The sequence below is a fragment of the Sphingomonas rhamnosi genome, from assembly GCF_036663615.1.
Taxonomy (GTDB): domain Bacteria; phylum Pseudomonadota; class Alphaproteobacteria; order Sphingomonadales; family Sphingomonadaceae; genus Sphingomonas.
This window is the reverse complement of the sequence record NZ_JAXOJJ010000006.1, coordinates 57,672-173,014: the sequence shown is the minus strand read 5'-3', so window position 1 is coordinate 173,014 and position 115,343 is coordinate 57,672. Positions and strand designations below refer to the sequence as shown.

The window sequence follows — 115,343 nt, the reverse complement described above, 5'->3', positions numbered from 1 at the left end:
CCAGCTCGCCGAGCTCCTCGACACCACCCAGCTGACCGAGATCGAGGTCGAGGACGGTGCACGCCGTATCCGCGTCGCTCGCAAGGCCGCGCAGGCCGCACCGGTGCAGCATTATGCGCCGTCGGCCCCCGCGCCCGTCGCGCCGGCGCTGTCGATCCCGCAGGCCGAAGTCGGCGCGTCGGCCCCGGCCTCGACCGCAAATGCGGTCAAGTCGCCGATGGTTGGCACCGTCTATCTCTCCGCCAATCCCGAAGCGAAGCCGTTCGTCGGCGTCGGCCAGAAGGTCGCGGCAGGCGACACGCTGCTGATCATCGAGGCGATGAAGGTGATGAATCAGATCGTCGCGCCGTCGGCCGGCACCGTCACCGCGGTGATGGTGGAGAACGGCCAGCCGGTCGAATTCGACCAGCCGCTCGTGGTGGTCGAGTAACCGTGCCGCAGATCAAGAAGCTGCTGATCGCCAACCGCGGCGAGATCGCACTGCGCATCCACCGCGCCTGCCACGAAATGGGCATCAAGACGGTCGCGGTCCATTCGACTGCCGATGCCGAGGCGATGCACGTCCGCCTCGCCGACGAAGCGATCTGTATCGGACCGCCATCGGCGACCGACAGCTATCTGAACATCCCGAACATCATCTCGGCCGCCGAGATCTCGGGCGCGGACGCGATTCATCCGGGCTACGGCTTCCTCAGCGAGAACGCGCAGTTCGCCGAGATCGTCGAGCTCCACAACATCCTGTTCGTCGGGCCCAAGCCCGAGCATATCCGCACGATGGGCGACAAGGTCGAGGCCAAGCGCACCGCTGGCGCGCTCGGCCTGCCGCTGGTCCCCGGCTCCGACGGCGCGATCAGCGACCTCGCCGAGGCCAAGCAGATCGCGAACAGCATCGGTTATCCGGTGATCATCAAGGCAGCATCCGGCGGCGGCGGTCGCGGCATGAAGGTGTGCGAGTCGGAAGATCAGCTCGAGACGCTGATGCAGCAGGCCGGGTCCGAGGCGAAGGCCGCGTTCGGCGACGCCACCGTCTATATGGAAAAATATCTGGGCAATCCCCGGCATATCGAATTCCAGATCTTCGGGGACGGCAACGGCAACGCGATCCATCTCGGCGAGCGCGACTGTTCGCTGCAGCGCCGCCACCAGAAGGTGCTGGAGGAAGCCCCCTCGCCGATCATCACGCCCGACGAGCGCGAGCGGATGGGCGGCGTCGTCGCCAAGGCGATGGCCGACATGGGCTATCGTGGAGCCGGGACGATCGAGTTCCTGTGGGAAGCCGGCGAATTCTATTTCATCGAAATGAACACCCGGCTGCAGGTCGAGCATCCGGTGACCGAGATGATCACCGGCCTCGATCTCGTTCGCGAACAGATTCGCGTCGCCGAGGGGCATCCGCTGACATTGCGCCAGCAGGACGTGCAGTTCCGCGGTCATGCGATCGAATGCCGGATCAATGCGGAGGATCCGCGGACGTTCGCGCCGTCGCCGGGGCTGGTGAAGCAGTATCACGCACCCGGCGGGATGCACGTGCGCGTCGATAGCGGTCTGTATGCCGGCTACCGCGTGCCGCCCTATTACGACTCGATGATCGCGAAATTGATCGTCTACGGCACGACCCGCAACGGCGCTTTGCGCCGGTTGCGGCGGGCTCTGGAGGAGTTCGTGATCGAGGGGGTGACGACGACGATCCCGCTTCACCGCGCGTTGCTCGACGATCCCGAGTTCCAGGACGGGGCCTACACGATCAAGTGGCTCGAGGAATGGCTGGCTAAGCAGGGGGCCTAACGTCCCCGCCCTGCCCAATCCGTCATCCCAGCGAAGGCTGGGATCTTCCTGGGGCAGGTGCTGCGACCCGAACCGGGAGACCCCAGCCTTCGCTGGGGTGACGGTTTGAAGAGTGACGGTCTTCCACCGATGACGGAGCACGCGTGAACGCTACGATTTATCACAATCCGCGCTGCTCGAAATCGCGTGAGGCGCTTGCGTTGCTGCAGGACGTCGGCGCCGACGTTACCGTGATCGAATATCTCAAGACCCCGCCGTCCCGCGCCGAGCTCGAACGCCTTTATGCGCGCGCCGGCATGACCCCGCGCCAGGGGCTGCGCATGGCCGAGGACGGCGCCAAGGCGGTTAAGCACGCCGATGCCGCGGCGATCCTCGACGCGATGATGGTCGATCCATCGCTGATCGAACGGCCGCTTGTCGAAACCGACAAGGGCGTGCGGCTCGGACGTCCGACCGCGCGCATCGCAGACATTCTCTGACCAGTTGCCGCTTCGACGGGCACCCGCCCCGGCGCTGCTGCTATTTCAGGCAGCGAAACCCCGTGAAATCGGCGGTTGCCCGAGGCGGCGGTCGCTGGCACGTTTGGTGCAAGGCGCCCGCACGGGCGAGGGTTCGGACACATGTTCAAACGTCAATCGGGGGCAAAGCCGCGTGAAAAAGATCGAAGCCATCATCAAGCCGTTCAAGCTGGATGAGGTGAAGGAGGCGCTGCACGAGATCGGCGTCAGCGGCATCACCGTGACCGAAGCCAAGGGCTTCGGCCGGCAGAAGGGCCATACCGAGCTGTATCGCGGCGCCGAATATGTCGTCGACTTCCTGCCCAAGGTGAAGCTCGAGGTCGTCGTCGAGGACAGCCTGGCGCAGCGCGCGGTCGAGGCGATCGCCGCGGCGGCGCAGACCGGTCGGATCGGCGACGGCAAGATCTTCGTCATCCCCGTCGAAAGCGCGCTGCGCATCCGGACCGGCGAACGCGACGACGACGCGATCTGATCACAAAGTTTCCGTCACCCCAGCGAAGGCTGGGGTCTCCCTGTAACTGAAAGACCCCAGCCTGCGCTGGGGTGACGCTAAAAAGGCAAATACGATGGCGAATTCGGCAAGCGACATTCTGAAGATGGTCAAAGAGCAAGAGATCGAGTGGATCGACCTGCGTTTTACCGATCCCAAGGGCAAGTGGCAGCATCTGACGATGGTCGCGAGCCTGATCGGCGAGGACGAGCTGACTGACGGCCTGATGTTCGACGGTTCGTCGATCGAGGGCTGGAAGGCGATCAACGAGAGCGACATGACGCTGAAGCCGGATCTCGACGCGATCTACATCGATCCGTTCTCGGCGACGCCGATGATGATCCTGATCTGCGACATCGCCGATCCGGTGACCGGCGAGCTCTATGCGCGCGACCCGCGCTCGACCGCCAAGCGCGCCGAGGCGTATCTGCTGACCACCGGCGTCGGCGACACCGTCTATGTCGGCCCCGAAGCCGAATTCTTCATGTTCGACGACGTGCGCTTCGAGAACAGCTATTCGACGAGCTATTACAAGATCGACGACATCGAGCTGCCGGGCAATTCGGGCCGCGAATATGAGGGCGGCAACATGGGCCACCGTCCCCGCGCGAAGGGCGGATACTTCCCCGTCGCGCCGGTCGACAGCGCGGTCGACATCCGCGGCGAGATGGTCTCGACGATGATCGAGATGGGCCTGCCCTGCGACAAGCATCACCACGAGGTCGCCGCCGCACAGCACGAGCTGGGCCTGACCTTCGGCACGCTGACGCAGACCGCGGATCGCATGCAGATCTACAAGTACGTCGTCCATCAGGTCGCACATGCGTACGGCAAGACGGCAACGTTCATGCCCAAGCCGATCAAGGAAGACAACGGCTCGGGGATGCACACGCACTTCTCGATCTGGGACGGCAAGACCCCGCTGTTCGCCGGCAACGGCTATGCGGGCCTCAGCGACATGTGCCTGTTCTTCATCGGCGGCATCATCAAGCACGCCAAGGCGGTGAACGCGTTCACCAACCCGTCGACCAACAGCTACAAGCGCCTCGTCCCCGGCTACGAAGCGCCGGTTCTGCTCGCCTATTCGGCGCGCAACCGCTCGGCGTCGTGCCGTATCCCGTACGGCACCGGCCCCAAGGCGAAGCGCGTCGAAGTGCGTTTCCCCGATGCGCTCGCCAACCCGTATCTCGCCTATGCAGCCCTGATGATGGCGGGCATGGACGGCATCCTCAACAAGATCCATCCGGGCGAAGCGATGGACAAGAACCTGTACGACCTGCCGCCGGCAGAGCTCGCAGAGGTTCCGACCGTCGCTGGTTCGCTTCGCGAGGCGCTGGATTGCCTGGCCGCCGACCATGACTTCCTGCTCAAGGGGGACGTGTTCTCGGCCGACCAGATCGAGGCGTATATCGAGATCAAGCGTGCGGAGGTCGCCCGTTGGGAAATGACGCCGAGCCCGGTCGAGTATGATATGTACTATAGCGGCTGATCCGCCGCCGATTTGTAAGGAAAAAGGGCGTCCGGAGACTTCGGGCGCCCTTTTTGTTGCGTGATCGGAACGGCGCGTTAAGTCCCGTGGGTCTACTGCGACCCACCATGTTTCGCGCTCTTGCATCACAGACGCCGTCCGCCCACGACCGATGGGACGCGAGCGCCCAACTCGACCCCGCACCTCTTGCCACGGCCGCCCGCTACAAGCGGATGTACGATCGTGCCGCCGCGCTCGCGGGTTTCGGCGTCTGGGAATGCGACCTTGCGACCAACGCGCTGTGTTGGAGCGACGGCGTGTACGACCTGTTCGAGATCGAACGCGGCAGTATCGTCGATCGCCGGACGACCGTCGCCATGTACGATCCGGAGTCGCGCGAGGCGATGGAGCGGCTGCGCGCGCATGCGATCGCGACGCGGAGCGGCTTCACGCTCGACGCGCGGATTTGCACGCGGCGGGGACGCGACCGATGGATCCGCCTGACCGCCGGGATCGACTGCGAGCAGGGGGTACCCGTGCGGATCTTCGGCACGAAACAGGACATTACCGAAGAGACGCGACTATGGACGCAGATGCGGCGGATGGCCGAACAGGATCCGCTGACCGGACTCGCGAACCGCGGGATGTTTCAGTCCGCGTTCGACGGCGATGCGCGCCGCCCGCTCGGCGCGCTGCTGCTGATCGATCTCGATGGGTTCAAGCAGATCAATGACCGGCACGGCCATGCCGCGGGCGATGCCTGCCTGAGCCGGACCGCCGAGCGCCTGTGCCATGCTTGGCCAACCGCGCGTCTGGTCGCGCGACTGGGCGGGGACGAGTTCGCGGTGCTGATCGATGCGCCGAGCGACGCCCCCGCGATCGATCACGGCATTCGCACGACGATCGCCGCGATCGCCCGACCGATCCCATGGCGTGACATCGTCCTGCAGGTCGGCGGCTCGATCGGCGTAGCCATGCCGGACGATCCCACCCGGTTCGACGCGTCGACGGTGTTCGCGCAGGCCGATGCGGCGCTTTATGCCGCCAAGGCCGCCGGAAAGGGCACCGCGCGGGTTCATGGCGGCGGCATCGTGCAGCCACTTCCGGTCCTTGCAACCGCGACCGCAGTAGGTGCGGGGCTCTGGACCGACCGCCCCACCGCGCCGGATCGATAGAGACGGACGGACGTTTCGGGGGGTAAGGTGGCATCCGCCGGCAATCCGAAAGTCCTTATGAACGCCCTCCTCGACACCGATACCCTGCCCCGTTTCGACGCCGTCGCGCCCGACGACGTCGCCCCCGCGGTTGAGACGCTGATCGCGCGACAGACCGCGACGATCGAAGCGCTGGTCGCCGCACGCCCCACCAGCTTCGACGCCGCGTGGCTGCCGCTCGAGCGGGTCGACGTCGCGATCGACAATGCGTGGTCGACGGTGTCACACCTGCACGGTGTCGCCGACACCCCCGAACTGCGCGCCGCGCATGCCGCCGGCCAGCAGAGTCTCGTCGAGCAAAGCCTGAAGGTGGGGCAGAATCGCGACCTGTTCGAGATGCTGGAAGCGCTTGCCGCGTCACCTCGTTTTGCCGATCTGCCGCGCGCCGATCGCACCGCAGTCGAGCGCGCACTCCGCGACTTCCGCCTGTCGGGCGTGGCGCTCGAACCCGCGCAGCGCGAACGCTATGCAGAAGTGCAGATGGCGCTGTCGAGCCTATCGAATGCATTCGGGAGTGCGCTGCTCGACGCGACGGAGGCGTGGACCGAACTGGTGACCGACGAAGCGCTGCTCGAAGGCCTGTCACCCGCGGACAAGGGCATGCTCGCCGCCGCGGCCAAGGCGACCGGACAGGAGGGCTGGCTGGTCACGCTGCAACAGCCGAGCGTCAACGCGATCCTCGGCTTCTGCGAAAACCGCGAGCTACGCTACCGCGTCTACCACGCCTATGGAACGCGCGCTTCGGATCAGGGGCCTCATGCCGGCCAGTTCGACAACGGCCCCCGCATCGCCGAGATCCTGGCCTTACGCCGCGAGTCCGCTGCGCTGCTCGGGTTTACCGACCCGGTCGCGCTGTCCTTGTCGACGAAGATGGCGACCGATCCGCACGAAGTTCTCGCATTCCTGCGCGATCTGGCGAAGCGCGCGCGGCCGGCCGCCGAGACCGATATCGCATCGTTGCGTGCCTTTGCGGCGGAATCGCTCGGGATCGCCGACCTGCAACCCTGGGATACCGGCTTCACCGCCAACCGCCTGCGGCTCGCGCGCCATGCGATCGACGAGCAGGCGGTGCGTGCTTATTTCCCCATCGACCGAGTCGTCGCCGGTTGGACCGCGCTGCTGGAGCGGCTGTTCGGCATTCGCTTGGTCGAGCGGCCGGACGTTACGACGTGGCACCCGGATGCGCGCTATCATGACCTCGTAGACGCGGACGGCACCGTGTTCGCCGGCCTGTACACCGACCTTCATGCGCGCACCGGCAAGCGGGGCGGCGCCTGGATGGCGCAGGCCCGCTCGCGCGTCACCGACGGCGAGACGACGACGTTGCCGGTCGCCTATCTCACCTGCAACTTTGCGCCGACCGGTGGCGCTGCGCCGCCGCTGCTGTCGCATACCGACGTGATGACCTTGCTCCACGAGACGGGGCATTGCTTGCATCATCTGTTCGGGCTGGTGGATCGGCCGAGCGTGGGCGGAATCACCGGGTTCGAATGGGACGCGGTCGAACTGCCCAGCCAGCTGATGGAGGACTTCGCCTGGGACCGCGACGTTCTGACCGCGATGTCGGGGCAGTACGATACCGGAGAAAAGCTGCCGGGCGACCTGTTCGACAAGCTGCTCGACGCGCGGCACTTCCTGGAGGGGCTGGCGACATTGCGCCAGGTCGAATTCGCAATGTTCGACCTGTTGCTGCATCTCGGTACGATGGGCGACGATCCGGTCGCGGTGCTCGACGCGGTGCGCGACGAAGTGTCGGTGATGCGGCCTCCGGAATGGCATCGCTTCCCGCAGAGCTTTTCGCACATCTTCGCGGGCGGCTATGCGGCGGGCTATTACAGCTATCTGTGGGCCGAGGTGCTGGCCGCGGACGCGTTCGGGCGGTTCGCCGAAGCCGGCTTGGTCGACCGCGCGACCGGCGATGCCCTGCGCCAACACATCCTGTCGCAGGGATCGGCTCGCCCCGCGCTCGAAAGCTTCCGCGCGTTCATGGGGCGCGATCCGGATCCGGCTGCGCTGCTCGTCCGGCGCGGCCTCGCCGGATAAGCAGCCGCGCGGAGCGTCAATAGTCCTTCGACACGCGGACATTGGCGCTCTGGCGGCCGAGCGTCGAGATACTCGACAGCAACGACAGCCAGCGCGTCACCTGGAACTCGACCTGGGTGGCGCTGTAACCCTGCCCGTCGGTGACGATCTCGGCATAAAGCCGCCGCGTGACGTATTTGCCCGCGGCGATCGAGGTGCCCTGCCCGGTCTGCGGATCGGCAGGCAGGATGCGCAGCCGGTCGAGCCCGGCCGCACGCCGCACCGCGTTGATCGGGTTCAGCCCGGTCCCGCCATTTTGCAGCGCGGACACCGCCGCCGCCAATTGCAGCGCCTCGGGCGCGGAGAGGTTGGTGATCGAGGTGCCGAATAGCAGCCGTGACAACAGCTCGTCCTCGGGCAATGCGGGCGTGCTGGTGAAGCCGATCTCGGGCTTGAGCGCATAGCCGGTCACGCGGATCGACGCGTTCAGCCCGGTCGAATCCGCGTTCGCCTCGATATCCAGCGCGGGGTTGGCCGGCACGCCGCCGTCGAAGCGGATGATGCCGCGGGCGAGTTCGAACTTACGGCTGGCGAATTCGTAATCACCGCGGATCAGCGTCGCACGGCCGGTGATTGCGGGGTTGGCGGGTTCGCCGGCGATCTGCAAATTGGCCGACCATTCGCTGCTCAGCCCCAGCCCGCTGACGATCACCTGGTTGGGCGCGCGCGCGTGGATCGCGAGCGTCCAGGGCTTGGTCTGCCGTGCGACTTCGTCGTCGCCATCGGGCAGGTTGATCTCGCGGATGTTGAGCTGTGGCACCGCGCTGGCGGCGGTCGCCTGGCCGAGCCGATAGCGGCTGCGGTCGAGTATCACCTCGCCCCCGATCGTGCCGCCGGACCCGTCGGAGGTGAAGGTCAGCGGGCCGCTGACGGTCGCGCCGATATCGTCGCGGTCGATCATCACCGCATGATCCGCCTGCAGCTTGAGATCGAGCCCCAGGCCATGTGCTGCGGCGAAATCGAACCGACCGGTGCCGGTGACGCGTCCGCCCTTGCCCGCGTCGGCGGTGAAGCGATCGATCGCCAACCGCGAGCCCGCGAACCGGCCGCTCGCCTGGACGTTGGTGAGGACCGTACCCGTGGTCGCGCTCTCGATTCGCGCGCCGCTCGCCTGGACGACGCCGCGGATCACCGGGCTGGCGGCGGTCCCGGTGACATCCGCGCCGATCGCGACCGGGCCCGACAGGTCGAACAGCTCGACCCCGGTCAGCCGCCACAGCGTGTCCGCCGGGCCGCTATAGCGCAGCTGTGCGAACAGCCGGGCGTTGGTGATCCGGCTGGCGAGGTCGCCCTGTCCCAGCGGCGCGAGCTGCGCCTGCGCGCGGCCGATCGTCTTGCCACCCGCGGCGATGACGGCGCGGACGCCGAGCTTGTCGGGCGACAGCACCGCAGCGAGCCCGACATCGACCGCGCGCGACGACAGCACCAGCCCGGCGCGGCTGAGCCCGCGGATCGTCAGGTTGGCCTTGCCGGTCGGAGCGGCCCCGTCGCCGGTCGCGACGCTGACATTGCCCGACGCGGTCCCAGCCAGCCCCAGCCCTGGATACCCGATATCGAGGATCGCGAGCGGCATGCGGGTGAGAGTCGCATCGATCGCGCTGGTCACGCCGGTGAAGCGGCCACCGACTTGCGCCTCGCCGCCCGCGAAGCTCAGCTTCGTCGGCGCGAGGCGCCAGCCATCGCCGTCGCGCGTCACGACCGCGGGGGCGAGCAGCTTCAGCGGACGACGATCGAGCGTGCCCTGTGCGGATATCCGGTAGCTGTCGGCGGTGACCTGCGTGATGCTGTCGATCGCGAACGCGCGGCCGCGCGTGCCGGCGATCGACGCGCGGATCTCGCCGACGCCGCCGCGCAGGCGCGCGGTACCCGAGAAGCGCGCGAGGCTGAGCGCGCCGCGGCGCAGTCCGCGCCCGGTCGCGGTCGCCTCGATCGACGGTCCGGCGGGGTCTAGCAGGGTGACGAGGTCGAGATGCCCCTGCCCCAGCGTCACGCCGTCCAGCTGCGCCGCTTTGGCGTCGAGATGCGCCTCGATCCGCTGCACTTGCACGACCGGGCGGAACAGCAATTCGCCCGACAGGCCCCCGCCGCCGACCGCGAGACGGCCGGTGAACCCGCCGTCGACGACCGCCAGATTGCCCGATGCGCGGGTGCCGCTGACGTCGAGCGCCGCGATCGCGATGGTCGCGGGTTGGCCGCGCGGCAACAGGATCGCGCCGTTGGCGCTGAACGGCCCGAGGCGCGATCCGCCCGCCGCGGTGAACGCGAACCCCTGCGCGGTCGGATCGAGATGCGCGCGCACCGCCTTCAGTCCGAGCGTCGCGTTGGGCGCGGCGAAGACGAGATCCAGCGTCGGCTTGTCGATCTTGCCGTCCAGGACCAGCGTCACCGGGCCATAGCTTTGCTGCCGCCCGCCGCCTTCGAAATGGAAAGTCCCGTCGCGGCGCCTGTAGCCGTTGCCCGTTAGCCGGATCTGCGGCGCGGTGAGGACCAGATTGGTGAAGTGGAGGATGCCGTCGGGGGTACGTTCGAGGTTGGCGGTAACGCGCGGCAAGCCACCCGCCAGGCTGCGGAAGAACGCGTTATCGAGCCGCACCATCTGCGCGCTACCCTGCCCGATGACGCGCGTGCCGCGCCCGTTGGGACCAGGGACGACGCGAAGCGTGGACTTGACGTCCACGATACCCAGCCCGGGGATCAGATAGCGGCCGAGCGCGCCGTTGACGCCGATTTCGAACCGGCCAGTCTTGAGGTCGAGCTGCAGGTTGATACGGCCGCTGAGCTTGTCGGAGCGCAGGACGAGGTCGTCGCCGGTCAGCATCTGCGGCGTCACCCGCAGCCGCCCATTCACCGACAGGTTGCGCAGGATGCCGCCCGCGACGTCGCCGACCCCGGTAACCCGCGCCGCGGTGAGGCGGACGGGCACGATGACGGGCGACGCCGACAGCCGGCCCTTGCCCGCCGCGTGGGCGTTCTCGAACCCGGTCTTGTCGAACGCCAGGCGGGTGGCGTCGATCCGATAGTCGAACGCCGCGGTGGCGAACGGCCCGTCGAGGATGGCGCGTAACTCGACCGCATTGCCGGTCATGTTGCCGAACAGCGCCGGCGGGCGCAGCAGCCGCGCCTTTATGCGGACATTGCGATAGGCGTTGGTGGCGAGATCGACCGTACCGGTCGTGTCGATCGCCAGCGCGGCGCTGCGCAGCGACAGCTGGCCGTCGAGCCGCCGGTTCACGAACCCCGCCGTTCCGTTGACGAGGATGCGGGGCGCGGTCAGCCGCTGCAGTTTGCCTGTCATCAGCGTCGATGGCGCGAGCACGCCCGACAGAGTGTAGCGTCCCGCGGCTTGCGCCAGCGCGAGATCGACAACACGGGTCGCGCCGATCCGGCCGCGCGCGGTGCCGCGCCACTGCGCCCAGTTGCCGTCGCCGGTGACGTCGAGGGCGACCGGCGCGCGGGTCTTGGCCATCCGCGACAGCACGCCGCCGGCCGCACCGCGCGCCGACACGTCGATGTCGAACACGTCGCGCGCCGGTTCGGCATCGATGCGCAGCGCGAGGCGATCGCTGCCCTCGACCAGCGCCGCCAGCTCGACCAGCGCGCGGCCGGAGCGAATATCGGCCTGCCCGGTCAGCCGCCCGACGCGGGCGCTGCCCAGCACCGGTCTGGCCAGCGTTAGCCGGCCGACTGCCAAGCGCCCGATGCGGATGTCGAAATCGGGCAGGATCGGCCCGCGCCGCTTGCTCGGGCGTGTGCGCGGCGTGTGCAGCAGGGTGGCGCGCGGGATGATGAGCCGCTGGATCTCGAGCCGGTTCGACAGCCATTTGAACGGCGACCAGTCGAGTTCGACCTGCGGCGCCTGAAACACCAACCCGTCCAAGTCATAGACGCGCAGATCGACCAGTCGCGTATCGCCGTAGAGCGACCCGTCAATCCGCCCGACCGCGAAGCGGAGGCCGTTGGCGGTGCGGATCGCGGCGATGCGATCGGCGACGTAGCGGTGGCCGATATCGGTATCAACGATCAGCAATGCCGCGCCGAGGATCGCGAACAGCCCGAGCAGCGCCCCGGCAATCCACCGCCGCCACCTCAAAACGCCTGCCCCAACGACACGTACACCGCGATCCGGCTGTCCCCCGCGCGCGGGTTGAGCGGGGTGCCGACATCCAGGCGGATCGGCCCGAAATTCGAATAATAGCGCACGCCAAGCCCGGCGCCATATTGCAACCCGGTGAATTTCGGCAGCGGCGAGGTGTAGATGTTGCCGGCGTCGAGGAACGGCACGATGCCGAAATTGCCGAACGCCTTGACGCGTGCTTCGATCGCGAACTCGGTCAGGCTGCGACCGCCGACGGGGTCGTTGTTGGGATCGCGCGGCCCGATCGCCTGGTAGCCATAGCCGCGCACCGAGGCTCCGCCGCCCGCATAGAAGCGCCGCGACGGCGCGACCTGATCGCGCGGCGCACCGGCGATCGTGCCGAGCCGGGTCCGCGCCGCCAGCACGACGCCGTCATGCACGGTGCGATAGACGCTGCCGTCGAACTGGACGCGCGTATAGCCGAACACCGACCCCTGCAGCGACACCTCGGGCGACACACGCGCGCCGAGCCGGAACCCGCGGGTCGGGTTGAGCAGATCGTCCGAGCCGTCGTAATTGAGGCTGGTCGGCAGCGCGCCGATGAAGAAGGTGCGGCGGCGCGGCAGCCCGGTCGACAACAGCACGTCGCGCTCGTCCGACGCCACCAGTTCTGCGCCCGCCGACCAGGTCCAGGTCTTCTGGAAGAAGATGTTGGTCTGTCGCTCCAAACTGCCCGACAGCGTGAAGGTCTTGGCGTCATACGCATCGCGGTTGGTATGCGCGGCCGAGAGCTGCGCGGTCAGCACACGGTCGCGGGCGTGGAAATTGCTGCGGCGGAAGATCACCGACCCGAGCTGTTCGCGCGTGCCGAGCACCGAACGCAGGGTCAGCGCGCCTTCGGGCGGGAACAGGTTGCGGTGCGTCCAGCTGATTTCGGCGCGCGCACCTTCGCCGGTGCCGTAGCCGAGCTCGCCCGCGATGGTATGCGGGGGCGCGGGGTCGAGCTTGACCGCGACATCGACCGTGCCGGGCGTGGCGCCGTCGACCGGCTTGATCGTGACCGCCGAAACCAGGCTGGTCTGGATCAGCGCACGGCGCAGATCCTCGATCTTCGCGGAGTCATAGGGCTGGCCGGGGGAGAAGCGCGCGATCTCGGCGATATGGTCCGCGCCGAACACGCGGTTGCCGGGCAGCGCGACGACCTGCCCGAACCGGCGCGCGCCGCCGGGCTGCACCGCCAGGTCGAGAGTGGCGGTGCGGGTGGCGTGATCGACGACGATCGCCGAATCGCCGACCGTCGCGAACGGGAAGCCCTCGCGGCCGATCTGCGTGGTCAGCTGCGCCTCGCCCGCGACGATCGCGTCCGAATTGACCGGATCGTCGGCCTTGACGCCGAACGCGGTCGTCAGCCCCGGCGCCTTGTCGCCCGCGGCCGCGATGCCGTCGATCGTCACGCCCTTGAAGCGATAGAGCGTGCCGGGGGCGGCTTCGACGACGACCAGCGGTTTGACGCCGGGTTCAACGCGCGTGGTGACCGCCGCGTCGTAATAGCCTTCGGCGCGCAGCAGGCTGGTGAGCAACGCCGCATCCTCGCGCGCGCGGCGATCCAGCTGCGCGGCGTTGGCGGGCTTGCCGTCATTGGCGTTGAGCGTCGACAATTGGTCGAAGCGGGGACGCAGCAGCGTGCTGGCCACGGCGTCGATCCCGTCGACGCGCCAGTCATAGCGGCGTGCGGCGTCGGCATCCGCGGTCGCCGCAGCGGTCGCGGGATCGTCGGGCGTGGCGGCGAGATCGGGCCAGGCGAAGCCGATATCGGGGAGCGTGGCGAGCGGGGCGTTAGGATCGAGCGAGGGAGCAGGTTCGCTTGGCACGGTCTGGCCCATCGCCGCGCCGCCCGTCACGACAGCCAGCAAGGCCGTGGCCGCGCAAAAGCCGGCACGCCGAACGCGAAACACCATGGCGTCGTCCTAGACGCGGTTTCGTGGGCGCGACAGGGGCTTGTCGCACGGCCCGCCGCCCCAGCCCCGTCATACTGGCGAAAGTGCGCGTGGCGGGTCGCGACGCTGGCATCTCGCCGCGCCCGGTGGCAATGGAGCGCGTATGTCCGATCCTCGTCCCAACGCCGCCGGCGGCGCCCTCATCGCGCTCGGGATGATCGGGGGCGCCGCGATCGGCTTCGCGGTCGGCCAGGCGACCCCGGGGTTCCTGATCGGGTCGGCGGTTGGGGTGGCCGTCGCGGTCCTGGTTTGGCTGCGCGATCGGCGCTAGCTGCGGCGGGACAGGCATCCCCAACTCTTACCCCGGCGAAGGCCGGGGCCCAGTTGGGGGACTATCGTGGTGGCCGGCGCGCTCCGTTATACCCGCCTTCCCAACTGGGCCCCGGCCTTCGCCGGGGAACAGTTCATGCCAATTACATCCTGCGCTACCGCGGCTCGCGCATCTGCCAGACGACGCGGCCGATGATCGCGATCTCTCCCGGCGGCACGGCCGCCGCATCCGGATTGTCGCTGGTGACCACCAGCCCCCTCGCCCCCATCGCCACCCGCTTCACCATCGTCGCGGCGTCGATCCGGATCACGAACACGCCGCCGCGCTTCCCTGGTTGGCGATCCGCGGTGTCGACGACGATGTGATCCCCATCGAGCAGCCCCGGCGCCATCGAATCGCCGCGCACGCGGATGACCGCGGCCTGCCCCGCCTTCAGCCCCAGGCGCTGCGCCAGCGCGGGATCGATAGAGTCGGTGCCGAGCGTGATCTCACCATCGACCAACGCGCCCGGCCCCGCCGACGCCGCGACGTCGAGCCGTGGCAGGCGGAACGGGCCCGGCGTCTCGGCCGCACCCAGCATCGTCTCCGCGACCCCGAAATAGTCAGACAGCAACCGCCGGTCGCGTTCCGCCAGCGCGCGCGGCGATCCCCGGCGAACGAACTGCTGCAGATAGGCGGCATTGCGCCCCAACATCGCCGACAAGGCGGCAAGACTGTCCCCCCGCGCCGCAGCGAGCGCCGCCAGCGCGGCTCTTGGATCGGGATCGAACATGATCATGAACCCTAGCGTAGGATTTTTCCTAGACAAGTTGGAAATGTGAGAACAAACCGCGAACGGACTTAGGGAATCGAAGGGAGCACGACGTGTCCGTTCTCATCAAGATCGACAGATATCTGCGCATGACGGGCATGCCGGTCAGCAAGTTCGGGCGGCTTGCGGTCAATGATCCGCGGTTGGTGCACGATCTCAAACGCGGGCGGCAGCCCGGTGCGACGATCATTGCGCGGATCGACGCGTTCATCGAAGGCGTCGGCGCATGATGCCGCAGGATCGGGGGCCCGATGCGGGCACGTTGCTGATCCGCGCGCTGCGGACGATGGGTGCTGAGTTCGCCGTGCGGATCGATTCGATCGCCGGCCGACCCTGGGCAAGCGCGACCTTTGCCGGCACGCGGCATGTCGTCCGGCTGTCCGCGCCCGACGTACCCGACGTTCGATCCTGGCTGACCAGCCTGCCCGAGGCGGAGTTTGCGTTGCGCGGGCATATCATCGCCGACCTCGCACTCGACTCGATCGAAACGCTGGACGGCGATCTCTGTGCGACGCTGACGGTGCTGAGCCTCGAGGAGTCCTGACGCCGGGGGTGGACTTTCGCGCGCCGACGCACGACTTGGGCCGCAGACCAAGGAGACGATGATGGCCGGCATGGGCAAGTTCGACTGGGCGGATCCCTTTCTGCTCGACGACCAATTGAGCGAAGACGAACGGATGATCCGCGACAGCGCGCGCGCCTATGCCGACGACAAGCTGGCCCCGCGCATCGTCGAGGCGTTCCAGACCGAACATACCGACCCCGCGATTTTCCGCGAGATGGGCGAATTGGGGCTGCTCGGACTGACCCTGCCCGAGGCGTATGGCGGGGCGAATGCGTCCTATGTCGCGTACGGCCTGGTCGCGCGCGAGGTGGAGCGGATCGATTCCGGCTACCGCTCGATGATGAGCGTCCAGTCGAGCCTCGTGATGTACCCGATCTTCGCGTACGGGTCGGACGCGCAGAAGCGCAAATACCTGCCCAAGCTGGCCAGCGGCGAATTCATCGGTTGCTTCGGCCTGACCGAGCCCGATGCCGGATCCGACCCCGGCGGCATGACGACGCGCGCGAAGAAGACCGATGGCGGCTATGTCATATCGGGCGCCAAGACCTGGATCAGCAATTCACCGATCGCCGACGTCTTCGTGATCTGGGCGAAATCGGACGCGCATGGCGGCGCGATCCGCGGCTACGTGCTCGAACGGGGAATGACAGGGCTGGAGACGCCCAAGATCGAGGGCAAGCTGAGCTTGCGCGCGTCGATCACCGGCATGATCATGATGGACGAGGTCGCGGTCGGCGAGGATGCGCTGTTGCCCGACGTGGAAGGGCTGAAAGGTCCGTTCGGGTGCCTCAACCGCGCGCGCTACGGGATCAGCTGGGGCGCGCTTGGCGCCGCCGAATTCTGCTTCCATGCGGCGCGCCAATATGGCCTCGACCGCAACCAGTTCGGCACCCCGCTCGCCGGGCGGCAGCTCTTCCAGAAGAAGCTCGCCGACATGGAGACCGAGATCGCGCTGGGGTTGCAGGCGAGCTTGCGCGTCGGGCGGCTGATGGACGAGGGCCGGTTCGCGCCCGAGATGGTCAGCCTGGTAAAGCGCAACAATGTCGGCAAGGCGCTGGATATCGCGCGGATGAGCCGCGACATGCACGGCGGCAACGGCATTTCGGGCGAGTATCAGGTGATGCGCCACCTGATGAACCTGGAGACGGTGAATACCTATGAGGGCGCGCACGATGTGCATGCGCTGATCCTCGGCCGCGCGATCACGGGGATCGCGGCGTTTTGAGGCGCCAATCTCGTCACCCCAGCGCAGGCTGGGGTCTCGTGCGGCACGGGTGCGCGCCATTACCGGGAGACCCCAGCCTGCGCTGGGGTGACGGAAATCTGGGTGGGCTGCTTGGCTAAACCCACCCCCCTCGCGGGCCTAAAGGTCATCGAACTCGCCCGCATCCTCGCCGGTCCCTGGGCCGGCCAGGTGCTCGCGGATCTCGGCGCCGAGGTCATCAAGGTCGAATCCCCCGCCGGCGACGACACGCGGCGCTGGGGCCCGCCGTTCATCGACAATCCCGACGGCAGCCGCGACGCCGCCTATTTCCACGCCGCCAATCGCGGCAAGCGGTCGGTCGTCGCGGACTTTGCCACCCCCGAAGGCCAGGCGACCGTTCGCGCACTGATCGCCGACGCCGATGTCGTGATCGAGAACTTCAAAGTTGGCGGCCTCGCGCGATACGGGCTCGATTATGCCAGCTTGTCCGCGATCAACCCGCGGCTGGTCTATTGCTCGATCACCGGATTCGGGCAGGACGGACCGTATGCGGCGCGCGCGGGGTACGACTTCATCGTCCAGGGCATGAGCGGGATCATGGACCTGACCGGCGAACCGGACGCGGCACCGCAGAAGATCGGCGTCGCCTTTGCCGACATCATGACCGGGCTGTATGCGGTAATCGCGATCCAGGCGGCGCTGAGCATGCGCGAACGCACCGGGCACGGGCAGCAGATCGACATGGCGCTGCTCGACACGATGACCGGCGTACTCGCCAACCAGGCGATGAACTGGTTCGCGAGCGGCGTGTCGCCGACCCGCGTCGGCAACGCGCATGCCAATATCGCGCCCTATGCGGTGTTTCCGTGCGCGGATGGCTGGTTCATTCTCGCGGTCGGCAACGACGCGCAGTTCGTGCGGTTCTGCGACGCGCTGGGGCTGGACAGGCTGCGCGACGATCCGCGACTCGCGACCAACGCCGGCCGCGTGGCGTTTCGCGACGTGCTCTCCGCGGGGATCGAGGCGGCGACGTCGCGGATCGCGAGGGACGCGCTGCTCGCGCAGTTGGAAGCGGTCGGCGTGCCGGCGGGCCCGATCAATTCGGTCGCGCAGGCGTTCGCCGACCCGCAGGTCGTCGCGCGCGGCATGGCGATCGACGCGGCGCGTGCCGACGGATCGACCGTTCCCGGTGTCCGCACACCGATCCGCTTCTCCGACGCCGATCTCGCGACTAGCGCCGCCGCGCCGATGCTGGGCGGCGGCAAGGTCGACTAGCGATCTTTGCGCCGTGGCGTTGCTTTCGCGCTTCGCGTGACCACCTACGGCCTCCACCTGCAGGAGACGTCCCATGAACCCGACCGGCAACACCATCCTGATCACCGGCGGCGGATCGGGGATCGGCGCCGCGCTCGCCCAGCGGCTGCACGACGCGGGTAACACCGTGATCGTCGCCGGGCGTCGGCAGCAGCCGCTCGACGACACGATCGCCGGCCGCGAGCGGATGCACGCGATGCTGCTCGACATCGACGATGCCGCCGCGGTCGAGGATTTCGCGGCGCGGATCGTCGCCGAGCACCCCGCGCTCAACGTGCTGGTCAACAATGCCGGCATCATGAAGATCGAGGACGCCGCGAGCCGCCGCGACCTGGCCGACGCGGAGGCGACGATCGTCACCAACCTGCTCGGCCCGATCCGCCTGACCAACGCGCTGGTCGATCACCTGAAGACGCAAGCCGGTGCCGCGATCGTCAATTTGACCTCGGGTCTCGCCTTCGTGCCGCTGACCGCAGCGCCGACCTATTCGGCGACCAAGGCGGCGATCCACAGCTACACGGTCAGTCTGCGCCGCCTGCTCGCCGGTCAGGTCGAACTGATCGAGATCGCGCCCCCGGGCGTGCAGACCACGCTGACCCCCGGGCAGGAAACGCGGCAAGGCTATATGCCGCTCGACGCATTCGCAGACGAAGTCATGACGCTGTGGGCGGAGCAGCCCGCATCGGGCGAGATCCTGGTCGAACGCGTCCGGCCGCTGCGCAATGCCGAAGCGGATCATCGCTTTCCGGAAACCGTGGTGCAGTTGAACGAGATGGCCGAGCGCGCACGACGCGGCGGGTAAGACCGCCGGCGCGGTTCAGCCGAGGCCGGTGGGACCGTAGCTCAGTTGGTCAGCCGCAACGCGCCGCGATCCGCGGTCGCCGCCGCCAGTTCGGCGCGCGCGGCCGCGATCCGGGCGCGGGCATCGATTACCCGGAGACCCGCGTCCGTAGCGGTTTCCTCGCGCTGGTTGACGAGGAAGAAGTCGCCCGAGCCGAGCTCGAACCGGCGGCGTTCGGCCGCGGCGAGCCGATCGGCAAGGCTGCGCTCCTCCTCGGCGATCGTCGCGAGCCGCTCGGTCGCGCCGACCGCGATGACGATCCCCTCGACCTCGATCGCGATCTGATCGCGCAGGAAGCGGCTACGCTGCCCGAGCGCGTCGATCTCCGCCCGCGCCTCGGCGACGCGTCCCTTGGCGGCGCGGTTCTGCAGCGGCACGCTGAAGCGGAACCCGATCGCTGCGTCGAGCGGGGTTCGGGTCGCCCCGCCGAGGCCCGCCGCGCCGATATCCTTGCCGACCTCGCCGCGCAGGTCGAGCCGCGGCGCCAAGTCGTTCTGCGCCAGCATCAACCGGGCGGTCGCCTGGTCGATGCGGGTCAGGATCGTGCGGTAATCGGGACGCGTATCGACCAACGCGGCGGTCTTTGCGGCGACCGCGACGCCAGCCAGCGCGGTGACGTCGTCGGGCAGGCCGGTGTCGGGCACCACCAGCGGCGCACCCGATCCGTCACGCAGGTACAGCGACAGCGCGTTCGCCGCGGTGGCGACGTCCTGCTCGGCGCGCACCACCAGCGCGCGGCGGCGAACGAGGTTCTGGTCGTTCTCGGTCAACAGGATTTCGGGTCGCGCGCCGAGCGTGACCAGCCGTCCGATCGCCCCGCGCCGCCGTTCTGCCAGGCCCAACAGGTCGCGATACGCCCGCAGCCGCAACCCCGCCGCGACCCAGGCCTGGTACGCGTCGATCGCGCGCCGCTGCACGCCGATCGCGACCATCTGCGCCTCGAACCGGGCGACGTCGATATCGGCGACGGCGACGCTGCGCCGCGTGCGACGTTCGTCGATGACGCGGTCGCGGAGCAGCGCGAACAACGCACCGACCTTCGCCTCGCCCAGCCGGTTGGTATAGGCCTGATCCTCGTACACCGGGAACGTCCCGCGCGACGCGCGGTAGTTGCCATAGACATAGCCGCCATTGCCGGTCAGCGGTCGCGTCGCGCGCCCCTCGACCACGCTGCCGTCATAGTATCCGGCGACGCGCGACCGGCCGTCGACGTCGAACACCGTGTCGAACGCCCCCTCGGCCGACAGCGACCGCCCCTCCGCCTGGCGGACGCGGGCGAGCGCTTCGACGATCTGCGGGGCGGAGCGAGCCGAGGATTCGAGCACCTCGTCGAGGGTCAACGGTCCCTGTGCGCACGCCGCGCCCGGGCTCAAGACGACGAGCAGCACGAGAAGGTAGCGGATCATTTCTTCGCGTCCTCGTCTTCGCCGCCCTTGGTCGCCATCGCCTTGGCCTCGGGCTTCGCCGGGACCGCGGCACGCCGCCCGAATTCGAGCGGGAAGTCGTTGAGCTGGCGCCACAGCTCGTACCCCACCAGCACGGTTTCGCCCTGTACCCAGCCGCGTACCTTGCTGCCCGGGCGGACATAGTCGCGCGCGGGCCAGGCGGGCTTGCCGGGTTGCGGCTCGACCAGGATGCGGAACAGGCCGTCGGGCGCGGCGGTGGGATCGATCGTGCGGACGCGCCCGTCGAACATGCCCTGCGCGACCGACGGCCAGCCGCTGAACTGGATCGCCGGCCAGCCTTCGAATTCCAGCCGGACCGGGCGACCGGGATGGACCAACGGCACGTCGCGGCCGTCGACGAACAGCTCGACCGCGCGCTCCACCCGTTCGGGGGCGATCACTGCGAGTACCGTGCCGGGCGCGACCATCGATCCGCTGGTTGAGGCGTTGAGTTGCTGGACGCGACCGTCGCGCGGCGCGCGGACCATCTGCGCGGACTGGCGATTGAGCTGGATGTCGATCCGGTTGAGCTTGGCGCGCGCCTCGGCCAGCTTGGCGCCGGCATCGGCGACCTTGATCTGCGTCTGTTCGTAATCACGCCGTGCGGCGAGGCCCTCGGCGAACAGCTGCGCGGTGCGCGACACGTCGATCCCCGCAACCGCCCGGCTCTGCTGGATCGCGGCGATCTCGGCCAGAACCTGCGCGCGTTCGGCGCCCAACCGCGACAGCAGATCGGGATCGAGATCGACGACGCGCGCGATCGGATCGCCGCGCTCGACGTGCTGGCCGTCCTGGACATACCAGCGTTCCACCCGGCCGGGGACGAATGCGGTGACCTGTTGCTGCCGATCGTCGGGGTCGAGCGCGATCACTTGCCCGGTCCCGTTGGCGGTCTGCACCCACGGCACCAGCGCCATGATCGCGCCGGCAACCGCGACGCCGATCACCAGCAGCCACGCGATCGTCTTCGCGACCCCGGGGGGACGCATCCCCGCCAGCGTGGGAAAGTGCGCGGCGCGATCAGGGCTGGACGTCATGGCGCGCCTCCGCTTGGGTGTCGGCGATCAGCGCGGTCCAGCTGGCGAAGCGGCGCTGCCGATGCGGTTCGAGCCGGAACCAGCCGTCGAGGCTGATATCCTCGGGTCGGCCGGTACACAGCAAGGTCGTCGTCCCCGCGGCCTTCAATTGACGCAAGGCCGCCACCAACCGCTCCGCCGGCAGCAGATCGTACAGCTGCGACAGCATCAGCACGCGCGGGCGGACGAGCAACGCGTTGGCGAGCTTGAGCGCCATCACCTCGCCGATCGACAGCGGGTAGCCCGACGCGGCGAGCTGCGTGTCGAGCCCGTTCGGCAGCCGCGCGATCCGATCGCGCAAGCCCACCGCCTCGAGCGCATCGAGCATCGCACCCGAGGCAACGGCGGTGGCGGCCAAGGTCAGATACTCGCGGATCGTGATCTCGACGATGGTCGGGCGATTGATCACCATGACCTGCGACCGCAGCTGGTACATGTCGAACGTCGCCATGTCCGCGCCGCCGATCATCACCAGCCCGCGGTCGGGCACGACATGCCGCTTCAACACCATTTCGAGCAGCCGCTCGGTGTCGCCATCGGCCAGAGTCACGAGCTGTTCGCCCGCCGCCAGCGCGAAGTCGAACCGGGCGCCCCCGACTTCGACCGCGTCGAGCCGCACCGCGCCGTCGGCGGGCGCCTGCCCCCCACCCTTGGTCGTCACCGCCGGTTCCTGCGGGATCGCGAACAGCAGCGACAGCTCCTCAGAACTCGCGATCAGATCGTACAGCGTATCGAGGTACCAGCCGAGCTGCGACAGGCCATAGAAGACGCCGCTGAGGATCAGCTCGGCGGCGACCAGTTGCCCGATCGACAGTTCGCCGCGCAGGATCAAATTGCCGCCGAGCGCGAGCAACGCCGCGCTGGCAAAGGCGTAGAGCAGGAGGAAGGCGACGGTCTGCGTGAAGCTGAACCGAAAATACCGCCGGTGCCGATCGACATAGGCCGCGGTGACGGTTTCCGACCGATCCATCGCGAAATCGAGATGGCGGCTCGATTTGTAGAAGCCGTTCGACCCGCCGACACTTTCCAGCCAGCGCGCTCCATCGTGCTTGGCGTGGCTCAGCGCGATCGCCGAGCGGATCGACCCGCGCGACCACAGCATCCAGATCGCCAGCATCATCAGCAGCAGCAACGTATTGAACGCGAGGAAGAACGGGTGATAGAAGCTCGTCACGACCAGCCCGACGGCGGATTGCAGCAGGATGGTGAAGCCGCCGATGACCAGGCTCGGCACCGCCTTTTGCACCACCACCAGATCGAAATAGCGGTTGAACAGGTCGGCGCGGTTCTGATCGGCGAAGAACGGGTTCTGTGCGTGGACCGCACGCAGCGTGATCTCCGCGACGACGCGCGCGTAGAAGCGCCGTTCGAACAGTGCCATGACCCAGAACCGCGCCGCGCTGAGCCCCGCAACGAACAACAGCAGCAGGAACAACAACCCGGCGAGCGTCCACAGCGGCGCGGGCAAGGCGGTGTTGGCGACGCTGTTGATCAGTAACTGCACCGAAATCGGCGTCGCCAGCGACAACAGGCTGATCGCCACGCCGTACACCAGCGCAAGCCGAAGATACGGAACGTCCGGCCCGACGATTTCCGCCAGCCACGCGGCCGCCTCGCGCCAGCCAATACGGGTGTCTGCCATTGCCATGGTCCGCCACAATTGAGTCCGACCACAGGATCGCCGCAACACGTCATTGGCGCAAGTAGCGGTTGACTATATATGTGATAGGATAAACTTATGGGCCGACCGCACGCAGCAGCTCGGCGATCAACTGATAGGCCGGCGCCCGCCCCGCCCCGCTGCGCCACAACAGTCCGATGTCGCGGTACAGGCGCCCGCCCTTGATCGGACGCACGACGACGTCGTCGCCGTCACGGACTTCCTGCCGGACATAGAGCTGCGGCAGCAAAGCGAGCCCCATCCCCATCCCGGCCATCTGGCGGATCGCGTCCAGGCTGGTCCCTTCGTAATCGTTCAGCACCGCCGCACCGACGTCCGCGGCGATCGTCGCGACCTGTTGCGCCAGCCGGTAATCGGCGACCAGGGTCAGCAGGCTCTGACCGCGCAGATCGGCCATCTCGATCATCGACTTGGTGGTGAGCGGATGATCCACCGCCATCGCCAGATACAGCGCCTCGCGGAACAGCCGTTCGCTGTGAAAGCCGCGTCCGGCGACGGGCAGTTGCGCGAGGATCAGGTCGTGGTCTCCCGCGGCGAGACCGGCGGTCAGCGCGGACGGCAGGCCTTCGCGCACATGGATCCGCAGGCTCGGATGTTCCCGGTGAAGCCGCGCGACGAGGCTCGGCAGCAGATAGGCGCCGAGCGTCGGCGACACGCCCAGCCGGATCGTCCCGACCAGCGCATCCGCCGACTCGACACGAACGTCCTCCAGATCGATCACATCGAACAGGATCCGCCGCGCGCGCTCGAGCAGTTCGCGCCCGAGCGGGGTAAGGATCGCCGGTCCGCCCCGTTCGAACAGCGGCGCGCCCAGGATCCCCTCCAGCGCGCGGATCTGTTGCGACAACGAGGGTTGCGACACCCCCATCTGTTCGGCGGCCCGCGTGAAGTTGCCGGTTTCCGCAAGCGCGACGAAATAGCTCAGCTGGCGGATTGTAATCTTGGGACGGCGCATGGCTCACCCTAGCGCGCCGGCGCGCATCTGCGGCACGGTCTTTTTGCGCACCGCGTGGACAAGATCGCGGTGGCGCATGGGTCAATGCAAACCTAAGGGTGGCGCCGAGACAAAGAGGGCATCGGTTCGCAACGGCGCAACCGCTTGCCCCGAAGACGGGATTGGGTTGGATGACGATTGACCGCCGCACGGCCCTGGTGATGGGCGCCGCGTTCGCCGCCTCCGCCTGCACCACGGGAGGCGCGCTGCGCACCGGGCGACCGTCGCGCTTCGTGACCGTCGACGGCCTGGGGTTCCGTCGCGACGGACAGCGCTATCGCTACGCGGGTGCCAACATCTGGTACGGCGCCTGGCTCGGCGCCGAGACCGGCTATGGCAATCGCGCGCGGTTGGGGCGCGAGCTCGATCGGCTACAGGCCCTCGGCGTCCGCAACCTGCGGATCCTGGGCTCGGCCGAACTGTCGCCACTCAAGAACTCGATCACCCCCGGCTTCCGCGACCAGAGCGCACGCTACAACCAGGACCTGCTCAAGGGGCTGGACTGGATGCTGGCCGAAATGGCCAGGCGCGACATGACCGGCGTAGTGTACCTGACCAATTTCTGGGAATGGTCGGGCGGCATGATGACCTATCTGTCGTGGGTCAACGGCGGCAAGTTCATCAACATGAACGACCCCGCCCACCCCTGGCCCGAATTCGCGGACTGGAACGCGGCGTTCTACACCAACGGTCAGGCGCAGGCGCTGTACCGGGATTACATCCGCGCGGTGGTGACGCGCACCAACAGCGTCACCGGTGTCGCCTATGCGGCCGACCCGACGATCATGGCGTGGCAGCTTGCCAACGAACCGCGCCCGGCGGGGGGCGAGGCAGTGGCGGTGCCCAACCTGCCTGCCTTCTATCGCTGGATCGACGACACCGCGCGCTACATCAAGACGCTGGATCCCAACCATCTGGTCTCGACCGGGTCGGAAGGCCTGAAGGGGTCGATCGAGCGCGAGGATGTCGTGCTCGCCGCGCACCGCTCGCCCGCGATCGACTATCTGACCGCGCATATCTGGCCGAACAACTGGAGCTGGATGGATCCCGCCGATCTCGCCGGCACCTATGACGCGGGCGCGGCCAAGGTCGCCGAGTATATCGATACGCATATCCGGCTTGCCCGGTCGCTCGGCAAACCTTTGGTGATCGAGGAGTTCGGCTACCCACGCGACGGGCGCGACGCCTATGACCCCGGCATCTCGACGCAGTACAAGGACCGCTTCTATCGGCAGATCTATGGCGCGGTCGAAGCCGATATGAAGATCGGCGGCCCGCTGGCGGGATCGAACTTCTGGGCGTGGAACGGTGAGGCGCGCACGCCGCATGCCGACCATCGATTCCAGCGCGGCGATCTGGCCTATATGGGTGATCCACCGCACGAACCGCAGGGCTGGTACGGCGTGTTCGACAGCGACACCCAGACGCAGGCGGCGATCCGCGCGCACGCGACGGCGTTGGCCGCGCGATGACCGGCCCCGTGGTGAACCGCCGCGAGACGCTCGCGATCGCCGCTGCGCTCGGGGTAGCGGCGGGCACGCCCGCGCTCGCCGCCGCGCCGGTGCACGCGCTCAGCAACCCAGCCGCATCGCCGACGGCGCGGCGTCTCTATGCCTATCTGTGGAGCCAGTACCGCCGCAAGACGCTGACCGGGCAGCAGGAGCAGAATTTCAGCCCCGCGGGCCCGCGCCTGGAACTGGACTATCTGCAGCGCGTCACGGGCAAGCAACCGGCATTGCTGGGGTTCGACTATATCGAGCCGAGCGACAATGACGCGGTCAACGATCGCGCCACCGCCTGGTCGCGCTTGGGCGGGATCGTGACGCTGTGCTGGCATTGGGGGGCCCCCGATATCGGCACCGGCTACGAGAATTCGAAGAAGGACTTCGATGTCGCGGCGGCGCTGACCCCCGGCACGCCGCAGCATGTCGCAATGGTGCGCGACATGACCGAGACCGCCCGGCTGCTGGCCGTGCTGCGCGATCGCGGCGTCCCCGTGCTGTGGCGGCCATTGCACGAGTTCAGCGGCGACTGGTTCTGGTGGGGGAAGCACGGGCCCGCCGCGTTCAAGGCGCTATGGTCGCTGATGTACGATCGCTTCACCCGCGTACACGGTCTCGACAACCTGATCTGGGTGCTGGGCTGGGCCGGGCAGAACGTCGATCCGGCGTGGTATCCGGGCCGCGCGCAGGTCGATGTCGCCGGCGCGGATATCTATGCGCTCGACCACGGCAACCTGGCGCCGATGTTTGCGCAGGTAAAGGCGATCGTCGGCGATACGGTGCCGATCTGCCTGCACGAAAATGGCCCCGTCCCCGACCCGGCGACGCTCGGCCCGGATGCCGACTGGTTGTGGTTCATGACCTGGCACACGCGCTGGCTGACCGGCGCGGACCAGAACACCCCTGTGCAGTTGCGCCGCGATTTCGCGTCGCGGCGCTATATCACCAAGGACGAGCTGCCGGCGTCGCTGAGGACCAAGGCATGAAATCGATGATCACCGCCGCGGTGCTGCTCGGTACGCTGACCGGGTCCGCGGCAAGCGCGGCTTCGATCACGGTGGCCCCCGTCTCGACAAGGACGCCCGGCAGCCCCCTGCCGCTGCACATCGGCGGCCGCGTCGATCGGACCGCGGATGGCTATCGTCGGCAATGGCCGGGGACCTATTTCGAAGCGGCGTTCCGCGGCAGCGCGGTGTCGTTCGCGGTCGGTGCAGGCGAGGTGATCCTGCACGTCTCGGTCGACGGCGCACCGGCGACGCGGCTCGTCCGCCCGGCGCCGGGCCTGTACCGGGTGAGCGGCATGACCGCTGGCCGCCATGTGGTGCGAGTCGATGTCGCAACCGAAAGCCAGGCCGGGCCCACCGTGTTCGGCGGCTTCTTCGCAGCGCCGGGCACGCGCGCGCTGCCCCCCGTCGCGCGGACGCGGCAGATCGAGTTGATCGGCGATTCGCATACCGTCGGATACGGCAACACCGCATCGACGCGCACGTGCAGCCAGGCCGAAATCTGGCAGACCACCGACACGACGCAGGGCGTCGCGGGGCTGCTCGCGCGGCGATACGACGCGGACTATCAGGTCAACGCGATCTCGGGCCGCGGCGTCGTGCGCAACTATGGCGGGATGCCGGGCGACACCGTGCCCGCCGCCTATCCCTATACGACGTTCGACAAGAGCCGGCGCTTCGCCGATCCCAGCTGGCACCCGCGGCTGATCGTCATCGCGCTCGGCACCAACGACTTCACCACCCCGCTGCACGCCGGCGAGCCCTGGCAGACCCGCGACGCGCTCCATGCGGCGTACGAAGCCGAATATGTCGCGTTCATTCGTCGGCTGCGCGCGCGCGATCCGGACGCGCATATCCTGTTATGGGCGACCGACATGGCAGACGGCGAGATCGCCGCGGAGGCGGCCAGGGTCGTCGCGCGGGTGGCCGCGGGTGGAGACCGTCGCATCGGCTTCGTCCCGGTTCGCGCACTGGCGTTGTCGGCCTGCGACGCGCATCCCTCGACCCGCGACGACGCGCGCATCGCGACCGCGCTCGCCGATTATGTCAAGGCGCATCCGGATATCTGGAAGGCGCGCCGATAGCCAGAGGTGGCGATGGATCGCCTCAGGCGACCGCGTTGCCCCGCCGTTGGTACTCGGACCTGCCGCAACGTCGCAAACGTGCTCCGCTATGTTCGGTTTAGCGCGCGCGACAGGAAGCCGCGGATCGCCGCGTTCCGCGTAGGCGATGGCGGTCCGAGCACACCGCGCGCCGCGGGGGGCAAATGCGCTGCGGCGTCTTGCGCCGCGTCGTCGAACACATACTGGTCGAACCAGTTGCGCATCGCGTCGCGCTCGCCCGCCGGAAGATCGCGGATCGCCATGATCGCGTGGACCAGCGCCGGGAACGGCGACGCCGCACCGGGCTGGCCCCACCAATAGTTCACCAGCACGTTGAACGGCGCGAGCGCCTTGACGTCGTGCCACCACAGCGACGGTATGAAGATCGCGTCGCCCGGATCGAGCACCGCCACCTGCATGTGCCGCCGCGCCTCGGCAAAGCGGGGAAACCGCGCGAGATCGGGGTTCTCGAGGTCGACCATGCTGACCGGTTGTCCCGCCAACGTCACGTCGAGCGGCCCGACATACAGGTTGGCGCTCTGCTCGGGCGGGAACAGGCAGAAGCGGCGGCGCCCGGCCACCACGACCGCGACGTTGCTCGACACGTCGTAATGCGTCGATACCCGGCTGGCATTGCCGATCCACACCCGCGGTACAGCGTCGGGCGTATCGAGCGGCAGGACGTTGGCGCGGGTCCAGCCGGGCAAATGATCCTCGGCCGCGGCCGCGCCGGCATAGATGGCGGGGGGATCTGGCGCCGTCCGCAGCGCCAGCAGTTGCTCGATCAGCGTGGCGATCGGCGCCTTGCTGCGCTCGAAATTGAACCCGTCGACGTCAGCATTGTAAAAAAAGCGGCCGCCGACCGACGGATGGGCAACCATCACCTCGGCCGAGCGGCCACCGTCGAACGACAGGATATGGTCGGCAATCGCACCGTCGGAGGTGCGCGCGGCGCGGACCGCCGGCCAGTCCGCGGCCAGTCCGCGCAGCACCACCGGGTGATAGCCGGTCGCGATGTCCGCGGCGAACCGTGCCGCGTCGACGGCGCCGGCTTCGGCAACGGGCAGGCCAGGAAGGTCAGTCATCCCAACCCTTTACCCGTCGTTACCCGCGCCGGCTACCACCGCTCAATAGGTCAGCCGCACCGACAAGGTGTAGGACCGATCGTTCTTGAAGAAGCTGCGGGGTGCTTCCAACCCGTCGCCGTTGAGCAGGAACGAGGTCCGCGTGGTCGTGTCGAGCAGATTGCCTGCGGTGACGCCGATCTTGAACCGATCGGTGACCGTGACGAACGCCGAGGCATCGAGCTGCCCGGTCGACAACGCGTAGACCGGCAGGAACGGGAAGCAGCAATCGCGGTTGGTGAGCAGGAACTTCGAGCGCCAGCTATAGGCGACACGGGCGTAGAAGCCCTTGAAGTCGTAGAAGCCCGCAACGTTGATCGTATGCTTGGACAGGCCCTGCAGCGGCAGATTGTCGTACAGGCCGGCGACGTCCTGTGGCGGACGGCTGCCGTCTGCGGCGCCGTTCGCGGGCACCGGGTTTGGAATCTTGCCCGCCTTCACATAGGTGTAGTTGGCCTGCAGCCCGAGACCCGCCAACACACCCGGCAGGAAGTCATAGGTCTGCTGATAGGCGAATTCGGCCCCCTTGATCCGCGACTTGCCCGCGACATTGGCCGGTCCGCTCACCTGCACGTCGAAGGTCTGGCCATTGTTGGTCAGCGTGCGGGTATAGCCATAATTGTCGACGATGATGTTCGACAGCGTCTTGTGGAACAAGGTTGCGGTCAGCGAGCCGACCTTCGAGAAATACCACTCGCCGGTCAGATCGAACTGAAGCGCTTCTACCGGACGCAGATACGGGTTGCGCGACTGCGCGGCGAACTGGAAGTTGCCGGCCGAGTTGCCGCCCGAGGCGCCGACGCCGACATAGTCGCGCAGGTCGCCGAAGTTGGGACGCGAGATCGCCTTCGATCCGGCAGCGCGGAACAGCAAGGTCGGCGTCACCTGCAGCTTCACGTTGGCGCTCGGCAGAAAGAAATCGAACTTCTGCTTGGCGACGTCCGGAGTCGATGAACCATTGGCATAGGCGAGGATCGCCGTCTGCTGCGCCGGCGTCACGGTGCAGATCGTGGCGATCGTGCCCTGACCGTTGGGCTTATCAACCTGGCTCTGGCAGTAGCCGGCCAGCGTCTTCGGGTAGGGATTGCCCGCCAGATCGTTGCCGATGTTGCTGGGATCGAAGATCGTGGTCTGCTGCGGATAGGTGATCGCACCTTCCGAGCTGTCCTTCGTCCGGACGTAGCGCAGGCCGACGTTGCCGGTCAGGCTCATGCCGTTCCCAAAATCGTCCACGGCGAAATCGGCGCGCGCATAGGCGGCCATGGTCTTCTCGCGGTTGCGATAGATTTCGCTCGGCAGATACGCGCCGTCGATCAGCGGCTGACCGTCGGCCTGCGTACGGTCCTCGGCCGGCCGGTACGATCCGCCGCCCTGCGCGGTCACGCGCCGCAGCAGGTCGGTAAAGGCATCGTGATCGCGCAGGATGTCGTCGGCGACGAACGTCGTGCTCGGCGGTGTGTTGGCCTGGCCACGGAAGAAATCCGTGAAACTGTACAACTGGCGTTCGTTGGCGCTCAGCGCCGTGTAGCTGACCGGACCGTTGGCGGCCCAGGTTTCCGAGACGTTGCCCCAGTTGTTGTAGTCGACCGCCTTCACGGTCTGCTGACGGTCGGCATAGCGGCCGCCGACGCGTACGCTGCGCAGGAACGCGTCATCGCTGACGTCGTACAGCGCATCGCCGCGGAACGCCCATTCGTGTCCCTTATTATCCTGCCGACCGTTGAACGCGTCGCGGAAATAGACCGAGTTGGGGTCGGCAAAATAGCTTGCCGTGTCGAAGCCCGGCGTGAGCGACGTGATCAGCGGAATCTTGCCGGTCAGGTCGATCGCGGTCTGGCTGAAGGTCGCGGTATCGAGGATGTCGTCGCGGACCTTGACCTTCGAACTCACATACTGGCCGTCGAGATTCAGGTGCAGGCGGTCGGTCGGTTCGAACTTGATGTTGAGCGACTGGTCCTGCGTGGTCGACTTCGAGAAGAAGTGGCGGTTGGACTGGGTCGTGAAGATGCCGTCCGGCGAGAACTGCGTCAGCGGGCCATAGCCGTTCGGGCCGTTGCCCTGCACGACGCCGCTCCTCTTGCCCAGCGTGCCGCTGGTGAACACGCCGTTGTCGTCATAGGTGAAGCCGTTCGCGCCGACCGGGAACACCGTGTTGACGTCGCCATAATAGACGTTGGGTTCGACGGTATGCTCGACCCAGTCATCGGTCGATTCTGCGCGGACGAACTGCGCGGTCACCAGCAGATTGCCCGACGTCGTCTCATATTGCGCGGCGCCCGAATAGCCGATGCGCTTGCGATCGAAATCCTGCGTGCGCGAACCCGCGCCGAGCGGGGCGTAGACGACGTTGCGGCCGGCCGGCAGCGGGAAGGTGTCGAACAACGTCGACTGGTACGGCGTGCCCGCGTTGAGCACTCGACCCTCGCCCGCATCCTGGACGCCGTTGCCGTTCTTGTCGTCGTTGTAGCGCGGCAGCATCGACGACACGAACACCGAGTCGGACCGGCTGTAGAGACGCTGATAGGTGCCGCTGCCGAGAATGCCGAAGCGACCGGCACTGCCGAGATCGAACTGCTTCGAGACCAGGCCGACATATTGCGGCGCGCCGCGCCCCTCCAAGTCGCCATAGTTCATGCCTGCCGACAGGAACACGAGATCCTTGGTCGAATCGAATGGCTTGCGCGTGTTGATGTTGACCGTGCCGGCGATCCCGCCTTCGACCAGGTCGGACGTCAGGTTCTTGAACACCTCGATCGAGCCGACGATCTCGGCCGGAATGTCGTTGAAGCCGATCTCGCGGCCGCCGCCGGCGGCGAACGCGTCGCGCCCGTTGAACTCGCCACGCACGTAGCTGAGACCGCGGATGACGACGCCCGAGCCCTGTGCGGAATAATGCTGCGAATCGTTCGGCGCGGCGAACCGGCTGATCGACACGCCGGGGACGCGCTGCAGCGCTTCGTTCACCGAACGGTCGGGCAATGCGCCGATATCCTCGGCGGTGATCGCATCGACGACGGTGTCGGCGTTGCGCTTGATGTTCTGCGCGTTGGCCAGGCTCTGCCGGATCCCGGTGACGACGATATCGTCGCCGGTTGCCTCGGGCGTGGTCGCAGCGGCGTCCTGGGTCGGCGCCGACGTGCTGTCGACGCCCGTGCTCGCGGTGACCGACGTGGACTGCGGATCAGTGGCGGACGGACCGGCCTGTGCGGCAGCGGACTGCGCGATGAAGGCCATGGCGACCGCGGTTGCGCTCACCCCAAGAAAGCGAGACGCACGAAAAATCGTTCGCGACGACGCAACAGCTGTCATAATCCGAGCCCTTCAACATCCAACAACCCGATTGCCGCCGTCATAAACGGGCGTTCTGATCGGGTTTCCCCATCGGCGGTACGTGTTTCGTTCCGCCATTTCGGTTGATACGCAGCACCGATTGCGCTCACAAGCGCAATAATACAATTTGATAGACAGATGCGATGACTTTGACGCTTGCTGTTGCCAAAGGGTTACACCGAAGCCACGTCAAAGCGGCAGGCGCGGATAGGGGAGCGATGACGGTGACGGCAAACGCGGGCACGCGCGTCGTTGTAGTAGGCGGCGGAACGGCAGGCTGGATGACCGCGGCGGCGCTGGTCCGGCTGATGCCCGATGCCTGTTCGGTTCGGCTGATCGAGTCCGCCGAGATCGGCATTGTCGGCGTCGGCGAGGCGACCTTGCCGCATATCCGCGCCTTCGTCGAACGTCTCGGCCTCGACGAAGCCGATTTCATGCGGGCGACGCACGCGACGTTCAAGCTCGGCATCGACTTCCGCGATTTTGGCGCGATCGGCGACAGCTATATCCATCCGTTCGGCACGTTCGGCCGCGCATTGGGCGACGTCGGCTTCCATCATTACTGGCGCCGCCTTGCCGCCACCGGGCGGGCCGGACCGATCGGCGACTATTCGGTCGCGGTCGCGGCAGCGCGCGGCAACCGCTTCGCCATTCCCGAACCCGGTGCCGATACGCTCGCTGCCAGCTTCGGCTATGCCTATCAGTTCGACGCGACGTTGTTCGGCCCCTATCTCCGCCGCTTCGCCGAAGCGCTCGGCGCGGTGCGGACCGAGGGGCGGATCGTCTCGGTGGACCGGGACGGCGAAAGCGGCCTGGTGCGTGCGTTGCGGCTTCAATCCGGCGAGATCGTCGAGGGCGACCTGTTCGTCGACTGCTCGGGCTTCCGCAGCCTGTTGCTGGGCGAAACGATGACCGAGCCGTGGGAGGATTGGTCGCACTGGCTACCCTGCGACCGCGCCGTCGCGATGCCCTGCACCTCGCCCGCGGGCGGCATCGAACCCTATACGCGGGCGACCGCGATGGGCGCCGGCTGGCGCTGGCGGATCCCGCTGCAACACCGCGTCGGCAACGGCTATGTCTATTCCAGCGCGCACCTCGACGATGCCGCCGCAGCCGACGCTCTGGTCGCGTCGATCGAGGGAAAGCCGCTGGCGGATCCGCGTTTCCTCAAATTCCGCGCCGGCCGCCGGCGCAAGTCCTGGGTCGGCAATGTCGTCGGCGTCGGCCTGGCCTCGGGCTTTCTCGAACCGCTGGAATCGACGAGCATCTATCTCGCGCAGATGGCCATCACGCAGTTGATCGAACTGTTTCCGCAGCGCGCCGCGGTTGACGGGATTTCGGCCAGCGATCGCGATGAATTCAACCGCATGGTCGACATGGAATATGATCGCATCCGCGACTTCCTGATCCTGCACTATCACGCGACCACGCGCGACGATTCCGAATTCTGGAACCACGTGCGCACCATGCGGGTGCCCGATAGCCTGGCCGAGAAGATCGATCTGTTCCGCCGTGCCGGACGCGTGGCACGCTATGGCGAAGGCTTGTTTCTGGAGCCGAGCTGGATCGCGGTGTATCTGGGGCAAGGCATCGTACCCGATAGCTGGGATCAGCGCGCCGATGCCGTTGCGCTCGACGGGCTGGAACGCGCCGTGGCCAAGCTCGGCGCGCAGGTGGCGAGCACGGCGGCGGCGATGCCCGATCACGCCGCCTTCATCGCGCAGCGCAACGCGGCCATCCGCGGGTGACCGAGCGTTTGCCGATCCGCAGCATCGCCGTGCTCGGCGCGGGCATCGTCGGCCTGTCCGCCGCGACGGCGTTCGCGCGCGCGCTGCCCGGCGTCGTCGTCACCGTGATCGAGACGCCGGCCGATCCCGCCGCGCTCGCCGATCGGATGCCCGGCACCTTGCCGACGATCACGACCTTCCACGACCGTATCGGGCTGGACGAGGGCGCTTTGCTCAAGGCCGGGGCGACGCACCGGATCGGCACGCGGCTGTCGGATTGGCGCGCGGACGACCGGCCTGTCATGCTGATCTACGGCGATCAGGGCGCGACCCTGCCGCCGGGCGGGTTCCACCAGCATTGGCTGAACGCGCGTCGCCACGGCAGGCGCGCGCCGTTCGACGCGTTTGCTCCCGCCGCAAGCCTGGCCGCCGCCGATCGGTTCGTCCATCCTTCGGCAGACCCGGGATCGCCGCTGTCGCGCTTCAGTTATGCGCTCCGGCTCGATCCCCCCCGCTACCGCGCGCTGCTGCGCGCGCTCGCCCGTCACCTCGGCATCGTTCCCGTCGCCGGACAGTTTGGCGGGATCGAACGCCATGCCGATGGTGGGGTCGGCGCGATGCTGCTCGCCGACGGCCGGCGCATCGTCGCGGATCTGTATCTCGATTGCGCCGGTCCCGCGGCGCCGCTCCGCACCGCGATCGACGCCGCGCGCGAGGATTGGGGCGCGTTCCTGCCGGTCGACCGGCTGTTGTTCGGCACCGAGCCTGCACGCCCGGTCACGCCGACCGACGACCTGATCGCGGTCCCGGCAGGCTGGCGGTTCGCCAAGGTCCTGCGCGACCGCACCTCGGTCGGCCTCGCCTTCGCCGCATCGCAAACGCCCGAATCGCGCGCGCGGCGTATTCTGCCCACGGGGGAGGAACTGGTCTCGATCCGCGCCGGCGCGTGCCCGACGCCATGGGTGCACAACGTGCTGGCGTTGGGGGACGCCGCGGTGGCGCTCGATCCGCTGGCCGACGCCAATCTGCATCTGGCGCATAGCGCGATCCTGCGCGCGATCGATCTGTTACCCGGGCGTGACTGCCTGCCGCTCGAGCTTGCCGCGTATAACGGCCATGCGCTGCGCCAGGCGTCGCGCGTCCGCGATTTCCAGGCCGCCTATCTCGCGGCCGGAGCGCGGGTGCGCGGCGAATTCTGGAAAGCCGCCGCGCGTCTGCCCCGGCCGGCAAGCCTGACGCACACGCTCGACCAATTCGCGCATCGCGGGCGCCTCCCCTTCTACGAGGACGAAAGCTTCAACGCCGACAGCTGGCAGGGTTTGCTGCTCGGCCTGGGCATAATGCCGCGCCTGCCCGATCCGATCGCGTCGGCGACGCCGCTCGACACCGTCGTCGCCACGCTCGACCGCCTTAGTGCGACGGTCGCCGCACTGCCCGATCGCCTGCCGCCCTACCCCGCTTATCTCGCCCAGCTGGACCGACAGCGATGACGCAAGACCGCAGCCCGATCCGCAAGCTCGTCATCGTCGGCGGTGGCACCGCGGGGTGGATGGCCGCCGCTGCCGCCGCGCGCTTCCTCGCTGACGGGCAGCGCCAGATCGTTCTCGTCGAATCCGATGCGATCGGGACGGTCGGCGTCGGCGAAGCGACCATCCCGCCGATCCTCGGCTTCAACGCGCTGCTCGGCATCGACGAGCGCGACTTTCTCCGCGAGACCGGCGCGACGTTCAAACTGGGTATCGAATTCGTCGGCTGGGATACCGGCAAGGATCGCTACCTCCATCCCTTCGGCGCGCATGGCCGCGACATTCAGGGACTGCATTTCCACCAGCTTTGGCTGAAGCTCCGCGACCGTCCCGGTATCGGCGACATTGCCGACTATTCGCCATCGGCGGTCGCCGCCCGGCTCGGCCGTTTCGGTCGGGTCGCGCCCGAAACCGGGCAACCGCCGCTCGCCTACGCCTATCACTTCGATGCCGGTCTCTACGCCGCATTCCTGCGGCGGCGCGCCGAGGCGGGTGGTGTTCAGCGTATCGAGGGGCGCATCACGTCCGTCGAGCGCGATCACGAGACCGGTTACGTCGGCGCGGTGCGGCTCGAAAACGGCACCCAGGTCGACGGCGATCTGTTCATCGACTGCTCGGGCTTTCGCAGCCTGCTGCTCGGCGAAACGTTGCAGGTGCCGTTCGAGGACTGGTCGCACTGGTTGCCATGCGACCGCGCGATCGCCGTCCCCACGCAGGCGAGCACGCCATTGCTGCCCTATACCCGCGCCACCGCGCGGCATGCTGGCTGGCAATGGCGCATCCCGTTGCAACACCGCACCGGCAACGGTCATGTCTATAGCAGCGCACACATGTCGGATGACGAGGCGACCGCGACCCTGCTGGCCAATCTCGACGCGCCGCCCACCGCGGAGCCGCGTCGGCTGCGGTTCACCGCGGGCCGGCGGGCGCGGATGTGGGACGGCAACGTCGTCGCGCTCGGGCTGGCCGGCGGGTTCCTCGAACCGCTCGAATCGACCAGCATCCACCTGATCCAGACCGGCATCTCGAAGCTGTTCGCGCTGTTCCCCGACCGCGGCATCGCAGCGATCGAGCGCGACGAATACAACCGTTTGATGGGCGATGCCTATGCGTCGGTGCGCGACTTCATCATCCTACATTATCATGCCACGCGCCGCGACGATTCCGCGTTCTGGCGTCAGGTGCGCACCATGCCGATCCCGGACAGTCTGCAGCGCAAACTGGCTCTGTTCCGGGAAAAGGGACGCATCTTTCGCTACGACGACGAGCTCTTCGGCGTCGCCAACTGGACGCAGGTGCTGCTCGGCCAGAACATCGTGCCCGTCGGCTACGATCCGGTGGTCGATGCGCTCGATGCCGACCGCGTTGCAGATGCACTGCGGCAGATGCGCGACGCCGTGGCGCGCACCGCACAGGCCCTGCCCGGCCATGCGGACTACATCGCACGGTACGGAAAATCGTCCACCGCATGAATTAGCCAAATCATTTGGCTTTTTCCGGCGGTCATGCTTTGTGTCGGGTTCAGGCGGCCCAGCCAGAGATCCGGGCGCTTCCAGGGGATGACTGTATGACGAACCATTCGATCCGCCGCGCCGGCCCGACCCTGCTGGCGCTTCTGCTCGCGTCCGTCGCCACGGCGCAGACGCCGGTTGCCCGGTCCGCGGCCGAGCTAGGCCCGTACAATGTCGACGTTGCCGCTGGTGGCGCGACGCTGGTGAAATCGGCCGGCGCGGCGGACGCGGTGGTCCCTGCAACGGCCGCCTGGACGATCCAGGCCTGGATCGAACCGCGCACGATCGAGCGCGGCCAGGTGTCGATCGCGGGCATCGGGACGGTCGGCGCGGGCCGCTTCCTCGCGCTCATCGACGGGCGCCCCGCCCTCATCACCGCTGCCGGGACGCTCTCGGCATCGAAGCCGCTCGTCGCCGGACAATGGCGCCACCTCGCCGCGGTGGCGCAGGGCGACGTCGCACGGCTGTATGTCGACGGCATCGAAGTCGCGCGTGGCGCGATCGCCCCCGCTCCGGTGGCCGCGATCGCCACCATCGCCCCGCACGCGCCGGGCACATCGCCGTTTGCCGGACGCATCGCCGGTTTTGGCCAGACGCCCTCGGCCGTTGCGCCGGCGACGCTCAAGGCGATCACGAGGCCCGACGCCACGATCCGCTACGAACCCACCAGCCCCAGCTGGCCGGTGCAGACCCGGCAGATGGCGGGACAGGTGACGCCGCAGTACAGCTGGACGCTGCCGCGCAGTCGGGCGCCGCTGCCGCGCGCAGTGGCCAAGCCGATCCCACGCGGCCCGGCGCTCGCCGAGCGCGCGCCCGGGCTATGGACGGTTGCCGGCTGGCGCCTCGCCGAAGCGCCCAAGGTGTCCGCCGACGGCGCGGTGCTGTCGCGGTCAGGCTACGACGCCGCGGCCTGGTATGTCGCGACCGTACCCGGTACCGTCCTGACGACGCTGGTCGATCGCGGCGTGTACGCCGATCCCGCCTTCGGCCTCAACAACCTCGCGATCCCCGAAACCCTGGCCCGGCAGGACTATTGGTATCGCACCGAAATCGACGTGCCCGCTGGGCTCGCGGGCCGGCGGCTCGCGCTGAACTTCAAAGGCGTGAACTACGCCGCCGAGGTCTGGGTCAACGGCGTTCGCCTGGGCACGATGAAGGGCGCCTTCATCCGCGGGCGGTTCGACGTCAGCAGCAAGCTGGTGGCCGGCCGCAACGCGATCGCGGTGAAGGTATCGCCACCACCGCATCCCGGTCTCGCGCACGAGGAATCGCTGACCGCCGGGGTCGGCGAAAATGGCGGCATGCAGATGCTGGACGGCCCGACCTTCGTGGCGAGTGAAGGATGGGACTGGATTCCGACCGTACGGGACCGCAATACCGGTCTATGGCAGGGCGTCGATCTGATCGCCACCGGCGCGGCGGCGCTGGGCGATGCCCAGGTCGTGACCACGCTGCCCAACCCCGACAACAGCGTCGCCAATGTCGAGATCACCACGCCGGTGAGCAACCTGTCCGACCGGCCCGTCTCGGCGACCGTGACCGCGCGGTTCGACGACGTCGTCGTCTCGAAGTCGGTCACGCTCGCGCCCGGCGCCAGCACGGACGTGACGATGGCGCCCGGCGAATTCCCCGCATTGGCGGTGCGCAATCCGAAATTGTGGTGGCCGAACGGCTATGGCGCGCCGGCGCTGCACGGTCTGACCCTGACCAGCACGATCGACGGCACGGTTTCCGACACCAGGACGCTGCGCTTCGGCATGCGCCAGGTGACGTACGAAATCTCGCTGATGGACAAGGACGATCAGTTGCGTCGGGTCGGGCTGGACCTGTCGAAGGCGCGTGCGCTTGGCACGCAGATCGTCGATGGCACGCACCAGGGCATCCGCCAGACCGACACCGGCTGGGCGGCCTCGCTCGTCGCGGGGGCGGAAACCTCGCCCGCGGTCACGCCGGTCGCGGGCGACGCCGCGCTTGCGCCCTACCTGTTGCTGAAGGTCAACAGCGTCCGCATCGCCGCGCGCGGCGGCAATATCGGCATGGACGATTTCATGAAGCGCACCGAGCGGGAGCGGTTGCTGCCGTTCTTCCGCCTGCATCAGGACGCCAATCTCAACATCATCCGCAACTGGGTCGGGCAGAACACCGAGGAGACGTTCTACGATCTGGCCGACGAACACGGCCTGATGATCCTCAACGATTTCTGGGAATCGACGCAGGATTACAATATCGAGGCGCAGGACGTGCCGTTGTTCGCGGCCAATGCCGAGGATGTCGTCCGCCGCTTTCGCAACCATCCCTCGATCGTCGCGTGGTTCGGCCGCAACGAAGGCGTGCCGCAGCCGATCCTGAACGAAAAGCTGCAGGCGATCATCAATCGCGAGGACGGCACCAGGCTCTACATGGGCTCGTCCAACCGCGTGAACCTGCAGAACAGCGGCCCGTACAACTGGCGCCCGGAAGCCAGCTATTTCACCGATCACGCCAAGGGTTTCTCGGTCGAGCTCGGCACGCCCAGCTTCCCGACTTTGGAAGCCTGGACGCGGGCGATGCCCAAGGCCGATCTCTGGCCGATCAGCGACGCCTGGGCCTATCACGACTGGCACCAGACCGGGAACGGCGCGGTCAAGACCTATATGGACGTGCTGGCGACGCGCTATGGCGCCGGCACCAGCCTCGGCGATTTCGAGCGCAAGGCGCAGATGATGGAATATGATTCCTATCGCGCGATCTTCGAAGGATTCAACGCCGGGCTGTGGACGACCAACAGCGCCCGGATGCTGTGGATGACGCAACCCGCCTGGCCGTCGTCGGCGTGGCAGATCTTCTCGTCCGACTATGACACGCACGCCGCCTTCTACGGCACCAAAAAGGCGTCCGAGCCGGTCCATGTTCAGATGAACCTGCCCGATCATCAGGTGATGCTCGTCAACAACGGCAAGGCGCTGGCCGGCGCTGTCGTGCATGCCAAGGTTACAACGCTCGACAATCGCGTGCTCGCCGAGCAGCGCGCCACGGTCAGCGCCGGCGCCGGGCTCACGACCACCGCCTTCACGCTCGATCTCGCGCCGTTGCTGGCACAGGGGATGGTGCTGGTGGCGCTCGACGTCACCGATGCCGCCGGAACGATGCTCTCGAACAACGTCTATTGGCAGGGCGCGAACGACCAGGCGTACCGCGACATGACGCGGATGCCGCAGGCGGTCGTCGCGGCGACCGCGGCGAGCCGGACCGAGGATGGCGAGATTGCGACGACGCTGAACCTGGCGAACGACGGCCCGACCGCCGCGTTGGCGACCAAGATCACCGTCATGAATGCCGACGGCACGCAGGTGCTGCCGGCGTACTTCACCGACAATTATGTGTCGCTTCTGCCCGGCCAGCGGCGCCGGATCGAGATCCGCTATCCCGCCACCGCCGCCAAGGGCCGCACGACGATCGCGTTGCGGGGCTGGAACGTGACCCCGACCGTCGTCACGGTGCGTTAGGATGAACCGCGTCGCCGCCGCCACGCTGCTCGCCGTCGCCCTGTTCGGCGGCGCCGCCAGCGCCACCGCGCAGCAGCACCGGCTCGCGTCGCCGGACGGGTCGGTCGTCGTGACCATCGGCCAGGACGCTGTGAGCAAGGGGCCCACCTATGCCGTCGCGCTGCACGGGCGCCCCGTGATCGGTACCTCGGCGCTCGGCCTCGCGTTCGAAGCGTACAAGAAACTCGGGCCCGACACGCAGGTCGTCGGCGCGACGCCGCGCAGCGCGGACACCCGCTATCGGCTGATCGCCGGCAAGGCGTCGCGCGCGCGGGATCACTATAACGAACTCGTCTTGTCGCTCGCCGAGACCGGCGGCGCGCACCGCAAGCTCGACATCATCTTCCGCGCCTATGACGACGGTGTCGCGTTTCGCTATCGCCTGCCGGTCCAGCCCGGCGTCACCGATCTGCGCCTCGCCGGTGAACTGACCGAATTCGCCTTCCCCGCCGATTACCGGTGCTGGGGGCTCAATCTCGGCCGCTTCGACACCAGCCACGAGGGTGAATATGATCCGGTGTCGAGTTCGCAGGTGCGGCCGCATCATCTGTACGAAACCCCGTTCACCTGCCGCACCGGCATCGGCGACACGAGCTTCTCGATCACCGAGGCTGACCTGCACGACTATGCCGGGGCCTATCTCACCGGGCGCGAGACGGGCGCGCTCGGCATGGCGCTGCGCCTGACGCCGCGGCTCGACGATCCCGCCATTGCCGTGAAGGCCGATCTGCGCACCACCCCGCTGACCACGCCGTGGCGCGTGGTGATGCTGGGCGAAACGCCGGGCGCGCTGATCGAATCCCCGATCCTCACCAACCTCAATCCCGCGCCCGACCGCGATTTTTCCTGGGTGAAACCGGGCAAGACGGCGTGGGACTGGTGGAATGGGCCGACGCTCAAGAGCCTGCCGGGCGGCGCGGCGATGAACGACGCCACGATCAAGCGCTACATCGATTTCGCCGCGGCCAACGCGCTGCCCTACATGCTGATCGACGAGGGCTGGTACATCAACAGCGGCGGCGGCCCGCTGGTCTATCCCGGCGCCGATATCATGACCGTCGTCCCCACGCTCGATCTGCCCGCGCTCGTCCGCTACGCCGCGCAGCGCAAGGTGGGGCTGTGGCTATGGGCCAACTGGCGCGTGCTGGACGCCAAGATGGATGCCGCGTTCGATCGCTATGCCGCGATGGGCATCAAGGGCGTCAAGGTCGATTTCATGGATCGCAGCGACCAGCAGATCGTCGAATTCTATCAGCGCATCTTCAAGGCCAGCGCCGATCACCACCTCATGCTCGATCTGCACGGGGCGTATCACCCGACCGGCGCGACTCGCACCTGGCCGCAGTTCCTGACGCAAGAAGGCGTGCTGGGCGCCGAATACAACAAATGGACCCGTCGCATCACCGCGCGCCATAACGTCACCCTGCCGTTCACGCGCGGGCTGGCCGGCCCGTATGATTACACGCCGGGCGGGTTCCGCAACGCCACGCCGGAGACGTTCCGTATCGAGCCGCAGACCCCGATGGTGCAGACCACGCGCGGTCAAGCGCTGGCCATGTACGTCGTGTTCGACAGTCCGTTCATGGGCGTGGCCGACAGTCCGGACAATTATGCCGGCGCGGCGGGGATGGCATTCCTGCGCGCTGTCCCCGCCAGTTGGGACGAGACACGGGTCGTCTCGGGCGCGATCGGCGAGCAGATCGTGATCGCGCGCCGATCCGGCCGGGACTGGTATCTCGGTGCGATGACCGACGAAGCGCCGCGGACGCTCGACGTCCCGCTCGCGTTCCTCGGCGCGGGCCGTTTCACCGCGACGATCTGGCAGGATGGCCCCACCGCTACCGATGTCGTCACCACGACGCGTATCGTTACCGCGCGCGACTCGCTCCAGCTGATATTGGCGGGATCGGGCGGCAGCGCCGTCCGCCTCGCCCGGCTCCCTTGACCCGTTAGGAACGCCCGATGACCCGCCTCCTCCTCTCCGCGCTGATGCTGTGCGTCGCCGTACCCGCGCTCGCCGCCGACCCCACGGCCGAACAGAAAGCGCAATGGGCCAAGGAAGCCGAGGAGCGGCTGCACACCGATTGGGCGTATCTGGGCCGCTACCGCGACGCCAATGCTGCCTTGCCCGCGCCCGTCGCCGGCCAGCCGCGCATCGTGTTGATCGGCGATTCGATCACGCAGGGCTGGTACGATCAGGTGCCCGCGTTCTTCTCCGCCGGGCGGATCGGCCGCGGGATCGGCGGACAGACCACGCCGCAGATGCTCGTGCGCTTCCCAGCCGACGTCATCGCGCTCAAACCCGCCGTCGTGCAGATCATGGCGGGTACCAACGACATCGCCTTCAACACCGGGCCGATGACTCCCGACGAGAGCAAGGCCAATATCCGCGCGATGACCGAATTGGCGCAGGCCAACGGCATCCGCGTCATCCTCGCGTCGATTCCGCCGGCCGACCGCTATCCCTGGCGGCCGGGCCTCGACACCGGGAGCAAGATCGTGGCGATGAACGCGTGGCTGAAATCCTATGCCGCCGCCACCGAATCGACCTACGCCGATTATTGGACGGCATTGGCCGCGCCAGGGACGCTCGGCATGCGCGACGGGCTGTCCTCGGATCACGTACATCCGACCCCCGCCGGCTATGCGGTGATGGCACCCGTGGCCGAGCGCGCGTTCAAGGCGGCGCTGGCCAAACCGGCCCCCATCCGCGCCATCATCGCACGATGATCCTGCTCGCCGCGCTGTCGCTCGCCACCGCCGTCGTTCCGACGAAGCAGGGCCCGGTGCGCGGCGAGGTGACCGCTGACGCCCGCGAGCTGTATCGCGGCATTCCCTATGCGGCAGCACCGACCGGGCCGCTGCGGTGGAAGCCGCCGCGCCCAGTGAGGCGCTGGAAAGCGGTGCGCGATGCCACGCGCTCGGCGCCCTCCTGTCCGCAGGTCGATCGGGGCTGGAACACCGCGGCGGCCAGCTATGCCAGCGAGGATTGCCTGTATCTCGAGGTCGCGACGCCCGACCGGACTCCCGCGACGCCGATGCCGGTCATGGTGTGGATCCATGGCGGTTCGAACTATGCCGGTGGCGGCGCCGGTACGATCCAATCGGGGCTGGTGCGCCACGGCGTGGTCCTCGTCAGCCTGCAATATCGTCTCGGCGCGCTCGGCTTCCTGTCGCACCCCGCGCTGACCCGCGAAGGCGGCGGCGCCTCGGGCAATTACGGGCTGATGGACCAGCAGGCGGCGCTCCGCTGGGTGCGCGACAATATCGCTGCGTTCGGTGGCGATCCCGGCAACGTTACCTTGTTCGGCGAGAGCGCGGGGGCGATGGATGTCGGGCTGCACCTGCTGAGCCCCGGTTCGCGCGGGCTGTTCGCCAAGGCGATCGAGGAAAGCGGCACGCCCGGGTTCGGCACACCGCCGCGCAGCCTGGCCGAGAACGAACGGCTCGGCACGCTGATCGCCGCGCAAGCCGGGATCGCGCAGACCGCGGCGGCGCTCCGCGCGCTGCCGGTCGCGCAGCTCATCGCCGCGACCGAGGCGGTCGCGGTGCCCGGCCTGGCGGACAAGAGTTTCATCTGGCTGCAGGCGATCGTCGACGGCCGCGTGCTGCCCGACACGCCGGAGGTCTTGCTGTCGGGCACCGACAACCCCGCGCCGCTGATCGTCGGCAGCAACGCACGCGAGCTGACCCTGCACGGCGGCGTGACGCGCGCGGGCGAGGCGACCGCCGCGGCGTTCCCGGCCAACCCCGCCGCGGCGCGCAAGGCTTATGGTCTCGACGGCATTCCGGCCGCCGATCCGCGCATGGGCGACCTCGACCTGATCCTGTCCAACGACATCAACTTCCGCTGCCCGGCGACCACGCTCGCCGCGGCGCGCGCGCGCGCGGGGCGGGCGGTCTGGCACTATCACTTCGATTACACCGGGCCCGACGGCAAGCCCGTCACGCACGGCAGCGAAATCCGCTATGTGATGGCCGGTACCGACGAATTCGAGCCCGGTGCGCCGCCGATGCAGGCCTATTGGCTCGCCTTCGCGCGCACCGGCGATCCCAACGCGCCCGGTCTGCCACGCTGGCCGGGCTACGACCTGCGCCGCAAGGCCTATCTCGGCTTCGTCAACGGCGGCCCCCAGCCGGGCCACGACCTGCGTGGCTCCGTCTGCGACCTGCGATCCGCGCCGTGACCCTTGGTCAGGCCGGCCACAGCCGTGCGGCGCCGCGCACGCCGCTGCTGTCGCCCCATTGCGCCGGCACGATGCGTCCGTCCCATCCGTCCGAAAAGGCGTAGCGTCGGACCACGGCGGGAAGCTGCTCGTAGAGTTCGGCGACATTCGACATGCCCCCGCCGAGCACGAAACATTCGGGATCCACGATATTGGCGATCATGGCGAGTGCGCGGCCGAGCCGATCGATATAGCGATCGAGCGTCGCCAGCGCCGCCGGGTCGCCGGCGCGCGCCTGCTCCACGATCGTCGGGCCGTCCAGCGCCACGCCCGCCACCGTCTGGTGATCGCGCGCGAAGCCGGTCCCGGACACCCAGCTTTCCAGGCAGCCCTGCTGCCCGCACCAGCAGGCCGGACCAGGGAATTCCGCCGCACTCGGCCAAGGCAGCGATACATGCCCCCACTCCCCCGCGATGCCGTTGGCACCGGCGACGATGCGTCCATCGACCACCAGCCCGCCGCCGCACCCGGTGCCGACGATCACCGCAAAGGCCGACCGCGCGCCCGCCGCAGCGCCGTCAACGGCCTCGGACAGCGCCAGGCAGTTGGCGTCGTTGGCCATACGTACCGCGCGGCCGATCGCGGATTCCAGATCCTCGCGGAACCGCCGCCCGTTCAGATATACCGAGTTTGCGTTGCGCATCAGTCCGTTGCGCGGCGATACCGACCCCGGCGTGCCGATCCCGATCGTCCCCTCGGCGCCGGCTTCGGCCTCGACCGCGGCGACCAGCGCGGTCACCGCGCGTATCGCCTGGTCATAGTCGCCGGGGTTCGGCACGCGCAGTCGGCTCAGGAATTGTCCGTCATCGCCGAGCGCCGCCGCTTCGATCTTCGTCCCGCCGAAATCCAAGCCGACCTGTATCACCGTCTTCTCCCGCCACACGCCGTCAGCGTGGTGCGAGGTTCATCCGGCCCGATGGTCGCGCGCTGCGATCCCATCGTCATTCCCCCGCCCACGGTACGACACAGGGGACTTAGGCAGGAAACGGCGATTAACAAAGACAATTTGCATTAATCAATCATCCGCTGCGACCGCCCTGCATCAGGATCGCATCGGAGGGCAGGATATGGTCCAGGAACGGCAGGATCGCCGCGCCGATCGCAGGCGCGTCGTTGGACATCGTCGCACGCAACACGCGCACGGGAGACGGCAGGACGATCGACGACAACATCGCGCCGAGCCGCTCGACCAGCGCATCGACCAGCGCCGCCGGCAACCGGCCGCCGATCAGCACGGCGCCCGGATCGACCAGACAGCTGACCGCGATCAACGGCGCGATCAGCGACTGCGCGGCATCCTCGATCCAGCGCGCGACGATCGCGGCCACCGCGGGATCGTCGCCGGTCAACGCATCGACCCCGGCGACGACGCACCCCGCCGCGTCGAGCCGGGCATAGAGTGCGGACAGCGATACGGTTTGCTGGACGGTACGCCCGAACGCCTGCGGGCTCATATCGGGCATGAAGCCGATCTCGCCGCTGCGCGCACCCGCGCCGCGGAAATAGTTGCCGTCGATCACGAGCCCCCCGCCAAGGCCCGCGCTGACGAGGATGTAAAAGAAGCTCCGCAACTTCATCCCCGCGCCGAACTGCGCCTCGCCGATCGCCGCTGCCGCGGCATCATTGTCGACATGCACCGGCCACGGCACGATGCCGCCGATCATCGCGGTGATGTCGACATCGTTCCAGACCTCATAGGCGGAGGGACGATGTGGCAGGCTGACCCGCCCGAAATCGTCGGGCATCGCCACGCCGACGCCGAGCAGGCGGCGTTCGTCGATCACGTTCGCGGCGCGGATCGCCGCAATCTCCTCGACGAGCCAGGCAGCCACCTCATCGGGCATCGGAAACGCGGCTTCGCGGGTTGCGCGCGTCAGCACGGTCCCCGCCAGATCGAGCGACACGATCGAGATGTGGTCGCGATCGATGTTGATCCCGATCGAGAAGCTGCCAGCGGGATTGATGACCAGTTGCGCCGCCGGCTGTCCGCGCGCGCCCTGGCGCCGCCCCGCCTCCGCGATCAGTCCGGCATCGAGCAGCCGGCGCGTGATGTTGGCGATGGTCGGGCCGGTCAGCCCGGTTATCGCGGCGAGTTCGGTGCGGCTCGCTTCGCCGCTGACGCGGATCGCCTGGAGCACGGTACGCTGGTTATAGTCCCCCGCGCGTTCGAGGTTCGTACCCGACAGGCTGATCCCCAGCCGTGCGCCGCGGTCGACCGCGCCCGTGGTACCGGCCGTGTTACCGGCCGTGGTACCGCCCATGGTCCCGATGTCGGCTGCCTCCGGTCCCATCCCCCTGCCCCGCATGTTAGCGCTAGTTCCCGTGATCGTCCGACTTCGACAGGCTTAGTGGAGACGAAACGCCATCCGGTCAAAAATGAAATGCGGCAGTCGGTTCAATTCGCGGGCGCGGTCGCCGCGGTGGCCGTTGCGGGGCCGAACAGCCCCCCGGCCGGCCCCGTCTCCGGCAAGATGTAGACGATCCCGCTGCCGGCCTTGAACGTCGGGCGGATGAAGTCTGCGTAGAACGCATCGGAGACGTTGATGCAGCCATAGGATACGCGCCGATCGCGCGGCGACGCGCTGGCGAGACGCGCGAGACGGTCGCGTGCAGTAGCGCCGGGCGTGATGTCGGTCGCGCGGTGGATCGCGACTGCGGCGTCGTAATCGACCCAGACGACGTCGCGTCCTTCCAGATTGACGCCGATATCGGCGACGAAGCGACCGGCAGGCGTAATACGATCGGCGGGTGGAATCTGCGACAGCTTGCGATCGCCTATTCCGGGTGGCGACACGTCACCGCGCGCACGTCCGACCAGCACCGGGGACTCCGCCGTCAGCGTGCCATGACGGTCGAACAGGAACAGTCGCGCGGCAACCTTGTCGACGATCACGAACGGCAAGGCCTGGTTGTCTGCCGTCCGGACGGTCCATTCGGCAAGCGCCTGGACCTTCGCCGGTTCGCGCTGATCCGCGGGCAAGCCACCTTGGACAGGTCGGACCGGCGCCTCTGCGTAAGCCGGCGGCGCGAACAAAAGCGTTGCCGCAGTTGCGCAGAACAAGGCGGTTGTTGCCAGCCGGAGTTTAAAAGCCATTGCTGGCCGTTAGGTTAACAAAATACTAATGAACAGTGTCGAACAGACCCTTAAAGCGGCGTGTTCGTGCATAGTACGTTAACCGCATTTGTTAGGATCAAGCCAGACATCAAAGTCCCGACGAGGGTCATCGCGTCCCGCATCGCGGCGGCTGTACGCGAACCGGCATCCGCGCGCAGCGTCGTTATCGGCCTCTGAGAGTCAGCGTGCCGACCGATTGAACAAGCTGTTGTCTAAAATGCTCGCCACCTTTTGCAGGAGGACAGTCGGATCGAACGGCTTGACGAGGTAGCCATCCGCGCCAAACCCAAGCCCCTCATCGATGTTCTGTTCACTGCCGGTTGCGGTGAGCATCAGCACGGGCATCAGATACGTGTGAGGCGTTGCGCGCAGGCGCTGGAGTATTTCGATACCCTGCATGCCCGGAAGAGCGCGATCAAGGATCACGAGATCGGGCTTCTTGAACGCTATGGTGTCGTAAGCGAGCGTCCCATGCCCGATCACGCCGACAAGATACCCGGCGTTGGTCAGGAGATCTTTGACAATATCCGCCATCAGCGCGTCGTCCTCGACGTAGATGATCCGGATTAGCCGCTGCGGGGGCGGTAACGCGTCAACCTGTTGCATAATGTCGCCGATACTGAATGCTTAATGCCCAGCCTTGCGCAAGGCCGCCTCGGGAAATTATCGGCGTTTGAGACCGTCAGCTCTTTTTTTCAGAAGTTCTTCTACGCGGAACACGAGTTCGTCCGGATCAAAAGGCTTTTTCATATAGTCGTTTGCGCCCTCATACATCGCCAGGGTCTCATCGGCGTCGCTTTGTCGGCCGGTCAACATAAGGACAGGCGTATCGCAAAACTCCAATGAGTTGCGCATTTCGCGTAAGACGATAATGCCGCTCCTCGTCGGCATGTTACAATCCAGGATCACCAGATCCGGATTCTTTGCGCGAAGCACTTTCATCACATCGGTGCCGTCGCCGAGCAGGCCAACGGCGTGGCCTGCGGCGTTGAGCGCCTCGATCGCGACGTCAGCAACAAGCTCGTCGTCGTCAGCCATGATTATCCGGCCCAATGCAGCCTCCCTCTCCCTCCGGCGCGCGGAGGTACGTGATCAACCGCCGAAAAGATTACGAGGATCCCCGATATCCGCACATTGCGGTCCCGATTGTAAAAAACGCCTGTGCAAATTCCGTTTTTGCCAAGCGTTTTCAAGCAGCTTGCCTGTCGCGGGAGCGTCATACCCAAGAAAGTCTTAAGGGCTGTTCATGGTTGACCCGATCACCGCTGCGTACGCCGTCCGTGTACCAGACGCTTCCGTGATACCGCTTGGTTGGCCAATATCGGGGCAAAACCGCCGCGCGTGACCTCGACTCAGCAGCGGAAGATCCAAATCGCACGATAGGGCGGAGATCCGCCGCGTTCTGGATTGACGATGGTGACCCCTACGGGAATCGAACCCGTGCTTCAGCCGTGAAAGGGCCGCGTCCTAACCGCTAGACGAAGGGGCCTGCGTGGTGGAGGGCGACTAGGGCCCGGGGGCGCGGGCGTCAAGCCTTCAGTCGGCCCAGGCCGCATCTTCGAGGTGCAATTCCGCCGCGGGGCGCGAGGACCAGTCGTCGATCTTCGCGCGACCCGCCAGCCACAGTTTCCGATGCGGCGGCGCGCCGAGCAGCGCCTGGCCCAGCGGCGTCTCGGCGGCGCGGAACGCCATCGCCTTGATGCTGCGGCCGTCGTCGCCCGCCACCACGGTGCGGACATGGCCGTTGCCGACGATGTCCGCCTTGATCACGCGCACCGGCCCCATCGCCACGCGCGGCGCGGGCCAGCCCATGCCGTAGGGCCCGCCCGCCTCCATCGATTCGACCAGGCTCGGGTTGACGCCGCCCGCCGCGAGCACCGCGTCGAGCAGCAGCGCGCGGTCGCTCCTCGACCGGTCGACCGCGGCGGCGAGGCGCTCCTCTAGGAACTCGGCGAAAGCGGGGATCGCTGCCTCGGCGATCGTCAGCCCCGCCGCCATCGCATGCCCGCCGCCCGCGATCAGCAGGCCGTGCTCCTTCGCCGCCATCACCGCCGCGCCGAGATCGACGCCGGAGATCGAGCGGCCCGATCCCTTGCCGATGCCGTTCTCGTCGATCGCGATGACGATCGCCGGGCGGCCGAGCTTTTCCTTCAGCCGCCCGGCGACGATGCCGATCACGCCGGCGTGCCAGCCATGGCCGGAGACGACGGCGACGCGGGCGGAGCTCGAGGTCAGTAGGTCGGCGGCCTCCTGCACGCCGGTCTCGATCGCGCGGCGTTCCTCGTTCAGGCGGTCGAGCTCGGTGGCGATCGCGCGCGCCTCGTCGGGGTCGCGGGTGGTGAGCAGGCGGACGCCGAGGTCGGCGCGACCGACGCGGCCGCCGGCGTTGATCCGGGGGCCGAGCGCGAAGCCCAGGTCGGTGCAGGTCGGGCTGCGGGTCAGGCGCGACGCCTCGATCAGCGCGTTCACGCCGATGTTGCGGCGCGCGGCCATCACCTTGAGCCCCTGTGCGACGAACGCGCGGTTGAGCCCGCGTAGCTGCGCGACATCGGCGACGGTGCCGAGCGCGACGATGTCGAGCAGGTCGATCAGCTTGGGCTCGGGGCGGGTTTCGAACCAGCCGCGGGCGCGGAGCGTGCGGACCAACGCGGCAGCGGCGAGGAAGCACATGCCGACCGCGGCGAGATGCCCGTGCGCGGCGCCCTCGCCTTCGTCGAGCCGGTTGGGGTTCACCAGCGCCAGCGCGTGCGGCAGCTCGGCCGAGCATTTGTGATGGTCGATGACGATCACGTCGATGTCCGCGTCGCGGGCGGTAGCGAGCGCCTCGAACGCCTGCGCGCCGCAATCGACGGTGACGATCAGGGTGGCGCCCTCTGCCGCGAGCCGGGTCAGCGCGGCGCCCGACGGGCCGTAGCCTTCGAGCATGCGATCGGGGATATAGGGCCGTGCCTCGATCCCGAGGTCGCGCAGGACGAGCACCATCAGCGCGGCGGAGGTGGCGCCGTCGACGTCGTAGTCGCCGAAGATCGCGACCTGCTCGCCGGCCTGCACCGCGTCGGCGAGGCGGTTTGCCGCGACGTCCATGTCGCGGAAGATCGAGGGGTCGGGCATGAAGCCGCGGATCGAGGGGGCGCGGTGCGCGTCGAGATCGTCGCGTGGGCAGCCGCGGGCGAGGAGGAGCTGGGTGACAAGGTCGTCCTGGCCGAAGCCGTCGCGCTGGTCCGCCGCGAGGGCTCGCCAGCGCCAGGGTTGGCCGAGGATCGAAGAGCTTACGCCGAGTACGTTCATGAGGTCGAGGTAGGGCCTGGGGCGGGTTTGTCGAGGTTTACGGGGTAAGCTTCCCCTCCAATCCGCCGGACTCGACCGATCCACACTCGTCATCCCAGCGAAGGCTGGGATCTCCCGTGGCAGGCGCGGGACAGGAGCCGCGGGAGACCCCAGCCTGCGCTGGGGTGACGGATGTGTGGAGGGGCGGGAGAACGGCTGTGTCGCGCTGAGGGGCGCTACTTGATCCACGGCCTTTCCCGAAACCACTTCGTCACGATATACTTCACGCCTTCGATCACCGGCATGCCCTCATGCAGCGTCAGGCGATTCGGGCTGCCATCAGGGTTCATGTTGTTCCACGCCAGCAGCAGCCCGCGCTTGGGGGCGATCTTGATGCCGGCCTGCGGGAACCAGGTCGCGCCACCCTCTGGCACGTCGTTGAGATAGACCATCGCGGTCCAGGTCCGCTGGCCGCCCTGTTCCTGCATCTTGGCCCAGTAGTTTTCGGACTCGTGGAAATAATCGTGGTGCGCGCGGAAGTGCTGGCCGGGGGCGTAGCGCTGGCCCTGCATCGTCTCGCCATGCGGCAGGTCGATCCCGAGCAACGTCGCGATCGCCTCGTCGGTCGGCTGCACGTCGGGCGACCACCGGTCCATGTCGCAGCTCTCGCTGGTGCGGAAATTGCTGTCGGGCGTGTCGGACAGCAGCGTCGAGGGCCGCCGCTTCGCATCGATCATCCCGATCAGCCGCGTGCAGGTCGCGGGATCGAGGAAATTCTCGTGGTAATAGAATTGCACGGTGTTCATCGCGACGCGCTGCGCCCCGGGGGTGGCGTCGAGACGCGCGCCGACCTCGGCCCCCGCGGCCTGGCGGAGCGCGGCGGCCGGATCGGCCTTCGATTTGGTCTTGGTGAAGATACCCATGCGGTCGAACTTGCCGACGCGTGCGCGAAACGCAAGGGCCCTGCCCGTCCGTCATCCCCCCGACCGGCAGGATGACGGAGCTTTCGTGGCAGGGCGTTACCAGAAGATGTCGTACACCGTATCGACCACCTGGCCGCTGTCGAGATCGACCAGCAGCGCGTCGTTGTAATAGCGCACCCAGCGATACGGACCGTACGCCTCGGGCAGGCGATAGGTGTAGGGATCCTGGATCCAGTAGCTCTGGTTGAACAGGATGCTGCTCAGCGTGAAGCCGACCCCGAACCGGCGATAGCCATAGCCCCAGCCGCTCGGTGCGTAATAACGCGGCAGGCGATAGGCGCCGCGATTCGATGCGCGATAGTCGCTCCAGGCATAGCGATTGTCGCTCCGCCAGCCGCGGTTCCAGGCGCCGCCATTGCTGTAGCCGCCGCGGTTGGCATAGCTGCCGCGCCCATAGGCCTGGCGCGTGTCGTAGCCCCGGTTCTGGCCCCAGTTCTGGCCCCGGTTCTGGCCCCGGTTCTGATAGCTGCCCCGATTATCGAGATCGTTGCGGCCATAGGGCTGGCGGGCGTCGTAGCCGCCCTGAGCGGGGCGACCCTGAAAACCCTGGGCGCCGCGACCCTGATAGCTGCGCCCGTCCTGACGTCCGTCACGATCGGGCTGGATATCCTGGCGACCGGGGCCATCGTTGCGCCCCGCGAAGCGATCGGGACGGCCGTTCTGCCAGCCGCCGCGCTGCCCCTGGGCCGCGTTCTGCAGGTCGCCGCGCTGCGGACGACCCGCCTGCCGCTGGTACTGGACCTGGGGCTGCGCTTGCGGCTGCGCCTGGACCTGTGGCTGAGCCTGTTGTTGCGCAGGCTGTGCGCGGTCGGCGCGCGCGCCGTTCCAGCCGCCGCGATTGCCGCCCCGGTCGCCGCCGCGCTGGCCGTTCCACTGGCCGCGACCCTCGGCTTGCGGATCGGGACCGCGTTGTGCGGTCGCGGCGACCGGCACGAGTGCGGAGGCCGCCATCAGGATCTTCAGAAAGCTGCGTGTCATGCCCGTCATCCTCGACTGCCGGCGCACATTGCCGGCCCTTATGATGGACGACATGTGCACCATCCGCGTTGAGCCGAAGCTGAACCCGTTCGTCAGCGATCAGACAGCTTCGGCGCGACGAGCGCCGGAACCACCCGCGCCGCGTCGCCCGGATCGATCCCCGGGCGTGCGCCCGCGGGGATGATCTCTTCGCCCCGCGTCGCGCGGCCGGCGCGCTGGATCGCCTCGACCAGGCGCGGATAGATGCCGCAGCGACACAGGTTGGTGATGCTCGCGCGGATCAGCTCTTCGCTTGGTGCCGCGTTCTTCTTGAGCAGCACCGATGCCGCCATGATCATGCCGGGGATGCAGAAGCCGCATTGCGGCACCGATTCGGCGATGAAGGCCAGCTGGACCGCGTGGCTGCGCTCGCGCGACAGGCCCTCGATCGTGGTGACGTAGCTGCCCTCGATCGTCCCGATCGGCACCCGGCAGCTGCGCCGCGCCTGCCCGTCGACATCGACCGTGCACGCGCCGCACTGGCCGGTGCCGCAGCCAAATTTGGTGCCGGTCAGGTTCGACGCGTCGCGCAGCGCCCACAGCAAGGGCGTCGCGGGGTCGATCCGGTATTCGACCGGCTGGTTGTTCACGGTGAAGCGCGTCATGCGGGGACGGTAGGCCGCCTCTGACCCTCCGTCACCCCGGACGTGTTCCGGGGTCCACCGTTCCACGAACTCTCGGCGCTCGAATTCGCCTCCCGGTGGATGCCGGAACACGTCCGGCATGACGGTCACACCCGCAACAACCCCTCGGTGGCGCGCGCCTTGGCGCTGGCCGGGAAAAGCGCCGCCATCGTCCGCGCCGGATCGACGCCGAAATGCCCCGCGACCGCGCCGCCGATGAATGCGTCGAGCTGCGCGGTCGGGCGGATGTCGCGCGCCTCGTACAGCGACGCCGCGCTCAACCCCGGCCAGTCCGCCAGCACGCGGCCACCCTTGACGTCGCCGCCGAACAGCATCGCCGCCGCGCCGGTACCGTGGTCGGTGCCGCCGGTGCCGTTGACCGCGACCGTGCGCCCGAACTCGGTCGCGACCAGCACCATCGTGTCCGCCCAGAGCGGCCCCAGCCCGGCCTGCAGCGCGCCGATCATCGCGTCGAGCCCGGTCAGCTGCGCGGCGAGCCGCCCGCGCTGCCCGGTATGCGTGTCCCAGCCGCCGGTCTCGACCATCGCGATCCGCGCGCCATTGTCGGGCGAGAGCAGCTTCGCCGCCAGCGTGCCGGTCGCCGCGGCGTTGCGGCCGTTGTCGGCGCCGAGATCGCTGGTCAGCGCGCGCGTCGCCATCGCCTCGCTCCACAGCCCGTGCAGCTGCGTGTCGCCCTGGTACAGCAGCGCCACGCGCTGCAGCAGATCGTCCGACGCCTGGGGAAGGTTCGACGGCGCATAGGACGAAATCTCGCGCGGCCCGCGCAACGCCATCGGTACCGTCGCGGCCACCGCGATCGCGCGCGCCTGATCCGCGGGCAAGATTCCGAGCAGCCGGTTGAGCCAGCCGTCACGCACCGCATAGGCGCGGTCGCCGCCAGTCTCGAGCACGTTCTGCCCGTCGAAATGCGAGCGGTCGCGGTAGGGCGAGGCGATCGCATGCGCGAACAGCGCCTGCCCCTTGCCGTACAGCCCCGCCGCATTGGTCATCGCCGGATGCAGCGCAAAAATGGTGTCGAGCTTCGCACCGGTCGCGAAATCGGCCGCAAGGTCGCCGCGCACGCCGCCGAACGCCGGATCGCCGACCGCGCCGATCACGCCCAGGCCGTCGGCCGCGCCGCGCTGGATGATGAAGACGAAGCGCTTCGGCGTCGCGGCGCGCGCGAACGCCATGCGCGGGGCGAACGCAAACCCAAGCGTGCCGAGCGCACCGCGGGTCAGGATGGAACGACGGTCGATCATGGCGTTATCTCCGCATCATTTCGGGCGAGACCAACAGCAGCGCGAGCGCCTGCCCCGGACTTTCGGCGCGGTTGAGCGTCTGCGCGGTCGCATTGCTCAGTGCGCCGGGGAAGAGCTTCGGCGCCAGCGCACGCGCGTCGGTGCCCGCGGGGGCACGGGTCGCGAACCGCTCCGCCGCCTCGACCCGCCGCATGATCGCGTCGGGCCCCGCCCAGGTCGCGGCCAGATCGTCATAGCCGATCGGCTGGCCCGGCTTCCACACCTGCTGGCCCAGCTGGTTGGTGAGCCCGAGGATCGCGGCCGGTTGCACCGTCGCGGTGCCCAGTGCGCGCATCGCCGCGATCGTCCATTCCCACGGCGTCCGGAATTTCACCGGCGTCTCGACCCAGGCCTCGGGCGACGCGACGATCGCACGGTAGACGGTCGGCAGATCGCCGCCGGAGTCGAGAAAGGCCTTTTCCAGCCGTGCGATCATCGCGGGCGGCGGCACGTCGCCGGCGAAATGCCGCGTCAATTTGGTCGCGATATGGGTCGCGGTCGCGGGGTGGACGGCGAGGTCGGCGAGAACCGCCTGCGCTTGCGCTTCGCCCGCGGCGGCATAGCGTTTGCCGAGGATCGTCCGGTCGCCCGGCTGGTGGATCGCGGGCACGAACACGAAGTCCCCGGGCGTCGTGGCACCCCGCGGTCCGCGCCCCAACCCTGCCACCGTCCAACCCGTCATCGCGCGCGCGAATTCGGTGACGTCGCCCTGCGCGTAGCCGGTTCGCACCCCCAGAGTGTGCAGCTCGAGGATTTCGCGCGCGAGATTCTCGTTGAGGCCGACCTTGCGTTGGCCGCGTGCCGCAACGCGCAGACCGAGCGGACTGTCCGGCCCCACCGATACTGCCTGATCGAGATACAGTAGCATAGCGGGATGCCGCTCGACCGCGTTCAGCATGTCGGCGAACCGCCCAAGCACATGCGGCCGGATCGCCTCGAACTCCATCGGCCCCGCCAGCGCCACGACTTGGAGCTTGTCGATCGAGACCGCGAAATGGTTCGACCAGAACTGGACCAGCCGCTCGACGAACGGCGCGTCAGACCCGAGCGCGACGTTGGTCCGCGCGCCGACGGCGGTCGCGTAATTGGCGCGGATCGCGCGCGCGGCGACCTGCCGTGCGTCGCGCATCGCCAGCTTGTCGGCGGACATCGCCGCGGCTGCCGACGTGCCGCTCATCGTCGGATCGGGTGTCGCGGGTGCAGGCGGCGCTTGCGTTTGCTGACGGATCACCCGGCGTTCGTCCTGATACTTGACCAGCGCCGCGGCCATCGCGCGCGAATTGGGCGCCGACGCGATGCCGGCGGGCCGAGGATCGTAGCGGGCGAATTGGTCGATCAGATAGGCTTTCGGATCGCCGGCCACCCGGTCGTCGGGCCTGGCCCCGAGGCCGAAGCGGTTGAGCGCAATACTCGCGGACGCCATGGGGCATCTCCTCTCGGGCACCGCCCTACGCCGACATTGTCGCACAATTGTGCCGACGCGCATCCCGTGGCATCGCGCGGCGATGTTGCGCATCACCGAACTGAAACTGCCGATCAATCACCCGGACGAGGCGCTGCCGGCCGCGGTGTGCAAGCGGCTGCGGATCACACCGCGCGAGCTGATCCGCTACAAGGTCGCCCGCCGCGCCAACGACGCGCGCGACAAGATGGACATCCAGCTGGTCTATTCGGTCGACGTCAACGTGAAGAACGAGGCGACGGTGCTCGCAAGGTTCAAGAAGGACCGCCACGTCAATCCGACCCCCGACACGCGCTATAATTTCGTCGCGAAAGCGCCGGAGGGCGTCGACCCGCCCCGCCCGGTCGTCGTCGGCGCGGGGCCGTGCGGGCTGTTCGCCGGGCTGATCCTGGCGCAGATGGGCTTCCGCCCGATCATCGTCGATCGCGGCAAGGTGGTGCGCGAGCGGACCAAGGACACCTGGGGACTATGGCGCCGCGGCGTGCTCGATCCCGAATCCAACGTCCAGTTCGGCGAGGGCGGCGCCGGCACCTTCTCCGACGGCAAATTGTGGAGCCAGATCCAGGACCCACGCCATCTGGGGCGGAAAGTCCTGACGGAGTTCGTGAAGGCCGGCGCGCCCGAGGAAATCCTCACCGAGGCGCATCCGCATATCGGCACCTTCCGGCTCGTCACGATGGTCGAGAACATGCGCGCGACGATCGAGGCGCTGGGCGGCGAATACCGTTTCGAAAACCGTGTCGAGGATATCGACATCGCGGTCGATGCGGAGGGCGGGCGCCGCGTCGTCGGGCTGAAGATGCACAATGGCGACTATCTCGCCGCCGACCATGTCGTCCTCGCGGTCGGACACAGCGCGCGCGACACGTTCGAGATGCTCCACGCCGCGGGCGTGCATGTCGAGGCGAAACCCTTCTCGATCGGCGTGCGCATCGAACATCCGCAATCCTGGATCGACGAGGCGCGGTTCGGCCCCTGCGCGGGGCACCCCGATCTGGGTGCTGCCGCCTACAGCCTGTCGCATCATTGCAGCAACGGCCGCACCGCCTACAGCTTCTGCATGTGCCCCGGCGGCACGGTCGTCGCCGCGACGTCGGAGGAAGGCCGCGTCGCGACCAACGGCATGAGCCAATATTCACGCAACGAACGCAACGCGAATTCGGGGCTCGTCGTGGGCATCGACCCGGAGCGCGACTATCCGGGCTCTCCGCTCGCCGGCATTGCGCTGCAACGGCACTGGGAGTCGCGGGCCTATGAGGTCGGTGGCTCCAGCTATCACGCGCCGGCGCAGCGGCTGGGCGACTTCCTCGCCGGCCGCCCGTCCACGGCGCTCGGCACTGTAATCCCCTCCTACCGGCCCGGCGTGACGCCGACCAACCTCGCCGACTGCCTGCCGGAGTTCGCCGTCACCGCGCTGCGCGAGGCGCTGGTCGTGTTCGGCAAACAGATCCCCGGCTACGATCACCCCGACGCGGTCATGACCGGCATCGAGACGCGCACCTCGTCGCCGGTACGCATCACGCGCGACGACGGGTTCCAGAGCCTGAACACCGCCGGGCTGTTCCCCGCGGGCGAAGGGGCCGGCTATGCAGGCGGCATCCTCTCGGCGGCGGTTGACGGCATCAAGGTCGCCGAGGCGGTCGCGCTGAGTTTGGTCAAGACAGACTAAACCAAAAGCGGTTCCCCGGCGAAGGCCGGGGCCCAGTTGGGAAGGCCGGTGTAACGGAAGGCGGTCCTTCGTTACCTCTGTCCTCCAACTGGGCCCCGGCCTCCGCCGGGGAAGGTTATAGGGGCAAACAGCCCCCGCTAGCTCACCGCTCCAGACACATCGCGATCCCCATGCCCCCGCCGATGCACAAGGTCGCCAGCCCCCTCTTCGCATCACGTTTCTGCATCTCGTAGATCAACGTCGTCAGCACCCGCGCGCCGCTTGCGCCGATCGGGTGCCCGATCGCGATCGCGCCGCCGTTGACGTTGACCTTCGCGGCATCCCAGCCGAGCTCCTTGCCGACCGACAAGGCCTGCGCCGCGAACGCCTCGTTCGCCTCGATCAGGTCGAGGTCGCCGATCGTCCAGCCTGCCTTCTCCAACGCGCGCCGCGTCGCGGGCACGGGGCCGATTCCCATGATCGACGGATCGACGCCGGCCGATGCCCAGCTCTTGATCGTCGCGAGGATCGGCGATCCGCGCCGCTCGGCCTCGTCGCGGCTCATGATCACCAGCGCGGCGGCGCCATCGTTGAGCCCGCTGGCGTTCGCCGCGGTGACGGTGCCGTCCTTCTTGAACGCCGGACGCACGCCCGATACGCTCTCCATCGTCGCGCCGGCGCGGATATATTCGTCGTCGGCGACTACCGTGTCGCCCTTGCGACCCTTGATCGTGACCGACGCGATCTCGTCCTTGAACCGGCCGCTGCCGCGCGCGGCTTCGGCCTTGTTCTGCGACGCGACCGAAAACGCGTCCTGCTCGGCCCGCGTCACCTGATATTGCTCGGCCAAATTCTCCGCGGTGATGCCCATGTGATAACCGTTGAACACGTCCGTCAGCCCATCGCTGACCATCGTGTCGACCAGCGCCAAATTGCCCATCTTCTGCCCGGCGCGGATCGACTGGGCGTGCGCCGACATCGACATCGATTCCTGACCACCGGCGACGACGATCGTCGCGTCGCCCGCCTGGATGGCCTGGCACGCCAACGCCACCGCGCGCAGGCCCGATCCGCAGACCTGATTGACGCCCCAGGCCGGCACCTCCTTGGGCACGCCCGCCGCCATCGACGCCTGCCGCGCAGGGTTCTGCCCCTGCGCCGCGGTCAGCACCTGGCCCATGATGACCTCGGACACGTCCGCGCCCGCGACGCCCGCCTGTGCCAGCGCCGCCTCGATCGCAACGCGACCCAGTTCATGCGCCGGTGTTGCGGCGAACGCGCCGAGGAAGCTGCCGACCGGGGTACGCTTGGCGGCGGTGATAACGATATCGGTCATGCTTGGTCCTCTCGGGGTCGGCGGTGCAGCAGCGCGGTGCGCAGGCACTGGCAGACCAGTTCGTCACGCTGATTGTGGAGATCGTGACGGAACGTCACAAGCCCCGCTTCGGGGCGCGACCGGCTTTCGCGCAAGGCGGTGACTACGCTCGACGCGCGCATGGTGTCGCCAATGAACACGGGATTCGGGTGGATGAGCTTGTCGTAGCCGAGATTGGCGACGAGGGTGCCGAGCGTGGTGTCGCCGACCGACAGCCCCACCATCAGCGCGAAGGTGAAGATGCCGTTGACGAGGATGCGCCCGAACTCGCTCGCTTTCGCGGCTTCCGCATCGAGGTGCAACGGCTGCGGATTGTGCGTCATCGTCGAGAAGAGGAGGTTGTCGGTCTCGGTGACGGTCCGGCGGATCTCGTGCACCAGCGTGTCGCCGATCGTCCAGTCGTCGTAATAGCGGCCTGCCATCTCTGCTCCTTCGTTCCCCGGCGGAGGCCGGGGCCCAGTTGGGGGACTCCGCGAGCCGTGCGCCGCCCCCGCCCCATGCGTTGCCCAACTGGGCCCCGGCCTTCGCCGGGGAACAGCTATCAGTCGGCTTTCACGATCGTCACCAGCACCGTCCCCTCGGACACCTGCCCACCGACCGCGGCCGCCAGGGCCTCGACCACCCCGTCGAACGGTGCGGTCAGCGCATGCTCCATCTTCATCGCCTCCAGCGTGACGAGCTTCTGCCCCTTCACCACGACGTCGCCGACCGCCACGTCGACCGCGATGATCCGCCCGGGCATCGGCGACAGCATCGCACCGTCGGCGGCCGCGCCCGCCGATGTCCCGTCGGCACGCGCGCGCGAGAACAGGTAGCTTTCGCCCATGTCGGCAACAAGGATGCGGTCGCCCTTGATGATCGTCGAGAGCATCGCCGCCTGCTCGACCGGACGCTCGACGACGAAATTGTTGCCGTCGCGCGACAAGGCTATCCGGATCCGTGGTTCGGACGCCATGCGGAAGCCGGCCAGCGACCGCCAGACCGATCCGACATAGGGCTCGGGCTGGCGCCGACTTTCGTAGCGCCAAAGCTGGACGGACTCCGCGTCGCCCATCTCGTCGTGGAGTACCGCCATCGCGGCGGACTCGATCACCGCAGCGCTGGGTTGGCCCGAACCGACGAGTTCGGCCTCGTGCTTCGCGATGAAGCCCGTGTCGATATTGGCCGACACGAAATCCGCAGACGACAACGCCCGTGCCAGAAATGCGGCATTGGTTTTGACGGGCGCGACGATCGAGTTCCGGCAGGCATTCGCCAGACCATAGGCGGCGGCCTCGCGCGAACGGCCATGGCAGACCAGCTTGGCGATCATCGGATCGTAGAAGGGAGATATCTCGTTGCCGAGCGCCACGCCTGTCTCGACGCGAATGAGGTGGCTTTCGCCGATCGAGAAAAAGTCGAGTTTGCCGATCGACGGCAGAAACCCCTTCGCCGGATCCTCCGCGTACAACCGCGCCTCCATCGCCCAGCCGTCGATGCTCAGTTCATCCTGCCGCTTGGGCAGAGGCTCCCCGCTCGCCACCCGCAGCTGCCACTCGACTAAATCCTGCCCGGTGATCTCTTCGGTCACCGGATGCTCGACCTGCAGCCGGGTGTTCATCTCCATGAACCAGGTGCGATCGGCGCGCAGGCCCTCGCTCGCATCCGCGATGAACTCGATCGTGCCTGCGCCGACATAGTCGACCGCCTTGGCCGCCTTCACCGCCGCGGCGCAGATCGCTTCCCGCGTCGCCGGGTCCATGCCGGGCGCGGGCGCTTCCTCGATCACCTTCTGGTGGCGGCGCTGCAGCGAACAGTCGCGCTCGAACAGGTGGACGACGTTGCCGTGGCTGTCGCCGAACACCTGCACCTCGATATGCCGGGGCGACAGGATGTATTTCTCGATCAGCACATGGTCGTTGCCGAACGACGAGGCCGCCTCGCGCCGGCACGACGCCAATGCGTCGGCGAAGTCCGCGGCCGCATCGACGCGGCGCATGCCCTTGCCGCCGCCGCCCGCGACCGCCTTGATCAGCACCGGATAGCCGGTCGCATCCGCCTCGGCCTGCAAGCGTTCGAGGCTCTGGTCCGCGCCCATGTAACCAGGCGTCACCGGCACGCCGGCGGCGAGCATCAGCGCCTTGGCCGCGTCCTTCAGCCCCATCGCGCGGATGCTGTCGGGGTTGGGGCCGACCCAAACGAGCCCGGCGTCGATCACGCTCTGCGCGAACTCGGCATTCTCGGACAGGAAGCCGTAGCCCGGGTGGATCGCCTCGGCGCCGGTCTCGAGCGCGGCGGCGATGATCCGGTCGCCGCGCAGATAGCTCTCGCGTACCGGCGAGGCGCCGATATGCACGGTCTCGTCGGCCTGCCGCACGTGGAGCGCATGCGCGTCCGCGTCCGAATAGACCGCAACCGTACGTATCCCGAGCGCGCGCGCGGTCCGGATGATCCGGCACGCGATCTCGCCGCGGTTGGCGATCAGGAGCGAGCGGATCATTGCGCCGCGCACCCCGTGGTCCGCGACGACCAGGTCACGTTCTGGATCTTCCAGCGCCCGCTCTCGCGCACCAGATCGAAATGGTCGTAGCCGCAATGCGCGGGCTTGCCGTCGATCGTGAAGACGTAGGGCGCCCAGACCATCGCGATGTCGCCGTCGATCTCGATCGCGGGATCGGTGATGCGCTCGGCATAGCGTTCGGAGCCCGGCTTCACCATCGCGGCGAACTGTGCGGCGGTCATGTGGCGGATCGAGCGAGTGCCGTCGGGCTTCTCCTCGGCGACGGTCGCGTCGGCGTCGGGACGCATCGCGGCCAGCATCGCCTGTGCGTCCCGCGCCGCGAGGGCTGCGAACAACGCGTCGATCGGGGCCAGCACGCCGGCCTCTTCGGTCATTACCGCAGGCGGCAGGCCGGTGCCCTTCACGATCGGCTGGACGGGAGTGATCTGGGCGAGAAGGAGCAGGATCATCGGTTACATCCGGAACACGCCGAACGCCGGGCGTTCGGGGATGGGAGCGTTGAGCGTCGCGGCGAGCGCGAGGCCGAGCACGTCGCGGGTCTGGGCGGGGTCTATAATTCCGTCGTCCCACAGCCGCGCGGTGGCGTACCAGGGATTGCCCTCGTCCTCGTATTTCTGGCGGACCGGCGCCTTGAACGCCTCGGCCTGGTCGGGCGTCCAGCTGTCCGCATCGCGGTGGACGGTGGCGAGAACGGAGGCCGCCTGCTCGCCCCCCATCACGCTGATCCGGCTGTTGGGCCAGGTGAACAGGAACCGCGGCGAATAGGCGCGCCCGCACATCCCGTAATTGCCCGCGCCGAAGCTGCCGCCGATCAGCACGGTGATTTTCGGCACGGTTGCGGTGGCCACGGCCGTGACGAGCTTGGCGCCATGCTTCGCAATGCCTTCCGCCTCGTACTTACCACCGACCATGAAGCCCGAGATGTTCTGCAGGAACAGCAAGGGGATCCGCCGCTGGCACGCGAGTTCGATGAAATGCGCGCCCTTCTGCGCGGACTCGCTGAACAGCACGCCGTTATTGGCGAGGATCGCCACCGGCATGCCCCAGATATGCGCGAAACCGCATACCAAGGACGTACCGTAAAGCGCTTTGAACTCATGGAATTCGCTACCGTCGACCAGCCGCGCGATGACCTCGTGCACGTCGTACGGCGCGCGCACGTCGCTCGGCACGATGCCGTACAGCTCCTCGGCGTCGAATTTCGGTGGGCGCGGCATCTGGAGGTTCACCGGCGTCGCGACCTGCGGCGCCAGCGTCGAAACGATGTCGCGGACGATCGTCAGCGCGTGTTCGTCATTCTCGGCAACGTGATCGACCACGCCCGAGCGGCGGCCATGCGTGTCCGCGCCGCCCAGTTCCTCTGCCGAGATCACCTCGCCCGTCGCGGCCTTCACCAGCGGCGGCCCGGCGAGGAAGATCGTCCCCTGCCCGCGCACGATGATCGTCTCGTCCGACATCGCCGGCACATAGGCCCCGCCCGCGGTACAGCTGCCCATCACGCACGCGATCTGGGGGATGCCGAGCGCGGACATCTGCGCCTGGTTGAAGAAGATGCGCCCGAAGTGATCGCGGTCGGGAAACACCTCCGCCTGATGCGGCAGGTTCGCGCCGCCGCTGTCGACGAGGTAGATGCACGGCAGGCGATTTTCCTGGGCGATTTCCTGCGCTCGCAGGTGTTTCTTTACGGTCAGCGGGAAGTAGGTGCCGCCCTTCACCGTCGCGTCGTTGCACAGGATCATGCATTGACGACCGGACACGCGGCCGATCCCCGCGATCACGCCGGCGCCGGGGACTTCGTTGTCGTAGAGGCCGTTGGCCGCGAGCTGGCCGATCTCCAGGAACGGCGAGCCGGGATCGAGCAGGCGCTCGACCCGGTCGCGCGGGAGGAGCTTGCCGCGCGCGGTGTGGCGGTCTCGGGAGGCGGTGGAGCCACCGAGCGCGGTGCGGGCGACGTCTTCGCGGAGGGTCTCGGCCAGCGCGCGGTTGTGCGCGGCGTTGGCGCGAAAGGTTTCGCTGTCGGGAGACAGCGCGGAGGTGAGAACCGGCGCAGTCACTGCACTCCTCCCCGGCACGGGGAGGGGGACCATGCGCAGCATGGTGGAGGGGGGCTTCCACAAGCGCTGTGGATGAGGACGGCCCCCTCCACCGCTGCGCGGTCCCCCTCCCCGTGCCGGGGAGGATACAAGGACGTCACTGTGCCACCGTCGGCGCCGCGCCGATCAGCTCTCGCCCGATCAGCATGCGGCGCACCTCGTTCGTCCCCGCGCCGATATCGAGCAGCTTTGCATCGCGCATGAAGCGTTCGACCGGCCAGTCCTTGGTGTACCCCGCGCCGCCCAGCGCCTGGATCGCCTCCAGCGACACCTTTACCGCGCTCTCGCTCGCCAGCAGGATCGCGCCGGCCGCGTCGAACCGCGTCGTCTTGCCCGCATCGCAGCTCTTGGCGACCGCATAGACATAGGCCCGCGCCGAACTCAGCGCGACATACATGTCCGCGACCTTCGCCTGGATCAGCTGGAACTGCCCGATCGGCTGCCCGAACTGCTTCCGCTCACGCACATAAGGGATCACCACGTCGAGACAGGCCTGCATGATCCCGACCTGGATTCCGGCGAGCACCGCGCGCTCGTAATCGAGGCCCGACATCAGCACGCCGGCGCCACCGTTGACCGGCCCCATCACCGCGCTGTCAGGCACTTCGCAATCCGAGAACACGAGCTCCGCGGTCGGGCTCCCACGCATCCCCATCTTGTCGATCTTCTGCCCGATCGAAAAACCGGGCATGTCCTTCTCGATCAGGAACGCCGTAATGCCGCGGCTACCCTCGCCAGTCTTCGCATAGACGACGAGGGTATCGGCATACGCCGCGTTGGTGATCCAGAATTTGGTGCCGTTCAGCACATAGCCGGCGTCGGTCTTCTGCGCGCGCAGCTTCATCGAGACGACGTCGGAGCCAGCCCCCGCCTCGGACATCGCCAAGCTGCCGACATGTTCGCCGGACACGAGCTTCGGCAGATATTTCGCCTTCTGCTCGGGGTTCCCCCAGCGGCGGATCTGGTTGACGCACAGGTTCGAATGCGCGCCGTAGCTCAGGCCCACCGATGCGGACGCGCGCGACACTTCCTCGACCGCGACGACATGTTCGAGATAGCCCAGGCCCAGGCCACCGAATTCTTCCTCAACGGTTATGCCGTGCAGGCCGAGCGCGCCCATCGCGGGCCACAGATCGCGCGGGAACCAGTCCTCGGCGTCGATCTTCGCCGCCAGCGGCGCGATCTCCGCGGTCGCGAAGGCGTGGGTGGATTCGCGAATCATGTCCGCGTTCTCGCCGAGCGCGAAATCGAAATCGGGTATCATGCAGCCTCTCCGGGGCGATTGTTGTGCGCCGGCGGCTAGCAGGTTTGTGGGCTCAAGGAAAATGGGGCGGATCGAAGCCAAGTGGCCCCGGAACTCCTCCCCTCCCTGGAAGGGAGGGGTCGGGGGTGGTCGGCTTGGGCAGACGTCACCGTTCCTCGCAAACCAACCCGCCCCCATCCCCTCCCTTCCAGGGAGGGGCGCAGCAGGACTTACGCCGGCACTACCTCGCGCCCGACGCGCATCCCGGTGACGCTCACGACCAGCGTCTCCAGCTGCGCATCGACGAACCCCGCCGCGCGGAAGCGTTCGATTTCCGCCATCGGCAGCGCAAATCCGCGCCGCCAGGCATACACCGCAGCGCGGCGCAGCGCCTCAAGCCGCGGATCGGCGAGCTGCGACGCGACGCCGAGCCCGAACAGGCTGCCGAGCGCGCGCGACACGCGGCTCGTGCCCTCCAAGCTGCGCAGCGTGTCGCGCTTCGCGAGCGCGATCACGCTCCATTCGAGCGCGGAGAAGCCGGCGGGCTGGGTGGCGGCGGCGTCTGCACGCGCGGAACAGGGCGAAGCAAACAGATTGTCGAGATCGAGATAGGCCATGGGGCGGGCTCCGTGCCGTTCGCCCCCCTTCGGGACCCGGCTTCAATACCAGTCGGTATATTAAGCGCCTTCCGCTACGTCAATCGCTTTTCATACCGAGCGGTATTTTATTTGGTCGGCCACACCGCAAGGCTGGTTTCGACCAGCTGGTTGAGCTCGCCACAGGTCGCGCCCGACCCCCCTTGCAACGCCAGTCCCTGCAACAGCGCGAACAGATAGCGGACCAGCGCCGCCGGGGTCATGCCCTCGGGCAGCTCGCCGTCCGCCGCGGCCCGTTCGAACCGCTGGATTACCGCCGACTCGGACGACGCGCGCCGCTTGACGACCTCGGCCTTGATCGATTCAGCCTCGGCACCGCATGCGGCGGTGCTGATCACGCCCAGGCATCCCTTGGGATCGCACGGACTCATCTGCATCTCGAGCGCGCCGCGCAACAGGCGCTCGGCCACGCCGCGCGCGGTCGGCGCCTCAAGCGCAGACGTCATATACGCGAGCTTCTCGCGCTCGTAGAGGTCGAGCGCCTTGTGGAACAACGCTTCCTTGTTGCCGAACGCGGCGTAGAGGCTGGGCTTGGTGATCCCCATCGCCGCGGTCAGCTCGGCCATCGACGCGGCCTCATACCCGTTGCGCCAGAACACACGGAGCGCGGCGGCGAGCGCGACGTCGAGGTCGAACTCGCGCGGACGGCCTTTGGTGGGGGAAAGCGAACAGATATTCATACCGAACGGTATATAGTGCGCAAACCCGGAAACGCCAGCGGCGCGACCAGGCTTGCCGGGCGCCGGAGAAGCCGGATCAGTCCGCGACGCCGAACGTTGGGCCGAAGTCACCTGCCAAAGCGCTTACCCGAAGGAACGCCCATGTCTGCACTGCCCGCGCTGCCAACCGAACTCATCCTGCTCGGCTGGTCCACCGTTCTGCTGTTCGCGCACGTGATGCTGCAGGGCCAGCTGGCGACGCGCGACCGCGGGATCGACTGGAATGCCGGCGCGCGCGACGGCGAGCAGAAGCCGCTTGGGCCGCTCGCCGGCCGGGCTGCGCGCGCGCTCGCCAATTTCCAGGAAACCTATCCGATCTTCATCGCGCTGGCGCTCGGCCTCGCGGTGTCGGGTCTCACCGGCGGGGTCGGTGAGACCGGCGCGATCATCTGGTTCATCGCGCGGATCGCATACGTACCGCTCTACCTGTTCGGCGTGAAATATGTCCGCTCGCTGTGCTGGCTGGTCTCGATCCTCGGCCTGTTGCTGATGCTGATCCGGTTCCTCTGACGCTGAGACCGTCATCCTGACGAAAGTCAGGATCCAGGGTTACGGACGCTGCCGCCTGAGGCTCTGGATCCTGACGTTCGGCAGGATGACGAAGGGGTTTCGAACGTGCGGATGATCCCCGAAAAATCCACGCCGCCCTGTCCTGCCGCGGCGAAAGCCTCGTACAGCTCGGCGGCCTTCGACCCCATCGGCGTGTCCGCGCCGGCATCCTTCGCCGCCGCCATGGCGAGCCGCAAATCCTTCAGCATCAGCGCGGTCGCAAAGCCGCCCTGATAGTCGTGATCCGCCGGCGTCTCGGGCCCCACGCCCGGCAATGGCGCATAAGACGTCATCGACCAGCTCTGCCCCGAACTTACCGACGAGATGTCGTAGAAGGTTTGGGGGTCGAGCCCGAGCTTCTGCGCCAGCGCGAACGCCTCGCACGTCGCGATCATCGTCGCGCCCAGCAGCATGTTGTTGCACATCTTCACCGCCTGCCCCGCGCCGTTGGCGCCGGCATGGATCACCGCCTTGCCCATGTCGGCCAGGAACGGCTGGGCGCGCGCGAACGATTCGACCGATCCGCCCACCATGAAGGTCAGCGTCCCCGCATTCGCCGCGGCGATCCCGCCAGACACCGGTGCATCGACCACCGCCATGCCGCGACCCTGCGCCGAGACCGCGACGGCCTTGGCGGTCTCGATGTCGATCGTCGAACAGTCGATCAGGATCGCCGAGGGTGCGACGACGCCGAACAGTGCTTCATAGACCTCGGCGACGTGCCGCCCAGCGGGCAGCATCGTGACGATCGCCTCGGCGCCCTCGGCGGCTTCGATCGCGGACCCGACCGCCAGACACCCGGCCGCCTCCGCGCGCGTCAGCGCGTCGGCGGAGAGATCGAAGGCGCGGACGTCATGCCCCTTCCTCGCCAGGTTCGCGGCCATCCCGCCGCCCATATTGCCAAGTCCGATGAACCCGATGCGTGCCATTCTACGATCCTCCCACCTGCAAATCCGTCATCCCAGCGAAGGCTGGGATCTCATTGGGGCTGGCGTTGCGCCCTCCCCGGGCAGACCCCAGCCTTCGCTGGGGTGACGTTTCTTGTGTCACCGCCCAGTCCAGACCCCGGCGCGCTTCTCGACGAACGCCGCCATACCCTCGGCCTGGTCCGCCGTGCCGAACAACCCGTTGAACAGCCGCCGCTCGAACTGCACGCCCATCGCGAGCCCCGTCTCGAACGCGGCGTCGACCATCTCCTTGTTCGCCAGCACCGCGAGCGGCGCCATCGCGGCGATCGTCGCGGCGGTCTTCACCGCCTCCTCGACCAGATCGTCCGCCGGCACGATCCGGCTGACGAGGCCGGCGCGCTCGGCCTCGTCAGCCCCCATCATCCGCCCGGTCAGGCACATCTCCATCGCCTTGGCCTTGCCGACCGCGCGCGTCAGCCTCTGCGACCCGCCCATGCCGGGCGACACCGCCAGCTTCACCTCCGGCTGGCCGAACTTGGCGGTATCGGCCGCCAGGATGAAGTCGCACATCATCGCCAGCTCGCAGCCGCCGCCCAGCGCGAAGCCGGCGACCGCGGCGATGATGGGTTTGCGCGTCCGGGTGAACTGCTCCCAGCCCGCGAAGAAGTTGGTCGCGTACATGTCGGCAAAGCCCTGGCTCTGCATCTCCTTGATGTCCGCGCCGGCGGCAAATGCCTTGGCGCTCCCGGTCAGCACCGCGCAGCCCTGGCCGGGATCGGCATCGAACGCAGCGAACGCGGCGAGCAGATCGGCGAGCACCTGCGAATTCAGCGCGTTCAGCGCCTGCGGCCGGTTCAGCGTCACGAGCGTCACTCGGCCGCGCTGTTCGACGAGAATGGTTTCGTAGGTCACTTCAGCTCTCCTTCTTCGTCGCCTGATCCGTCACCCCAGCGAAGGCTGGGGTCTTTGTGGGGCAGGTGCCGCGCCCGCCCCAGGGAGACCCCAGCCTTCGCTGGGGTGACGATCATGTGTTCGGTCGTCTGCTATGCCGGCGTCCACGCCTCGCCGTCCGGCAACGGCGCGAAGATCTGGTCGATCACATGATCGGTCACCCCCTCGGGCGTCGCCGGGTCCCAGCGCGGCGCGTGGTCCTTGTCGACGATCACTGCGCGAACCCCCGCGATAAAATCATGCCGCTGCACGACATGCGCGCCGACCGCATATTCCTGCCGCATCTCGTCCTCGAAGGTCGCCATCTCGGCACCCTCGGCGAGCAGCCGCAGCGACACCTTCATGGTCTGCGGCGACTTGGTGCGGAGCGTCGCCAGCGTGGTGGTCGCCCATTCGCCGCCATCCGACTCCAGCGCGGCGTAGATATCCTCCAGCACGTCGGACGCGAACAACCGGTCGATCATCGGCTTATCGTCGAGAATCTTCGCAGCGGGCGCCGGCGCGGCCAGCGGATCAAGCACGCCCGGAATATCCTGCGGCGTCTTCGCCAGCCCCGCCTTCGCCGCATCGAGCGCCGCGCTCGGCAAATAATGCGTCGCCAGCCCCATCGCGAGGCACTCCGCGCCGTCGAGCCGGTGCCCGGTCAGCGCCAGATACTGCCCGATCCGCCCCGGCAACCGCGACAGATACCAGCCGCCGCCGACATCGGGGAACAGTCCGATTCCCGTCTCGGGCATCGCGAACTTCGTGTTCTCGGTCGCGACGCGGAACCGGCACGGCAGTGCGAGCCCGACGCCGCCGCCCATCGTGATCCCGTCCATGAACGCGACGGTCGGCTTGGCATAGGTGAACAGCCGGTGGTTCATCCGGTATTCGGTGCGAAAGAACGCGCGCGCCGCGGCGCCGTCGCCCGCGCCGCTTTCGGCGAGCATGCGGATGTCGCCACCGGCACAGAACCCGCGGCCTTCGGCGTGGTCGATCGTCACAACCTCGACCGCGGGATCGGTTCGCCATGCGTCGAGCGCGTCGAGTACGGCCTCGCACATCGCGAGGTTGAGCGCATGCAGCGCCTTGGGCCGGTTCAGCCGTATCCGGCCGACAGGGCCGTCGTTGGCGGTGATAACGTCGTCGGTCACAAATCCTCCCCGGCACGGGGAGGATTTTGAAGCTCGGCACTCATTGCCGCGTCAGCTCGCGACCGACGATCATCCGCATCACCTGGTTTGTCCCCTCGAGGATCGAATGCACCCGCAGGTCGCGCCAGAACCGCTCGATCGGATAATCCTGCAGATACCCGTACCCGCCATGCAGCTGTAGCGCGCGATCGACCACGCTCGATCCCGTATCAGTCGCCAGCCGCTTCGCCATCGCCGCGAACTTGGTCTTGTCCGGCGCATTGTCGGTGACCTTGGCCGCCGCGATGTAGAGCAGCGCGCGCGCCGCCTCCAATTCGGTCGCCATGTCCGCGAGCGTGAACTGCGTGTTCTGGAAATCGGCAATTGCCTTCCCGAACTGCTTGCGGTCCTTGGTGTACGTGATCGCCTCGTCGAGGCATCGCTGCGCGCCGCCCAGCGAACACGCACCGATGTTGAGCCGCCCGCCGTCGAGCCCCATCATCGCGATCCGGAACCCCTCGCCCAGACCGCCGACGAGGTTCTCGCCCGGTACGCGCACGCCATCGAAGATCACCTGCCGCGTCGGCTGCGAATGCCAGCCGAGCTTCTTCTCGTTCGCGCCGAACGACACGCCGGGCATGTCCTTCTCGATCACCAGACAGGAAATGCCCTTGGGGCCCTCCTCTCCGGTGCGGACCATGGTGACGTACACCTCGTTCTCGCCGGCACCCGAGATGAACTGCTTCGTACCCGTCACGATCCAGTCGTCGCCGTCCTTGACCGCCCGCGTCTTGAGCGCGGCGGCGTCCGAGCCCGACCCCGGCTCGGTCAGGCAATAGCTGCCGAGCCGCTCCATCGTGACGAGGTCGGGCAGATACTTGTCCTTGACCGTCTGCGATCCGAACCGGTCGATCATCCACGCCGCCATGTTGTGGATGCTGATGAACGCGCTGGTCGACGGACAGCCATAGGCCATCGCCTCCATGATCAGCGCCGCCTCCAGCCGGCCGAGCGCGATCCCGCCGCTCTCCTCGCTGACATAAATCGACGCGAAACCGAGATCGGCAGCGGCCTTGATCGTGTCGCGGGGGAAGATGTGATGCTCATCCCACTCCGCGGCATGCGGCGTGATCCGATCGGCGGTGAAACGCCGTGCCAGATCCTGGATCTCGCGCTGGTCGTCGGTCAGGTCGAACTGGTTGGTCATATCGATCTTCTTCCGTCATCCTGACGATCGTCAGGATCCAGGGTTACGGGGTGTTGCGGGTGGAACGACAACCGGCGGTCTATATCATGGCGAACTTCCGGAACGGCACGCTGTACATCGGCGTGACGTCGAACCTGATGGCGCGCATCGTCCAGCATCGCGAAGAGGTCTTGGGCGGGTTCACGAAGCGATACGGCGTAAAACGGCTCGTCTGGTTCGAAATGGCCGACACGATGGAAGCGGCGATCACGCGAGAGAAGCAATTGAAGCTCTGGCGGCGAGCCTGGAAGATCGAATTGATCGAAACCGGTAACCCGACCTGGCGCGATCTGGCCGAAGATCTCGGCTTCGATCCCCTTTCGTCATCCTGACGAAAGTCAGGATCCAGAGCCACGAACGCGGCGCTCCGTAACTCTGGATCCTGGGTCAAGCCCAGGATGACGGAAGTAGCGGAAACACCCGCACCGTCCCCAAAAACCCCGTCATCCTGACGAAAGTCAGGATCCAGAGCCCCAAACGCCGCGCTCCGTAACTCTGGATTCTGGGTCAAGCCCAGGATGACGACTGAGGGAAAATCCACCCCCCTCACCCCATCGTCGGAATGACGAACGCGTTCGCGGCATCGCCCACGCCGCCATCGGGCCAGCGTTGCGTCACTGTCTTGACCTTGGTCCAGAACTTGACGCCCTCCATGCCGTGCTGGTTGGTGTCGCCGAACGCGCTGCGCTTCCACCCGCCGAACGAATGATAGGCGACCGGCACCGGGATCGGCACGTTGATCCCGACCATCCCGACATTCACCCGCGCCGCGAACTCGCGCGCGGCGTGGCCGTTGCGCGTGAAGATCGCGACGCCGTTGCCGTACTGATGCTCGCTGGGCAGCCGCACCGCCTCGTCGAAATCCGCCGCGCGGACGATCTGCAGCACAGGCCCGAAAATCTCTTCCTTGTAGGCCGACATTGCGGGCGTGACGTGATCGAACAGCGAGGGCCCGATGAAGAACCCCTTTTCATGCCCCTGCAACGTGAAGCCGCGCCCATCGACCACCAGCTCGGCGCCCTCGTCCACGCCGGTCTGGATCCAGTTCTCGATCCGCGTCCGGTGCGCGGCGTTCACCACCGGCCCGTAATGCGCATCCGCATCGGTCGACACGCCGATGCGCAGCGCCGCGATCGCGGGGATCAGCTTCTCGCGCAGGGCAATCGCGGTCTTCTCGCCGACCGGCACCACCACTGGCAACGCCATGCAGCGCTCGCCCGCGCTGCCGAACGCCGCCCCCGACAGGTCGGCGACGACCTGGTCGAGGTCCGCGTCGGGCATGACGATGCCGTGGTTCTTGGCGCCGCCCATCGCCTGCACGCGCTTGCCCGCCGCGACGCCGCGCCGATAGACGTAATGCGCGATGTCGGACGATCCGACGAAGCTGACCGCGCTGATCGCCGGATGGTCGAGGATCGCGTCGACCATCTCCTTGTCGCCGTGCAGCACCTGGAAGATGCCCGCGGGCAACCCTGCCTCGAGGAACAACTCGCCCAGCCGCACCGGTACCGACGGATCGCGCTCGCTGGGCTTCAGGATGAACGCGTTGCCCGTCGCGATCGCGACGCCGGACATCCACAACGGGATCATCGCCGGGAAGTTGAACGGCGTGATCCCCGCCCCGATGCCGAGCGGCTGGCGCATCGAATAGACGTCGATCCCCGGACCGGCGCCTTGGGTATATTCACCCTTCAGGATGTGCGGGATGCCGCAGCAGAATTCGATGACCTCCAGCCCTCGCTGAATGTCGCCCTTCGAATCCGCAATCACCTTGCCATGCTCGGACGACAGCAGGTGCGCCAGCTCGTCCATGTTCGCTTCGACCAGCCGCTTGAATTCGAACATCACGCGCGCCCGGCGCTGCGGGTTGGTCGCCGCCCAGCCCGGCTGCGCAGCCTGCGCCGCGGCGACCGCGACGTCGAGGTCGGCGGCGCCCGACAACCGCACGCGCGCCTGAACCTCGCCGGAATTGGGGTCGAACACGTCGCCGAAGCGCTCGACGGTGCTGGCCGCACCGTTCACCAGATTCTCGATCGTCCGCATGGCATCCTCTATCTCTCGCGGTCGGTACACCGCCGGTTCTGCGGCGGCTTCTACACGCCGACCGCCAGGATTTCCGCATCTTTCTCGCGGTCATTCGGCTGACGACCGCACCGTTCGACCCGATCGCAGCCCGCCCGAACGATTGCCCCCCTCCACCGCCCCCCGTATAGGCGCCGCCAGAACCGGCGTTCCCGCCGCGGAGTAACGCGTGATTGCCTTCCAATACCACCGGATGATCGAATGGATCGGCGACGGCACCGGCCTGCCCGACGCGATCCTGCACATCCATGCCGGCATGGCGCTGCTGATGCTCGCGCGGCTGATCACGCGCCGATCGTTCGGGACGTTCATTCCGCTGTGGGTGGTGGTCGCCGGCGAGGTGTTCAACGAGGTGATGGACCGTATGAACTTCGGGTCGTGGCGGTGGGAGGATACCTCGCTCGATATCGTCAACACCCTGTTCTGGCCGACGGCGATCTGCCTGGGGGTCCGCCTGCGTCCGCTGATCCTGCGCGATCGCCCCCGCGACACGAACGCACCCACCGGCTGACTCGCGCGCGGTTGCCGCCGGCCGCGCGCACCGCTAGTCCGGGTGCCATGAAACTGATCATCGGCAACAAGGCCTATTCGTCCTGGTCGCTCCGCGGCTGGCTCGCCTGCAAACAGTCGGGGCTGCCGTTCGAGGAGGTTGTCGTGCCGTTGTACGACGCCGAATGGGACAAGCGCCGCGAAGGCGACGAGTTCGCGCCGTCGTCGGGCAAGGTGCCGATCTTGTGGGACGGCGACGCGGTGGTCTGGGACAGTCTCGCGATCGTCGAGTATCTTTCAGACAAGGTCGGCCGCGAGCGGTTCTGGCCGGCCGACGACGCCGCGCGCGCGATGGCGCGGTCGATGGCGGCCGAGATGCATTCGAGCTTCGCCGCGCTGCGCCGCAAGCACAGCATGAACATCCGCCAGGTTTTCCCTGCACATCGCCCGGACGACGACGTGCTCGCCGAGCTGCAGCGGATCATGGAGTTGTGGGCGCAGGCACGCGCACGCTTCGGTGGCGGCGGCGACTTCCTGTTCGGCGAATTCGGCGCGGCGGACATCATGTTCGCGCCCGTCGTCACGCGGATCGTCACCTATCAGCTGCCGATCGCCCGCTTCGCGCAGGGGTATATGCAGGCGATGTTCGACCACCCCTTCATGCAGGACTGGATCGCCGGCGCGCAGGAAGAGGATTGGGTGATCGAACAATACGAACAGCCCGCCACGGCCAACTGACCCCGCCGCCCGGTCAGCGGAGCCGCACGGTGTCGTAGGACGTGCCGTCCTTGTGGAAATAGCCGTCGACACCGAAGCGCATGTCGATATCGGGATAGTCGCCGCTGCCGCGCGGCCCCGCGCCGACCGCCAGGAACACGCACGGCGCGTCGCTGCGGTTCTGCAGATGATGGCCGTTCGCGATCCCCTTTGGAAAGGTGGCGACATCGCCCGCGTGCAGGACCGTCTCGGCGTCGTCCTCGACCAGCACCGCCGTCCCGGCGAGCATCACGACGAACTCGTCCTCGCTCGCATGCCAGTGGCGCTGCGACGACCACGCCCCCGGGGCAAGCGTGACATGGCTCACCCCCATCTCGGTCAGCCCCGCGGCCGGTGCCAGCCGGCGATACCAGCGCCCCGCCACCGCCGCATCGAACGGTGCCGGATAGCCGGTCGCATTGGTCTGCGGGATTGTATCGAGATCGAGCTTGGGCAATGCCGCCTCCACATCATGGTGGAGGCAATGTGCCCGACGTCGTCGAACTAACCAAGGCGTTGATCGCCGCCGAAAGCGTAACGCCTGCACGCGGCCGCGTGTTCGACGTGCTGGAGGCCGCCCTGCTGCCGATCGGGTTCGCGGTCGATCGCTTCACGGTTGGCGAGGCGCCCGATGGGCCGGTCGAGAACCTGCTCGCGGTGCGCGGCAACGGTCCGCGCCACTTCGCCTTCGCCGGCCATGTCGACGTCGTGCCCGCGGGCGAAGGCTGGTCGCCCTGGTCCGCCGAGATCCGCGACGGTCTGCTTTACGGCCGTGGCGCGGTCGACATGAAGGGCGCGGTCGCCGCGTTCGCCGCCGCTGCCGGCCGAAGCGAAGCGGGCACGCTGTCGCTGATCATCACCGGCGACGAGGAAGGCCCCGCCACCTACGGAACCCGCGCGCTCATCGAGCGAATGGCGGCGCGCGGCCTCGCGCCCGATCTGTGCCTGGTCGGCGAACCGACATCGACGGTGCAGCTCGGCGACATGGTCAAGATCGGCCGCCGCGGATCGGTGAATGTCTGGATCGAGGTTCCCGGCCGCCAGGGTCACGTCGCCTATCCCCACCTCGCCGACAACCCGATCCCCCGGCTGGTTGCGTTGCTGTCGGCGATCGAAACCATTGTGCTGGACGAGGGCACCGACTGGTTCCAGCCGTCGAACATCGAAATCACCGACATCACCGTCGGCAATTCCGCCGCCAACGTCATCCCCGCCAAGGCCTCGGCCCGGATCAGCATCCGCTTCAACGATCTGCACAGCGGCGACGCACTGGTTGCGTGGATCGCGGCGTTGGCCACGCATCACGGCGCAACCGTCACCGGCCGGGTCTCGGGCGAGGCCTTCCTGACCCAACCGGGCGCGTTTTCGACTTTGGTGTCCGACGCGATCCGCGAAGTGACCGGAGTGACGCCGGACCTGTCGACCAGCGGCGGCACGTCGGATGCGCGGTTCCTCTCGGCGCTGTGCCCGGTCGTCGAGTTCGGCTTGCTCAACGCGACGATGCACAAGGTGGACGAGGCGGTCGCGGTCGCGGATCTCGCGACGCTGACCGATATCTACGCGACCGTCATTGAACGCGCGCTAATCTAACTTCCGTTCCCCGGCGAAAGCCGGGGCCCAGTTGGGAAGGCCGCTATAACGGCGGATAGTCCGTCGCCATGACCGTCCCCCAACTGGGCCCCGGCCTTCGCCGGGGTACGAGCCAGTCCTAGTGGTGAACCGTGGCCCCGACCGGCGCAATCGGCGCCGGCGGCAGCGCCGCCAGCTCATCCGCATCGGTCCACTCGATCGCGGTCAGCGGTTCGGTCAGCGCAAGCCGCAGGACCTCGTCGACATGGCTGACGGGGATGATCTTCAACCCCGCCTTGATGTTCGCCGGGATCTCCGCGAGGTCCTTCTCGTTCTCCGCCGGGATCAGCACCGTCTCGATGCCACCCCGAAGAGCAGCCAGCAGCTTCTCTTTCAACCCACCGATCGGCAGCACGCGTCCACGCAGCGTGACCTCGCCGGTCATCGCCACCTCACGCCGCACCGGGACGCCGGTCATCGTCGACACGATCGAGGTCACGATGCCGACACCCGCCGACGGCCCGTCCTTGGGCGTCGCACCCTCGGGCAGATGGATGTGGATGTCCTTGCGATTGAACAGCGACGGCTTGATCCCGTAGCTCGGCGCGCGCGCCTTCACATAGGAGAACGCAGTCTCGATCGACTCCTTCATGACGTCGCCGAGAGTCCCCGTCAGCTTGGCCGCGCCCTTGCCCGACACCGTCACGCTCTCGATCGTCAGCAGCTCGCCGCCGACCTCGGTCCAGGCGAGCCCGGTGACCGCACCGATCTGATGCTCGGTCTCGCTGAGGCCGTGACGGTACTTCTGAACGCCAGCATACTCACCGACATTCTCGGGCGTGATCGTGACGCCGGTCGTCTTGTTCTCGAGGATCTGACGCAGCACCTTGCGGCACAGCTTGGCGATCTCGCGCTCGAGCGTGCGGACGCCCGCCTCGCGCGTGTACTGCTGGATCAGCGTGCGCAGGCCCTCGGTCGTCAGCACGAACTCGCCGGGCTTCAGCCCGTGCGCCTCGATCTGCTTCTCGATCAGATGCCGCTGCGCGATCTCGACCTTCTCGTCCTCGGTATAGCCCTCCAGACGGATGATCTCCATCCGGTCGAGCAACGGCTGCGGCAGGTTCAGCGTGTTCGCGGTGCACACGAACATCACGTCCGACAGGTCGATATCGACCTCCAGATAATGATCCTGGAACTTGCCGTTCTGCTCGGGGTCGAGCACTTCGAGCAGCGCCGACGCGGGGTCCCCGCGGAAATCCTGGCCGAGCTTGTCGATCTCGTCGAGCAGGAACAGCGGGTTCGCGGTGCCGGCCTTTTTCAGGTTGGTCACGATCTTGCCCGGCAGCGAGCCAATATAGGTGCGGCGATGCCCGCGGATCTCGGCTTCGTCGCGCACCCCGCCCAGCGACTGGCGGATGAACTCGCGGCCCGTGGCCTTGGCGATGCTCTTGCCCAGCGAGGTCTTGCCGACGCCCGGCGGACCGACGAGGCACAGGATCGGCCCCTTGAGCTTGTTGGTGCGCGCCTGGACGGCCAGATATTCGATGATCCGGTCCTTGACCTTCTCGAGCGCATAATGATCCTCGTCGAGCACCGCCTGCGCCGCCGATATGTCCTTCTTGATCTTCGACTTCTTGCCCCAGGGCAGCCCCAGCAGCACGTCGAGATAGTTGCGCACAACGGTCGCCTCGGCGCTCATCGGCGCCATCGTCTTCATCTTCTTGAGCTCGGCGGTCGCCTTCGAACGCGCCTCCTTGCTGAGCTTCAGCGTCGCGATCTTCTGCGTCAGCTCGGCGATCTCGTCGCCTTCGCCGTCATCGCCCTCGTTGCCGAGTTCGCGCTGGATCGCCTTCAGCTGCTCGTTGAGATAATATTCGCGCTGCGTCTTCTCCATCTGGCGTTTGACGCGGCTCTTGATCTTTTTCTCGACCTGCAGGACGCCCAGCTCGCCCTCCATCGCCACCAGCGCCATCTCGAGGCGCTTGGCGGGGTCGGACTGCATCAGCAGCGCCTGCTTCTCCGCAACCTTGATCTGGATGTTCGCGATCACCGCGTCGGACAGCTTGCCCGCTTCGGTAATCTCGGACAGCTGGACCGCGGTCTCCGAAGGCATTTTCCGGTTGAGCTTGGCGTAATTTTCGAACTGGTCGACGACCGAACGCATCAGCGCCTCGACCTCCGTACCCTCGACCACGTCGTCCTCGACCGCCGCGATGGTCGCGGTCAGATATTCGCCGCTCTCGTCGAGCGTTTCCAGCGTCGCACGGCCCTTGCCCTCGACCAGCACGCGCACGGTGCCGTCGGGCAGCTTCAGCAGCTGCAGCACCGTCGCGGTGACACCCATCGAATACAGGTCATCGCGCGTCGGATCGTCCTCGGCGGGATCGAGCTGCGCGACGAGATAAATCTCCTTGTCCGCGGTCATCGCGGCTTCGAGCGCCGCGACCGATTTGTCGCGGCCGACGAACAGCGGCACGATCATGTGCGGGAAGACGACAATGTCACGCAGGGGGAGGACGGGATACTGGGTCATGAACGCTCCGTAGGTGCCCGATACGCGGGCGACTCGTTGTGTCTTATATGGGGAGGATGAAGCGTCCATCAATTGCCTGGGTGGGGTAACCTCGTCGCGTCCACTGGCATCGCGTTAACTTGCTGTTCTCCCGCGAAGGCGGGAGTCCAGGATCAAGCAGCGCTGGCGTTCGTTACCCTGGACTCCCGCCTTCGCGGGAGAACGGACAGGTCATGCGTCAGGCTTGTATCGCCCTGCCCTTCACGCGACAAAGCGGCATGAATCTCCGCCTCGTCCTCAACGCCAGTGCGCTCGCGCTGATCGCCGCCGCACCGCTTCCCAAAAAGGGCGAGCCCGCAATCACCGCGCAGACTCAACGCTCAGGCGGTGTGCTCACCGCGGAACAGACCGCACTGACCTTCGAAAACGCCGACCTGGCGTTCGAGGTGCTGCCCGAAACCGAAAGCCTCAACGGCATCGCCACCCTCACCTTCGTCGCCAAGGCGCCGATCGCACGGCTGCCGATCGATCTCGACCGCAACCTGCCGGTCAGCGCGATCGCCATCAACGGCACGCCCCTACCCGCATCCGCCTGGACCAACCCGGAGGGCCGGCTGACGATCACATTGCCCAAGCCAGTGGCCGCGGGCGAGCGCGTCACCGCGAAGATCACCTACAGCGGCACGCCGCACGTCGCGGTCAAGGCGCCGTGGGACGACGGCATGGTCTGGTCGAAAACGTCCGATGGGCGCACCTGGTTCGCGACGACGGCGGAGGGCTATGGCTGCGACCTGTTCTGGCCGTGCCTCGACTTCCCGACCGGCGAGCCCGCGGTCGTGACGCTGCACATCACCGTGCCCAAGGGGCTGAAGGCGCCGTCGAACGGCGTCCTGCTCGGCGTCGACACCCTGCCGGACGGCCGCACCCGCTGGAACTGGCGGACCAAGCACCCGAACACCTATGCGATCGCGCTCAACGTCGGGCCGTATGAAGAGATATCGGGAACCTACAAGAGCCGGTTCGGCAACAGCATCCCGATGGCCTACTGGTACCTGCCCGGCGAGAAGCCGCAGGCGGAAAAGCTGTTCGCCGAATTCGCGCCGACGCTCGACTTCTTCGAATCGATGATCGGCCCCTACCCGTTCGGCGACGAGAAGGTCGGCGTCGTCGAAACCCCGCACAAGGGCATGGAGCACCAGACGATCAACGCCTACGGCAACGCCTATGCCAAGGCGCCCGAAGCGTTCGACTGGCTGTTCCAGCACGAATTCGCGCACGAATGGTTCGGCAACCAGCTGACCGCCGCCAACTGGGACGATTACTGGCTGCACGAGGGCTATGGCACCTATATGCAGCCGCTCTACGGCGAGTGGCGCGAAGGCCGCGCGCGCTATGCCGCGATGATGCAGACGCAGCGGACGTCGATCATGAACCGCAAGCCGATCACCCAACAGCGCGTGACCACCGAAGAAGAGGTGTACGAGCTCGACAAAGGCGGCGCGGGGCAGGACATTTATTACAAGGGATCGTGGATGCTCCACACCCTGCGCGGGCTGATCGGCGACAAGGCGTTCTTCGCCGTAACCCGCCTCGCCGTTTATGGCCGTCCCGATCCGAAGCCCGGCAATTTCAAACCCCGGTTCGGATCGACCCCGGAGTATGAGGGCTTCGTGCGGCAGGTCACCGGCAAGGATTATCGCTGGTTCTTCGACGTCTACCTCCGCCAGGCCGCGCTGCCCGATCTGATCGAACGCCATGAGGGCGGGCGTCTGTCGCTGGCATGGACCGTACCCGGCGGCGGCGCGTTTCCCATGCCGGTCGAGGTACAGGTCGCGGGCAAGACGCACGTCGTGCCGATGACCGGCGGCAAGGGCAGTCTGTCGGTTCCGGCGGGCGCGCATGTCGTGATCGACCCCGACGCGAAACTCCTGCGACGCAGCGTCGCCATCGAGGACACCCAAGCATGGAACGCACAGCCAAAACGCCCGACACCCTAACCCCCGAAGCCGCGCCGCTGGTGCCGCGAGTCGTCGAGATGGCAGCGATCTTCATGGTCGGCGACGGACTGATCGGCCTGATCCAGCCTCGCCGCCACGTCGACCTCTGGAAGGACCGCGCGCTCGGCGCCGAGGTCGCGGTACGCCCGTTCGTTGACCGGCCCGGCCGACGCCGTCTCTACGCGCTGGTCCAGATCGCCGCGGGCCTTGCGCTGGCGGCGCGCCAGAAGCGGTGAGAATGCGCCGTCTGCCCTGGTGGGCGCTCTTGCTCGCCGGCTGCGACCCACATCCCGCGCCGGTGGCGCGCGACACCGCGACCGGAGATATCGCGGCGGGTGCCATCATCTTCCGTCGTTGCGCCGCCTGCCACACGATCACGAGCAGCGGCACGGATACCGACGGGCCGAACCTGTACGGCGTGGTCGACGCACCCATCGCCGCCCGTCGCCCGCGCTATGGCTACACCGCCGCGCTGCAGGACGCCGGCGGCACCTGGGACCGCCGCCGCCTCGACACTTGGCTCACCGATCCGCGCCGAATGGTGCCTGGCACCTCGATGAACTTCGCTGGCCTGGCCAACCCGAAGGACCGCGCCGACGTCATCGCGTATCTCGCCGCAAACGGCCCCTGAGACGATCGCCGGGGACTGTACTGCCCGTGTCTGTTCGAGTTCTGCCGAACCGCCACGAAACAATTGCTTACAGGCAATGACGGCAGGTTTTCAGCAAACAACTCCCCATGTTGCGACCCAACCGATACGGTGGTAATATTTGCAGCGATGATTGTCCGGGGGGATGACATGGCTACGCTTGCACCGGGAAGACCTACAACTTCAGGAGAAGATCGTTATTTTGTTGCTGCCGCGCTCGTCATGGCAGCGATCGTCTTCGGCGCATTTTCGTTGCAGTTCGCGATGGGACGCTCCAGCTTCGGAGCGCCGCTTATCGTCCACCTCCATGCACTCGCGTTCATGGGATGGGTGGTGATCTACGTCGCGCAGACAACCTTGGCGGCAAGCGGCAACCGACCGATGCACCGGTTGCTCGGATGGGTGGCGACGGTCTGGGTCGTCCCGATGGTCGGGCTGGGGATCACCGTCACCGTATTGATGGTGCGCCGCGGCCAGGCGCCGTTCTTCTTCCAGCCAGCGCAGTTCCTCATCCTCAATCCTGTCTCGGTGCTGACGTTCGCCGCGTTGACCTGGACGGCGGTGGGAATGCGGCGTCGGACCGGGTGGCATCGCCGCCTGCACTATTGCGCGATGGCCACCCTGCTGGCCCCCGCATTCGGCAGGCTGCTGCCGATGCCGCTTGTCCGGCCATGGGCGTTCGAACTGGTCGCGGTGTTCGTGATCCTGATCCCGCTGGCCGGCATCGTCGCCGACCGCCGGCGGACGGGGCGGACCCATCCGGCGTGGCTTTGGGGAACCGGGGTGATCCTGCTCTCGACCCTGTCCGTCGAAGCCCTGACCTATAGTCCGCCGGGCGAAGCACTGTACCGCGCGGTGACGGCGGGAACACCCGGCGCAGCGGTTGATCCCTACGCCTTTCCCCCGCCGCCACGGTCACCGCAGATCACGGGGCGATCGTGAACGCCGGCGTATCGCCCGCCCGTCACGCAAAACGGGCGCCGATCACTCGACGCCCGCTTCGTTGGCTCTACGGATAGATCAGGCGGCGTCGCCGGTCTTTTCCTTCTTGGTGTAGACGCGGATCGGTTCCTTGCGGCCTTCGATCACGTCCTTGTCGATCATCACCTCGTCGACCCCGTCCATGCCGGGCAGGTCGAACATCGTGTCGAGCAGGATGCTCTCGAGGATCGAGCGAAGCCCGCGCGCGCCGGTCTTGCGCTCGATCGCCTTCTTGGCGACCGTCACCAGCGCGTCCTCGGTGAAGTCGAGTTCGACAGACTCCATCTCGAACAGCTTCTGATACTGTTTGACCAGCGCGTTCTTAGGCTCGCTGAGGATCTTCACCAGCGCGGGGATGTCGAGATCCTCGAGCGTCGCGATCACCGGCAAACGGCCGACGAACTCGGGGATCAGCCCGAACTTCAGCAGATCCTCGGGCTCGACCGACTTCAGCGTCTCGCCGGTGCGACGCTCGTCCGGCCCGGCGACATGCGCGCCGAAGCCGATCGACTTGCCCTGCAGGCGATCGCCGATGATCTTCTCGATGCCGCTGAACGCGCCACCGCAGATGAACAGGATGTTGGTCGTGTCGACCTGCAGGAATTCCTGCTGCGGATGCTTCCGGCCGCCCTGCGGCGGCACCGACGCCGTCGTGCCCTCCATCAGCTTGAGCAGCGCCTGCTGCACGCCCTCGCCGCTCACGTCGCGCGTGATCGACGGGTTCTCGGCCTTGCGCGAAATCTTGTCGATCTCGTCGATGTACACGATCCCGCGCTGCGCCCGCTCGACATTGTAGTCAGACGCCTGGAGCAGCTTGAGAATGATGTTCTCGACATCCTCACCGACGTAACCGGCTTCAGTCAGCGTCGTCGCATCGGCCATCGTGAACGGCACGTCGAGGATACGGGCAAGCGTCTGCGCGAGCAGCGTCTTACCGCACCCGGTCGGACCCATCAGCAGGATGTTCGACTTGGACAGCTCGACATCGGCACCCTTGGCGCCATGGTTGAGCCGCTTGTAATGGTTGTGCACCGCCACCGACAGCACGCGCTTGGCGCGCTTCTGGCCGATCACATAATCGTCGAGGACGTCGCAGATTTCCTGCGGGGTCGGCACGCCGCCATCCTTCTTGGATACGAGCGCCGACTTGGTCTCCTCGCGGATGATGTCGTTGCACAGCTCCACGCACTCGTCGCAGATGAAGACGGTTGGGCCCGCAATCAGCTTGCGCACCTCGTGCTGCGACTTGCCGCAGAACGAGCAATAGAGGGTGCTCTTCGAGTCGCCACCGCTCAGCTTCGTCATCAAAACCTTCCTCGGTGCAGGTCCACCTGCACATATGTGGGCCGGACATGGTAGCCCGGCCGTGCTCCATCCGACAATGGCATAAAAGCCCTAAGCGAACGGTATAACGCGCCACAACCACGGACGGGCCCCGTTTCCACGGGGGCGCCCGCCCGGGGTGGCAGCGCCTTATGCGGTCTTGCCGCTATCCTCGGCGACAGCGGGACGCTTGTCGAACACCTCGTCGAGCAGGCCGAACGTCTTGGCCTCGTCCGCCGACATGAACTTGTCGCGGTCCATCGCCAGCTCGATCGCCTCGAGTGGCTGGCCGGTATATTCGGCGTACAGCTCGTTGAGGCGCGCACGGATGCGCAGGATCTCGCGGGCCTGGATCTCGATATCGGTCGCCATGCCCTGCGCCCCGCCCGACGGCTGGTGGATCATGATCCGCGCGTTGGTCAGCGCGACGCGCATGCCCTTCTCGCCGCTCGCGAGCAAGAAGCTGCCCATCGACGCAGCCTGGCCGATGCACACCGTGCCGACGCGCGGACGGATGTATTTCATCGTGTCATGGATCGCCATGCCCGCCGTGACGACACCGCCCGGCGAGTTGATGTACATGAAGATGTCCTTCTTCGGGTTCTCGGACTCGAGGAAGAGCAGCTGCGCGGTGATCAGCGAGGCCATGCCGTCCTCGACGCCGCCGGTCACAAAGATGATGCGCTCGCGGAGCAGGCGGCTGAAGATGTCGAACGAGCGCTCGCCGCGGTTCGACTGCTCGATGACGATGGGAACCAGGCCTGCGTGCGTCTGCTGCAGGCCGAGCCCGGCGCTGGCCAGGGGAGCCGCGAAATCGCCGGTCTCGAACGGATTATGCATGGAAATCTCTCTAATGCCCCAGTGAGCCGCCAACATCGGCGCTACGGTGGGGGAGTTCAAGCCCCGCGGGTGGGTGCCGGGTACGCCAGATACGCCAACCGCCGCACCTCACGCCGCCCGCGCACGACGGTGTCGAGGATCAGGCCGGTGAACACGTTGAGCGCTGCGAAGGTGCCGAGCCCCGTGATCAGGATCGCGGTCGGGAAGCGCGGCACCTGATGGATCTCGATATAGGTCAACACCAGCGGGATGCCGAGGATCAGCCCGAGCAGTGCGAACGCACCGCCGATCGCGCCGAAGAACCACAGCGGCCGCTCGATCCGGTAGAGCGTCAGGATCGTACCGAGGATGCGCCAGCCGTCGCGATAGGTGCTGAGCTTCGACGTCGAACCCTCGGGTCGCGCGAAATACGGCGTCTCGATCTCGGCGGTCGGCATTTTCAGTTCGAGCGCGTGGACGCTGATCTCAGTCTCGATCTCGAACCCGGCCGAGAGCGACGGAAAGCTCTTCACGAACCGCCGCGAAAACACGCGGTAGCCCGAGAGGATGTCGGTGAAGCTCCGTCCGAACAGCCGGGCGAGCATGCCGGTGAGCAGCGCGTTACCGAGCTGGTGGCCGCGGCGATAGGCCTCTGCGGCCTCATGGATGCGGCTGCCGACGATCATGTCGAGCTGCTCGTCGAGCAACCGCGCGACCAGCGCGGGGGCGGAGGCGGCGTCATAGGTCGCGTCGCCATCGGCCATGACGTAGATATCGGCGTCGACATCCGCGAACATCCGCCGGACGACCGCACCCTTGCCCTGGATCCGCTCGCTGCGGACGACGGCACCCGCGGCGCGCGCGACCGCGATGGTGCGGTCCGCGCTGTTGTTGTCGTAGACGTAGACCGTCGCATTTGGGAGCGCGGCGCGAAACCCCGCCACCGTCTGCGCGATCGCGGCCTCTTCGTTGTAGCAGGGCAGCAGGACTGCGATCGTCGGTTCGGTCACGCTTTGCCCCAATCACGTCCGTCACCCCGGACTTGTTCCGGGGTCCATCGGTCCGCATACCCCCCGGCCGGAGAGTATGCGGAACCATGGATGCCGGAACAAGTCCGGCATGACGATGTGGTGTTACGCCTCGGTTTCTGCCTTTGGCTTCTTCGCGCGCGGCTTCTTCGCCGGCGCATCAGCAGCTTCGGTACCTTCGGCGTCCTCAGCCGCAACCGGCGACGATTCGGTCACCGCGGTCTCGGCCTCGACCGGTGCCGCCTTCTTCTTGGCAGCCTTCTTGGCCGGAGCCGCCTCGCCCTGAACGCCGGCATTGTCGCCCTCGGCAACCGGGGTGGTCGCCTCGGCAGCGTCCTCGGTCACGGCCTTGGCCTTCTTGGCCGCCGGCTTCTTCTTCGGCTTGTGGTTGTCGTGATCGTGCGTGTGCGTGCCGCTGGCGAACCCGTCCTCGCTCTCGATCGCAGCTTCCAGCTCCTCGCGGGTCGCTTCGCGGTCGGTGATCTCGGCCTTCTCAAACAGGAAGTCGACGACCTTGTCCTCGTACAGCGGTGCACGAAGCTGTGCAGCCGCCATCGGCTCCTGCTGGACATACTGCATGAACTGCTGGCGCTGCTCAGCCGGATACTGCTGCGCGGCCTGCGCGACCAGACGCTGCATTTCCTGGTTCGACACCTCGACGCCGTTCGCCTGGCCGATCTCGGACAGCAGCAGGCCCAGGCGCACGCGACGCTCGGCGATCTTGCGGTAATCGTCGCGCTCGCCTTCCATCTCGGCCATCGCGGCCTCCGGGTCGACCTCGTGGGTGGCTTCGTGCTGCAGCTGCGACCAGATCTGCTGGAACTCGGCTTCCACCATCGACGGCGGAACCTCGAAGTCGTGGCCTTTGGCGAGCTGGTCGAGCAGCTTGCGCTTCATGTGCGTGCGCGTGAGCCCGTTATGCTCCTGCTCGATCTGACCTTTCAGCAGACCGGTCAACTGCTCGAGGCTCTCGAGACCCAGGTTCTTGGCCAGATCCTCGTCGATCACGCTCTCGCCCGCGGTCTTCACCGACTTGACGGTGATGTCGAAGGTCGCGGGCTGGCCGGCGAGCGACTTCTCCTGATATTCCTCGGGGAAGGTCACGTTGAGCACGCGCTCTTCACCGGTCTTGATCCCGACAAGCTGATCCTCGAACCCGGGGATCAGGCGGCCCGCGCCCAGCTCGACGCCCATGTCGGTGCCGGTGCCGCCGTCGAACGCGACGCCGTCAGCGGTCTTGCCGACGAAGTCGACGGTGACCAGGTCGCCCATCTTGGCTTCATAGTCGTCGGCGGCGTCGTCCCACTTCTTCTGCTGGTCGGCGAACTTCTGCAGCTGCTCGGTGACCGCGTCGTCGGCGACGGGCACGGTCAGACGCTCGAGCTTCAGGCCGTCGATCGCGGGTGCGGGGACCTGCGGGAGGACCTCCATCTCGACCTTCACGACAGCGTCCTTGCCGACGTCATAGCCGTCGACCAGCTCGACCGACGGCTGCATCGCGGGGCGCAGCTGCTTCTCGGCGACGAGACCCTGCACGCCCTCCTGGATCGCGGCGTTCAGCGCGTCCTGCGCCAGCGCCGGACCGTGCATCTTGCGCACCAGGTTCGCGGGCACCTTGCCGGGGCGGAAGCCGGGCATCTTCATCTGCGGCGCAAGGCGCTTCAGCTCGACATCGACCTTCGCGTCGATATCCTTCGCGGTGATGGTCAGGGTGTAGGCGCGCTTGAGGCCCTCGTTCAACGTTTCGACAGTCTGCATGTCCGGCCTTTGTCTATAAGAGCATTCGGAAAAATTTCGTGTGGCGTTCCCCGCCGAGGCGGCGGGTCTGGTGCGGGCGAAGGGACTCGAACCCCCACATCTTGCGATGGCAGGACCTAAACCTGCTGCGTCTACCAGTTCCGCCACGCCCGCATGGACACCGTCGTAGCGGGCGCGTCTATACCAACGATGCGGTCGGGGGCAAGCGCGCAGGCAACCGCGGCGACGCTGACACGTTGATGCGGCCTAAGGAGAAACGATATGGCCAGCCAGCCCCCCGCAGAGACTCCCGTCCCGAGTTCGCCCGCCGAGCCGAGCGTCGCGCCGCCCGAGTTCAACCCGCCGCCGCCCGACACGGTCGTACCCGACCCGAGCGCGCCGATGGACCCGACGCCGATCCAGCCCGAAGTCTGAAGGACCGCCATGACCGATCCGCACAAAGCCACCGACCCCGAAACCCTGCCCGAGGATCGCGACGAGGATACGCGTAGCGACCTCGAACAGACCGTCGCCTCGCGCTCCGACGCGGTCGAGCGGGGCGACGGCGGGGAAGAACCCGGCACGATGACCGATACGGGCATGCCCGATGGCGCCGGTGGTACCGGCGGCGTCGTCAAGAACCGGGACTCCGACGCGCAGTGACACACCCGTTCTCCCGCGAATGCGGGAGTCCAGGGGCCCCGGACGGTAGCGCTCGTAACCCTGGACTCCCGCCTGCGCGGGAGGACGGCAAGGCTGGCGCCCGTCCGTGACCATTATCCCACCCCGGCGCAGGCCGGGGCCCAATTGGGGATGGTTCGTAACGGAGTATCGCGCTCCCTTACTCAGACCTTCCCAACTGGGCCCCGGCCTTCGCCGGGGTGGACGTACTTTGTCCGCTCAATCCTTCTTCAGATGCCGCCGCCCCAGCAATTCGGCGATCTGCACCGCATTCAACGCAGCGCCTTTGCGCAGGTTGTCGCTCACGCACCACAGATTCAGCCCGTTCTCGATGGTCGGGTCCTCGCGCACCCGGCTGATGAACGTCGCGAACTCACCGACGCATTCGATCGGCGTGATGTAGCCGCCATCCTCGCGCTTATCGATCAGCATGACCCCCGGCGCCTCGCGCAGCAGATTTTGCGCCTCCTCGGCCGAGATCTCGTTCTCGAACTCGATGTTGATCGCTTCCGAATGCCCGACGAACACCGGCACGCGGACGCAAGTCGCGGTCACCTTGATCTTGGGGTCGAGAATCTTCTTGGTCTCGACCACCATCTTCCACTCTTCCTTGGTCGATCCGTCGTCGAGGAAGCTGTCGATATGCGGGATCACGTTGAACGCGATCTGCTTGGTGAACAGCTTCGGCTCGGCGGGATCGCCGACGAAGATGTTACGGCTCTGCTCGAACAGCTCGTCCATGCCCTGCTTGCCCGCGCCCGACACCGACTGATAGGTCGCGACGACGACGCGCGTGATCTTGGCAGCGTCGTGCAGCGGCTTCAGCGCCACCACCATCTGCGCGGTCGAGCAGTTCGGGTTGGCGATGATGTTGCGCGCGCGATAGCCGTCGATCGCCTCTGCGTTCACCTCGGGCACGATCAGCGGCACGTCCGGGTCCATGCGGTACAGCGACGAATTGTCGATCACCGTGCAGCCGGCCGCGGCGAACTTCGGCGCGTACACCGCGGTCGCGGTCGACCCGATCGCGAACAGCGCCATGTCCCAGCCGGCGGGATCGAAATTCTCGATGTTCTGGACTTTGATCTGCTTGCCGGTGTCGCCATAGTCGACCATCAGCCCCTGGCTGCGCGACGACGCGACGCACGCGATCTCGTCCGCGGGAAACTCGCGCTCCGCCAGGATATTGAGCATCTCGCGCCCGACATTGCCGGTCGCGCCCGCGACCACGATCCGATAACCCATAATACCTCCGTCATGCCGGACCTGTTCCGGCATCCACCGTGCCGCACATCCCACGGCGCGGCTCTTGCCTTACGGTGGACCCCGGAACAAGTCCGGGGTGACGTAGCGATTCTATGGCGCGACCGGCTTGTCCTTCACCGTGCGGTCCAGGAAGTTCAGGATCGTCCCCCAGACATGCTCACTGATCCCCGGCCCCGACACGCGGTGGGTGTAGCCGGGGTAGAACATCATCTCGAACGGCGTCGACGTGGCCTGCATCCGCGCCGCCACCTTGGTCGAATTGTCGAGGAAGACGTTGTCGTCGGCCATGCCGTGGATCAGCAGCAGCGGATCGACGATCCTGTTCGCGTCCTCGACCGCGGCGGACCCCGAATAGCTCGCCGGATCGACCCGCGGATCACCCAGATAGCGCTCGGTATAATGCGTGTCGTACAGCTGCCAGTCGGTCACCGGCGCGCCCGACACCGCGGCCGCGTACACGCCCGGCGTCTTCTCAAGCATTTTCAGCGACATATAGCCACCGTACGACCAGCCATAGGTCGCGATCTTGCTCGGCTCGACGAACGGCAGCGTCTTCAGATACTGCGCGCCGGCCAGCTGGTCCTCGACCTCGACCGTGCCCATCGCATGATAGATCTGGTCCTCGAACGCCTTCCCGCGGTTGTACGAACCCCGGTTGTCGATCTTGAAATAGATCCAGCCGCGGTCGACCAGATATTGCGGCAGCGCGCCCTGCCAGCCGCGCGTCACCATCTGCCCCGTGCCGGGACCGCCATAATGTTCGAAGAACACCGGATATTTCTTGCCCGGCTCGAGCTTCGGCGTGATCATTTCGTAATACAGCGTCATGCCGTTCTTGGCCTTCAGCGTACCGAACTTGGTCTCCTGATGGCTCGCCAGATACGGGTAGTAAGGATGCCCCTCGACCACCGCATTCTCGTTGATCCAGCTGATCCGCTTGCCGTCGGCATCGGCCAGATAGACCTGCGTCGGCTGCTTCGGGTTCGACCGCGAGACGATGAAGCGCGTCCCCGCATCGTCCATCGTAGCGCTGTTCCACCAGCCCGCCTCGGTCAGCTTGATGATCGCATTCGGCTTGGCGATGTCGACCGCATAGAGCTGCTGCTCGAGCACGTCGTCCTTATTGCCCAGGAAGAACAGCCGCCCCTTGGCCTGATCGACGCCGACCAGATCGGTGACGACCCAGTCGCCCTTGGTCAGCTGCGTCCACTTCCCCGCAGCGAAGCGGTAGAGATGCCCATAGCCGCTGCGCTCCGACCGCCAGATCAGGCTTCCGTCTTTGAGCACGCGGTAGGCGTCGGACAGGTTCAGCCAGCTCTTCACGCCCGATTTCTCGGTGAACAGCACCGTCGCCTTGCCCGTCGTCGGATCGACGCGCAGCATCTCGAGCCGCTTCTGGTCGCGGCTTTGCCGCTGCACCAGCAGCTGCGAGCCATCCGGCGTCCAATCGACCCGCGCCAGATAGATGTCGGGATTGGCGCCCAGATCGACCTTCACCTGCCCGGATCCGTCCGCCTTCATCACGTACAGCTCTACCAGCGCGTTGGGCGTGCCCGCGGCGGGATAGCGTTGTTCGTACACCTTGGTCCCGGTCGCGCCGATCGACGCGCGCGTGAACGTGCGCACCGGCGCCTCGTCGAACCGCTCGACCGCGACGAAACGTTCGTCGGGCGACCACCAATAGCCGGTGCGGCGATCCATTTCCTCCTGCGCGACGAACTCCGCCTCGCCGAAATGCACGGTGCCGCCGCCGCCCTTCGAGAGAGCGCGCGCCTCGCCGCCGGCCAGCGGCTGCACGAACAGGTTCTGGTCACGCACGAACGACACGAAGCCGCCCTTGGGGCTGACCACCGGGTTCAATTCGCCGCCGGGCGTGTCGGTCAGCCGCTTCGCCGCGCCGTCGAGTCCCGCCAGATACAGGTCGCCGTCGAGCGGCACGAGGATCGACTTGCCGTCGGGGGCCCAGTCATAGGCGACGATCCCCTTCGACCCGCCGATCCGCGCGCGCTCGCGCTGCATCTTCTCCGCTTCGGTCAATTCCGCGCCGCTGCCGACCTGCTTGGAATCGACCAGCATCCGCTCCGCCCCGGTGCTCGTGTCGCGCGCCCAGAGATCCAGCCGCTCCTTCTCGTCCGCGCGCGGCCGTAGGAAGGTGAGCAGCGCGCCGTCGGGCGACAGTTTCAGCGCACGCGGCTGCTGCCCCGACAGCTCGGGATTGCCGAACACGCGCGCCATCGTCAGATCGCCGGGCTGCACCGTCTCGACCGGACGAACGGGCGCCGGTGCGGGAGCGGGCGCCGCCTGCTTGGCGACCTCGTCAGCGGCCATCGCGGCCGTCCCGACCGACGCCAGGGCAAGTCCAAGCAACCATGTACGCATCCTAATAGTCTCCGTGGCGGCTCGCCAGGCGGGAGCCGGCGGCGGTCGCGCGTTATTGCGGGGCCGCTGCCGTCCGTAAAGACCGCATCAACGCGATCCACCCGCATGCGGCCACCGCAATACAGCCGTTTTGCAATAATTTACGCGTGCTTAACCACCTCTTTACCCGACGTGACTAATCTATCGGGCGGAGATGACAGCGCGGGCGCTCCGCCCAGATCGACCGGGGACAGACGATTTCGCAAACGGCACAGCATGGCGCACGAGGGAGCGCCTGGGACATGGTGGTCCGGCTTGCCGCCCTCGACGGCAGCGCGCCACACCCGCATCTGTTGCGCCTGGTGCGCGGTGGCCCCGCGCAACGCAACCTGTCCGACGCGGTGCACGCGCTGTGTGCAGTGCACGGCCATTATCCCGGCATGGTCGAAGACGCGCTGAACCAGCGCGCGCAACCGGAAGCACACGACTGGCTGGCGGCGGTCGCCGACGGCTTCGCCGCCGAGCGCGGCTATCTGGTCCAGTTGCTCGCTGCGGTCGGCCCGTTGCCCTCGACCCCCGGCCAGTCGGAAACCGCCACTGCGTTGATCGCCGAACGCCAGACGCTGGCGATCCTCGCGCGGTCGGAGCGAAAGGGGTGCGCGACCGGCGCGGTCGCCGCGTTGCTGTGCGACTGGACCCCGATCCGCCGGGTGCTCGACGTCGCTGCGCTCCGCTTCGGGATCGAGGCACAGCCGACGGCGCTCCCGCCTGAAGCCGAAACCGCGCGGACGATCGCGACCCTCGGGGACTCGCCGTCGGTGGAACGCGCCATCGCGTTCGGCGCGCAACAGCTGTTTGCGCAGCATCGCGGGCTCTGGTCGCTCCTCGAAGCCCGTTCGAGCGCGCGCGGCGATCTGTAACGCCGCCCCCATATGCGGGTGCTTGCGTGCCTCCCGCGTCCCCCTCTATCGCTAGCCGACAGTCGGAACCCGGGAACCATGATGAAGCGCTTCGAAGGCACGCAAAGCTATGTCGCGACCGACGACCTGAAGGTTGCGGTCAACGCCGCGGTCACGCTGCGTCGTCCTCTTCTCGTGAAGGGCGAACCCGGCACCGGCAAGACCGTGCTTGCCTATGAGATCGCGAAAGCCGTCGGCGCGGAACTGATCGAATGGAACGTCAAGTCGACGACCAAGGCGCAGCAGGGCCTGTACGAATATGACGCGGTCGCCCGCCTACGCGACGGCCAGCTCGGCGACGAACGCGTCCACGACATCGGCAACTACATTCGCCGGGGCAAGCTGTGGGAGGCGTTCACCCGCCCCAAGCCACCCGTCCTGCTGATCGACGAGATCGACAAGGCCGACATCGAATTCCCCAACGACCTGTTGCAGGAACTCGATCGCATGGAATTCCATGTCTACGAGACCGGCGAGACGGTCCGCGCGGTCGAACGCCCGATCGTCGTCATCACCAGCAACAATGAAAAGGAGCTGCCCGACGCGTTCCTGCGCCGCTGCTTCTTCCACTATATCAAATTCCCCGACCGCGACACGATGCAGCGAATCGTCGACGTCCATTTCCCCGGTATCCAGAAGATCCTGGTCGGCCGCGCGATGGACCTGTTCTACGACATCCGCGACGTGCCCGGACTCAAGAAGAAGCCCTCGACGTCCGAACTGCTCGACTGGCTGAAGCTGCTGCTCCACGAGGACATGCCCCTCGACGTCCTGCAGAACCGCGACCCGACCAAGGCGATCCCGCCGCTGCACGGCGCGCTGCTCAAGAACGAACAGGATGTGATGCTGTTCGAACGCCTCGCGTTCATGGCCAAGCGGCAAAAGAACCAGGGGTGACTGCACGCCGCGGCGCCTATGGGGCGATCGCGCTCGCGATGCTGGTCGGGCTCGGGCTGCGGCTGGCGACCGCTCGCGGCGGCCTGTGGCTCGACGAGGCCTGGAGTGCGCGCTTCGTCGCGCAGGCGGGCGATCCGGTGGGCGTGATCTGGCGGATCAACCACGACAACAACCATTTCCTCAACAGCTGGTGGATGCTGCTGGTCGGGCCCTACGCGCCGCCAATGTTGGTGCGCGGCCTGTCGATCGTCACCGGGGTCGCGGGGATCGCGGTCGCCGGGGCGATCGGGCTGCGCCGCAGCACCGCCGCCGGGATCATCGCTGCAATGTTGTTCGCGGTCGCGCCGATCCTGGTTGCCTATGGCGCCGAAGCACGCGGCTATGCGCCGATGCTGCTCGCGATGCTGGTTTCGATCCTGGTCGTCGACCGCTGGCTCGATTCGGACCGTCCCGGTCCGCGCTGGACCCTCGGCCTGCTGACGATGCTCGGCCTGCTGTCGCAAATCACCTATGTGTTCACGCTGGTGGCGCTTGGCGGGTGGATCGTCGTCGCGCTCGCCCGGCGGATGACGGTCGACGCCGCGGTTCGCACCACGCTGCGCACGCTGGCGCCGTCGCTGACCGCGGTCGCGCTGTTGGCCGCAGTCGTGGTCGCCGCCGCGCACGCCAGCACCACGGGATTCCAGGTCGGCGACTATGCGGCCTTCGCCGGCGACGCGTTCGCATGGGCGGTGTCCGAAGCCGCCATCTATACGCTCGGCCTGTCGTTCGGCCCGCCTCTCGCCACGATCGCGGTGGTGGCGATCGCGACCGCCGTGATGATTTGGACGCTGGCGCCGGGCGATGGACGCCGGGCGCTGTACGCGCTCGCCGTGCTGGCCTTCCCCGCGACTCTCGCGCTCACCCGTCTCGGCAACACCAGCTTCCCACGCTATTTTCTCGTTGCCTGCGTCGTGCTGCTGTTGCTCTTCGCGCAGACCGTGGGTGCGATGATGGCGCGCGGTCGGGTTTGGCAGATCGCAGCCGGCAGTCTCGTCGCGCTCGTGCTCGTGGCCGGCCTATGGCGCGACGGTGCGCTGGCCGCCGCACTGCGCGGCGACCCGGCGCGCGCCATCCTGGCGATGCGCGCCATCCACCCGGCCTGGACCAGCGTCGGAGTCGACACGATCCGCCCGACCGCGGTGCTCGACGATGCCGCACGGCGCGCGGACTACCCCCTCCGGATCCGCCTCACCTGCCCCGCCCCGGCGTTCGTGTTCATGGACCTGGCATCGCAAGCCGTCGCCCCAACGACGGTCGACCGCTGCGGCGTGCACTATGGCCGCATCGCGATCGGCCGCCACCTCGCGCTGTCGGGGTTCGACTGGGCGCTATACGCGCGCAGCCCGCCGCAAAGCGGAAGCGTTGCTGTCCATTAACTAAAATCTGCAACCTGCCGGTCATCGCGCCCGCCCTAGCGTTGCGGTCATGAAGCGATTCGCCCGACTCCTTCCGATCCTGGCTTTGGTCGCAGTCCCCGCGACGGCGACGGCGGCGTCGCTGCTGAACTATGTCGGCGAATGCGTGCCGTTCGCGCGCGCGGCATCGGGCATCCAGATCTACGGAAACGCCTGGACCTGGTGGGAACAGGCCGACGGCAAGTATGAACGCTCGCACAAGCCGCGCGTCGGCGCCGTAATCGTCTTCGCCAAGACCGCGCGCCTGCCGATGGGTCATGTCGCCGTTATCAGCCGCATCGTCGAAAAGCGCGTCGTCATGCTCACCCACGCCAACTGGTCGCGCCAGAACGGCGAACGCGGCCATGCCGAACAGGATGTCACTCTGTTCGACGTCTCGCCGCGCAACAACTGGAGCGATGTGAAGGTCTGGTACAGGGACGTCGACGGCCTCGGCGGCGGCGTCTATCCGGTCTATGGCTTCATCTACGGCGGCACCCGCACCGCGCCCGAACTGACCGGCCGCCACCCCGATGATGTTGGCGCACTGATCGACGCCTACGTGCCCATCAGCGGCAAACCCATCGCGCGCTAGCCGCACCGTCCGTCACCCCCTCGAAGGCGGGGGTCTCTCGGTAACAGGTCGCGCGTTCACCGCAAAAGACCCCAGCCTTCGCTGGGGTGACGAAGGGTGGCAACGCTTGCAGCGGGTCACCCCAGGGGGCAGAACGCCCCGATGTTCCTGAACTTTCTCGACGAACTGCGCAGCGCCGGCATTCCCGCCAGCCTCAAGGAGCATCTCCTCCTGCTCGAGGCGCTCGACGCCGAGGTGATCGAACGCACCCCCGAGCAATTCTACTACCTCTCCCGCGCCGTGTACGTGAAGGACGAGGGGCTGCTCGACCGGTTCGACCAGGTCTTCGCCAAGGTCTTCCGCGGCCTCGCCACCACCTACGATACGCAAGGCGGCGAGGTCCCCGCCGACTGGCTCAAGGCGGTCGCCGAGAAATTCCTGACCCCCGAGGAAATGGCCGCGATCGAGTCCCTAGGTTCATGGGACGAGATCATGGAAACGCTCAAGAAGCGCCTTGCCGAGCAAGAAAAGCGTCATCAAGGCGGCAGCAAATGGATCGGCACCGGCGGCACCAGCCCGTTCGGCAACGCCGGCTACAACCCCGAGGGCGTCCGCATCGGGGGGACGAGCACGCACAAGCGCGCGTTGAAGGTTTGGGACCAGCGCGAATTCCGCAATCTCGACTCCACGAAGGAGCTCGGCACCCGCAACATCAAGGTCGCACTACGTCGCCTGCGCAAATTCGCACGCGAAGGCGCCGCCGACGAACTCGACATCGACGCGACCATCGCCGGCACCGCGCGCCAGGGCTGGCTCGACGTCGTCATGCGCGCCGAACGGCGCAACGCGGTCAAGCTGCTGCTCTTCCTCGATATCGGCGGCTCGATGGACCCGTTCGTCAAGCTCTGCGAAGAGCTGTTCAGCGCCGCGACCAGCGAGTTCAAGAACCTGGAATTCTTCTACTTCCATAACTGCCCCTATGAGGGCGTGTGGAAGGACAATCGCCGCCGCTTGACCGAACGCACGCCGATGTGGGACGTGCTGCACAAGTTCGGCCACGACTATAAACTCGTGTTCGTCGGCGACGCGTCGATGAGCCCGTACGAGATCGCGCACCCCGGCGGCTCGGTCGAACACTTCAACGAAGAGGCGGGCGCGGTCTGGCTGCAGCGGCTGACCACCACCTATCCGGCGGCGGTCTGGCTCAACCCGCTGCCCGCCGAGCAATGGGGCTATACGCACAGCATCCAGATGATCCGTGAATTGATGACCGACCGAATGTACCCGCTGACGCTCGCCGGACTGGACGCGGCGATGCGCGAACTGACGCGCAAGCGCTGAGCGATCGACAGGGAACCGCAACGCCGCGCCACCGGTTTAGGCACGGTCAAAGTCGTTTCAGGAGCGTTACCGATGTCGTCGATCCCCTCTTCCGCCATGCCCCATGCCAAAGCTCATCACGACGAGCCCGCCGAGGCCCCCAAGCCCAAGACCGGCGCCACCGCGGCGGCCGGCGAGTGGATCGACGATGCGACCGAAGCCGCCAAGGCCGGTTTCACGACCGCTGCCGACGCCGTGAAGGCCAACCCGAAGACCGCGCTCGCCGTCGGTGCTGCCGTGATCGCGGGCATCGCCGCCGTGGTGGCCGGCCCTGCGCTGCTCGCGAAGGATGCCGACAAGGAACCCGAAAAGAAGTCGGGCGCCAAGGGCAAGACCGCGAAGAAGTAAGCCCGTCGAACGCCGTTCTCTCGCTGTCGCGGGGGAACGGCGGTCATATGATCGATCCTAGGGTCGATCTATCGCCCCGCCGGCCATTGCCTGTGGGGCTCCGGTGGTCCCCGGAAAGCTGATCGGCAGTCCCTTCAGCGTCCGCACCGCCATATAGGCGAACCCCTCCGCCTCCAGCGCGTCGCCGTTCCAGCCGAGCGTATCGGTCGGCTCCGGCTCGAGCCCGGTCCGCGCCGCGATCATCGCCAGCATCGTCGGATTGTGTCGCCCGCCGCCTGCCACCAACAGCCGCTTCGGCCGGCCCGGCAGGTGCTTCAACGCCTCGGCGACCGTCGCCGCGGTGAACGCCGTCAGCGTCGCCGCGCCATCAGCCGCCGACAGCCCCCGCGCGGGCTGGGTCGTGAAATCGTTGCGGTCGAGCGATTTGGGCGCCGGCATATCGAAGTACGGATGGTCGAGCATCGCGGTCAGCACCGCCTCGTCCACGCGCCCAGCCGCCGCCAGCGCACCGCCGGCATCGTAGCGCGCGCCGGTCTCCGCCTCGATCCAGCTGTCGATCAGCCCGTTCGCCGGTCCGGTGTCGAACGCGACCAACCCGGCGTTCGCGGAGACCGGATCGAGCGGTTCCGGCGCCAGTTCATGCGACAGGTGATCGGGCAGACCGCCGGGAATGAAGGTGATGTTGCCGACCCCGCCGAGATTGAGCACCGCGACCGGCCCGTCGAGCCCCGCCGCGAGCGCCGCGTGATAGACCGGCAGCAACGGCGCCCCCTGCCCCCCGGCCGCGACATCGGCGGACCGGAAATCAGAGACCGTGACGATCCCGGTCGCGCGCGCCATCGCCGCGCCGTCGCCGATCTGCCACGTCCAGCCACGGTCGGGTCGGTGCGCGATGGTCTGGCCGTGGAAGCCCATCACGTCGACGTCGGCTGCCGCAACTCCGGCTTCGGCGAGCAGCTTATGCACCGCGAACACGTGCGCGCGGGTGATCAACTCGCCTGCGGCGACGATCGGCGGGCTCGCGCGCGGACGCTCGAACGTCAGCGCCATCCGCGTCGCCTCGGCGAGCTCGGCGCGCGCCGCATCCGAATAGGGCTCGCCGCGAAACGCGATCGCACGGACCTGCCCTTCGCCGTCGGTTTCAATCAGCGCGGCGTCGATCCCGTCGAGCGAGGTGCCCGACATCAGGCCAATGGCTAGCATAACGGTCCCCTTTGCGCCGTCATGCCGCGGGGGGGCGGAGAAGTCGAGCAACGACACCACCCTAGAAAATCCGCGCCGTCTCGCCTATGTGCCGCGCTCTCATGGCAACGATACTCCCCTCTCCGCCCCGCGTCGGCATGGTCTCGCTCGGCTGTCCGAAGAACCTCGTCGACAGCGAGCGGATCCTCACCCAGCTGCGCAGCGACGGCTATCAGATGTCGCCCGATTATGCCGGCGCCGACGTCGTGCTCGTCAACACCTGCGGTTTCCTCGACAGCGCGAAGGAAGAGAGCCTCGACGCGATCGGCGAGGCGATAGCCGAGAACGGCCGCGTCATCGTCACCGGCTGCATGGGCAAGGAAGCCGAGACGATCCGTGCCCGCTTCCCCGGCGTGCTCGCGATCACCGGCGCGCACGAATATGAGCAGGTCGTCGGCGCGGTCCGCGAAGCGGCACCGATGCCGCCCTCCGCGTTCCTCAATCTCGTCCCCGACGCCGGCCTGAAACTGACCCCACGGCACTACAGCTATCTGAAGATTTCGGAGGGCTGCAATCACCGCTGCTCCTTCTGCATCATCCCGTCGCTCCGCGGCGATCTCGTCAGCCGCCGCCCCGACGCGATTCTACGCGAAGCCGAGAAGCTCGTCGCCGCCGGCACCAAGGAGCTGCTGGTCATAAGCCAGGATACCTCTGCCTACGGTATCGACATCCGCCGCGAACCGCGGATGTGGAAGGGGCAGGAGGTCGTGCCTCACATGACCGACCTCGCGCGCGAACTGGGCAAGATCGCGCCTTGGGTCCGGCTCCACTACGTCTATCCGTATCCGCATGTCGACCAGGTCATCCCGCTGATGGCCGAGGGGCTGATCCTCCCCTATCTCGACATCCCGTTCCAGCACGCCGCACCCGAGGTGCTGCGCCGGATGAAGCGCCCGGGCAACGACGCCAAGGTGGTGCAGCGCATCCACAATTGGCGCGCGATCGCGCCCGACATCACGATCCGCTCGACCTTCGTGGTCGGCTTTCCCGGCGAGACCGAGGCGGATTTCCAGTATCTGCTCGACTGGCTCGACGAGGCCCAGCTCGACCGCGTCGGCGCGTTCCGGTTCGAGCCGGTCGAAGGCGCCGCCGCGAACCTGCTGCCCGACCACGTCCCCGAGGCGGTTAAGGAAGAGCGCTACGCCCGGCTGATGGAACGGACCGCCGCGATCTCGACCGCGAAACTCGCGGCCAAGGTCGGTCGCACACTGGACGTGATCATCGACGCGGTCGGCGATGGCGGCGCGACCGGACGGTCCCAGGCGGATGCGCCCGAGATCGACGGCGAGGTGTTCCTGCGCGACGCCGGGCATCTGGAACTCGGCGACATCGTCCCGGTGCTTATCGAGGACGCCGACGAGCACGACCTATACGGCGTCCCGGCGTAATCAATCCCGTTCTCCCGCCAGGGCGGGAGAACGGTGATCGGGTCGGCCCTAGACCGCGCGGCGGCCCGAAAACAGCTGGATCAGCCCGACGATCAGCGCGACGACCAGCAGGATGTGGATCAGCCCGCCCGCGATATGCAGCGAAAAACCGAGCAGCCAGAGCACGAGAAGGATGACGGCGATGGTCCAAAGCATGCGAAAAATCCTTTAACACTGGCCGTCACCCGACCCGACTAATCAACGTGGTTCGGCCAAGCCTGTTCCGATCCATGCAGATTTTGTTACGCCCCCGATCCGGGGTTCCGCGGCGCCCCACACGGTTGCGCGCAGACCGCATTTCTGGTTCGTTCCGGCGATGCTCACCACATCCAAGCGCACCGACGGACTGCCGTCGCGATGACCGACTTCTCCACTCTGCTCCAGCCCGACCGCGGACAAGCCGCGACCGCGATCACGCTCGTCGATCCCGCCGCGTTAGACGGGTGGTTGTTGGCGCAGCCGCCGGCGGTCCGCGCCGCGGTCGCCGGCCAGCGCTTCGCGGCCAAGCCCGGAACTTCGGCGATCCTCGCCACCGCGGACGGCTGGCACGTGGTCGCAGCGATCGGCGCCGGTCCGTGGGCGCTGGCGAAGCTCGCCGAGACCCTGCCCGAGGGCATATACCGGCTTCAGGATGCCGAACCGCCGCTGCTCGGGTGGCTGCTCGGGCAATACCGGTTCGAGCGTTATCGCAAGGCCGACGAGGCCGGCGCCCGCGTTCTGCTGACGCGCAACGTTGCGCAAATCGACCACGCCGTGCGCGTCGCGACCGCCACCGCGATGGTCCGCGACCTCGTCAACACCGGCGCATCCGATCTCGGCCCCGCCGAACTCGAGGCCGAAGCGGAATCGCTCGCCAAACGCCACGGCGCAACCGTGACGACGACGCGCGGCGACGCGCTGGCGCAAGGGTACCCGATGATCCACGCGGTCGGCCTTGCCGCCGCACGCGACCGCGCACCGCGGCTGATCGAGCTCGAATGGGGCGACCCCGCGCACCCCCGGATCGCGCTGGTCGGCAAGGGCGTGTGCTTCGACTCGGGCGGGCTCGACATAAAGCCCGCGGCGGGCATGCGCCTGATGAAGAAGGACATGGGCGGCGCCGCGCATGCGGTGGCGCTCGCGAGCCTGGTCATGGACGCGCGGCTTCCGGTCCGCCTCCATTTGCTGATCCCCGCGGTCGAGAACGCGATCGCCGGCGACGCCTTCCGCCCCGGCGACGTGCTCGCCACGCGCGCCGGACTGACCGTCGAGAACACCAACACCGATGCCGAGGGGCGACTGGTGCTCGGCGACGCGCTGACCAAGGCGGTCGAGGGCAACCCCGAACTCATCCTCGACTTCGCCACGCTGACCGGCGCAGCGCGCGTCGCCTTGGGCCCCGACCTGCCGCCGCTGTTCACCGACGACGACTCGCTCGCGGCCGATCTGATCGCGGCCGGACTTGCCGAAGACGACCCGATGTGGCGCCTGCCGCTGTGGGACGGTTATGACGAGATGCTCAAATCGGATGTCGCCGACCTCGTCAACGCGCCCGAAGGCGGCTTTGCAGGCGCGATCACCGCGGCGCTGTTCCTGCGGCGATTCGTGCGGCGCGACATCCCCTGGGCGCATCTCGACGTGTTCGCCTGGCGTCCGACGGGCACACCCGGACGGCCCAAGGGTGGCGAGGCCTATGCGCTCCGCGCGGCGTTCGCGATGCTGGCCAAGCGCTACGGCTAAACCGCCATACCACCCCGGCGAAGGCCGGGGGTGGTGCTTGGACAACTAGGTCGCGATCCGCCCGAACGGCAGGAGTTTATCGGCGAGCAGCTTCGCCTCCTTAACGTGCCCAGCGCGCAGCGGCACCAGAACGGCGGCGGCCGCCCGGCGGATGAAGCCGTCGATCGCGGTCGGCGCTGGCGCCGCGCTGGCGGTCTCGACCAGCGCGCGGCCACGCGGGTCCTCCGGATCAAGCTCGATGCGCAACAGTCCGGCTAACCCAGAGAACATCGCCCGGTTGCCGCCAAGCGCCACCGCCCGGTCGAGCGCGGCATAGCCCAGCGGCTTCTGCGCGCCGGCCGCCGCGCGCCCCATGAAACGCCCGAGCTTGACGATCACGCCGACATGCCAAGCCCCCAGCGCCGCCTGTGCTTCGGGGTTGCGCGGGAAGCGCGCGACCAGTGACTCATATTGTTTGCGGGCGGCGATCGCCTCGGTCCGGCTACCCGTCAACTTGGCACGATAGCCGACCGCCATCGCCTGCATCAACGCCGCCTCCTGATCCTCCGGCGCATGCGCCAGCGTCGCCCCGGCAACCGCGCTCGCCTTGTTGACGTGGGTCAGCGCGACGGCGCGGTCGCGATCGAGGAAGCTCGCGCGGGTCAGCAATTCCCGCGCCGTTTCGGCGCAAGCGGGGCTCGCCGCCGTCATCGCTGATACGCCCACGCACAGCGCAACGCATGTCTGAGTCCACCGGGCCATCACGCCTCCATCATTGCCGCATACGAAGGTCAACGTTCCGCCGTCCGAATCGGCCCGACCACGGTAAGACAGATGGCTTTACCGCGACTTAATCCAGGTTCAGATCGCGGCCGCGGCGGCGATGATCGGCACGAACTTCGCAGCCGTCAGGCTGGCACCGCCGACCAGCGCGCCGTCGACATTCTCGGTCGCCAGGATCGCCGCGGCATTGTCGCCGGTCACCGATCCACCATACAGGATCCGCACACCCGCCGCCGCGTCGCCGATCAACGCCTTCATTTTCGCGCGCGCGATCGCGTGGATCGATGCGATCTCTTCCAGCGTCGGCGTGCGTCCGGTACCGATCGCCCAGCGCGGTTCATAGGCGAGCGTGAACCAGTCGCCGTGCGCGTTGTCGGGTACCGATTTCTCGATCTGCGCCTGGACGACGCGTTCGGCGCGGTCGGCGTCGCGCTCGGCCTCGGTCTCGCCGCAGCACAGGATCACGTTCAGTCCCTGGCGATGCGCCGCCGCGGCTTTGGCCCAGGCATCGTGGCTGGTCTCGTGCTGGTCGGCACGGCGTTCGCTGTGCCCGACGATCGTGAAGCGCGCGCCCGCCTCCTTGACCATCGCCGCGGAGACACAGCCGGTGTGCGGACCGCTATCCGCCTCGTGCACGTCCTCGGCGCCGATCGCCAGCGCCGGAACGCGCTCGGCGGCGGCGGTGATCAGCGTGAACGGCAGCGCGACCGCGACATCGACGCCGGGCGCGGCGACCGCGGCCGCCTCGATCGCGTCGAGTTCGGCGAGCGCGGCGCGGCTGCCGTGCATCTTCCAGTTTCCCGCCACCATCTTGCGCCGCATCGCCATCTCCCTATCGTTTCCACGGTCGATAGCGCAGCGCCCGCACGGCACAAGCTTGAAGCGCGGCAATGCTCCCCGTAAAGCGTGGCCGTTCCATCCAGTCGATCGGCTCTTCATGCTCGCATTCTTTCGCCGCCTCACCAAATCCCGGGGCGGCATCATCATCACCTTCCTGGTGCTCGGTATCATCGCGATCGCGTTCGCGGCCGGCGACGTGACGGGCATCGGATCGACGGGCGGCAGCATCGCGGCGAACGACGTCGCCAAGGTCGGCAAGGCCGAAGTGACCGAGAACGAGGTCAAGAGCCGCGTCCAGACCGAGCTTGAAGGCTATCGCCAGCAGCAGCCGACCCTCGACATGGCCACCTACGTCTCGCAGGGCGGGTTCGAGGGAACGATGGAGCGGATCATCTCGTCGCTCGCGCTCGAACAGTTCGCGAAGAACCAGGGCATGGTGATCAGCAAGCGCGCGGTCGACGGGCAGATCGCCAGCATCCCGGCGCTGCAGGGTCCGACCGGCAAGTTCGACGAAAACCTCTATCGGCGCGTGCTCTCGGAGCGCAAGCTGACCGACGCGCAGATCCGCGGCGACATCATCCGCGACACGCTGACCCAGCAACTGATCCTGCCGACCAACGGTGCGACCCAGATGCCCGCACAGCTCGCCCTCCCCTACGCCTCGCTGCTGCTCGAAAAGCGCGCCGGGTCGATCGGCTTCATCCCGACCGCCGCCGTCCCTGCCGGTGCCGCGCCGAGCGACGCCGACCTGGCCACTTTCTACAACCGCAACGTCGCACGCTACACCGTGCCCGAGCGCCGCGTCGTCCGCTACGCGGTGATCACGCCCGACATGGTCAAGGCGCGCGCCGTGCCGACCGACGCCGAAATCGCGCAGCGCTATCAGCAGGATCGCGCCAAATACGCCGCGACCGAAAAGCGCACGATCACACAGGTCGTGGTCTCGGACCAGGCCGGCGCCAACGCGATCGCCGCGAAGGCGAAGGCCGGCACATCGCTGACCGACGCCGCGCGCGCCGCCGGGCTCGAGGCATCGGTGCAGACCGGCGTCGACAAGACCGCCTATGCCAACGCAACCTCGTCCGCGCTCGCCGACACGCTGTTCGCGGCCGCCAAGGGTGCGGTCGTCGGGCCCGTCCGCGGGCCGCTGGGCTGGACCGTCGCCAAGGTCGATTCGATCGATCAGGTTGCCGCGCGCACGCTCGATCAGGTCCGCGCCGAGATCACCACCGCGCTTGCCGCGCAGAAATCGGCCGCCGCGCTCAGCGACGTCCATGACAAGATCGACGACGCGCTCGCCAAGAACGCGACCTTCGACGAGATCGTCACTGACCAGAAGCTTCAGGCGCAGACCACCGCTGCGCTCACCGCGAGCGGCGCCAACCCCGACGCACCCGCCAGCCAACCCAACCCCGCGCTCGCCCCGCTCGTAAACGCCGCGTTCCAGGCCAGCGAAGGCGACGCGCCGCAGATGGTGCAGACCGGCAAGGACGGCAGCTTCGCCGTCGTCGGGCTCGCCCGCGTCGTCGCCGCCGCACCGCGGCCGCTGGCGCAGGTCCGCGACGCGGTGCTGAGCGACGTCAACGCCGACCGCAGCCGCCTGGCCGCGCGCCGTGTCGCCGGCGAGGTGCTCGCGCGCATCAACAAGGGCATGCCGCTGGCGCAGTCGCTCGGCGCAACCGGGCTGAAACTTCCCGCGCCACAATCGCTCAGCCCGACCCGCGCGCAGATCAGCAACAACCCACAGGGCGCCCCGCCCGCGCTCGCGCTGATGTTCGCGATGGCGCCGAACACCGCCAAGACGCTCGCCGCGCCCGACAACAGCGGCTGGTTCGTCGTCAAGCTCGACAAGATCGAGCGCGGCGACGCGTCGCGCACCCCGGCCGCGATCAACGCCGCCCGCGCCGGCATCGGCCGCGGTCTGGGTCGCGAATATAGCGAGCAGTTCGCCAGGGCGGTCCGCGCCGATGTCGGCGTCAAGACCGACGCCGCTGCGATCGCCCGCGTGAAGGCCGAACTGGTCAGCGGGGGTAGCTCCAATAACTGACGCATCGACGGCGGCAGCGGTCGCGGCGCTCGCCGCCGGTCGCCCCGCGCTCATCTGGCGGCGGCAGGTCGCGGACACCGAGACCCCGGTCGCCGCCGCGCTCAAACTGATCGAACCGGGCCGCGGCGACTTCCTGCTCGAATCGGTCGAGGGCGGCGAGATCCGCGGGCGCCACAGTCTGATCGGGCTCGCCCCCGACCTGCTGTTCCGCGCGCACGGCCAACAGGCGGAAACCAACCGCCGCTGGGCGACCGACCGCGACGCGTTCGAACCGTGCGCCAAACCCACGCTCGACGCATTACGTGCGCTGGTCGCCGAATGCCGTGCCGAGGTACCGCCCGAACTCCCCCGCGCGCTCGCCTGCCTGGTCGGCTATTTCGGCTATGAGACGATCGGGCTGGTCGAGACGCTGCCGCAGCCCGAGGCCGACCCGCTCGGCCTGCCCGACATGATCTTCGTGCGCCCGACGGTGGTCCTGGTCTTCGATCGCCTGACCGACGCGCTCTACCTCGTCGCCCCCGCCTGGCCGGGCGGTGACCCGAAAACGCTGGTCCGCGCCGCCGAGGACCGCCTCGATGCGGTCGCCGCCAAGCTTGCCGGAACGCCGGTGCCGCAACCGGTCCGCGCCCAGGTCGCCGAGCCCACCTACACCCCCGCGCTACCCCCTGGCCGCTACGGCGAGATGGTGGCGCGCGCAAAGGACTATATCCTCGCCGGCGACATCTTCCAGGTCGTGCTCGCGCAGCGCTTCAGCACACCGTTCGCGCTGCCGCCGTTCGAGCTCTACCGCTCGCTGCGCCGGATCAACCCGTCGCCGTTCCTCTACCACCTCGATCTGCCCGGCTTCGCGCTGATCGGCTCGAGCCCCGAGATCCTCGTCCGCGTCCGCGACGACGAGGTGACGATCCGCCCGATCGCCGGTACCCGCCCGCGCGGAAAGACGCCGGCGGAGGACGAGGCGAACCGCGTCAGCCTGCTCGCCGATCCCAAGGAGCGCGCCGAGCATCTGATGCTGCTCGATCTCGGCCGCAACGATGTCGGCCGCGCCTCGGCGCCCGGCTCGGTCAAGGTCACCGCCAGCTACGGCGTCGAATTCTACAGCCACGTCATGCACATCGTCTCGAACGTGGTCGGCCGCCTGTCGCCCGACAAGGACGCACTCGACGCGCTGTTCGCCGGCTTCCCGGCAGGCACCGTCAGCGGCGCACCCAAGGTGCGCGCATGCCAGGTGATCGCCGAACTCGAGACCGAACGCCGCGGCGCCTATGCCGGCGGCGTCGGTTATTTCTCGCCCGACGGGTCGATGGATTCGTGCATCGTGCTCCGCACCGCGGTGGTCAAGGACGGCACCATCCACGTCCAGGCCGGCGCCGGCATCGTCGCCGACAGCGTGCCCGAATATGAGCAGCGGGAATGCGAGGCCAAGGCCGGCGCGATCCTCGCCGCCGCCCGCGAAGCGGTGACGAGGGCTGGCGCGGCGGGCTTCGGGCAGTAAGCGCCCTAAACGCCGTCATCCTGACGAAAGTCAGGATCCAGAGCCCCAAACACCACCGCCCGTAACTCTGGATCCCGGATCAAGTCCGGGATGACGGCGGTGGTGGTCGAGGCCACCCTCGTCATCCCAGCGAAGGCTGGGATCTGCAGCGGCAAGCGCACAGCCAACAACGGGAGACCCCAGCCTGCGCTGGGCTGACGGACTGACCCTCAGGGCGCGGTCGTCTCCGACGCATTCGCCCGACGCTCCGCCGAATAGGCCTTAGCCCGCTGCAGCGAGCACCCCGACTGCCCACCAGTCCCGACCGCCGAACACGTATCCGGCAACCCGCCGGCCACCCGCCCGAGCTCGTCGAGCGACGCCGCGCGATTGACCCAGCTCTGGTTCTGCGCCGCGATCGGCTTGTCGTCGCGCAACGACTTCGGAATGCGATACGGCTGCTCGAGCGTCTGGCAAACGACGATCTCGTCGCCGGCGCTCTTCGGGCACGCCTGCCCCGCGCCCAGCGTGACGTTGCGGATCCGCTGCGGCGGCTGGCTCGCCTGCGCAGCGTCGGCCTGCGTGGTGGTTGCGGTCGGGGTCGGGGCGGGCGCGCGGGTTTGCGCCGACGCGAGCCCGGGCAGGGTAACAAGCGCAGCGAGGATAACGGTACGGAACATCAGGGCACTCCTTTGGCCGAACAACGTCCACTGCACCGCATTGCTCCACCCTGAATGCATGACGCCCGCGGGGCAATATCATTGCACGATCACCGCCATCGGCTATGGCAGCGCGATGATCCTCGTCATCGACAATTACGACAGCTTCACCTGGAACCTGGTCCATTATCTGATGGAACTCGGCGCCGAGGTCGAAGTCGTCCGCAACGATGCAATCTCCGCGGGCCAAGCGCTGTCGTCGGGCGCCGACGCGTTCCTGATCTCGCCCGGCCCCTGCACCCCCAACGAGGCGGGCGTCAGCCTCGACCTCGTCGCCGCCGCTGCCGATGCGGGCCGCCCGCTGCTCGGCGTGTGTTTGGGTCACCAGGCGATCGGCCAGCATTTCGGCGGCCTGGTCGAACGCGGCGGGCTGATGCACGGCAAGACCTCGCCGGTGCTGCACGACGACACCGGGCTCTATGCCGGCCTGCCCTCGCCGTTCCAGGCGACCCGCTATCATTCGCTGATCGTCAACGCGGTGCCCGACACGCTCGTCGTCAACGCGACCGCGCAGGACGGCACCGTGATGGGCTTCCGCCATGCGACCCTCCCGATCCACGGCGTCCAGTTCCACCCCGAGAGCATCGCCACCGAACACGGCCACGCGATGCTGGCGAACTTCCTGAAGATCGCAGGCGTGCCGGTGACGACGCGCGAGGTAGAGGCGTGAGCCCCAACCGCGCCGTTCTCCCGCGAAAGCGGGAGCCCAGGGTTGCGCAAGGTGTCGCCCGTGACTCCTGGACCCCCGCCTTCGCGGGGGAACGGACGGTGACAGAATGACCACCCTCACCCTCCTCCCCGACCCCTCCACCCCCCTCGCGCGCGAGTCCGCGCGCCAGGCCTTCGCCGACATCCTCGACGGACGCGCCAGCGACGACGCGATCGCCACCTTCCTCACCGCGCTCTCCGACCGCGGCGAGACCAGCATCGAGATCGCCGAAGCCGCACGCGCGCTCCGCGACCGCATGATCCCGATCGCCGCGACCGCCGCGGCGATCGACGTCTGCGGCACAGGCGGCGACGGCCACCACACGCTCAACGTCTCGACCGCGGTCTCGCTGGTCGTCGCCGCGTGCGGCATCCCCGTCGCCAAGCACGGCAACCGCGCCGCCTCCAGCAAATCCGGCGCTGCCGACACGCTCGAGGCGCTCGGCCTCGACATGGACCGCGCCGGCGCCACCGCGGAGGCGAGCCTCGCCGATATCGGCATTGCCTTCCTGTTCGCGGCGAACCACCATCCGGCGATGCGCCGCATCGCGCCGATCCGCAAACGCATCGGCCGCCGCACGATCTTCAACCTGATGGGCCCGCTCGCCAACCCCGCCGGAGTCACGCGGCAGCTGATCGGCATCGCCCGACCCGACTATGTCCCGCTTTATGCCGCGGCGCTCGAACAGCTCGGCACCCAAGCCGCGATCGTCATCGCCGGTGAAGAAGGGCTCGACGAGCTGTCGGGCGCCGGCCCTAGCATCGTCGCCAGCATCGGCGCCGTCGACCTGCCCGCGCGGGTCACGCCCGAAGATGCCGGCCTGCCACGCCACCCGATCGAAGCAATCCGCGGCGGCGATGCCCAGCACAACGCCGCCGCGCTGCTCGCGCTGCTCAACGGCGAACCCGGCGCGTACCGCGACGCCGTGCTGCTCAACGCCGCCGCCGCCCTGATGGTGACGGGCACCGTGACGACCCTCACCGAAGGCGCCGCCCGCGCCGCCGAAGCCCTGGACGAACGCCGCGCCGAAGCGCTGCTAACCCGTTGGATCGCCTACTAAATGACCATGCTCGACCGCATCCTCGAAACCAAGCGCGCCGACGTCGCCGCGCGCAAGGCAACGATCAGCCTCGCCGATATCGACGCCGGCATCGCGCGCGAGACCAAACCCCGCGGGTTCCGCGCCGCACTGGACGCCAAACCCGGCCACGCGCTGATCGCCGAGGTCAAGAAGGCGAGCCCGTCCAAGGGCCTGATCCGCGCCGATTTCGATCCCCCCGCGCACGCCCGTGCGTACGAGGCCGGCGGCGCCGCGTGCCTGTCGGTGCTCACCGACGAACGCTGGTTCCAGGGCGCCGATTCCTACCTGACCGCCGCGCGCAACGCGGTGTCGATCCCGGTGCTGCGGAAAGACTTCATGGTCGACCCGTGGCAGGCGCCCGAATCGCGCAGCCTCGGCGCCGATGCGATCCTGTTGATCGTCGCCGCGCTGGCCGACGCGCAGATGGCGGAGATCGAGGCCTCGGCGATCGAATGCGGCATGGACGTGCTCGTCGAAATCCACGACGCCCACGAACTCGAACGCGCGTTGAAGCTGAAAAGCCGCCTGATCGGCGTCAACAACCGCGACCTTCGCGACTTTTCGGTCGATTTCCGTCGGACCTTCGACCTCGTCGCGCTTGCGCCGAAGGACTGCACCTTCGTCGCCGAGAGCGGCCTGACGACGCGGGCCGATCTCGATGCGCTCGCCGAAAAGGGCGTCCATTGCTTCCTCATTGGCGAAGCGTTGATGCGGCAAGACGATATCGAAGCCGCCACCCGCGCGATCGTCGGATGACCGGCCTCACGCATATCGATGCCGAGGGCGCCGCGCGGATGGTCGATGTCGGCGGAAAGGCGGTCACGACTCGTATCGGCGTTGCCAGCGGCCGCATCACCATGTCGCCCGAGGCGGCGGCTGCGATCGCGACCGGCACCGCCAAGAAGGGCGACGTGCTCGCCGTTGCGCGCGTCGCCGGCATCATGGCCGCCAAACGCACCAGCGACCTGATCCCGCTGTGCCACCCGCTGCCGCTCACCTCGGTCGACATCGCGCTCGCGGTCGACGACACCGGCGTCACCGCCACCGCGACCACCGCCACCGACGGCAAGACCGGCGTCGAGATGGAAGCCCTGACCGCGGTCTCGGTCACGCTGCTGACGATCTACGACATGGCCAAGGCGATCGATAAGGGCATGATCCTCAGCGACATCCGCCTCCTCTCCAAACGCGGCGGCAAATCGGGCGACTGGACCGCCTGAGGGTCCACAACCGTTCCCCGGCGAAGGCCGGTGCCCAGTTGGGAAGGCTGTAGTAACGGAGCGCCGCCCTTCGTCACCGCCGTTGCCCAACTGAGCCCCGGCCTTCGCCGGGGAAGTGCTACCTGAAAGGCGCCCCCCACCCCGTCATCGTGACGAAAGTCAGGATCCATGGCCACAAGCGCGACCGTCCGCAACCCTGGACCCCGGATCAAGTCCGGGATGACGAATGTTCAATCATGCCCGTACTCCGCGCTGTCCTACACGGTCCGAATATGTCAGCCCTGACGGTATGACGTGCTGCGCCGCCCTTCCCCGAACCCGATCCGCCCCACGCGCTCTCAACATTCGCGCGGAAAATCCCCGCACGCGCAGCGACGGTCTCAACATTCGGCCCGCAAAAACCGTCTACCGCCTCAACATTGACAACATTCGCGCCGGAACAGACCCCAAATGACCGCCCTCCTCCCCGTCGCCGAAGCCCAATCGCGCCTGTTCGCGATCGCGACTCGGGTCGGCGCCGAAGCCGTTCCGTTGCGCGACGCCGCTGGCCGCTGGGCCGCAGAGGACATCCTCGCCGTCCGGACCCAGCCGGCTGTCGATCTCTCCGCGATGGACGGCTATGCGATCCGCTTCGCCGACATGCCCGGCCCCTGGACGGTGATCGGCGAAAGCGCCGCCGGCCGCCCGTTCGACGGCGCGGCGCAGGCCGGCGAGGCGGTCCGCATCTTCACCGGTGCCGCGATGCCCGCGGGCACCGACACCGTGCTGATCCAGGAGGAGGCCGCGCGCGACGGCGCAGCGCTGGCCCTGTCCGGCGAAGGCCCACCACGCCACGGCCGCAACACCCGCCGCAAGGGCCTCGACTTCACCACAGGCGACCGTTTGATCGCCAAGGGTGACCGCCTGACCCCCGCCCGCATCGCGGTCGCCGCGACCGGTGGCCACGGCACGCTGTGCGTCAACCGCCGCGTCCGCGTCGCCGTCGCCGCGACCGGCGACGAACTCGTGCCGCCCGGATCGACCACCGACGCCACCGCGCTGCCCGAATCCAACGGCATCATGCTCGCCGCGATGCTCGCCGACCTGCCCGTCGACATTGTCGATCTCGGCATCCTGCCCGATCGGCTGGAGGCGCTGCGCGACGCGTTCGCCGGCGCCGCGTGCGACCTGCTCGTCACCACCGGGGGCGCGTCGGTCGGCGACCACGATCTCGTCCGCCCGGCGATCGAGGCCGCCGGCGGCACGATCGATTTCTGGCGGATCGCGTTGCGCCCGGGCAAGCCGATGATGGCAGGCCGGCTCGGCGATGCGACCGTACTTAGCCTGCCCGGCAACCCGGTCTCGGCGTTCGTCACCGCGACGCTGTTCGTCCGCCCGGTCGTCGCGCACATGGCCGGCGCCCGCGATCCCTTGCCGCAGACTACCCACGCGCTACTCGGCGAGGATATCCCCGCCAACAACGCGCGCACCGACTATCTGCGCGCCGAGCTCCGCGACGGCCGCGCCTATGCCTCGACGATCCAGGACAGCTCGATGCTGCTCACGCTTGCGCGGTCGACCTGCCTGATTGTCCGCCCCGGCAACGCCCCCGCCGCCGTCGCGGGCGACTCGGCGGAAATCCTAGTGATCGCTTGACGCCGTTAACTTTGTTCCGTAGAAGTTCCTTGTCTGTTCCGGACGGAGGATTGCCATGCTCACGCGTAAACAGCACGAGCTCGTCTGCTTCATCAACGATCGCCTCGAGGATACCGGCGTGTCGCCGTCGTTCGAGGAGATGAAGGACGCGCTCGACCTCAAGTCCAAGTCGGGCGTCCACCGGCTGATCAGTGCACTGGAGGAACGCAACTTCATCCGTCGCCTCCCCAACCGCGCCCGCGCGCTGGAAGTGCTGCGCATGCCTGAGCGCGCGGAAAAGAAGGTGGTGGAAAGTGCACCCCCCGCCCCCGCGAACATCAAGTCCGCGCCGCAACCGGCCAACGACGTCATCGAGATCCCGCTCCACGGTCGCATCGCCGCCGGTGTGCCGATCGAGGCGTTCGAGGGCTCGTCCATGCTAGCCGTCCCCGCCGCGTTGCTCGGTTCCGGCGAACATTATGCGCTCGAAGTCTCCGGGGATTCGATGGTCGAAGCGGGCATCCTCGACGGCGACTATGCGTTGATCCGCCGTACCGAGACCGCCCGCGACGGCGAGATCGTCGTCGCGCTGATCGAAGAGAGCGAGGCCACGCTGAAATATTTCCGCCGCGAAGGCGCGATGGTCCGCCTCGACCCCGCCAACCGCGCCTACGACCCACAACGCTATTCGCCCGCGCAGGTCCGCGTACAGGGCAAATTGTCGGGCATCCTCCGCCGCTACGATTGAAGATGGCGGCGAGTGCCCGGTTCTCCCGCCAAAGCGGGAGTTCGGAGTACCGACGGCACCGCCGGCGACACATCCCGCCACGGGTGCCGATCTCCGGCCTCCAAAACCGTCGTCACCCGACCCGTGCCCAACGTCACCGCCACCCCACCCGTCCGCCGCAGCATCCCCCGGTCCAGCCGCAACCACCGCGGCGAACACCGCCTCGGCAAGGCGCGTTCGCTGACAACGATATCCGCCCCCCGACACGCTGCGATCAACTCGGCCGACGGCACCAGATATACGCTCCGTGTCGCCAGGATCCGCCACCGCCGTCCCCCCGCCGGGATGTCGGTCATGCACAAATCCCGACTGCACCGCGCATCGGGCTGGTCCGCCAACAGCAACGGCTCGCCGTCCAGCCCACCATTCTCGGCGAGCGTATCACGAACATAATCCCCCGCCCGGTCCCGCAACAGCGCCAGACCCGCGGCAGTCCGCACCGCGACATGCCGTCCATCCCCGGTCACCAGCAGGTCAGGCGCCGGCGTGGCTAACGCCCAGCTCGCCCCGAACAGCACCGGCAGCACGCCGAGCCGCCGCCACTTGGTCCGCCACAACGCGATCCACAGCCCCCCGCCGATCATCGCCGCATAGGCTCCCTCCGGCATCGCCGGCAGTGCCCGCACCGCTCCCGGCGCCGCCGCGACCGTCCGAGCAATCCACAGCAGGAGGTCAAGCGTGTGCTGCACCAGCCACCACACCGGTGCACCAAGTCCTGCCGCGTCCAGCACCAACGCCAGCGCCTCGAGCGGCATCACGACAAAGGTGGTCAGCGGGATCGCCACGATATTCGCGGCCGCTCCGTACAGCCCGGCCTTGTGGAAATGATACACCGCGATCGGCATCAGCGCGGCCTCGACGACGATCCCGGTCAGCAACAGCGACGCCACGCCGCGCATCAACCGGCGTACGGCCCCCTCCTCATGCGGTCCGAACACCGCCTTGATCCGCGGATGCTCGTGCAGCGCGACGATCGCCGCGATCGCCGCAAACGACAGCTGGAAGCTCGGCCCCGCCAGTGCCTCTGGCAACGCGACCAGCACAATCACCGCGCCCGCCGCCAGCGCACGCAACGTCACCGCCTCGCGACCAATCGCCAGCGCAAGCAGCACCAGCAACGCCGCCACACAACTGCGGATCGTCGGCACCTGGCTGCCGGTGAGCAGCGTATAGCCGATCGCCGCAGCAGCGCCCGCCACCGCGGCCACCAGCGGCAAGCGAACACGCAGCGCCAGCCAAGGGCTAAGCGCGAGCAGCCGCATCACGACCAGCATTGTCGCCGCCACCGCCGCGGTGATGTGCAGCCCGCTGACCGACAGCAGATGCGCCAACCCCGCGCGCCGCATCGCTTCCGAATCGTCTTCGCCGATCGCGCCGACGTCGCCGGTCGCGAGCGCCGCAGCGATCCCGCCCGCGCTGCCGTCGAGCCTGTCGGTGATATGCGTCGACAACCGACCGCGTAGCCCCGAGCCCTTCTCCGCGGCGGTCGTTACCGTGACGGGAGCGAACCCGCGACCCGTCGCGCCGATCCCTGCAAACCACGCGACACGGGCGAAGTCATAGGCGCCGGGCACCGCCGGCAACGGCGGCGGCATCAACCGCGCACGCAACCGAATGACCGCACCCTCACCGAGCCCGCGCGGCACATCGGCCTCCGCCAGGTTCACGCGCAGCAGCGGCGGCAGCGTGATCGCATCGCCCCGCGTATCGGTCGCCGATCCGCTCGGCGCCAGCGTCAGGCGGACGAGGTCCCGCGCTGCGAGCGGCTCGACCCGTTCGACGCGGGCCGCGAACGTCGCGACCATCGTCCGCGCGAGCACCGGCGCCGCAACCCGGTCCGACCGCGCCCAGACCAGCGCCAACCCCAGCGCCGCGGTCAGCGCGCCCACCGCAACCGCCCGCGCCGCGCGCCCACCGCGCCCGACCGCGAGCCCCGCCAGCCCCACCGCCCCCAGCGCAAGCATCGCCACCCGCCACGCCACCGGGTCCGGCAGCACGAACCACAGCGCGATCCCCGCCCCCAGCGCCACCGGCAGCCACAGCACGAGCTGGTCGCGCTCCGCCTCCAGCCAGCGCTCGATCGCACGACCGCGCTCCGCCGCCCATCGCGGCACGCCCATTTGTCGCCGCACTAGGGCCATGCTAGGGGCGGCGACGGCGGTATTCGCCATCGTTCTTACAGTCTGGGAGCACCCGCGATTGGGCGCAACATCTGAAACGCATGCAGCGTCGCCTGCATCCGTGGTTACCCGTTTCGCCCCGTCGCCGACGGGGTTTCTCCATCTCGGCGGTGCACGCACCGCGCTGTTCAACTGGCTCTATGCCAAGGCGAACGGCGGCACGTTTCTGCTGCGCATCGAGGACACCGATCGCGTCCGCTCGACTCAGCCTGCGATCGACGCGATCCTGGACGGCATGCGCTGGCTCGGCCTCGACTGGGACGGCGACGCGGTGATGCAGTTCGCGCGCGCCGAGCGGCACGCCCACGTCGCCCACGAGATGGTCGCCAGCGGCCACGCCTATCGCTGCTACATGACCAACGACGAGATCGCCGAGATGCGCGCCGAGGCGCAGGCGGCAAAAAAGCCGTTGCGCATCCGCAGCCCGTGGCGCGACCGCCCGGCCAGCGAAGCGCCCGACCGTTCGCACGTCGTCCGCCTGCGCGCGCCGCTCGAAGGAGCG

99 protein-coding genes and 2 tRNA genes (2 of these 101 cut by a window edge) are annotated in these 115,343 nt (G+C 67.7%); 52 read left to right on the top strand and 49 right to left on the bottom strand.

All coding sequences use genetic code 11. From position 1 onward, the window contains the following. The 7 genes from accB to U1701_RS14055 all read left to right on the top strand — a co-directional run. Positions 1-430 carry the 3' portion of an acetyl-CoA carboxylase biotin carboxyl carrier protein gene (gene accB, locus U1701_RS14085; protein ID WP_332783199.1) on the top strand. 53 nt of this gene lie to the left of the window's left edge, so 430 of the gene's 483 nt are visible here — the last part of the coding sequence; the start codon falls outside the window, past its left edge; its stop codon occupies positions 428-430. A 2-nt stretch (positions 431-432) separates the two neighbouring features. Continuing rightward, positions 433-1,785, top strand: coding sequence for an acetyl-CoA carboxylase biotin carboxylase subunit (gene accC / locus U1701_RS14080; RefSeq protein WP_332783198.1), 1,353 nt, complete (start codon positions 433-435; stop codon positions 1,783-1,785). Positions 1,786-1,928: 143 nt separating this feature from the next. Then, positions 1,929-2,264 (top strand): arsenate reductase (glutaredoxin), encoded by a 336-nt coding sequence (gene arsC / locus U1701_RS14075; RefSeq protein ID WP_332783197.1) that lies wholly within the window; start codon positions 1,929-1,931, stop codon positions 2,262-2,264. A 172-nt stretch (positions 2,265-2,436) separates the two neighbouring features. Then, on the top strand, positions 2,437-2,775 hold the full coding sequence (locus tag U1701_RS14070; RefSeq protein WP_332783196.1) for a P-II family nitrogen regulator: 339 nt from the start codon (positions 2,437-2,439) through the stop codon (positions 2,773-2,775). Positions 2,776-2,869: 94 nt separating this feature from the next. Then, entirely contained in the window at positions 2,870-4,282 is a 1,413-nt protein-coding gene (gene glnA, locus U1701_RS14065; RefSeq protein ID WP_332783195.1) for a type I glutamate--ammonia ligase, read from the top strand. Between the two features lie 212 nt (positions 4,283-4,494). After that, entirely contained in the window at positions 4,495-5,436 is a 942-nt protein-coding gene (locus tag U1701_RS14060) for a diguanylate cyclase domain-containing protein (RefSeq protein ID WP_332783194.1), read from the top strand. Between the two features lie 57 nt (positions 5,437-5,493). Continuing rightward, positions 5,494-7,518, top strand: a complete 2,025-nt coding sequence (locus U1701_RS14055; RefSeq protein WP_332783193.1) for a M3 family metallopeptidase — start codon at positions 5,494-5,496, stop codon at positions 7,516-7,518. A 16-nt stretch (positions 7,519-7,534) separates the two neighbouring features. Here the strand turns inward: U1701_RS14055 and U1701_RS14050 are convergent, their stop codons facing one another. Beyond that, a complete protein-coding gene (locus U1701_RS14050; RefSeq protein ID WP_332783192.1) occupies positions 7,535-11,647 on the bottom strand; it encodes a translocation/assembly module TamB domain-containing protein in 4,113 nt (1,370 codons plus the stop codon). Then, complete coding sequence (locus tag U1701_RS14045) at positions 11,644-13,590, bottom strand: autotransporter assembly complex protein TamA (RefSeq protein WP_443026060.1); 1,947 nt, start codon at positions 13,588-13,590, stop codon at positions 11,644-11,646. The genes U1701_RS14050 and U1701_RS14045 overlap by 4 nt, the downstream gene beginning before the upstream one ends. A 142-nt stretch (positions 13,591-13,732) precedes the next feature. Between U1701_RS14045 and U1701_RS14040 the strand changes: the two genes are divergently transcribed. Next, positions 13,733-13,900, top strand: a complete 168-nt coding sequence (locus U1701_RS14040) for a hypothetical protein (protein ID WP_332783191.1) — start codon at positions 13,733-13,735, stop codon at positions 13,898-13,900. Between the two features lie 154 nt (positions 13,901-14,054). Here U1701_RS14040 and U1701_RS14035 read toward each other — a convergent pair whose 3' ends face one another. After that, a complete protein-coding gene (locus U1701_RS14035) occupies positions 14,055-14,678 on the bottom strand; it encodes a S24 family peptidase (protein ID WP_332783190.1) in 624 nt (207 codons plus the stop codon). Between the two features lie 86 nt (positions 14,679-14,764). Here U1701_RS14035 and U1701_RS14030 point away from each other — a divergent pair, with 86 nt between their 5' ends. From U1701_RS14030 to U1701_RS14010, 5 genes are all read left to right on the top strand, one after another. Then, positions 14,765-14,941 (top strand): hypothetical protein, encoded by a 177-nt coding sequence (locus U1701_RS14030; RefSeq protein ID WP_332783189.1) that lies wholly within the window; start codon positions 14,765-14,767, stop codon positions 14,939-14,941. Continuing rightward, positions 14,938-15,255 (top strand): hypothetical protein, encoded by a 318-nt coding sequence (locus tag U1701_RS14025; protein ID WP_332783188.1) that lies wholly within the window; start codon positions 14,938-14,940, stop codon positions 15,253-15,255. The genes U1701_RS14030 and U1701_RS14025 overlap by 4 nt, the downstream gene beginning before the upstream one ends. 61 nt (positions 15,256-15,316) lie before the next feature. Beyond that, entirely contained in the window at positions 15,317-16,501 is a 1,185-nt protein-coding gene (locus tag U1701_RS14020; RefSeq protein ID WP_332783187.1) for an acyl-CoA dehydrogenase, read from the top strand. A 111-nt stretch (positions 16,502-16,612) separates the two neighbouring features. Then, entirely contained in the window at positions 16,613-17,755 is a 1,143-nt protein-coding gene (locus U1701_RS14015; RefSeq protein ID WP_332783186.1) for a CaiB/BaiF CoA transferase family protein, read from the top strand. 73 nt (positions 17,756-17,828) lie between these two features. Beyond that, positions 17,829-18,596 carry an SDR family oxidoreductase gene (locus tag U1701_RS14010; protein WP_332783185.1) on the top strand — a complete coding sequence of 256 codons (768 nt, stop codon included), beginning with the start codon at positions 17,829-17,831 and terminating at the stop codon, positions 18,594-18,596. A gap of 41 nt (positions 18,597-18,637) precedes the next feature. Here U1701_RS14010 and U1701_RS14005 read toward each other — a convergent pair whose 3' ends face one another. From U1701_RS14005 to U1701_RS13990, 4 genes are all read right to left on the bottom strand, one after another. Then, positions 18,638-20,041 (bottom strand): TolC family protein, encoded by a 1,404-nt coding sequence (locus U1701_RS14005; protein ID WP_332783184.1) that lies wholly within the window; start codon positions 20,039-20,041, stop codon positions 18,638-18,640. Next, positions 20,038-21,117: an efflux RND transporter periplasmic adaptor subunit gene (locus tag U1701_RS14000; protein WP_332783183.1), complete on the bottom strand. Its 1,080-nt coding sequence runs from the start codon at positions 21,115-21,117 to the stop codon at positions 20,038-20,040. The genes U1701_RS14005 and U1701_RS14000 overlap by 4 nt, the downstream gene beginning before the upstream one ends. Then, positions 21,101-22,798 (bottom strand): ATP-binding cassette domain-containing protein, encoded by a 1,698-nt coding sequence (locus tag U1701_RS13995; protein WP_332783182.1) that lies wholly within the window; start codon positions 22,796-22,798, stop codon positions 21,101-21,103. The genes U1701_RS14000 and U1701_RS13995 overlap by 17 nt, the downstream gene beginning before the upstream one ends. Before the next feature lie 94 nt (positions 22,799-22,892). Further along, positions 22,893-23,792 carry a hydrogen peroxide-inducible genes activator gene (locus U1701_RS13990; protein WP_332783181.1) on the bottom strand — a complete coding sequence of 300 codons (900 nt, stop codon included), beginning with the start codon at positions 23,790-23,792 and terminating at the stop codon, positions 22,893-22,895. A gap of 170 nt (positions 23,793-23,962) precedes the next feature. Between U1701_RS13990 and U1701_RS13985 the strand changes: the two genes are divergently transcribed. The 3 genes from U1701_RS13985 to U1701_RS13975 are packed head-to-tail and all read left to right on the top strand — an operon-like array spanning position 23,963 to position 27,422. Further along, positions 23,963-25,303 (top strand): glycoside hydrolase 5 family protein, encoded by a 1,341-nt coding sequence (locus tag U1701_RS13985; RefSeq protein ID WP_332783180.1) that lies wholly within the window; start codon positions 23,963-23,965, stop codon positions 25,301-25,303. Continuing rightward, positions 25,300-26,319: a glycosyl hydrolase gene (locus tag U1701_RS13980; protein WP_332783179.1), complete on the top strand. Its 1,020-nt coding sequence runs from the start codon at positions 25,300-25,302 to the stop codon at positions 26,317-26,319. Before U1701_RS13985 ends, U1701_RS13980 begins: the two co-directional genes overlap by 4 nt. Beyond that, positions 26,316-27,422 (top strand): SGNH/GDSL hydrolase family protein, encoded by a 1,107-nt coding sequence (locus tag U1701_RS13975; RefSeq protein WP_332783178.1) that lies wholly within the window; start codon positions 26,316-26,318, stop codon positions 27,420-27,422. The genes U1701_RS13980 and U1701_RS13975 overlap by 4 nt, the downstream gene beginning before the upstream one ends. An 86-nt stretch (positions 27,423-27,508) precedes the next feature. Here U1701_RS13975 and U1701_RS13970 read toward each other — a convergent pair whose 3' ends face one another. Both U1701_RS13970 and U1701_RS13965 read right to left on the bottom strand, forming a co-directional pair. Continuing rightward, positions 27,509-28,525: a cupin-like domain-containing protein gene (locus U1701_RS13970; RefSeq protein WP_332783177.1), complete on the bottom strand. Its 1,017-nt coding sequence runs from the start codon at positions 28,523-28,525 to the stop codon at positions 27,509-27,511. A gap of 42 nt (positions 28,526-28,567) precedes the next feature. Continuing rightward, on the bottom strand, positions 28,568-31,819 hold the full coding sequence (locus tag U1701_RS13965; protein ID WP_332783176.1) for a TonB-dependent receptor: 3,252 nt from the start codon (positions 31,817-31,819) through the stop codon (positions 28,568-28,570). A gap of 293 nt (positions 31,820-32,112) precedes the next feature. Here U1701_RS13965 and U1701_RS13960 point away from each other — a divergent pair, with 293 nt between their 5' ends. From U1701_RS13960 to U1701_RS13930, 7 genes are all read left to right on the top strand, one after another. Next, positions 32,113-33,642 carry a tryptophan halogenase family protein gene (locus tag U1701_RS13960; protein WP_332783175.1) on the top strand — a complete coding sequence of 510 codons (1,530 nt, stop codon included), beginning with the start codon at positions 32,113-32,115 and terminating at the stop codon, positions 33,640-33,642. Then, positions 33,639-35,111, top strand: a complete 1,473-nt coding sequence (locus U1701_RS13955) for a tryptophan 7-halogenase (protein ID WP_332783174.1) — start codon at positions 33,639-33,641, stop codon at positions 35,109-35,111. The genes U1701_RS13960 and U1701_RS13955 overlap by 4 nt, the downstream gene beginning before the upstream one ends. Further along, complete coding sequence (locus U1701_RS13950; protein ID WP_332783173.1) at positions 35,108-36,619, top strand: tryptophan halogenase family protein; 1,512 nt, start codon at positions 35,108-35,110, stop codon at positions 36,617-36,619. The genes U1701_RS13955 and U1701_RS13950 overlap by 4 nt, the downstream gene beginning before the upstream one ends. A 95-nt stretch (positions 36,620-36,714) precedes the next feature. Beyond that, positions 36,715-40,143, top strand: coding sequence for a glycosyl hydrolase 2 galactose-binding domain-containing protein (locus U1701_RS13945; protein ID WP_332783172.1), 3,429 nt, complete (start codon positions 36,715-36,717; stop codon positions 40,141-40,143). 1 nt (position 40,144) lies between these two features. Further along, on the top strand, positions 40,145-42,127 hold the full coding sequence (locus U1701_RS13940) for a glycoside hydrolase family 97 protein (protein WP_332783171.1): 1,983 nt from the start codon (positions 40,145-40,147) through the stop codon (positions 42,125-42,127). A gap of 17 nt (positions 42,128-42,144) precedes the next feature. Next, entirely contained in the window at positions 42,145-42,912 is a 768-nt protein-coding gene (locus tag U1701_RS13935) for a GDSL-type esterase/lipase family protein (RefSeq protein WP_332783170.1), read from the top strand. Next, complete coding sequence (locus U1701_RS13930) at positions 42,909-44,369, top strand: carboxylesterase/lipase family protein (RefSeq protein WP_332783169.1); 1,461 nt, start codon at positions 42,909-42,911, stop codon at positions 44,367-44,369. Before U1701_RS13935 ends, U1701_RS13930 begins: the two co-directional genes overlap by 4 nt. 7 nt (positions 44,370-44,376) lie before the next feature. On the opposite strand, the gene U1701_RS13925 is transcribed toward U1701_RS13930, so the two are convergent. From U1701_RS13925 to U1701_RS13870, 12 genes are all read right to left on the bottom strand, one after another. Continuing rightward, positions 44,377-45,273: an ROK family protein gene (locus U1701_RS13925; protein WP_332783168.1), complete on the bottom strand. Its 897-nt coding sequence runs from the start codon at positions 45,271-45,273 to the stop codon at positions 44,377-44,379. A 154-nt stretch (positions 45,274-45,427) separates the two neighbouring features. Further along, positions 45,428-46,669: an ROK family transcriptional regulator gene (locus U1701_RS13920; protein ID WP_332783167.1), complete on the bottom strand. Its 1,242-nt coding sequence runs from the start codon at positions 46,667-46,669 to the stop codon at positions 45,428-45,430. Between the two features lie 134 nt (positions 46,670-46,803). Continuing rightward, complete coding sequence (locus U1701_RS13915) at positions 46,804-47,388, bottom strand: L,D-transpeptidase (RefSeq protein WP_332783166.1); 585 nt, start codon at positions 47,386-47,388, stop codon at positions 46,804-46,806. 315 nt (positions 47,389-47,703) lie between these two features. After that, on the bottom strand, positions 47,704-48,129 hold the full coding sequence (locus U1701_RS13910) for a response regulator transcription factor (RefSeq protein ID WP_332783165.1): 426 nt from the start codon (positions 48,127-48,129) through the stop codon (positions 47,704-47,706). Between the two features lie 57 nt (positions 48,130-48,186). Next, entirely contained in the window at positions 48,187-48,561 is a 375-nt protein-coding gene (locus U1701_RS13905) for a response regulator transcription factor (RefSeq protein WP_332783164.1), read from the bottom strand. A 376-nt stretch (positions 48,562-48,937) separates the two neighbouring features. After that, positions 48,938-49,012, bottom strand: a tRNA-Glu gene (locus U1701_RS13900). 47 nt (positions 49,013-49,059) lie between these two features. Next, entirely contained in the window at positions 49,060-50,811 is a 1,752-nt protein-coding gene (recJ, locus tag U1701_RS13895; protein ID WP_332783163.1) for a single-stranded-DNA-specific exonuclease RecJ, read from the bottom strand. A gap of 215 nt (positions 50,812-51,026) precedes the next feature. Beyond that, on the bottom strand, positions 51,027-51,713 hold the full coding sequence (locus U1701_RS13890) for a prolyl hydroxylase family protein (protein WP_332783162.1): 687 nt from the start codon (positions 51,711-51,713) through the stop codon (positions 51,027-51,029). 96 nt (positions 51,714-51,809) lie between these two features. Continuing rightward, entirely contained in the window at positions 51,810-52,751 is a 942-nt protein-coding gene (locus U1701_RS13885; protein ID WP_332783161.1) for an RcnB family protein, read from the bottom strand. 92 nt (positions 52,752-52,843) lie between these two features. Then, the gene (locus U1701_RS13880; RefSeq protein WP_332783160.1) at positions 52,844-53,395 is read right to left on the bottom strand and encodes a (2Fe-2S)-binding protein; all 552 of its coding nucleotides are present in this window, start codon (positions 53,393-53,395) and stop codon (positions 52,844-52,846) included. A gap of 125 nt (positions 53,396-53,520) precedes the next feature. After that, complete coding sequence (locus U1701_RS13875; RefSeq protein WP_332783159.1) at positions 53,521-54,675, bottom strand: DUF1501 domain-containing protein; 1,155 nt, start codon at positions 54,673-54,675, stop codon at positions 53,521-53,523. Positions 54,676-54,679: 4 nt separating this feature from the next. Then, the gene (locus tag U1701_RS13870; protein ID WP_332783158.1) at positions 54,680-56,137 is read right to left on the bottom strand and encodes a DUF1800 domain-containing protein; all 1,458 of its coding nucleotides are present in this window, start codon (positions 56,135-56,137) and stop codon (positions 54,680-54,682) included. 82 nt (positions 56,138-56,219) lie between these two features. Here U1701_RS13870 and U1701_RS13865 point away from each other — a divergent pair, with 82 nt between their 5' ends. Beyond that, positions 56,220-57,845, top strand: a complete 1,626-nt coding sequence (locus tag U1701_RS13865; protein ID WP_332783157.1) for an NAD(P)/FAD-dependent oxidoreductase — start codon at positions 56,220-56,222, stop codon at positions 57,843-57,845. Positions 57,846-57,987: 142 nt separating this feature from the next. Here the strand turns inward: U1701_RS13865 and U1701_RS13860 are convergent, their stop codons facing one another. From U1701_RS13860 to U1701_RS13825, 8 genes are all read right to left on the bottom strand, one after another. Beyond that, the gene (locus U1701_RS13860) at positions 57,988-59,160 is read right to left on the bottom strand and encodes an acetyl-CoA C-acetyltransferase (protein WP_332783156.1); all 1,173 of its coding nucleotides are present in this window, start codon (positions 59,158-59,160) and stop codon (positions 57,988-57,990) included. Further along, on the bottom strand, positions 59,157-59,621 hold the full coding sequence (locus tag U1701_RS13855) for a MaoC family dehydratase (protein ID WP_332783155.1): 465 nt from the start codon (positions 59,619-59,621) through the stop codon (positions 59,157-59,159). The genes U1701_RS13860 and U1701_RS13855 overlap by 4 nt, the downstream gene beginning before the upstream one ends. Positions 59,622-59,740: 119 nt before the next feature. Further along, positions 59,741-61,678 (bottom strand): acetyl/propionyl/methylcrotonyl-CoA carboxylase subunit alpha, encoded by a 1,938-nt coding sequence (locus U1701_RS13850; protein WP_332783154.1) that lies wholly within the window; start codon positions 61,676-61,678, stop codon positions 59,741-59,743. Continuing rightward, positions 61,675-62,148 carry a nuclear transport factor 2 family protein gene (locus tag U1701_RS13845; protein ID WP_332783153.1) on the bottom strand — a complete coding sequence of 158 codons (474 nt, stop codon included), beginning with the start codon at positions 62,146-62,148 and terminating at the stop codon, positions 61,675-61,677. Before U1701_RS13845 ends, U1701_RS13850 begins: the two co-directional genes overlap by 4 nt. Positions 62,149-62,151: 3 nt before the next feature. Further along, positions 62,152-63,753 carry a carboxyl transferase domain-containing protein gene (locus U1701_RS13840; protein ID WP_332783152.1) on the bottom strand — a complete coding sequence of 534 codons (1,602 nt, stop codon included), beginning with the start codon at positions 63,751-63,753 and terminating at the stop codon, positions 62,152-62,154. A 136-nt stretch (positions 63,754-63,889) separates the two neighbouring features. Beyond that, positions 63,890-65,056 carry an isovaleryl-CoA dehydrogenase gene (locus tag U1701_RS13835; RefSeq protein WP_332783151.1) on the bottom strand — a complete coding sequence of 389 codons (1,167 nt, stop codon included), beginning with the start codon at positions 65,054-65,056 and terminating at the stop codon, positions 63,890-63,892. A gap of 209 nt (positions 65,057-65,265) precedes the next feature. Continuing rightward, complete coding sequence (locus U1701_RS13830) at positions 65,266-65,652, bottom strand: hypothetical protein (protein ID WP_332783150.1); 387 nt, start codon at positions 65,650-65,652, stop codon at positions 65,266-65,268. 107 nt (positions 65,653-65,759) lie between these two features. Beyond that, positions 65,760-66,371: a TetR/AcrR family transcriptional regulator gene (locus U1701_RS13825; protein WP_332783149.1), complete on the bottom strand. Its 612-nt coding sequence runs from the start codon at positions 66,369-66,371 to the stop codon at positions 65,760-65,762. Positions 66,372-66,512: 141 nt separating this feature from the next. Between U1701_RS13825 and U1701_RS13820 the strand changes: the two genes are divergently transcribed. After that, positions 66,513-66,920 (top strand): MAPEG family protein, encoded by a 408-nt coding sequence (locus tag U1701_RS13820; RefSeq protein ID WP_332783148.1) that lies wholly within the window; start codon positions 66,513-66,515, stop codon positions 66,918-66,920. 26 nt (positions 66,921-66,946) lie between these two features. Here U1701_RS13820 and mmsB read toward each other — a convergent pair whose 3' ends face one another. The 4 genes from mmsB to U1701_RS13800 all read right to left on the bottom strand — a co-directional run bounded on the left by mmsB (position 66,947) and on the right by U1701_RS13800 (position 71,140). Then, positions 66,947-67,888 (bottom strand): 3-hydroxyisobutyrate dehydrogenase, encoded by a 942-nt coding sequence (gene mmsB / locus U1701_RS13815; protein WP_332783147.1) that lies wholly within the window; start codon positions 67,886-67,888, stop codon positions 66,947-66,949. 117 nt (positions 67,889-68,005) lie between these two features. After that, positions 68,006-68,779, bottom strand: coding sequence for an enoyl-CoA hydratase (locus U1701_RS13810; protein WP_332783146.1), 774 nt, complete (start codon positions 68,777-68,779; stop codon positions 68,006-68,008). Positions 68,780-68,910: 131 nt separating this feature from the next. After that, a complete protein-coding gene (locus U1701_RS13805) occupies positions 68,911-69,954 on the bottom strand; it encodes an enoyl-CoA hydratase/isomerase family protein (protein ID WP_332783145.1) in 1,044 nt (347 codons plus the stop codon). A 40-nt stretch (positions 69,955-69,994) separates the two neighbouring features. Continuing rightward, complete coding sequence (locus U1701_RS13800) at positions 69,995-71,140, bottom strand: acyl-CoA dehydrogenase family protein (protein WP_332783144.1); 1,146 nt, start codon at positions 71,138-71,140, stop codon at positions 69,995-69,997. 86 nt (positions 71,141-71,226) lie between these two features. Here U1701_RS13800 and U1701_RS13795 point away from each other — a divergent pair, with 86 nt between their 5' ends. After that, positions 71,227-71,511, top strand: coding sequence for a GIY-YIG nuclease family protein (locus tag U1701_RS13795; protein WP_332783143.1), 285 nt, complete (start codon positions 71,227-71,229; stop codon positions 71,509-71,511). A gap of 214 nt (positions 71,512-71,725) precedes the next feature. Here the strand turns inward: U1701_RS13795 and U1701_RS13790 are convergent, their stop codons facing one another. Next, positions 71,726-73,222: a CoA-acylating methylmalonate-semialdehyde dehydrogenase gene (locus tag U1701_RS13790; RefSeq protein WP_332783142.1), complete on the bottom strand. Its 1,497-nt coding sequence runs from the start codon at positions 73,220-73,222 to the stop codon at positions 71,726-71,728. 208 nt (positions 73,223-73,430) lie between these two features. Between U1701_RS13790 and U1701_RS13785 the strand changes: the two genes are divergently transcribed. Then, positions 73,431-73,772, top strand: a complete 342-nt coding sequence (locus U1701_RS13785; protein WP_332783141.1) for a hypothetical protein — start codon at positions 73,431-73,433, stop codon at positions 73,770-73,772. Between the two features lie 47 nt (positions 73,773-73,819). Then, positions 73,820-74,488 carry a glutathione S-transferase gene (locus U1701_RS13780; protein ID WP_332783140.1) on the top strand — a complete coding sequence of 223 codons (669 nt, stop codon included), beginning with the start codon at positions 73,820-73,822 and terminating at the stop codon, positions 74,486-74,488. Between the two features lie 13 nt (positions 74,489-74,501). Here U1701_RS13780 and U1701_RS13775 read toward each other — a convergent pair whose 3' ends face one another. Next, positions 74,502-74,963: a cupin domain-containing protein gene (locus tag U1701_RS13775; protein WP_332783139.1), complete on the bottom strand. Its 462-nt coding sequence runs from the start codon at positions 74,961-74,963 to the stop codon at positions 74,502-74,504. Here U1701_RS13775 and dapE point away from each other — a divergent pair. Beyond that, entirely contained in the window at positions 74,963-76,096 is a 1,134-nt protein-coding gene (gene dapE, locus U1701_RS13770; protein ID WP_332783138.1) for a succinyl-diaminopimelate desuccinylase, read from the top strand. The two genes, U1701_RS13775 and dapE, sit on opposite strands and share 1 nt — an antisense overlap. Before the next feature lie 118 nt (positions 76,097-76,214). Here the strand turns inward: dapE and lon are convergent, their stop codons facing one another. Then, positions 76,215-78,608, bottom strand: a complete 2,394-nt coding sequence (gene lon, locus U1701_RS13765) for an endopeptidase La (RefSeq protein ID WP_332783137.1) — start codon at positions 78,606-78,608, stop codon at positions 76,215-76,217. A 257-nt stretch (positions 78,609-78,865) separates the two neighbouring features. Here lon and U1701_RS13760 point away from each other — a divergent pair, with 257 nt between their 5' ends. The 4 genes from U1701_RS13760 to U1701_RS13745 all read left to right on the top strand — a co-directional run bounded on the left by U1701_RS13760 (position 78,866) and on the right by U1701_RS13745 (position 82,175). Beyond that, a complete protein-coding gene (locus U1701_RS13760) occupies positions 78,866-80,584 on the top strand; it encodes a M1 family metallopeptidase (RefSeq protein ID WP_332783136.1) in 1,719 nt (572 codons plus the stop codon). Further along, a complete protein-coding gene (locus U1701_RS13755) occupies positions 80,551-80,820 on the top strand; it encodes a hypothetical protein (RefSeq protein ID WP_332783135.1) in 270 nt (89 codons plus the stop codon). The genes U1701_RS13760 and U1701_RS13755 overlap by 34 nt, the downstream gene beginning before the upstream one ends. A gap of 2 nt (positions 80,821-80,822) precedes the next feature. After that, positions 80,823-81,215: a c-type cytochrome gene (locus tag U1701_RS13750; protein ID WP_332783134.1), complete on the top strand. Its 393-nt coding sequence runs from the start codon at positions 80,823-80,825 to the stop codon at positions 81,213-81,215. 240 nt (positions 81,216-81,455) lie between these two features. Continuing rightward, entirely contained in the window at positions 81,456-82,175 is a 720-nt protein-coding gene (locus U1701_RS13745; protein WP_332783133.1) for a hypothetical protein, read from the top strand. A 78-nt stretch (positions 82,176-82,253) separates the two neighbouring features. Here the strand turns inward: U1701_RS13745 and clpX are convergent, their stop codons facing one another. The 5 genes from clpX to U1701_RS13720 all read right to left on the bottom strand — a co-directional run bounded on the left by clpX (position 82,254) and on the right by U1701_RS13720 (position 87,295). Further along, a complete protein-coding gene (clpX, locus tag U1701_RS13740; RefSeq protein ID WP_332783132.1) occupies positions 82,254-83,519 on the bottom strand; it encodes an ATP-dependent Clp protease ATP-binding subunit ClpX in 1,266 nt (421 codons plus the stop codon). Between the two features lie 168 nt (positions 83,520-83,687). Next, the gene (locus U1701_RS13735) at positions 83,688-84,377 is read right to left on the bottom strand and encodes an ATP-dependent Clp protease proteolytic subunit (RefSeq protein WP_332783131.1); all 690 of its coding nucleotides are present in this window, start codon (positions 84,375-84,377) and stop codon (positions 83,688-83,690) included. Positions 84,378-84,433: 56 nt separating this feature from the next. After that, positions 84,434-85,366 carry a glycosyltransferase family 2 protein gene (locus tag U1701_RS13730; protein WP_332783130.1) on the bottom strand — a complete coding sequence of 311 codons (933 nt, stop codon included), beginning with the start codon at positions 85,364-85,366 and terminating at the stop codon, positions 84,434-84,436. A 123-nt stretch (positions 85,367-85,489) separates the two neighbouring features. Then, complete coding sequence (gene tig / locus U1701_RS13725; protein ID WP_332783129.1) at positions 85,490-87,142, bottom strand: trigger factor; 1,653 nt, start codon at positions 87,140-87,142, stop codon at positions 85,490-85,492. 68 nt (positions 87,143-87,210) lie between these two features. Further along, positions 87,211-87,295: transfer RNA gene (locus U1701_RS13720), tRNA-Leu, on the bottom strand. A gap of 108 nt (positions 87,296-87,403) precedes the next feature. Between U1701_RS13720 and U1701_RS13715 the strand changes: the two genes are divergently transcribed. Further along, on the top strand, positions 87,404-87,556 hold the full coding sequence (locus U1701_RS13715; protein WP_332783128.1) for a hypothetical protein: 153 nt from the start codon (positions 87,404-87,406) through the stop codon (positions 87,554-87,556). Between the two features lie 9 nt (positions 87,557-87,565). Beyond that, positions 87,566-87,784, top strand: a complete 219-nt coding sequence (locus U1701_RS13710; RefSeq protein WP_332783127.1) for a hypothetical protein — start codon at positions 87,566-87,568, stop codon at positions 87,782-87,784. A 237-nt stretch (positions 87,785-88,021) separates the two neighbouring features. On the opposite strand, the gene U1701_RS13705 is transcribed toward U1701_RS13710, so the two are convergent. Both U1701_RS13705 and U1701_RS13700 read right to left on the bottom strand, forming a co-directional pair. Beyond that, entirely contained in the window at positions 88,022-89,047 is a 1,026-nt protein-coding gene (locus U1701_RS13705) for an aspartate-semialdehyde dehydrogenase (protein ID WP_332783126.1), read from the bottom strand. Between the two features lie 111 nt (positions 89,048-89,158). Further along, positions 89,159-91,447, bottom strand: coding sequence for a S9 family peptidase (locus U1701_RS13700; protein WP_332783125.1), 2,289 nt, complete (start codon positions 91,445-91,447; stop codon positions 89,159-89,161). A 281-nt stretch (positions 91,448-91,728) separates the two neighbouring features. On the opposite strand from U1701_RS13700, the gene U1701_RS13695 reads away from it, so the two are divergent. The 6 genes from U1701_RS13695 to U1701_RS13670 all read left to right on the top strand — a co-directional run bounded on the left by U1701_RS13695 (position 91,729) and on the right by U1701_RS13670 (position 97,020). Continuing rightward, complete coding sequence (locus tag U1701_RS13695; RefSeq protein ID WP_332783124.1) at positions 91,729-92,346, top strand: DUF6975 family protein; 618 nt, start codon at positions 91,729-91,731, stop codon at positions 92,344-92,346. An 81-nt stretch (positions 92,347-92,427) separates the two neighbouring features. Beyond that, positions 92,428-93,282, top strand: coding sequence for an AAA family ATPase (locus U1701_RS13690; RefSeq protein ID WP_332783281.1), 855 nt, complete (start codon positions 92,428-92,430; stop codon positions 93,280-93,282). Beyond that, on the top strand, positions 93,279-94,700 hold the full coding sequence (locus tag U1701_RS13685) for a glycosyltransferase family protein (RefSeq protein ID WP_332783123.1): 1,422 nt from the start codon (positions 93,279-93,281) through the stop codon (positions 94,698-94,700). The genes U1701_RS13690 and U1701_RS13685 overlap by 4 nt, the downstream gene beginning before the upstream one ends. Before the next feature lie 49 nt (positions 94,701-94,749). Continuing rightward, positions 94,750-95,313 carry a CHAP domain-containing protein gene (locus U1701_RS13680; RefSeq protein WP_332783122.1) on the top strand — a complete coding sequence of 188 codons (564 nt, stop codon included), beginning with the start codon at positions 94,750-94,752 and terminating at the stop codon, positions 95,311-95,313. A 141-nt stretch (positions 95,314-95,454) separates the two neighbouring features. After that, positions 95,455-96,633 carry a vWA domain-containing protein gene (locus tag U1701_RS13675; RefSeq protein ID WP_332783121.1) on the top strand — a complete coding sequence of 393 codons (1,179 nt, stop codon included), beginning with the start codon at positions 95,455-95,457 and terminating at the stop codon, positions 96,631-96,633. Between the two features lie 96 nt (positions 96,634-96,729). Next, positions 96,730-97,020 carry a hypothetical protein gene (locus U1701_RS13670; protein WP_332783120.1) on the top strand — a complete coding sequence of 97 codons (291 nt, stop codon included), beginning with the start codon at positions 96,730-96,732 and terminating at the stop codon, positions 97,018-97,020. A gap of 57 nt (positions 97,021-97,077) precedes the next feature. Here the strand turns inward: U1701_RS13670 and U1701_RS13665 are convergent, their stop codons facing one another. Further along, the gene (locus tag U1701_RS13665) at positions 97,078-98,223 is read right to left on the bottom strand and encodes an anhydro-N-acetylmuramic acid kinase (protein WP_332783119.1); all 1,146 of its coding nucleotides are present in this window, start codon (positions 98,221-98,223) and stop codon (positions 97,078-97,080) included. 101 nt (positions 98,224-98,324) lie between these two features. On the opposite strand from U1701_RS13665, the gene rimO reads away from it, so the two are divergent. Further along, positions 98,325-99,650, top strand: a complete 1,326-nt coding sequence (rimO, locus tag U1701_RS13660; RefSeq protein ID WP_332783118.1) for a 30S ribosomal protein S12 methylthiotransferase RimO — start codon at positions 98,325-98,327, stop codon at positions 99,648-99,650. A gap of 48 nt (positions 99,651-99,698) precedes the next feature. Here rimO and U1701_RS13655 read toward each other — a convergent pair whose 3' ends face one another. Beyond that, positions 99,699-99,845 (bottom strand): lmo0937 family membrane protein, encoded by a 147-nt coding sequence (locus U1701_RS13655; RefSeq protein WP_267395103.1) that lies wholly within the window; start codon positions 99,843-99,845, stop codon positions 99,699-99,701. Positions 99,846-100,046: 201 nt separating this feature from the next. Here U1701_RS13655 and U1701_RS13650 point away from each other — a divergent pair, with 201 nt between their 5' ends. Further along, positions 100,047-101,408: a leucyl aminopeptidase family protein gene (locus tag U1701_RS13650; RefSeq protein WP_332783117.1), complete on the top strand. Its 1,362-nt coding sequence runs from the start codon at positions 100,047-100,049 to the stop codon at positions 101,406-101,408. A gap of 45 nt (positions 101,409-101,453) precedes the next feature. On the opposite strand, the gene U1701_RS13645 is transcribed toward U1701_RS13650, so the two are convergent. Further along, a complete protein-coding gene (locus U1701_RS13645; protein WP_332783116.1) occupies positions 101,454-102,098 on the bottom strand; it encodes a hypothetical protein in 645 nt (214 codons plus the stop codon). A 150-nt stretch (positions 102,099-102,248) separates the two neighbouring features. Then, entirely contained in the window at positions 102,249-102,992 is a 744-nt protein-coding gene (tpiA, locus tag U1701_RS13640) for a triose-phosphate isomerase (protein WP_443026058.1), read from the bottom strand. A gap of 115 nt (positions 102,993-103,107) precedes the next feature. Here tpiA and U1701_RS13635 point away from each other — a divergent pair, with 115 nt between their 5' ends. Both U1701_RS13635 and trpE read left to right on the top strand, forming a co-directional pair. Beyond that, positions 103,108-105,057 carry a peptidylprolyl isomerase gene (locus tag U1701_RS13635; protein ID WP_332783114.1) on the top strand — a complete coding sequence of 650 codons (1,950 nt, stop codon included), beginning with the start codon at positions 103,108-103,110 and terminating at the stop codon, positions 105,055-105,057. Continuing rightward, positions 105,050-106,552: an anthranilate synthase component I gene (trpE, locus tag U1701_RS13630; protein WP_332783280.1), complete on the top strand. Its 1,503-nt coding sequence runs from the start codon at positions 105,050-105,052 to the stop codon at positions 106,550-106,552. Before U1701_RS13635 ends, trpE begins: the two co-directional genes overlap by 8 nt. 209 nt (positions 106,553-106,761) lie before the next feature. On the opposite strand, the gene U1701_RS13625 is transcribed toward trpE, so the two are convergent. After that, entirely contained in the window at positions 106,762-107,211 is a 450-nt protein-coding gene (locus U1701_RS13625) for a hypothetical protein (protein WP_332783113.1), read from the bottom strand. Positions 107,212-107,326: 115 nt separating this feature from the next. Here U1701_RS13625 and U1701_RS13620 point away from each other — a divergent pair, with 115 nt between their 5' ends. From U1701_RS13620 to lexA, 6 genes are all read left to right on the top strand, one after another. Then, positions 107,327-107,920, top strand: a complete 594-nt coding sequence (locus U1701_RS13620) for an anthranilate synthase component II (RefSeq protein WP_332783279.1) — start codon at positions 107,327-107,329, stop codon at positions 107,918-107,920. A gap of 106 nt (positions 107,921-108,026) precedes the next feature. Next, on the top strand, positions 108,027-109,019 hold the full coding sequence (gene trpD, locus U1701_RS13615) for an anthranilate phosphoribosyltransferase (protein WP_332783112.1): 993 nt from the start codon (positions 108,027-108,029) through the stop codon (positions 109,017-109,019). Next, positions 109,020-109,796, top strand: coding sequence for an indole-3-glycerol phosphate synthase TrpC (trpC, locus tag U1701_RS13610; RefSeq protein ID WP_332783111.1), 777 nt, complete (start codon positions 109,020-109,022; stop codon positions 109,794-109,796). Then, positions 109,793-110,260 carry a cyclic pyranopterin monophosphate synthase MoaC gene (moaC, locus tag U1701_RS13605; RefSeq protein WP_332783110.1) on the top strand — a complete coding sequence of 156 codons (468 nt, stop codon included), beginning with the start codon at positions 109,793-109,795 and terminating at the stop codon, positions 110,258-110,260. Before trpC ends, moaC begins: the two co-directional genes overlap by 4 nt. Before the next feature lie 450 nt (positions 110,261-110,710). Further along, on the top strand, positions 110,711-111,895 hold the full coding sequence (locus U1701_RS13600) for a molybdopterin molybdotransferase MoeA (RefSeq protein WP_332783109.1): 1,185 nt from the start codon (positions 110,711-110,713) through the stop codon (positions 111,893-111,895). A 55-nt stretch (positions 111,896-111,950) separates the two neighbouring features. After that, on the top strand, positions 111,951-112,622 hold the full coding sequence (lexA, locus tag U1701_RS13595) for a transcriptional repressor LexA (RefSeq protein ID WP_332783108.1): 672 nt from the start codon (positions 111,951-111,953) through the stop codon (positions 112,620-112,622). On the opposite strand, the gene U1701_RS13590 is transcribed toward lexA, so the two are convergent. Continuing rightward, on the bottom strand, positions 112,613-114,802 hold the full coding sequence (locus U1701_RS13590) for a ComEC/Rec2 family competence protein (protein WP_443026062.1): 2,190 nt from the start codon (positions 114,800-114,802) through the stop codon (positions 112,613-112,615). The two genes, lexA and U1701_RS13590, sit on opposite strands and share 10 nt — an antisense overlap. A 58-nt stretch (positions 114,803-114,860) precedes the next feature. On the opposite strand from U1701_RS13590, the gene gltX reads away from it, so the two are divergent. After that, positions 114,861-115,343, top strand: partial view of a glutamate--tRNA ligase gene (gene gltX / locus U1701_RS13585; protein WP_443026057.1) — the beginning only. Its footprint extends 948 nt past the window's final position; the window shows 483 of its 1,431 coding nt (coding positions 1-483); the start codon lies at positions 114,861-114,863; the stop codon falls past the right edge of the window.

Bases quoted from the DNA above. Each gene is read 5' to 3' on its own strand.
- lexA (WP_332783108.1), top strand. From the start codon at position 111,951: ATGCTCACGCGTAAACAGCACGAGCTCGTCTGCTTCATCAACGATCGC.
- U1701_RS14055 (WP_332783193.1), top strand. From the start codon at position 5,494: ATGAACGCCCTCCTCGACACCGATACCCTGCCCCGTTTCGACGCCGTC.
- U1701_RS13695 (WP_332783124.1), top strand. From the start codon at position 91,729: ATGGTGGTCCGGCTTGCCGCCCTCGACGGCAGCGCGCCACACCCGCAT.
- trpC (WP_332783111.1), top strand. From the start codon at position 109,020: ATGACCATGCTCGACCGCATCCTCGAAACCAAGCGCGCCGACGTCGCC.
- U1701_RS14005 (WP_332783184.1), bottom strand. From the start codon at position 20,041: ATGATCCGCTACCTTCTCGTGCTGCTCGTCGTCTTGAGCCCGGGCGCG.
- U1701_RS13990 (WP_332783181.1), bottom strand. From the start codon at position 23,792: ATGCGCCGTCCCAAGATTACAATCCGCCAGCTGAGCTATTTCGTCGCG.
- U1701_RS13670 (WP_332783120.1), top strand. From the start codon at position 96,730: ATGCCCCATGCCAAAGCTCATCACGACGAGCCCGCCGAGGCCCCCAAG.
- U1701_RS13980 (WP_332783179.1), top strand. From the start codon at position 25,300: ATGACCGGCCCCGTGGTGAACCGCCGCGAGACGCTCGCGATCGCCGCT.
- U1701_RS13755 (WP_332783135.1), top strand. From the start codon at position 80,551: ATGGAACGCACAGCCAAAACGCCCGACACCCTAACCCCCGAAGCCGCG.
- clpX (WP_332783132.1), bottom strand. From the start codon at position 83,519: ATGACGAAGCTGAGCGGTGGCGACTCGAAGAGCACCCTCTATTGCTCG.
- U1701_RS13675 (WP_332783121.1), top strand. From the start codon at position 95,455: ATGTTCCTGAACTTTCTCGACGAACTGCGCAGCGCCGGCATTCCCGCC.
- U1701_RS13635 (WP_332783114.1), top strand. From the start codon at position 103,108: ATGCTCGCATTCTTTCGCCGCCTCACCAAATCCCGGGGCGGCATCATC.
- U1701_RS13885 (WP_332783161.1), bottom strand. From the start codon at position 52,751: ATGACACGCAGCTTTCTGAAGATCCTGATGGCGGCCTCCGCACTCGTG.
- tpiA (WP_443026058.1), bottom strand. From the start codon at position 102,992: ATGCGGCGCAAGATGGTGGCGGGAAACTGGAAGATGCACGGCAGCCGC.
- U1701_RS13995 (WP_332783182.1), bottom strand. From the start codon at position 22,798: ATGGCAGACACCCGTATTGGCTGGCGCGAGGCGGCCGCGTGGCTGGCG.
- U1701_RS13950 (WP_332783173.1), top strand. From the start codon at position 35,108: ATGACGCAAGACCGCAGCCCGATCCGCAAGCTCGTCATCGTCGGCGGT.
- U1701_RS13945 (WP_332783172.1), top strand. From the start codon at position 36,715: ATGACGAACCATTCGATCCGCCGCGCCGGCCCGACCCTGCTGGCGCTT.
- U1701_RS13940 (WP_332783171.1), top strand. From the start codon at position 40,145: ATGAACCGCGTCGCCGCCGCCACGCTGCTCGCCGTCGCCCTGTTCGGC.
- glnA (WP_332783195.1), top strand. From the start codon at position 2,870: ATGGCGAATTCGGCAAGCGACATTCTGAAGATGGTCAAAGAGCAAGAG.
- U1701_RS13700 (WP_332783125.1), bottom strand. From the start codon at position 91,447: ATGCGTACATGGTTGCTTGGACTTGCCCTGGCGTCGGTCGGGACGGCC.
- U1701_RS14060 (WP_332783194.1), top strand. From the start codon at position 4,495: ATGTACGATCGTGCCGCCGCGCTCGCGGGTTTCGGCGTCTGGGAATGC.
- U1701_RS14000 (WP_332783183.1), bottom strand. From the start codon at position 21,117: ATGACGTCCAGCCCTGATCGCGCCGCGCACTTTCCCACGCTGGCGGGG.
- U1701_RS14010 (WP_332783185.1), top strand. From the start codon at position 17,829: ATGAACCCGACCGGCAACACCATCCTGATCACCGGCGGCGGATCGGGG.
- U1701_RS13910 (WP_332783165.1), bottom strand. From the start codon at position 48,129: ATGCAACAGGTTGACGCGTTACCGCCCCCGCAGCGGCTAATCCGGATC.
- U1701_RS13760 (WP_332783136.1), top strand. From the start codon at position 78,866: ATGAATCTCCGCCTCGTCCTCAACGCCAGTGCGCTCGCGCTGATCGCC.
- U1701_RS13690 (WP_332783281.1), top strand. From the start codon at position 92,428: ATGAAGCGCTTCGAAGGCACGCAAAGCTATGTCGCGACCGACGACCTG.
- U1701_RS13600 (WP_332783109.1), top strand. From the start codon at position 110,711: ATGACCGCCCTCCTCCCCGTCGCCGAAGCCCAATCGCGCCTGTTCGCG.
- U1701_RS13745 (WP_332783133.1), top strand. From the start codon at position 81,456: ATGGCAGCGATCGTCTTCGGCGCATTTTCGTTGCAGTTCGCGATGGGA.
- U1701_RS13905 (WP_332783164.1), bottom strand. From the start codon at position 48,561: ATGGCTGACGACGACGAGCTTGTTGCTGACGTCGCGATCGAGGCGCTC.
- U1701_RS13715 (WP_332783128.1), top strand. From the start codon at position 87,404: ATGGCCAGCCAGCCCCCCGCAGAGACTCCCGTCCCGAGTTCGCCCGCC.
- U1701_RS13710 (WP_332783127.1), top strand. From the start codon at position 87,566: ATGACCGATCCGCACAAAGCCACCGACCCCGAAACCCTGCCCGAGGAT.
- U1701_RS13875 (WP_332783159.1), bottom strand. From the start codon at position 54,675: ATGATCGACCGTCGTTCCATCCTGACCCGCGGTGCGCTCGGCACGCTT.
- U1701_RS13935 (WP_332783170.1), top strand. From the start codon at position 42,145: ATGACCCGCCTCCTCCTCTCCGCGCTGATGCTGTGCGTCGCCGTACCC.
- tig (WP_332783129.1), bottom strand. From the start codon at position 87,142: ATGCAGACTGTCGAAACGTTGAACGAGGGCCTCAAGCGCGCCTACACC.
- U1701_RS13870 (WP_332783158.1), bottom strand. From the start codon at position 56,137: ATGGCGTCCGCGAGTATTGCGCTCAACCGCTTCGGCCTCGGGGCCAGG.
- U1701_RS13975 (WP_332783178.1), top strand. From the start codon at position 26,316: ATGAAATCGATGATCACCGCCGCGGTGCTGCTCGGTACGCTGACCGGG.
- U1701_RS13735 (WP_332783131.1), bottom strand. From the start codon at position 84,377: ATGCATAATCCGTTCGAGACCGGCGATTTCGCGGCTCCCCTGGCCAGC.
- U1701_RS13985 (WP_332783180.1), top strand. From the start codon at position 23,963: ATGACGATTGACCGCCGCACGGCCCTGGTGATGGGCGCCGCGTTCGCC.
- U1701_RS13620 (WP_332783279.1), top strand. From the start codon at position 107,327: ATGATCCTCGTCATCGACAATTACGACAGCTTCACCTGGAACCTGGTC.
- U1701_RS14045 (WP_443026060.1), bottom strand. From the start codon at position 13,590: ATGGTGTTTCGCGTTCGGCGTGCCGGCTTTTGCGCGGCCACGGCCTTG.
- U1701_RS13970 (WP_332783177.1), bottom strand. From the start codon at position 28,525: ATGACTGACCTTCCTGGCCTGCCCGTTGCCGAAGCCGGCGCCGTCGAC.
- U1701_RS13705 (WP_332783126.1), bottom strand. From the start codon at position 89,047: ATGGGTTATCGGATCGTGGTCGCGGGCGCGACCGGCAATGTCGGGCGC.
- U1701_RS13880 (WP_332783160.1), bottom strand. From the start codon at position 53,395: ATGACGCGCTTCACCGTGAACAACCAGCCGGTCGAATACCGGATCGAC.
- U1701_RS14025 (WP_332783188.1), top strand. From the start codon at position 14,938: ATGATGCCGCAGGATCGGGGGCCCGATGCGGGCACGTTGCTGATCCGC.
- U1701_RS13835 (WP_332783151.1), bottom strand. From the start codon at position 65,056: ATGATACCCGATTTCGATTTCGCGCTCGGCGAGAACGCGGACATGATT.
- U1701_RS13825 (WP_332783149.1), bottom strand. From the start codon at position 66,371: ATGAATATCTGTTCGCTTTCCCCCACCAAAGGCCGTCCGCGCGAGTTC.
- U1701_RS13855 (WP_332783155.1), bottom strand. From the start codon at position 59,621: ATGGCAGGCCGCTATTACGACGACTGGACGATCGGCGACACGCTGGTG.
- rimO (WP_332783118.1), top strand. From the start codon at position 98,325: ATGGCAACGATACTCCCCTCTCCGCCCCGCGTCGGCATGGTCTCGCTC.
- recJ (WP_332783163.1), bottom strand. From the start codon at position 50,811: ATGAACGTACTCGGCGTAAGCTCTTCGATCCTCGGCCAACCCTGGCGC.
- U1701_RS13890 (WP_332783162.1), bottom strand. From the start codon at position 51,713: ATGGGTATCTTCACCAAGACCAAATCGAAGGCCGATCCGGCCGCCGCG.
- U1701_RS13850 (WP_332783154.1), bottom strand. From the start codon at position 61,678: ATGATCCGCTCGCTCCTGATCGCCAACCGCGGCGAGATCGCGTGCCGG.
- U1701_RS13930 (WP_332783169.1), top strand. From the start codon at position 42,909: ATGATCCTGCTCGCCGCGCTGTCGCTCGCCACCGCCGTCGTTCCGACG.
- U1701_RS13790 (WP_332783142.1), bottom strand. From the start codon at position 73,222: ATGCGGACGATCGAGAATCTGGTGAACGGTGCGGCCAGCACCGTCGAG.
- U1701_RS13655 (WP_267395103.1), bottom strand. From the start codon at position 99,845: ATGCTTTGGACCATCGCCGTCATCCTTCTCGTGCTCTGGCTGCTCGGT.
- U1701_RS13800 (WP_332783144.1), bottom strand. From the start codon at position 71,140: ATGACCAACCAGTTCGACCTGACCGACGACCAGCGCGAGATCCAGGAT.
- U1701_RS13920 (WP_332783167.1), bottom strand. From the start codon at position 46,669: ATGGGCGGTACCACGGCCGGTAACACGGCCGGTACCACGGGCGCGGTC.
- U1701_RS13680 (WP_332783122.1), top strand. From the start codon at position 94,750: ATGAAGCGATTCGCCCGACTCCTTCCGATCCTGGCTTTGGTCGCAGTC.
- dapE (WP_332783138.1), top strand. From the start codon at position 74,963: ATGCCGCCTCCACATCATGGTGGAGGCAATGTGCCCGACGTCGTCGAA.
- U1701_RS13795 (WP_332783143.1), top strand. From the start codon at position 71,227: ATGGCGAACTTCCGGAACGGCACGCTGTACATCGGCGTGACGTCGAAC.
- U1701_RS13830 (WP_332783150.1), bottom strand. From the start codon at position 65,652: ATGGCCTATCTCGATCTCGACAATCTGTTTGCTTCGCCCTGTTCCGCG.
- U1701_RS13650 (WP_332783117.1), top strand. From the start codon at position 100,047: ATGACCGACTTCTCCACTCTGCTCCAGCCCGACCGCGGACAAGCCGCG.
- U1701_RS13865 (WP_332783157.1), top strand. From the start codon at position 56,220: ATGTTGCGCATCACCGAACTGAAACTGCCGATCAATCACCCGGACGAG.
- U1701_RS14035 (WP_332783190.1), bottom strand. From the start codon at position 14,678: ATGATCATGTTCGATCCCGATCCAAGAGCCGCGCTGGCGGCGCTCGCT.
- lon (WP_332783137.1), bottom strand. From the start codon at position 78,608: ATGACCCAGTATCCCGTCCTCCCCCTGCGTGACATTGTCGTCTTCCCG.
- moaC (WP_332783110.1), top strand. From the start codon at position 109,793: ATGACCGGCCTCACGCATATCGATGCCGAGGGCGCCGCGCGGATGGTC.
- trpD (WP_332783112.1), top strand. From the start codon at position 108,027: ATGACCACCCTCACCCTCCTCCCCGACCCCTCCACCCCCCTCGCGCGC.
- U1701_RS13625 (WP_332783113.1), bottom strand. From the start codon at position 107,211: ATGTTCCGTACCGTTATCCTCGCTGCGCTTGTTACCCTGCCCGGGCTC.
- U1701_RS13780 (WP_332783140.1), top strand. From the start codon at position 73,820: ATGAAACTGATCATCGGCAACAAGGCCTATTCGTCCTGGTCGCTCCGC.
- U1701_RS13750 (WP_332783134.1), top strand. From the start codon at position 80,823: ATGCGCCGTCTGCCCTGGTGGGCGCTCTTGCTCGCCGGCTGCGACCCA.
- U1701_RS13645 (WP_332783116.1), bottom strand. From the start codon at position 102,098: ATGACGGCGGCGAGCCCCGCTTGCGCCGAAACGGCGCGGGAATTGCTG.
- mmsB (WP_332783147.1), bottom strand. From the start codon at position 67,888: ATGGCACGCATCGGGTTCATCGGACTTGGCAATATGGGCGGCGGGATG.
- U1701_RS14020 (WP_332783187.1), top strand. From the start codon at position 15,317: ATGGCCGGCATGGGCAAGTTCGACTGGGCGGATCCCTTTCTGCTCGAC.
- U1701_RS13845 (WP_332783153.1), bottom strand. From the start codon at position 62,148: ATGATCCTGCTCCTTCTCGCCCAGATCACTCCCGTCCAGCCGATCGTG.
- U1701_RS13665 (WP_332783119.1), bottom strand. From the start codon at position 98,223: ATGCTAGCCATTGGCCTGATGTCGGGCACCTCGCTCGACGGGATCGAC.
- U1701_RS13960 (WP_332783175.1), top strand. From the start codon at position 32,113: ATGACGGTGACGGCAAACGCGGGCACGCGCGTCGTTGTAGTAGGCGGC.
- U1701_RS13590 (WP_443026062.1), bottom strand. From the start codon at position 114,802: ATGGCCCTAGTGCGGCGACAAATGGGCGTGCCGCGATGGGCGGCGGAG.
- U1701_RS13860 (WP_332783156.1), bottom strand. From the start codon at position 59,160: ATGACCGATATCGTTATCACCGCCGCCAAGCGTACCCCGGTCGGCAGC.
- U1701_RS13820 (WP_332783148.1), top strand. From the start codon at position 66,513: ATGTCTGCACTGCCCGCGCTGCCAACCGAACTCATCCTGCTCGGCTGG.
- U1701_RS14040 (WP_332783191.1), top strand. From the start codon at position 13,733: ATGTCCGATCCTCGTCCCAACGCCGCCGGCGGCGCCCTCATCGCGCTC.